Raw genomic sequence first — 104,262 nt, 5'->3', positions numbered from 1 at the left:
GCACTTACATCAAATGCCCACACTTATCGACTGTTAATTGTTAAAGAACTGTATTCGGTACTGCTTTCGCGCTATCGACAAAGCGTTGTGTTTGTCAGCTGCGAAGAAGGAAGAGTATGAAGCATTTCAGCACAATCGTCAACACCTTCTTTTCTACTACCCAGCCCCTGAAGGCTGTCCCTTTTGTGCCGCAAACTAGTGCGTCTCATTGGGGAGGCGAACTATAGCAAAGCGCCCCAGCGGAAGCAAGGCTTTTCCCGGGTATTTGCGGCCAACTGCTACAATTTCGCCCCCTCAGCGAAAATTCGCGTCCCACCATAGAAGATTCACCATGAAACAACAAGCTCAAGGATCAGGCCTGACCCTGAAACGGGCTGGCTTTACCACTGGCTTCGGCGTGCTCGCCGCCACCCTCGGTTCCGCAGTCGGTCTCGGCAATATCTGGAAATTCCCCTACCTGACGGGCGCCAATGGCGGCGCCGGCTTCCTGCTCATCTATCTGCTCGCCACCTTATTAGTGGGACTGCCCGTGATGATCGCGGAAATCACCCTGGGACGCCGCGCCAAGGTCAACCCGATCTCCACCATGGAACAGCTGGCGCCCAAGGGCAAGCCCTGGTGGCTGGTCGGCCTCATCGGCATGGTCGCCGCCTTCCTGATCGTGGCGTTCTATTCGGAGGTGGTGGGCTGGGTGTTTGCCTATATCGCCAAGGCCATCGATGGTTCCATCCTCAGCAGCGACAAGCTGGTGACAGAAGCTGCCTTCGCTTCGCTGATCAGCAATCCCCTGCAATCGCTGTTGTGGCAATGGGGCGTGCTGCTGTTTATCGGCGGCATATTGATGTTGGGCGTGACCAAGGGCATCGAAGCGATCGCCAAGAAACTGATGCCGCTGCTATTCCTGCTGCTGCTCCTGCTGTGCGCGGTCAGCCTGTCGCTGGACAAGGCGGGCGAAGGCCTGGCGTTTCTGTTCCGCCCAGATTTCAGCAAGCTGACGGCGTCCGTCGTGCTGACAGCCATGGGCCTGGCGTTCTTCAAATTGTCTGTTGGCATGGGCACGATGATGACGTACGGCAGTTATTTCCGCGATGACCAGAATATTCCCGTCACGACTTTACGCGTGATGGCGGCCGACCTCGGCGTATCGATGCTGGCCGGCATCGCCATCTTCCCCGCCGTGTTCACCTTTGGCTTCGCCCCCAGCGCGGGACCGTCACTGGTGTTCATCACGATCCCCGCCGTGTTCTCGCAAATACCGATGGGACAAGCTCTGATGGTGGTGTTCTTCATCCTGGCTGCCGTGGCCGCCACGGGGGCGATGCTGTCGCTGATGGAAGTGCCCGTCGTGATTTTCCATGAACGTTTCGGCTGGACGCGCACCAGGGCCACCATCGTGACCATGCTGCTGCTGGCCGTGCTCGGTTCCGTATGCGCCCTCAGTAACAGCACGCTGGCGGACTTCAAGTTATTCAATCTGAATATGTTTGATCTGTTCGACTTTGTCTCGTCGAATATCTTCCTGCCCGTCGGCGGCATCGCGATTGCCTTGTTTACAGGCTGGGCCTGGGGCAAGGACCATTTCATTGATGCGATCGGCAACCATGGCCAGCTGCAAAATAAAACCCTGGCGCATGTGCTGCTGTTCCTGCTGCGCTTTGTCTCTCCCGTGCTGATCCTGATCGTGATGCTGAAGGGTTTACAGGTCTTCTAATCAGAGAACCCGGGTGTAGGTCTGGCGCACCAGCACCCGGTCGCCGCAATCGAAATGCCACCATTCGCTGTTGATGCCGAAGAAGCCCGCCTGGAACATGGCGTCGCGCAACACGCGGCGGTGCGCAACATGTTCCTCGGTAATTTCCCCTTTCTCCAGCAAAACCAGCTCCAGCGCCGGGTGCGAGCGCTCACTTAAATCATCAAAGCCAGTCCCCATGTCCAGTTCCTGCCCATCCGGGCCGACGATGGTGATGTCGAGCGCCATGCCGAACGAGTGGATCGAGCCACGCGACGGTTCGGCGATATAGCCCAGCAACTCCGTTCCTTGCAACGCATCCCACAATTGCTGCTGCACCCGTTGCGGACGCAGGGCATCGAGCACCAATAAATGATGATCGGGGCGCTTCACGGCCAGCCAGGCCACGGCTTTTTCCAGGGCGGCGGCCGCATCGCGGTGCAGCCATGCGCAATCGATGGGACTGTATAAGTCGCGGCCGACGAAATTGTCGGGCGTGGCATAGCGCAAGTCGACGGCGATGCCGGCGATGCTGCTCAGGTGGCGAAATTGCGGATCGCTGCCGACCGCTTCTAATTGCAAACTTGCAACAGACATCAGACTCCTCTTTCCAGGCAGTTGCGCGCCGCCACGCCGATGCTGTCGGCCAGGCGCCGCGCGCCATGCGACAGCGGCGAGTGGCTCGCCGTCAATAAATACAGTTGGATGGGGATGGTGGGCGCCCAGGGACGGCGCTGCAGGCGCTCGGGCGAGCCGGACGCAGCCGTAAAAGGATCGACCACGGCCATGCCGGCGCCCGCTTCCACCAGGGAACGGGCGATTTGATAGGTCTGCACCACGGTGGAAAACACGGGGTGGATATCCTGCGCCTCGCAGGCGGCGACCACCAGTTCGCCCAGCGGATCATTGTCGGCATGGCCGATCAGTTCGCCGTTCAAGCCATGCGCCGTCAACGGCGTGCCGCAATCGGCCGCATGCCAGGTACCGGCCGGCGCAATCACCGTCATGACGCCCTGCGCGATGGGTTCAGCCACGATGCCCGGATGACGCGGGTCTTGCAGCGACACGGCCAAGTCCGCTTCACCGAGGCGCAAGGTATTGACGATCTCGCCCGTGTGGTGGGTAGCCAGCTGACAACGCGTGTGGGGGAAGTCGCGCCGCCACTCCGTCATGGCAAACGGCAAGACGCTGATGGCAATCGTCGGCGTAGAGACCAAGCGGATGGTTTCCACCGCATGACCCTTCAGGCTGGCTGCCAGGCGGCGGATGCCCAATAAATCGCGGTTGAGCTTTTCCGTCTCGACAAACAAGCGGTGTGCCTCGGGCTTCGGATACAACTTGCCCCGTACGCGCTCGAACAGCGGCATGCCCAGTTGCAATTCGCAATGCTGCAAGACCTTGGTCACGGCCGGCTGCGAAATATGCAGCACCTGGGCCGCGCCGCTGATGGTGCCAACTTGCATGATGGCGTGAAACACTTCGATATGACGCAGCCGCATGAGCTATTCCTTTACCTTGCCGTGGCCACCCGGGCCTTCAACGTTCAGCATATAAGAAAAAGTCATGGGCTGGAACGGCTATGCTACTTTGCAACAACAGCTGGGGCCGGCGTCGTCAGCACTTCCAGCAGGGCCGCCGTTTCGCCATCGGGCGTGCCATCGAACAAGGTGTTGCGGTATTTCATCTGGAAAGCGATCAGCACATTGCGCGTCGCTTCATCGAAGACGCCCGTGTTCGGCGTCGCATAGCCGTGCTGGGCCAGCTTTTTCTGGAACCAGACGGCATCCGGCACTTGCTGCTCAAAAATGAGGCGCTGCGCGGCAACACGGTTCGCATCGGGCCATACGATCAGGCCCGCATCGGCCAGCTGGCGCCAAGGAAACAGGGGACCCGGATCCTGCTTGCGCTGTGGGGCGATCTCGTTATGGCCAAGGATATTTTCCGGCGCGATGTTGTAGCGGGCCTGGATATCTTTCAACAGCGGAATCAGCTCATCGATCTGTGCCTGGGGAAACGGATACCAAAGGCGGCCTTCCGGCGTGTCCTTGTAGCCAGGGTTGACGATCTCGATACCGATCGAGCTGACATTCAGCTGTGTATAAGTCTTCCAGTTACTCACACCCGCATGATTGGCCTGGCGCGATTCGTCGACCAGCACGTAAAACTTCGGCTTGTCCGTGTCCGTCAGCAAATAATGGCTGCTGACCACTTGTTCCGTCAGGATCTTGATCGAGCGGGGCAGATCGCTGACCGTGTAATGGATGACGATGAATTTCACGCGCGGACTCTGGCTGCGCGCGTTCAAGCTGTGGTCGAGGTGCGGCGCGGGCGTGGTACAGGCGGAGAGCAGGGCCACCAGCAGGGCGAGGGCGATTTTTTTCATGAAAGATCCGTGTTCGGGTTGGTAAAATGTTCAGTTCTTGCCAGTACGCTGGCTGGCTGCCCGGGCTGCCACCTTGGCCGCAGCCTCATGCGAACGGGCAACTTTTTGCTCCATCATCAACGATACCGGCAAAGCGGCGCGCATGGCAACCGCGATGGCCGGGTGCAATTGCGCTGCGCGGCCCGCCAGCACCACAGGACGGGGACCGTAGCGCGTCGTCAAGGCCAGCGCCAGGCGCGCCAGTTCCTGTCCCGCGCGCTGCAAGATGTCCAGCGCCAACGGGTCGCTTTCCGCACTGGCGGCCACGGCCAGCGCCAGCCGGCCGATGGCGCCCCGGTCCTGGCCATACATGAAGGCGCGCGACAGCGACCAGTCGCTGCCGCCCAGTTGCGCAAACACGGCTTCGGCCATGGGCGAGTCTTGCCAACTGCCAGGCGCCTCATCTTCGCGGCGCCAGATGTAGCGCAAGGCTTCGCGCGCGATCCAGTAACCGCCACCGCCATCGTCAAGCAGCACGCCGCGCCCGCCTGCGCGATGAAATACGCCATCCGCATCGATCCAGGCGGCAATCGAGCCCGTGCCAGCGTAGACCAGATAACCTTCGCCGGGTTCAAAACTGTCGCGATAAGCGATATCAATATCGTTGCCCAAGCGGACGTCACCGACGTCCAGCGCCAGCAGGGTCGCCAGCATGGGCGCCAGCGCCACATCGTCGCCGCCAAAGCCCGTCAAGCCCGCCACCACGGCGCGCGGTTGGCCAACGGCCAGCACGGCCTGGCACAACCTGGAAAATGCGGCGTGCACGGCCGCGCGGCCCGCTTCGCTGCTCATTTGCAAGGCAGACAAGCCTTCCACAGCGCCATCGGCCACGATGACGCCGTCCCCGTTGGCCAAGGCCCAGCGCGTCTGCGTGCCGCCCGCGTCGATGCCCAGCCCCAGCACGGCAGTGTCAGTATTGGTTACAGGGAAGGAAATCATGGCATGAGTGTAAAGCCAAGCTGAGCTTGCAGGCATGAAAGCTTGCGCATGTTTCATGCCTGCAGGTTATGGACTAGCGGTGAACGGTCAACAACTACTTGGCGGGGGCCGTAAACGGTGCGCGCACGGTAACGCGGGGGCTTTCATTGCCGAGGCGGTCCACGGCGCTGACCACTACCGCATTGACTTTACCAATGGCATCGTCGACCAGGGTCAGCTCGCCTTGCACGCCCGTGACCACGGTAAAGCGCCAGTCTTCGCCGTAGCGGGCCCAGACCGCGTACTGCGCCACGGCTTTGCCGCCCCCCGCCGTCAATTTGATGTTCAGACTGGTGGAATCGCGGCGCAAGGCCAGCACGGGCGTACCCGGTGCTTCCTTGCCCAGCCACGGCGTGGCGGGAATCAGGGCAGGGCTTTGATATACGGTCGCCTTGAGTTGCTCGCTGACACCCTTGCGGTTCTGCATCAGCGGCACCATGCTGAAATGCACTTGTCCATTCGCGCCGGGGCGCGTGCGCGTCACTTCGATCTGCTTGATGATCTCTTGCGGCGTGAAGGACTTGGCGGAATTGTCGATGCGGCTCGTGTACAGGCCCGGCCACACGTGGCGGCCATACGGATTTTGCGCCAGCCAGTAGTCGAGCAGCACGCCAAACGCTTGCGGCGCCTGGGCCACGGGCCAGTACAGCTGTGGCGACAGGTAATCGAGCCAGCCCTTGGCCAGCCACAGTTCCGCATCCGCATACAATTTATCGTACTGGCTGAAGCCAACGATGCCGACCGGGCGGCGGTCCGGACGGCCGATGCCGAACGGGCTGATGCCGAAGCGCACCCAGCTCTTTTCGCGGTGGATGCCTGTATATAAGGCTTCGATCAGCTGGTTGACATTCTGGCGGCGCCAGGAAGGGCGGTCCAGCTGGCCACCGGCCAGCAAATATTGCTGCCAGGAAGGCTCATCGGGGAACGGCAGTTCGCGCTTGGCGCCGCCATTGCCCGCGTCCAGCGCGGCTGTTTCCGCACCGGCACCGGCGCCAGGCGCATCGATCGGGTACGGATAAAAGTAATCATCGATGTGCACGCCGTCGATATCGTAGCGGCGCACCACGTCCAGCACCACGTCCGTCGTGTGCCTGGAGGCGGCGGCGTCGCCCGGGTCCATCCACAGGTAGCGGCCGTATTGCTTGACGGACGCCGGGTTGGTGGAAGCGAAACTGTCGCGTGCCAGCGGCGACTTGGCCGTCGCGTGACGGGCACGGTAGGGGTTGAACCAGGCGTGCAATTCCAGGCCGCGCGCGTGCGCCTGCGCCACCCAGAAGGCCAGCGGGTCATACATGGGCAATGGCGGCTGGCCTTGCTTGCCGGTCAGGTATTCCGACCAAGGCTCCAGTTGCGATGGGTAAATCGTGTCGGCGCTGGGCCGCACCTGCAGCACAATCGCGTTCAGATTCAAGGACTTGGCGCGGTCGAGAATGGCCAGCGCCTCCGCTTGCTGCTTGGCGACAGGCAAATTGCTGCGGCTGGGCCAGTCGATATTGGCGACCGTCGAGACCCAGGCGGCGCGGAACTCGCGCGGTGCCGGCGGCGGCACTTCGCCCGTGATGTGCTGCACGGGCGGCACGGCCGGCAAACCCGCTTCGCCTGGCGTCACTGCGGAGGGCAGCCTGGTACTGGTACAACTGCTGAGCAATGTGGCGGTGGCCAGCGCGGCCAGTACGCCGGCGCTGGCGCCCAGGCGTTTTTTGAAAGTAGACAACAAAACAATTCCTTGCAGTGGTGAAGCGCAGGTCTATCGGTGCGGGCATTTTACTGTGCGCCCGCCATCCATGCGGGCGCACGGTTCAAAAGAATCAGGCCTCGGCCTTCTTGCCGAATTCGGGATCGATCTTGACCAGCGCGGCCATGATGAAAGCAGGAATGGTGGCGATGCAAACCCAGATGAAGAAATGCTGGTAACCGAGCATTTGCTGGATCCAGCCGCTGGCCATGCCCGGCAGCATCATGCCCAGGGCCATGAAGCCCGTACAGATGGCGTAATGGGCCGTTTTATGGGCGCCATCGGAGACCATGATCATGTACAACATATACGAAGCGAAACCGAAGCCATAGCCAAATTGCTCCAGGGCGATGCCACTGGCAATCACATAGATGCTGCTGGGCAAAGCGGTGGCCAGATAGACAAACACCAGGTCGGGCAAGTGGACGGACAGCACCATGATCCACAGGCAACGTTTCAAGCCGAAGCGGGAAATGATGAATCCGCCCAGCAAGCCGCCCAAGGTCAGGGCGATGACGCCGATGGTGCCGTAGACGAGGCCCACCTGTTCCGTGCTGAGGCCCAGGCCCCCCTTGGCAACGGGGTCGAGCAGGAAGGGCGCAGCCAATTTGAGCAGTTGCGCTTCGCCGAGGCGGAACAGCAGCAAGAAGCCCAGGATGACCAAAATATCCTTCTTCTTGAAAAAGGAGGCAAAGGTGGCAACGAACTCCTGCAGCGGAGAAACACCGGCGCCCTGGATGCTGGGGCGGTCATCCTGCGGTTTCGGCAGGACAAAATAGTGGTACAGGAAGAGGGCGATGAACAGGCCCGCCAAAATCGCAAACACGACGGACCAGGCCAGCTGCACATTGCCCGTCGCATGCGTCAGATAGCCGGCCAGGTACACGAGGCCACCCTGGCCGGCGATCATCGCCAGGCGGTAAAACGTGCTGCGCACGCCGACAAAGGCCGCCTGCTGGTGTTCTTCCAGGCCCAGCATATAAAAACCGTCGGCGGCGATGTCATGCGTGGCGGAACTGAAGGCCATCAGCCAGAAGATGGCCAGGCTAATCTGGAAAAAGTGCGGCAGCGACGTCGTCAGGGCCACCAGCGCCAGCGCGGCGCCAATCACCAGCTGCAAGCCGACGATCCAGAAGCGCTTGGTGCGGTACATGTCGATAAAGGGTGACCACAGGGGCTTGATGACCCACGGCAAGTACAGCCAGCTCGTATATAGCGCGATATCCGTATTGGAAAAACCGTAGTTCTTGTACATGATCACGGACAGTGTCATGACCACTACATAGGGGATGCCCTGGCCAAAATACAGGGAAGGGATCCACAGCCACGGATTTTTAGCGCGCGCCGGGGCGGTTTGTTTCACTAGCTCCATACATCCTTCGTTGTCTCCCAGACAGAAGAATGCCGCGCCATCGGATCACGCCGCCAGTGCCGCCCGCACACTGCCGTCCGCGCCGGCCAACAATGCCTGTGCCTGGTTTGTGTTGATTTTTTTGATCAAGGCAACAATCGCCACCTTGACGTGAAATTGGCATTGCTCCAGCACGGTCCTGGCCTGCACTTCGCTGGCGCCGGTGGCGTGCATGGTGAGACGCACCGCCCGCCAGATCAGCTTGGCGTTGGTCGGCTTCAAGTCTACCATCAAGTTTCCGTAAGTTTTATGCAAACCGACCATCAGCGCGCTGGAAATCGTGTTCAGGGTGATTTTTTGCGCCGTGCCCGCTTTCAGGCGGGTGCTGCCGGAAATGACTTCCGTGCCCGTGTCGAGCACGATGCCGCATTGCGCCTCGTGCGCCACAGGCGCATCCACATTGTTGGCGATGCCTATCGTCAAGGCGCCCGCCTTGCGCGCGGCCAGCAGGGCGCCCAGCACATACGGCGTGGCGCCGGAGGCGGCCAGCAGGATCACCACGTCATTGTCTTGCGGCTGCAGGGACAGCAAGTCCGCCTCGCCTTGCTGCAAATTATCTTCCGCCCCTTCGACAGCCGTGAACATGGCGCCCGCGCCGCCGGCCAGGAGGGCGACGGCCCGCTCGGGCGGCCACGAAAACGTGGGATTGAGTTCGACACTGTCGAGTACGCCCAGGCGGCCCGACGTGCCCGCGCCCACGTACAGCAGGCGGCCGCCGGCAGCGATGCGGGGCAGGGCGGCCGTGATGGCGGCAGCGATGTCGGGCGACGCCAGCCGCACAGCCTCGACGGCCCAGAACTGGTCATCGACCAGCGCCGCCACCAGTTGCTCCACCGGATACAGGTCCAGATCCGGATGCCGCCGGCTCGGAGTTTCAGTTTTCAACATGATTTCAGAACATGGTTGACCGTGAAACCAGTTTAATACCAACGAGCGGGATCAACCATGAAAGGATGGCGGGCGGGCATAACGGGAGTTTATGGCTGGTGCAGGAACGTGATGATGTCCTACTTGTACTTCGATACGCTCCCGTTTGTGTCTATACTTGGGTTCGACGCCAACATCCACGACACGCCCCATGATCGCTCGCCAATTGCTGTTCCTGTTTAGCGCCCTTGGCGCCATCAACGGCATTTTCCTGGCCGTCTATTTTTTCAGCCGCCGGCCCCGCTGCCTGGCCGACTGCATGCTGGGCGCATTGTTGCTTGCCGTCGGGGTGCGCACCGCCAAATCCGCCTTCCTCTACTTCAACCCGGCGATCGCAATCGAATTCCGCCAGCTGGGCCTGTCGGCCTGCCTGCTGATCGGTCCCTTGACCTATCTCTATGTGCGCTCTTTCTTGGCCGGGCTCGCGCAATTGCCTGCCGGACAACAATGGCGTTGGCACCTGGGCTTGTCCTTTCTGCTGATCGGCATTGGCGTTGCCTTTCCGTATTCCGCGTATCCTGCTGTGTGGAACCAGTCGAGCCATGCCATTCATGTGTTCTGGCTATGCTACCTGCTGGCAACCGCCAGGCTGCTGTGGCAAAGCCGCCGCGCATGGTGGAACGAGGGACAGCGGATGGCGACCAGCAGCGTGCTCCTGCTGAGCGTCTTTGCAGGCAGCTGCGTCATGCTGGCGGCGTACGCGAGCACGCCGTTCACGTCCTATATCGTTGGCGCCTTGTCATTCACCTTCTCGCTGCATGTGGCGGTGATGGTCTTTCTGCTGAGAAAGGAAGGCTTGACGCCATCCGAGCCGAAACAGAAGTACCAGAATAACCGCCTGGCGCACGAAGATACGCTGGCCGTGCTTGCCGCGCTGGAACAACAGATGAGCGGACAGAAATCCTATCTGAATCCGAACCTGACCCTGGCCCAACTCGCCAAGCGGGCGGGATGCACTCAGGCGCAGGTGTCGCAGGTACTGAATGACAAGCTGGGCAAGAGCTTCACGACCTACGTCAACGAATACCGTATCGCCGAAGCGAAACAGGTATTGACCGACGAGCCGCAATGGAACATGGATACCGTCGCCGAGCGCTGCGGGTTCAATTCCAGTTCCACCTTCTACTCGACCTTCAAGAAAGTGGCTGGACAGACGCCCGCCAGCTTCCGGGCTCAATCTGGCCAGCCGGCCAGGGCCATTTCCGCATAAAAGCACTCCGGAATCGCCATTCCGGAGTCTGAAATCGTGTTTGGCGACATCCATTCCCCTGCACTTCGATAAATTATCGAGCACCAGCGATCTGAAATAGTCGTTGCTCCGATAAACGCAGTTCTATATGCAGGGTACATCCATGATTCAGTTTTTATTGCGAACGATACTCGCCTGTTGCTTCCTGAGCATCACCGCCGTCGGCACCGCCGCAGACCAGGACGAAAATGCCATCCGGGAAACCGTGCGCTTGTATATGCATGGCACCAGCTTTAACGTACAAAGCGAGATCAACCAGGCCTTCCATGCAAATTCCCGCCTTTACCTGGACGGCAAAAACGATGCGGAATGGGAGTTGAGCGGTCCGGAATACGCCAAACTCTTTTCCCAGGAGAAAGCAGGGCAATTCAATGGGCGCCACGGGCGACTGATCAAGGTGGATGTGAGCGGCAAGGTGGCCACGGCCAAGGCCGAGATCCACATTCCTGAGCAAGGGGTGCGCTATGTGGATGTCTTTCTGTTGAAAAAGATCGCCGGCAACTGGAAAATCGTCAGCAAGTCGGCCCATCGCGAGCCAGCAGCCCCGCGCCACGCACGCAAGGTGCTGCTGGTGGTGTCGAATGTACATCAGTATCCGGGCACAAAGGTTAACGCTGGCAATAATTTTCCGGAGATCGCGTATACCTATGATGTCTTTCGCAAAGCGGGGTACGCCGTCGACTTCGTCAGTCCCGAGGGTGGCGCCATTCCTCTGGAAATGATCGTCACGTCGGACGCCCTGCTCAAGAAACACCTGTACGACAGTGACTTCATGTGGGCACTGGCCCATACCAAGCCCGTTTCCGAGGTCAGGGCGGACGAGTATGCGGGCATGGCTTTCGTCGGCGGCGGCGCGGCCATCGTCGGTATCCCGGAAAACAAGGCGCTGCAGGACATCGCCTTGCGTATCTACGAACAACAGGGCGGGGTGATCGCGGCCATCTGCCATGGCACCGAGGGCATCAAGAACCTGAAGCTGCGTGACGGTACTTTCCTGATCCAGGGCAAGGTGCTCACCTCGTTCCCCGATGCGTTTCTGAACAAGGAATCGCCGGTCTACAAGGCCTATCCTTTTTCGGCAGAAGCGAGCATCAAGCGCCATGGCGGCATATTCAGGCACGGCGCCAACGGCAAGAGCCACGTCGAGGTCGATGGCCGGCTGGTGACCGGCATGAGCTGGGAAGCGTCTGTCGGCGTGGCGGAATCCATGATCCGCCTGATCGAGCAGTAAGCTTACGGAGCGCGGCGCATTTCCGCCACAAAGTCGTAATGATCGCTGCGGCAATACGAATGCGTGAGCTCCACCGCTTCGCCCGACTCCAGGTAGGCGATGCGCGTGATGAACAGCACGGCCTGGCCATCGGGGATGCCCAATTGCTTGGCCAGCACGTCCGTCGCATTCATGGCGCGGATGTGCTGCAGGGCGCGCACGGGGGCCTTCTTGATGCTGCTCAAGTATTCATACAGCGAATCACCCATCGCCTCAGGCTCCGGCACCACGCTGAACGGCAAGACGCTCACTTCATATGCCATCACGACGTCATCGGCCAGGCGCAGGCGCTCCAGGCGCGCCACCTTCGTGTTCTGCGCCAGGCCCAGGCTCAGCTGTTCATCGCTGCTGGCGATGACGACTTCGCGCTTGAGCCAGCGCGAGCCGGGGCGGTAGCCGCGCTGCTGCAGCTGCTCGGAAAAGCTCGACAGGTTCGACAGTGGCTGCTCGATGCGCGGGGCAATATAGTTGCCCGAACCGCGGCGGCGCACGACGAGGCCTTGCTCGACGAGCTGGTCGATGGCCTTGCGGGCAGTCACGCGCGATACGTCGAGCAGTTCGGACAGGGTACGTTCGGATGGCAGGGCCTGGTCTACCTGGTAGCGGCCGTTGCGTACGTCATCGCTCAGCTTGCGGGCGATCTGCATATATAAAGGCGAATTGTCATTTAAATCGACCTTGAGTTCTACGCTGGTCTGGCTCATACAGTTCTCCTTGTCCTCCTAGTGTAATAGCGATGGCGCCTGCGCGTAGCCCGTCCACCCATGAATAAATGGAAAATGACCATAAATAACGGTTATACACTTAAAAAAACAATGTTTTACCGTACGTATAGCTTTGTATTATGGATAAATAAGCAATTTTCATTAGCGCAGTAAACCATCGCGCCCTATGCTGGTGGCGCCTCCACCACACCGCGAAACAGGGAACATGCACAATAAAATGACGGGTTTACTGGGCTTGCTGCTGCTGGGTACGACGTGGACGGCGCTTGCCGCCCCGCCCGGTAGCGGCAAGGACCAGCAGCGCGCGCTCGATGCCACGCTATCGGCCATCGTCGATGATGCGGCCCACCCGCTGGCCAGCCTGTCCGTGCTGGCTATCCGCCACGGCAAGGTGTCGTATCAACAACAATTTGGCTACCGGCATATCGGCGCCACGCCGACAGAGAACTTGCCCGTGACGCCAGCCACCCTGTTCCGCATCGCCTCCGTCTCGAAGATGATGACTACCCTGGGCCTGATGCGGCTGGTCGAGCAGGGCAAGCTGAGCCTGGACCAGGACGTGGGCATCTATCTGGGTTTTTCCCTGCGCAACCCGCATTTCCCCCAGCAACCGTTGACCTTGCGCAGCCTGCTCAGCCACACTTCCTCGCTGCGCGATGCGGGCGGCTATGCCTGGGGCCCCGAACGCAGCTTGCGCGACGTGTTTACGGCCGGCACCGATACGATGTGGGATGCGGCCGCGGCGCCGGGCCGCTATTTCACGTATGCCAACCTGAACTGGGGCGTGATCGGCACCGTGATGGAAAAAGTCACGGGCGAGCGCTTCGACTTGCTGATGCGGCGCCTGCTGCTCGATCCCCTCGATGTGCGCGGCGGCTACAATCCGGCCGCCTTCCCGGCGGAGGATGTGGCAAACACGGCTACCCTGTACCGCAAGCGCACGCTGGAGACGGAGATCTGGCAGCCACACGGCCCCTGGATCGCGCAAGCCGATGATTTTTACCAACGCCCACCGGCCGCGCCAGCCGGCCTCGAACGGTATGTGATCGGTAGCAATGCCACCGTCTTCAGCCCCACGGGCGGCTTGCGCATCTCTGCTGCGGGCTTGGGCACGGTCATGCAGATGCTGCTCGACGGCGGGCGTTATCAGGGAAAACAACTATTGCAGCCGGCCAGCATCGCGCTGATGTTTGGCCGCCAATGGCAGCTGGCGCCGGACGGACGCAATGGCGACAGCGAACGGGGCCTGTACCACGCCTGGGGCCTGGGCAACCAGCAATTCGATGCGGTGGCAGGGCAGGGCAACCGCCTGGTCGAGGGTGCCAGCTTCACGGCCGTGGGCCACCTGGGCGACGCGTATGGCCTGGTCTCTGCCTTCGTGCTCGATTTCAAGAACAGGAACGGCATGGTGATGCTGGTGGGCGGCACGGGCAGCGATCCCGAACATTATCCTGGCACGTATTCCGCCATGGGGCGCAGCGAGGAATTGATACTCACCGCGCTATACCGTGGTGCGATTGATAACAATCAGTCCTTGCATTGAAATGGTGCATTCCTGAAAGTTATGGCTGCACCATGATGTTTCATTGGCTGCGCTGACGGCCAGCCTCTAAGCTCTTCCCGAATGCTTCCGCACCATGGGAGCGCAACGCAGCGAGGCAACATGCAGCAACAAGTCATCATCATCGGCGGCGGCATCGTCGGTCTGACATCGGCCTGGTGGCTGGCCGAGGCCGGCTACAAGGTCACCTTACTGGAACGCAATGAACAGGTGGCGATCGCCGCCAGCTACCGCAATGGCGGCCAACTCAGCTATCGCTATGTAGCCCCGCTGGCCGATGCGGGCGTGCCCTTCAAAGCCCTGCAATGGCTGCTGCAGAAAGACGGTCCGCTGCGCTTCCGTCCCGAAGCGGACTGGCGCCAATGGCGCTGGATGGCCAGTTTCTTGCGTAATTGCAACAGCGCCAGCAATGCCCGCACGACGGCCAAGCTGCTGCAACTGGGAGAATGGAGCCGCGCCGGCATGGCGCAGCTGGAGCTGACGGTACCGCCCGAAGCGTATGCCTGGCGCGATGCGGGCAAGCTCATCGTCTACCGTTCGCCCGCCATCTTTCAGCGGGCCGTGGCGCGGCCCGAGTCGGAAGAGGCGCGCATCGTCCTGTCTCCGGCGGAAGCCGTGCAGCGCGAACCGGCGCTGGCCGCCTTGCAAGGCGCCCTAGCTGGCGGCATTTTTACGCAAGGCGAGGCGGTGGCCGATTGCCACGCCTTTTGCCTGGCGCTGGAAGCGCGCCTGCTGCAGCACCCGAATTGTTCGCTCTTATTAAAAGGCGAGGCGCGCCGCCTCGTCACGCACAAGGGCAGGATCACGGGCGTCGATACGAGCCTGGGCTTGCTGCAAGCGGATCACTATGTACTGGCGGCCGGCATCCAGAGCCGCGACCTGGCCGCCACGGCGGGCATCTACCTGCCCCTGTACCCGCTGAAGGGCTACAGCCTGACGGCGCCCATCCGCGCGCAGCACCGGGCGCCCGAGATCAGCATCACGGATTTCGAACGCAAGGTACTGTATGCACGCATCGGTGGCGACCTGCGCGTGGCCGCCATGGTCGACATGGTGGGCGCCGACAACAGCATCGACTGGGACCGCATCGCGGGCCTGACGCGGCTGGCGCGCGAAGCCATGCCGCACGGCGCCGATTACGACCAGGCCACGGCCTGGGCCGGCCTGCGCCCCGCCACGCCGAACAGCGCGCCGCTGGTGGGCGCCAGCAAAGTTGGCAATCTGTGGCTCAACGTGGGCCACGGCCCCTTGGGCTTTACCTTTGCCGCCGGCACGGCGCGCATCCTGGCCGATCTCATGGCTGGCAAGGCGCCGCCGTTCGCGCTGGACTTCCTCAGCCCCACAAAGTAGCCAGGCAAGGCGCGGCGCACGCGCCGCTGCCGATATGGCGGATAATTGCGGAACTTTTCAGTTCCCTCTTTTCTGTTCCTGATTGCCAGCGCATGCCCACACTCTCGACATCTGCCGCCTGCCCCTGTGGCGGCGCCTCCTACGCCGGCTGCTGCGGCCCGTATATCGCGGGCGACGCCTTACCGCCCACGGCCGAAACCCTGATGCGTTCGCGCTACACGGCGTTTACCTTGCGCGACGAGCCGTATCTGCTTGCCACCTGGCACGCCAGCACCCGTCCCACCGACGCTTTATTTGCCGAAGAAGAAAAAGTCCACTGGCTGGGACTTGAGGTAAAATCTGCTTTACGTTTACGTCAACGTAAAGCAGTATCAGCAGATCAAGCCGAAGAGATACACCGCGACAGCGTGGAATTCGTGGCCCGCTACAAGGTCAACGGCCGCGCGCACCGCCTGCATGAAGTGAGCCGCTTCGTGCGCGAAGCGGGTGAGGGCGGCGCCCTGCGCTGGTTTTATCTCGACGGCAGTTTTCCCGAATAGCGCGACCCGAGAGACCGGGCGATAATAAAAAGGAACCGCAATGCCGCACATCGAAAGCAAACTCAATCCGCGCAGTGAAGATTTCAAGGCCAATGCCGCGGCCATGCAAGCCATCGTCGACGATTTGCGCGACAAGGTCGAGAAAATCGCGGCCGGCGGCGGCGAGGCGGCTGCCGCCAAGCACCTGGCGCGCGGAAAGCTGCTGCCGCGCGACCGCGTGCAGATGTTGCTCGATCCCGGCACGCCCTTCCTCGAGTTTTCCCAGATGGCGGCCTACGCCATGTACCAGGACGCCAAGGGCGCCGATGCGGCGCCTTCCGCCGGCATCATCACCGGCATCGGCAGGGTCTCGGGCCAGGAATGCGTCATCGTCTGTAACGACGCCACCGTCAAGGGCGGCACGTATTACCCGATGACGGTGAAAAAGCACTTGCGCGCCCAGGAAATCGCCGACCAGAACAACCTGCCCTGCATCTACCTGGTCGATTCGGGCGGCGCCAACCTGCCGAACCAAGACGACGTCTTCCCCGACCGCGACCATTTCGGCCGCATCTTCTACAACCAGGCGAACCTGTCGGCCAAGGGCATCCCGCAGATCGCCGTCGTGATGGGCTCTTGCACGGCCGGCGGCGCGTACGTGCCGGCCATGAGCGATGAGTCGATCATCGTCAAGGAGCAGGGCACGATTTTCCTCGGCGGCCCGCCGCTGGTGAAAGCGGCCACCGGCGAAGTGGTGACGGCCGAAGACCTGGGCGGCGGCGACGTGCACACGCGTTTGTCCGGCGTGGTCGACCACCTGGCGCAGAACGATCTGCACGCGCTGTCGCTGGCGCGCACCATCGTCTCGAACCTGAACCGCACCAAGCCGCAGCAGATGGCCTTGCGCGAGTCCGTCGAGCCGAAATATCCGATGCAGGAACTGTATGGCGTAATCCCCGTCGATACGCGCAAGCCCTTCGATGTACGCGAAGTGATCGCGCGCATCGTCGACGGCAGCGATTTCGACGAATTCAAGGCCCGCTACGGCACCACCCTGATCTGCGGCTTCGCGCATATCTATGGGGTGAAAGTCGGCATCATCGCCAATAATGGCATCCTGTTCTCCGAATCGGCCCTGAAAGGTACGCATTTCATCGAATTGTGCTGCCAACGCAAGATCCCGCTCGTCTTCCTGCAAAATATCACGGGCTTCATGGTGGGCCGCAAATACGAAAACGAGGGCATCGCCCGCAATGGCGCCAAGATGGTCACGGCCGTCGCCACGGCTGCCGTGCCGAAATTCACGGTGATCATCGGCGGCAGCTTCGGCGCCGGAAACTACGGCATGTGCGGCCGCGCGTTTTCCCCGCGTTTCATGTGGATGTGGCCGAATGCGCGCATTTCCGTCATGGGCGGTGACCAGGCCGCTTCCGTGCTGGCGACCGTCAAGCGCGACGGCATCGAGGGCAAGGGCGGCGAGTGGAGCGCGGACGAGGAAGCGGCGTTCAAGCAGCCGATCAAGGATCAATACGAACACCAGGGCCACCCGTACTACGCCACCGCGCGCCTGTGGGACGATGGCGTGATCGACCCGGCCGATACCCGCATGGTGCTGGGCCTGGGCCTGTCGGCCGCCTTGAACGCGGAAATCCCGGACACGAAGTTCGGCGTATTCCGCATGTAAGCGGCATTCAGGGAGAAGATCATGGAATTTGAAACCTTAAAGCTGGTCATCGAGGGCAATGTCGCCACCGTGACCCTGAACCGGCCCGACGTGCGCAATGCCTTCAACGAGACGACGATCGCCGAACTGGCGCGCGCCTTCGAGGGCCTGGGGCGCAGCGACATGGTGCGCGCCATCGTGCTGGCGGCGAATGGCGCGGCCTTTTGCGCCGGTGCGGACTTGAACTGGATGAAGAAGATGGCAGGCTACACGCATGCCGAAAACCAGGCCGACGCGCTGCAGCTGGCGCAGATGCTGCGCACGATTTACCTGTGTCCCAAGCCCGTGGTGGCGAAGATCCAGGGCGACTGCTATGCGGGCGGCATGGGCCTCGTCGCCGCATGCGATATCATTCTGGTTGCGGAAGACGTGCATTTCTGCCTGAGCGAAGTGCGGCTGGGACTGATCCCGGCCACTATTTCACCGTATGTCATCAAGGCCATGGGCGAAAACGCGGCTCGCCGCTATTTCCTGACCGCGGAGCGATTCTCCGCGCAAGAGGCGCTGCGCATCGGCTTTGCCCACGAGGTAGTCGCTGGCGACGCGCTGGACGCGAAAACGGCCGAGGTGCTCAAAGCGCTGACGGGCAACAGCCCGCACGCGGTGGCGCAAGCAAAAACGCTGGTGCGCGAGATCGTCGGCCAGCCGGTTGACGACGCGCTGCTGGCCGACACCGCCGAGCGCATCGCGCAGATCCGCGCCTCGGAGCAGGGACGCGAAGGCGTGCAATCGTTCCTCGACAAGCGCAAGCCGAGTTGGCTCATGGGCTAGCAATATCATTGGAGCAGTTTTGAAAGCAGAAAAACAATCGGGCTGGGTCGAACGCAGTCTGCGCAGCGTGTGGCATCCGTGCACGCAAATGCAGCACCACGAGACTGTACCGCTCATCCCCGTCAGCCATGGCCGCGGCGCCTGGCTGTATGACCACGAAGGCCGACGCTACCTGGACGCCATCAGCTCCTGGTGGGTGAACCTATTCGGCCACGCGAATCCGCGCATCAATGCGGAACTCAAGGATCAACTGGACCGCCTGGAACACGCGATGCTGGCCGGTTTCACGCATGAACCGGTGATCGAACTGTCGGAAAAACTCTCCGCCTTGACGGGTGGCGTGCTCGGTCACAGCTTTTACGCGTCCGATGGGGCATCCGCCGTGGAAATCGCCCTGAAAATGAGTTTTCACGCCTGGCGCAACAACGGCAAGAGTGAAAAGCAGGAATTCGTCTGCCTGAAAGGCAGCTACCACGGCGAAACCATCGGCGCGCTGGCCGTCACCGATGTCGCCCTGTTCAAGGATGCCTACGGCCCCTTGCTGCGCGCCACGCAGACGGTGATGTCGCCCGACTTCCGCCAGGCGGCCGAGGGCGAGTCCGCCCAGGACGTGGCCCGCCGCGCCGCCGCCGAAGTCGAACAGCTTTTCCAGCAAAAAGCGGACAAGATCGCCGCCATCATCATCGAGCCGCTGGTGCAGTGCGCCACCGGCATGGCCATGCACGACCCGCTGTACCTGTCGCTGGTGCGCACCCTGTGCGACCGTTATCAAGTCCATTTGATCCTCGATGAAATCGCCGTCGGCTGCGGACGCACGGGCACTTTCTTTGCGTGCGAACAGGCCGGCGTCTGGCCCGACTTCGTCTGCCTGTCGAAAGGCATCAGCGGCGGCTATCTGCCCCTGTCCCTGGTGATGACGCGCGAAGACATCTACCAGGCTTTCTACAGCACCGACGTGCGCCGCGGCTTTTTGCATTCGCACTCGTACACGGGCAATCCGCTGGCCTGCCGCGCGGCGCTGGCGACGCTTTCCATCTTCGAGGAAGACGACGTGCTGGCCACCAACCGCGTGCGCGCCGACAAGATCACGCAAGCGCTGGCGCCGCTGGCGCAGCATAACAAGGTAAAAAACTTCAGACAACAGGGCATGATCTGGGCCTTCGATGCGGTGGACGCTGCACCCGACTTTTCGCGCCGCTTCTTCAGCACGGCGCTGGAAAACGAACTGCTGATGCGCCCCATCGGCTCCACCGTCTACCTGATGCCGCCGTACATCCTCGACGACGAGGAAATCGCGGGCCTGGGCCAGCAGACGCTGGCCGTCTTCAATCATGTGATCGGGGCCTGAGATGGAACTGATCGCGCGATTACAACAACAGTTGCAAGGACTGGAAGAGCGCAGCCTGATCCGCCGCCGCCGTACCGTCGACACGCCGTGCGCGCCGCGCCTGACGGTGGACGGGCGCGCCATGCTGGCCTTTTGCAGCAATGACTACCTGGGCCTGGCGTCGCATCCGCGCATCGTCGCCGCGCTGAAAGAGGGCGCCGACCTGTATGGCGCCGGCAGCGGCGCTTCGCATTTGATCAGCGGCCATAGCCGCGCCCACGCGCAGCTGGAAGAGCGCCTGGCCACATTTGTCGGCGCCAACCTGGAACAGGCGCGTGCCCTGTATTTCTGCACCGGCTACATGGCCAATCTGGCCGTGCTCACGGCCCTGTCGGCGGGCGACCCGGACGCGGAGATGTTCTCGGAAGCGCTGAACCACGCCTCGCTGATCGATGGCACGCGCCTGGCCCGCGTCAAGACACGCGTATATCCGCACGCCGACCTCGATGCTCTGGCGGCCCTGCTGGCAGCCAGCACGGCGAAAACCAAGATCGTCGTCACCGACAGCGTCTTCAGCATGGATGGCGACCTGGCGCCGCTGCCCGCGCTGCTGGCCCTGTGCGAACAACATGGCGCCTGGCTGGTGGTCGACGACGCGCACGGCTTCGGCGCGCTGGGAACCCATGGCCGCGGGGCGCTCGAACACTTCGACCTGCATTCGCCCTACCTCGTGTATGTGGGCACCCTGGGCAAATCGGCCGGCGTGGGCGGCGCCTTTGTTGCCGCGCATGAGGCCGTGATCGAAACCCTGATCCAGAAGGCCCGCCCGTACATCTTCACCACGGCGGCAGCGCCGGCGCTGGCGCATGCGCTGCTGGCCAGCCTGGACATCATCGCCGGTGAAGAAGGAAAACAACGCCGGATGCACCTGGCGGCGCTGGTGGCGCAATGGAACGACGGCTTGCAGCTGCAGCGCTGGCAAGCCTTGCCATCCGTGACCGCCATCCAGCCCGTCATCATTGGCGAGAATGCGGACATGCTGGACATCGCCGCCACCCTGTACCAGCAGGGCCTGTGGGTCGGTGCCATCCGCCCGCCCACCGTGCCAGCGGGAACGGCGCGCCTGCGCGTGACCCTGTCGGCCGGCCACACGGCGCAGGAAGTGGCGCAATTGATCAACGCAGTCAACACCCTGGAAAGGAATCGCCATGAGCCTTGATGATCCTATCGTGGCGGAAGTGCTGGCGGACCTGGCGCCGGCCGTGCAGCCGGCTCCGGCCGCCACCGGCCTGCCATCGCGCTTTGCCTGTTTCGTCACCGGCACCGACACGGAAATCGGCAAGACCCTGACGTCGTCGGCCCTGCTGCACGCGCTGGTGGCGCGCGGTGTGCGCGCCTGCGGCATGAAGCCTGTCGCCGCCGGCGCCGAAATGCGCGACGGCGAACTGCATAATGAAGACGCCGACAGCCTGATCGCCGCCGGCAACGTCACCATGCTGCGCAGCCTGACGACACCCTACATGCTGAAGGAGCCGGCCGCGCCGCACATCGCCGCCGCGCTCGAAGGCGTCAGCATCGAATCGGTGCCGATTCTGGCCGCCTACCTGGAAATCGCCGCTGCCTCGGACGCCGTGGTGGTCGAAGGCGTGGGCGGATTCCGCGTGCCGCTGTCTCCCGGCTTTGATTCGGCCGACCTGGCGCAGCAGCTCGATCTACCCGTGATCCTCGTGGTCGGCATGCGCCTGGGCTGCATCAGCCAGGCCTTGCTGACGCTGGAAGCCATCGAGGCGCGCGGCTTGACGGTCATCGGCTGGGTCGCCAACACCCTGGAAGTGGAAATGCGCTTCCTCGACGAGAATATCGATGCGCTGATCGAGCGCATCCCGGCGCCGCTGCTGGGCAAGGTGCCGCGCCTGGCGCAACCGAGCGCGGAAGCGGCGGCGGCGTATCTCGATTTCAGCGGCTTGCCGAACTGGCCGGCGCAGCAGTCGCAGAACTAGACCAAACAATTAAGCCAAACAACTGAACGTACTCAAAAATAGAAGCGAAGGAATCACCATGTCTTTAGTCCAAGAAGCAGCAAAAACCGTCGAATTGCACCGCCCTGCGGCGCGCATCACCCTGCCCGAAGCGGCCACCTGGCCCATCGATGATGTGCTGGCCCTGTTCGACCTGCCTTTCAATGACCTGATGTTCAAGGCCCAGCAAACGCACCGCATCAACTTCCCCGATGGCGACGTGGAACTGGCGACCCTGTTGTCGATCAAGACGGGCGGCTGCGAGGAAGACTGCGGCTATTGCCCGCAGGCGGCCCGCTACGACACGGGCGTGGAAGCGAAAAAAATCCTCGACATCGACACGGTGCTCGACGCGGCACGCCAGGCAAAAGCCAACGGCGCCACGCGCTTCTGCATGGGCGCCGCATGGCGCGGCCCGAAGGACCGCGACATGGACAAAGTCGAAGAGATGGTCAGCAAAGTGAAAGCGCTGGGCCTGGAAACCTGTGCGACTCTGGGCATGCTGGAAGAGGGACAGGCGGACCGCCTGAAAAACGCGGGCCTCGACTTCTATAACCACAACCTCGATACGGCGCCGGAATTCTACGACAACGTCATCTCGACGCGCGAATACCAGGACCGCCTGGACACCCTGGGCCGTGTGCGCGAAGCGGGCTTGAAAGTATGCTGCGGCGGAATCGTCGGCATGGGCGAAACACGTCTGCAACGCGCGGGCCTGATCGCCCAGCTGGCCAATCTGAATCCATATCCGGAATCGGTGCCCGTGAACCATCTGGTGCAAGTGGAAGGCACGCCATTGTTTGGCCTGGAAGCGCTCGACCCGTTCGAATTCGTGCGCACGATCGCCGTTGCCCGCATCACCATGCCGAAAGCGCGCGTGCGTTTGTCGGCCGGCCGCCGCCAGATGGGCGAAGCCGTGCAAGCCATGTGCTTCCTGGCTGGCGCCAACTCCATCTTCTACGGCGACAAGCTGCTCACCACCGACAACCCGGAAGCGGAAGACGACCGCACCTTGCTGGGCAAACTGGGCCTGCAGACGCGCGGCGCCATGCTCGACTCGGTACAGAAAGAGAAGTGCGGCTGCTGATCCAGCCCTGTCGGGTTACGCCGTGCCGGCTAACCCGACCTACGAATACCGCCTCACCATCCGTAGGTCGGCTTAGCGCGCAGCGCGTAAGCCGACAAGCCAACAGACCAGGTCCATCAAGAGACCGCTGCACCTTTGAGAGAATAGAGAGAGACCATGTTCACTAAAATCCTGATCGCCAACCGCGGCGAAATCGCCTGCCGTGTCGCCGCTACCGCGCGCCGCATGGGCATCCAGACCGTCGCCGTCTATTCGGAAGCGGACGCCAACGCCAAGCACGTCGCCGTGTGCGACGAAGCCGTGCTGATCGGCCCCGCGCCGGCCAAGGAAAGCTATCTGTGCGGCGACAAGATCATCGCCGTGGCGCTGGCGACCGGGGCGCAGGCGATCCACCCCGGCTACGGCTTCCTGTCCGAAAACGCGGATTTCGCCGACGCCTGCCACGCGGCGGGCCTGGTCTTCATCGGCCCGCCGGCGTCCGCCATGCGCGCCATGGGTTCGAAGTCGGCCGCCAAGTCGCTGATGGAAAAAGCGAATGTGCCGCTGGTGCCCGGCTACCACGGCGAGGAACAGGATGCGGACTTCCTGCACGGCCAAGCCGACAAGATCGGCTACCCGGTCCTGCTGAAGGCATCGGCCGGCGGCGGCGGCAAGGGCATGCGCGTCATCGACAACAGCGCCGACTTCAAGGCCGCGCTGGCCTCGTGCAAGCGCGAAGCGATCAGCTCTTTCGGCGACGACAAGGTGCTGGCCGAAAAATACCTGTCGCGCCCGCGGCATATCGAAATCCAGGTGTTTGCCGACACGCTCGGCAACTGCATCTACCTGTTCGAGCGCGATTGCTCGGTGCAGCGCCGCCATCAAAAGGTGCTGGAAGAAGCGCCGGCGCCGGGCATGCCGGCTGAGCGCCGCGCGGCCATGGGCGAAGCGGCCGTCGCCGCCGCCAAGGCCGTCGGCTATGTGGGCGCGGGTACGGTGGAATTCATCGCCAACCAGGATGGTTCGTTCTACTTCATGGAGATGAACACGCGCCTGCAAGTCGAGCATCCGGTGACGGAAATGATCACCGGCACCGACCTGGTGGAATGGCAGTTGCGCGTCGCCTTTGGCGAGCCGCTGCCGAAAAAACAGAGCGAACTGACGATCCACGGCCACGCCATCGAGGCGCGCATCTATGCGGAAAATCCGGAAAAGGGCTTCTTGCCATCGATCGGCACGCTGCGCCACATGCAGTCGCCTTCCGCCGTGACGTTCGAACTGGGTGGCACGGTCGTTCCAGCGTCCGTGCGCATCGATTCCGGCGTGCGCGAAGGCGACGCGATTTCGCCATTCTACGACCCGATGATCGCCAAGCTGATCGTCTGGGGCGCGGACCGCCGCGAAGCGCTGGCACGCATGGCGCAGGCGCTGGCCGACTACCAGATCGTCGGCCTGGCCAGCAATATCGCCTTCCTGAAACGCCTGATCGAAGGCCAGGCGTTTGCCGGCGCCGACCTCGATACGGGCCTCATCGAACGCAATCAAGCGTCGCTGTTCCCCGCCCTGCAGGCGGCGCCCGACACGGCCCTGGCGCTGGCGTCCGTCGCCCTGCTGCTGGAAGAAAAAGCGGCCGCCGAAGCGCAGTCGGCCAACCGCGCCGACCCGTGGGGCAATGCCCTGGGCTGGCGCTTGAACAGCACCCTGGGACGCAGCCTGGCGTTTGCCGATGAATTCGCGCTCACTGGCGACAGCAAGGCCTATGCCGCGCGCATCGCCTACAAGACGGATGGCTGGCTGTTCAACGGCCAGCCCCTCACCCTGACGGCGCGCAAAGGCCTGGAACTGCACATCAAGCTCGGCGAGCGTGCCGTGCATGGCACCGTGCTGCGCGACGGGGAACAGTTCCACGTATTCAGCGGCGGCTTGCACTACACACTGCACTACAGCGATCCGATGGCGCATGCGGGCGAAGTGGAAGCGGAAGGCGGGCGCCTGACGGCGCCGATGCCGGGCAAGGTCGTCGCCGTGCTGGTCAACAAAGGACAGGACGTCAAGAAGGGCGAGCCTTTGGTCATCATGGAAGCGATGAAGATGGAACACACGATCTCCGCGCCGCACGACGGCCTGGTGGAAGACGTGCTGTATGCCGTTGGCGACCAGGTGGCCGATGGCGCGCCGCTGCTGGCCTTCAAGGCTGCCGCGTAAGAGAACGCCATGCGCATCCTTTTACAACGTTCGGACGGCAAGGAAGCGGCGTGGATCAGCGACTTCCGCGACTTGCTGCCCGAGGCCGACATTATCTTCTGGCGCGAAGGCGAAACAGTGGCGCCGTGCGACTACGCCGTCGTGTGGCAGCCGCCCGCCGCCATGCTGCCCGAGCTGGCCCACGTGAAAGCCATCTTCAACACGGGTGCCGGCGTCGACGCGCTGTTGAAATTTGGCGAGGCGCTGCCCGCCCACGTGCCGCTGGTGCGCCTGGACGACGCGGGCATGGGCGTGCAGATGGCCGAATATGTGAGCCACGCCGTGCTGCGCCACTTCCGCCGTTTCGACGATTACGAGGCGCAGGGCCGCGCCGGTATCTGGCAACCGCTGCCCGCGTTCGACAAGGCGGATTTCCCCGTCGGCGTGCTGGGCATGGGCGTGCTGGGCACGCGCGTGCTGCAAGCGCTGGCGCAGTTCGAATTCCCCTTGCGCGGATGGAGCCGCAGCCGCAAACACGTCGATGGCGTGCAGTGCTATGCAGGAGAAGAGGGACTCGAAGCATTCCTGCGCGGCACGCGCGTGCTGGTGTGCATGCTGCCGCTCACGCCGGACACGCACAATCTGCTCGACCGCGCGCGCCTGTCGATGCTGCTGCCGGGCGCCTATGTCATCAACGTGGCGCGCGGCGCGCATATCGCCGAACCGGATCTGCTGACCCTGATCCGCTCCGGGCACATCGCCGGAGCGACGCTGGACGTGTTCCGCAACGAACCGCTGCCGCAGCAGCACCCGTTCTGGCAAGAACCACGCATCACCATCACGCCGCATATTTCGGCCGCCACCCTGCGCCGCGAAAGCGTGGCGCAGATCGCCGCCAAGATGCGCCGCCTGCACGCCGGTGACTCTGTCGCCGGCATCGTCAACCGTTTGCAAGGATATTGAAATGCATGCTCAAGCTAGTTTGCCGAAACAGGTCAAGATCGTCGAAGTGGGTCCGCGCGACGGCCTGCAAAACGAGAAGGAAACCATCAGCGCCGCCGTCAAGATCGAACTGGTCGACCGCCTGACCCTGGCCGGCTTCGCCAATATCGAGGCGGCATCGTTCGTCTCGCCGAAATGGGTGCCGCAGATGGCCACCAGCGCGGAAGTGATGGAAAAGATCGCGCGCCGCGCCGGCACGATCTATTCCGCGCTGACGCCGAACCTGCAGGGTTTTGAGGCGGCGCTGGCGGCAAAGGCCGATGAAGTGGTGATCTTCGGTTCAGCCTCCGAGGCGTTCTCGCAAAAGAACATCAACTGCTCGATCGCCGAATCGATCGCCCGCTTCGAAGGCGTGGCGAAGGCGGCCAAGGAACACGGCCTGCGCCTGCGCGGCAGCATCAGCTGCGCCTTCGGCTGCCCCTACCAGGGAGAAGTGCCGCTCGACGCCGTGGCCGACGTGGTGGGGCGCATGCGCGACCTCGGTTGCGACGAGATCGACATCGCCGACACCATCGGCGTGGCCACGCCGCGCAAGACGCAAGCGGTGATGCAGCGCGCCATCGCAGCCTTCCACGTGGGCGGCCTGTCCGGCCACTTCCACGACACCTATGGACAGGCGCTGGCGAATATCTATGCCAGCCTGGAAACGGGTATCGCGATCTATCACTCGTCCGTGTCCGGCCTGGGCGGCTGCCCCTACGCCAAGGGCGCCACCGGCAATGTGGCCACCGAAGACGTGCTGTACATGATGCAGGGGCTGGGCATTGCCACCGGCATCGACCTGGACCTGGTGGTCGATGCGGGGCAGTTCATCTCGCAGCAGCTGGGGCGCAAGGGTTCCAGCCGCGCGGGCAATGCCATCGCGGCGAAACGCCTCGCTGCGTAGGTCGGATTAGCGTGGCAACGCCACGCGTAATCCGACGTCACCGAGGCCATGGCCAACACTGCTGTCGGGTTACGCGCTTGGCGCTAACCCGACCTACGCCAACTTATTCCGTCCTGCCTGAACCGTACAGACGAAAAAAAACCCAAGAGCCGAAACTCTTGGGTTTTTTTCTACAAATTTGGTCGGAGTACAAGGATTCGAACCTTGGACCCCCTGGTCCCAAACCAGGTGCGCTACCGGGCTGCGCCACACTCCGAAGACCAAGATAATACAGGCCGTATCGACTTCGGTCAAGGGTCAGGTGAAACTCTATGTAAATTATTTACGGGCGGCACTGGAACCCATGTATTTTTCAAAACGATTGAAGTATGCGACACTGGCTTGGCAAGTTTTCCCGATCAGACATGAAGGCGACGACGGCAATGGAGTTCAGGATGGAAAGAAGCGACGGCGGCCGGCCCATGCCGAACCGCCGCGGCATCGTGCTGGGCATAGCCGTGTCCTTGCTGCTGCATGGCGCCTTGCTCTATCTGTGGCGCCATGTGCAGCCGCCTGTCCAGCAGGACACGGCACCGCGCGTGGAATCAATCGCCGTGTGGATACGTCCGCTGGCCGCCAAGGCGCCTCCGCCGCCTGTCGAAGTCGTCAAGCCGAAACGCGAACCCAAGCCCATCAGCAAGCCGAAACTCGCCACTGCCCGGGAAACGCCGGCGGCGGCCACGGCGCCGGCGTCCAGCCCGCAAGCCATCACTGTCGTGCCGGCATCACCAGCCACGCCGGCGGCCAGTACCGATACCTTCAGGCAAGAAACCCCGGAAACGCCGAAATTCGATATGGAAGCGGCCAGAAGAACGGCGCGCAAGATGGCCGGCGAGCGCGATCCATCCAAGGTGGGCACGGCTGTGGGGCAAATCCCCGACAAGCCGCTGCAAACGGAAACCCAGCTGGCGCGCGACATCGCGCAAGGCAAGCGCGGCGATTGCCGCACCGCCTATTCAGGCGCAGGCTTGCTGGCGCCCGTGCTGATGTTGCTCGACAAAAAGGATAGCGGCTGCAAATGGTAACAATTTAACAAAAAACCCGTTTTGGGTGGGCCGTCATCCGCTTATTCCTGCCCCTTCAACTGCAACGCCCGCTCATACAGGGCGTTTTTCTTGCGGCCCGTGATCTGCGCCGTCAGATTGGCTGCCTGCTTGACGCTGCATTCGGCCAATAAAATGTTCAGGATGCGTTCCGCTTCCACGTCTTCCGCGTCCTGCGCTTCCGTGGCGCCTTCCAGCAGGACGACGAACTCTCCCTTTTCGCGGTGCGCATCGGCGCGTATCCACGCCTCCGCCTCGGACAGGGGGCAGCGGTGGATTTCCTCGAACAGTTTCGTCAGTTCGCGCGCGAACACCACCTGGCGCGTCGGCTCGAACGCTTCCACCAGGGCCGTGGCGCAATCGAGGATGCGGTGCGGCGCCTCGTAAAACACCATCGTTGCCGTCACGCCACGCAGGCTGTGGAGCATGTTTTCGCGCTGCTTGGCCTTGGCCGGCAGGAAGCCGACAAAGTAAAACTGGTCATTCAACAAGCCGCTGGCGGAAATGGCGGTAATCGCCGCCGAAGGGCCGGGCAGGGGCAGCACGCGCAGGCCGGCCGCGCGCACGGCGTCGACGATGCGCGCGCCGGGGTCGGAAACGGCCGGCGTGCCCGCGTCGGAAACGAGGGCGATGCGCTCGCCGGCGTGCAGGCGGGCAATCAGGGTCTGCGCCACTTCGCGCTCGTTATGTTGATGCGCCGCAATTAACGGCTTGTTCAGGCCAAAGCGCGTCAGCAGGTGCGCCGTGTTGCGCGTATCTTCACAGGCGACGGCGTCGGCAAGGCTCAGCAGATGCAGCGCGCGCAGGCTGATATCGGTCACATTGCCGATCGGCGTGGCCACTATATACAATGTTGCGATAGGATAGACCTGGTGCGCCGCCTCTGTCATGATGGGCAGGCTGGCGATGGAACTGATTTCTTGTACGGTCATTTTGGAGGTTAAATGCTTGCTAATAGTGTGAAGTTACTGCTTGTTTGTGCCGCGACCGGCATGCTGAGCGCTTGCAGCACGCCTTGCGACGCGCCCGGGCAATTGTGCGCGCCTATTGAATCTAACACAAGGGCGCTGCCGCCACCGAAGCCGCTGCCACCGCCCGTGCCGCCCAAGCCGCCCGTACCCGAACCGGTGACGTTTGCCGTGGCCGTGCCCGATATCACCGCGTACGACGGCAATGGCGCCCCGCTGGCGCCCATCAATACCAAGCCGGCGACCGGCACGCCGCAAGACATGCCGGCCGCCACGGCACCGGCACCGTCCGACGGCAAGGCCCACCACATCGGCCTGCTGCTGCCGCTGCGCTCGGCTTCCCTGGGTCCGGCCGCCGAACTGCTGCGCGCCGGTTTCATGGCCGCATACGAGCGCGACCGCAGCGGCTTTGAAGTGACGGTGATCGACACGGGCGACGGCAGCAGCGACGTCCTGAACAAGTTTGCGCAAGCACAGGAGGAACAGGACATCGTCGTGGGACCTTTGTCGCGCTCGGCCGTCACGGCCGTGGCGAACAGCGACCTGGTGCGTAAACCAACGATCGCCCTGAACCACCCGGACAATCGCGGCGAGGCGCGCCTGCCGGCCAAACTGCTGGTGATGGGCCTGTCGATCGAGGCGGAAGCGCGCCAGGTCGCCGCCTGGGCCGCCAGCGAACAGCCTGGTGCCAGCGCGCTGGTCCTGTCGGCCGGATCGCCCTCGCAGCGCCGCATCAGCGCCGCCTTCAAGCAGGAATGGCTGCGCCAGGGCGGCAAGATCGAGACGATGGACTTGACGGCCACAAATGGCTACCTGAGCGATGCCGAACTGGTGCAACTGCGCGCGCGCCTGGCCGCCACGCCGCCGGGACTGCTGTTTGCCGCGCTCGACGCCGACCAGGCGCGCCAGCTGCGCGTGGCCATCGGCGGCGACTTGCCCCTGTATGGCACCTCATCCTTGAACCCCGGCGCCGGGCGCGGCGCCAGCGGCCCCGAGCTCGATGGCGCGCGCCTGCTGGATCTGCCGTGGCAAGTGCAGCGCGACCATCCACAAGTGATGGTCTATCCACAGCCGCCGCAACCGGCCGACACCCGCCTGACGGCCGACATGGAGCGCCTGTATGCGCTGGGCATCGATGCCTTCCGCGTGGCGCGCGAAGTGGCGCTGCGCCCGAACGCGCCATTTACCCTTGATGGCGTGACGGGCCGCCTGGCCGTGCGCTTCGAGGGTGATCAAAGCGTGTTCGAACGCACGGAACAGGCCGCCACCTACCAGCAGGGCGTGCTGGGCACCTGGCCGCCGGCAGCGCCTGTCGCCGTGCCGCCGGCCCAATAAGGACACGCCATGCCTCCCCTGCCGTTCCAGAATAAACAGGCACGGGGACGGCAAGGAGAAGACGATGCGCTCGCGTATCTGCTGCTGCAAGGCTTGGTGCTGCTACAACGTAACTATCTGTGCAAGGGCGGCGAGCTGGACCTGATCATGCGCGATGGCGCATCGGTCGTCTTCGTCGAAGTGCGGCTACGCAGCAGTGCATCCTTCGGCGGCGCCCTGGCCAGCATTACACCGGCCAAGCAGCGGCGCATGGTGGTGGCCGCGCAAACCTGGCTGCTGGGGCAAAAGGCGCTGCCGCCGTGCCGCTTCGACGCGCTGGCCATCGATGGCGGGCGCATCAGCTGGCTGAAGAACATCCTCGATATGTAAGCATTTTTAACAGTGCTTGTCCGCCATGCCGCGCGCCTGCACTATAATCGGCAGACTATGAATAATCAACGCATCCTCTCGCACTTCCACGAAAGTGCCGAACTCAAGATCCAGGCCGCTACCGTACTGGCGCAACCCATTGCGCAGGCGATCGACCTGATGTTTTATGCATTGTCCAACGGCAACAAGATCCTCGCCTGCGGCAACGGCGGTTCCGCCGCCGACTGCCAGCATTTCGCGGCCGAGCTGGTCGGGCGCTTCGAACGCGAGCGCTTTCCGCTGCCGGCCCTGGCGCTGACGACGGATACGTCGATCCTGACGGCCGTGGCGAACGACTACAGCTACCGCGAGATTTTCTCGAAGCAGGTGCAGGCCTTCGGCCAGGCCGGCGACATCCTGCTGGCCATCTCCACGTCGGGCAATTCCGCCAACGTGATGGCCGCCGTGGAAGCGGCGCTCGAGCGCGAAATGCGCGTCGTGGCGCTGACGGGCAAGGACGGCGGCGCCATCGGCAAGATGCTGACGGACGCCGACGTGCATATCTGCGTGCCGGCCGAGCGCACGGCGCGCATCCAGGAAGTCCATCTGACCACCATACATTGCATCTGCGACGGCATCGATGTCGCCCTATTCGGAGGAGACGTGAATGACTAAATTCGGTACTGGCCCAGGCTGGAAACGCGTACAACGCCCGCTGGCCACCGCACTGCTGTGCGGCGCCATGCTCACCTCGCTCACCGGCTGCATCGAACTGATGGTCGGCGGCGCGGTGATGGGCGGCGTTGCCGCAGCGGACCGCCGCACCCTGGGCGCGCAGACCGAAGACAAGTCGATCGCCCTCAAAGGCGAGTCGCGCATCCCCTCCATCGTGGGCGACGTGGGCCACGTGAATGTCACCAGCTTCAACCGCCGCGTCCTGCTGACGGGCGAGGTGCGCGATGAAGCGATGAAAAATGCCGTCGAGCGCGAAGTGCGCAATATCGAGGGCGTGGAATCGGTGGCCAATGAACTGATCATCGCCGGTCCGGCCAGCTACACCTCGCGCTCGAACGACGCGCTGATCACCACCAAGGTCAAGGCCAGCCTGGTCGACATGAAAACCATTTCGGCGGCCTCGTTCAAGGTCGTCACCGAGAACGCCACCGTCTTCCTGATGGGCAGAGTCACCCAGCGCGAAGGCACGGTCGCGGCCGACGTGGCGCGCGGCGTGGGCGGCGTGCAGAAAGTGGTCAAGCTGTTCGACTACATCTCGGAAGCGGAACTGAAGCAATTGCAACCCGATCCGGCGCCAGCACGCACGACGAGCAGCGCCAGCGACACGGTACAGCAATAAGCGGCATCCCCCATCCGGCCTACGGCGCCAGACTGATGATGCGTCTATAATGGACGCATCGTAGCGCTACTCTATTGAAAACCATGTCAACTTCGCCATCCACAAGCAAGTCCTGGATCAAGCCAGCCCTGATCGCCGTCTTCGTGGCGGGCGTGGCGGCGGCAGCCTACCTGTCGCTGAATGACAAGCAAAGCGCGCCGGACGTGACCTTCCACGGCATCCATGGCGAGAAAATCACCTCGGCCAGCCTGCGCGGCAAGGTGGTGATGGTCAATTTCTGGGCTACCTCGTGCACCACCTGCGTGGCGGAAATGCCAGACATGGTCGATACCTACAACAAGTACAAGGGGCAGGGACTGGAATTCGTGGCCGTGGCCATGAAATACGATCCGGCCAACTACGTGCTGAACTTCGCCGAAACGCGCCAGCTGCCGTTCAAGGTGGCGCTCGACGTGACGGGCGAGGCAGCCAAGGCCTACGGCGACGTGGCCCTGACGCCCACCACCTTCGTGCTCGACAAGCAGGGCAAGATCCTCAAGCGCTATGTAGGCAAGCCGGAATTCGCGGAACTGCACAAGCTGCTGGAAACCGCCATCGCCGGTTGATCCAACGCAAAAATACCCGCTCTACACCGCACAAAACTCTGTTGCCAAGTGTTGCCAAACTGTTATAACCTTCCCACGTGTGATTTCCACTCACCTCGTGAAGGCCAGCCGTGTCCCCAGCCGCCCAATCGCTCGACCCGCAGCAACTGAAAACCTGGCTGCTCGCCGCCGGTAACAAGGACGCCACCGCGTTCCGCCAGCTCTATCACTCCACCTCATCGAAACTGTTTGGCTTTGCGCTGCGTATATTGCATAAGCAAGAGCTCGCTGAAGAAGCCTTGCAAGAGGGGTTCGTCGCCATCTGGAACAATGCCGCCACTTACCAGAGCCATCTGGCGGCGCCGATGACCTGGATGGCCACCATCGTGCGCAACAAGGCGTTCGATGTGCTGCGGCGCAGCGACGATACCGTGGAAATCGATGCCGAACAATTTGATAGCGAAGTCATGAATGCACTCCGGGATCCCCAGGCCACGCCGATCGAGTCGCTGCAACTGAGCGGTGATGCCAAGGCGCTGGCGTTTTGCATGTCGGCCCTGGAAGGGCTGCACCGGCAGGTGGTCGCCCTGGCCTTCTATCACGACCTGTCGCATAGCGAAGTGGCGCAGCAGATGTCGCTGCCGATCGGCACCGTGAAGACCTGGATACGCCGCAGCCTGGAACGGCTGCGCACGTGCCTGGCGAAACGGGAGGCATCATGAATATCCGCGGCAATGACGTGCTGCGCCAGAAACTGGCGTCCGAATACGTGCTGGGCACCCTGAAAGGGGGCGCGCGGCGGCGTTTCGAAGGCTGGCTGCACAACGACGCCGACTTGCGCAATATCACGGCCGAATGGCGCCAGCGCCTGGAACCGATGGCGGAATTTGCCACGCCCGTGGCGCCGCCCAAACGCGTGTGGCAGCAGATCGAGCAGCGCCTGCACCTGGCGCCGCAAGGCGGCTGGTCGTTGTGGCGCGATTCGCTGTCGTTCTGGCGTTCGCTGGGCATGGCGTCGAGCGCCATCGCCGCGCTGCTGGTCATCGTCGTGGCCACGCGCGTGATGGACGCGCCGCAGATCAGCTATGTCGCCAGCCTGACGGACGAGAAAGCGCAAACGGCCCTGCTGCTGACGGCCGACAGCCGCCACGGCGCCCTCGAGGTGCGCATGGTGGGCAATGCGCCCGTGCCTGCTGATCGCGATCTGGAACTGTGGGCCGTGCCGAAGAGCGGCAACCCGCGCTCCTTGGGTTTATTGGCCGACAAGGGCAGCGTGAAACTGGCATTGTCCCAGCGCGCCCTCGGCAGCGACGTGGCGCTGCTGGCCGTTACCCTGGAGCCGAAAGGCGGTTCGCCGGATCCGAACGGACCGACGGGACCAATCTTGTACAAGGGTAACTGGGTGAAAATTTAGTCTTACTTAGGATACAGAATCATCTGCGTGCAGCGGAACAGGGCAATCGTCTTGCCCGTTTCCTTGCTTTTCACCACGGCATCCCACACCTGCGTATTGCGGCCCTTGTGCTCGACCTTGGCGGTGCAGGTGAGCGTGCCTTCGCGGGCTGTGCCCAGGTGGTTCGATTTCAGTTCGATGGTCGTGAAATTGCTGGCGCCCTCGGGCAGGTTGACGATGCAGCCATAGCCGGAAGCCGTGTCGGCCAGGGTCACCACGCTGCCCGCGTGCAGATAGCCATTTGGCGCCAGCAAATGCGGCAGCACGGGCAATTCCGCCGTCAGCTGGCCGTCGCCCACTTCCGTGATGACGATGCCCAGGTGGCCGGGCAGGCGGCCGGTGCCGCGTTCATTCAACATTGCTACGGTAATCTCGGGATTGCTCATGCTGGTCCTTGTGCGGGTGAATCCGGGATCCGCCGGAAAATACTATGATGATAGCAACTTTCCCCGCAGCGGTCTGGCGGCCGCTTATTTCCGGCCGCGCCGCCGTTTCCACCACACCAGCGTCCCCGTCAGCATGAACAGCAGCGGCATCAGGCCGAAGACGGTAATGAAGGCGCGTCCGGCCGCGCCGAACGCCTGGCCCGAATGCAGGGGAAATTGCCAGCCCAGGAAGACGTCGCCGGCAGGCGCCCGCAAGGGATCGCGTATGCGCAGGGGCAAGCCGCTGCGCGCATCCAGGGTAATGCGCGTGGCGCCGTCGCCGTGGGCGATTTCACCGGGCTGGCGCACGCGCACGTCATACGGCTGGTCCTTTTTCGCCGGCAGCACGATGCGCGACACCCGCGCCTGTGGATACAGCTTCTGCGCGGCGGCCATGGCCTGGCCCGCATCGAGCACGGCGCCGTCCTGCTGCACATTCTTCAGTTTGGCCGTGTCCGGCACCGTCGACACGAGCGCCACCAGCGGCACGATCAATTGCGGCAAATTGAAATAGATGCCGGAAATGGCGAGCATGGCTAGCACGGGCGCGGCAAAGAAACCGGCCGCCTTGTGGAACGTATAGTTGAAGCGCGGCCAGGAGCCGCCATGCGACACCGTCAAGGCGCGCTTGATCGCCAGCCACTGCAGGCGCGGCCACCACAGATAGATGCCGCTCAAGGCCATCAGCAGCAGCATCACGCCCGAGATGCCCGTAATGGTCTTGCCCACCTCGCCCGACAGCAGATAGCGGTGCAGATGAAACATGCCCGACATCAGCAACGGGCGCGTGAGGCCGAAACGCCCCCAGTCGCGCTCGCCTTTGACTTGCAAGGTGTAGGGATCGACCATCACCTGGCGCACGATGGCCTGGCTGAACGGCGATGGCGTGCCGGCCTGGCGGTATGAGGCCACGTACACGTCGCGCGCATCGGCCGGTGGATTGAGCTGGCTCGGCTTGCCGTAGGCTGGGTCGGCCGTGAGCCCGTCCACCACGGCTTGCAGCGTGCGCGGCGTGACCTGGAACACCTGGCCAGGCGCGGGCGTGCTCGCCTGCAACAGTGTGGGATTGAGCCAGGCGTCGAGCTCCGGCATCCAGGCGATGGCGGAGCCCGTCAAGCCCAGCAGGACGAACAGGGCGCCAAACCACAGTCCCGCATACAGATGCAGCTTGGCAAACAACCACTTGATCGAACGTTGCGACATGGAAACTTTGGGAAATTTGGGCTGCGAAACGATAGCATGAAAGGCCCGGAGTGAAAATCATTATCAGCTGGCATTCTGTCCTGCCCGCGCCGCGCAAATGAATTGCAACAAGCGCTGACAGCGGGGCGATTTTCTTGCTACTATGCGCCCATGTCTTCCCGCCAGCCCACCCGCACGCCTTACGGCGAGCCTGCCCATCACGGTGCCGCCGCCCTCGCGCGCACGCCGTGGCGGCTGTGCGTGGCGCTGTTCAGCGCGCTGGCCCTCGTGTTCCTGCTGTCGACGGCCGCCTCGCACCTGCACAAGACGACCCTCGACGCGGAAGAGTGCGCGCTGTGCGCCACCGTCATCGACAAGGTGGCCGATCTCGCCGTGCCGCCGGCCATCGTCGAGCCGCCCGCCCAATTACTGCCGTACCGCCTGCTGGCCCTGGCTCCCGCCACCCTGGCACCCATCACCGCCCTCATCCTGCCGCCCGTGCGCGGCCCGCCTGCCGCCTCGTTGTAGTTCCCACGCTGTTTTTCCCTTTTCAGGCTGCCCCTTGCCGCGCTTCCATGCGCGCCGGGCCGCCTGGCGTTGACTATTTTTGAGGTTTACCATGCAACACACTCCACGTCTGAGCGCGCTGTCGCTCGCCCTTGCCAGCCTGTTCAGCTTTTCCGCCCACGCCGCCGAGCCTGCCGAAGCCAGTGCCGATACCGCACCGCAAGACATGCAAAAGGTGGAAGTCACTTCCGCCCATTTGAAAAGCGCCCGCATCGAGCTGTCGCCGAAAGTCGGCACCACCATCTACAGCATCGACAGCCACATGGTCGACATGCTGGGCCAGGGCGACAACACGCCATTCAATGAAGTACTGCTGCGCCTGCCGGGCGTATCGCAGGATTCGAAGGGTTCCGGCGCCCTGCACGTGCGCGACGACCATGCCAACGTGCAATACCGCATCAATGGCGTGCAGTTACCGGAAAGTATCAGCGGCTTCGGCCAATCGATCGATACGCGCCTGATCGACAAGACGGATTTCATGACGGGCGCCTTGCCAGCCCAGTTCGGCCTGCGCACGGCGGGCATTGTCGATATTGAAACGAAGGAGGGCGGCATGACACCTGGCGGGCGCATCGGCATCATGGTCGGCAGCCACGACCATGTGGAGCCGAGTGCCGAATTTTTTGGCAGCGTGGGCAAGTTCAATTACTACCTGTCCGGCAGCTACCTGGGCAATTCCCTGGGCGTGGAAAACCCGCAAGACACGCGCAGCGCCCTGCACGACAAGACGCGCCAGAACAAATCGTTCGGCAGCCTGTCGTATTTCCTCGACGACAATACGCGCCTGGGCGCCATGTTCGGCACCTACAACGGCCGCTTCCAGATACCGAACAATCCGGATCAGGCGCCGGGCTTCTCGCTGGCTGGCCACAGCGATGCGCAGGCGGGTACGTCCAGTATCCCTTCGTCGCAGCTGAATGAAAACCAGCGCGAAGTGAACCGCTTCCTCGTGCTGTCGCTGCAAAAGAGCCTGGGCGACATCAATTACCAGGTTTCCGCCTTCCACCAGTATTCGGAACTGCACTTCACGCCGGATGCCATCGGCGACCTGATCTACAACGGCGTGGCGTCGGACTCGCGCCGCGCGAACAGCGCCTCGGGCGCCCAGTTCGACATCAGCTACAAATTGCACCAGGACCACACCGTGCGCGCGGGCCTGGCCTACACGCGCCAGAAGACGACGAGTGACAACACAGTGGCCGTCTTCCCCGCGATGGATGGTGCGCAAACGTCCACCACACCCATCACGGTACTGGACAACAGCGGCAAGACGGGCACCCTGGCCAGTTTTTACCTGCAGGATGAATGGCATATCAACAAACCCCTGACCCTGAACTATGGCGCCCGCTTCGACAAGGTCTCGGCCTACACGAGCGAGCAGCAATGGAGCCCGCGCGTCAACCTGGCGTATCAACTGGCGCCGGGCACGGCCCTGCACGCCGGCTATTCGCGCTACTTCACGCCGCCGCCGCAGGAACTGGCCGCGCAAGGCAGCATCGACCTGTATGCGAACACGACGAATGCGCCGGAAATCGGCCAGTCGGACAACGTCAAGGCCGAGCGCACGCACTACTACGACGTCGGCATCAGCCACCAGGTGAATGCGAAACTGACCGTGACGGCCGATGTGTACTATAAAAAAATCAACAATCTGCTGGACGAAGGCCAGTTCGGCCAGGCGCTGATCCTGACGCCATTCAACTATGCCGACGGCTACGCCAAGGGCCTGGAATTGTCGGCCATTTACAGCGAGAAAAACTGGGGCCTGTTCCTCAACGCCAGCACGCAAAAGGCGCAGGGCCGCAACATCAATTCGGGCCAGGCCCTGTTTGGCGCCGATGAGTTGAACTACATCAGCAAGAACTATGTCTACCTCGATCATGACCAGAAATACACGCTGTCGGGCGGCGGCCATTATCACTTTGGCGATTCGCAAGTGAGCGCTGACTTCCTTTACGGCAGCGGCCTGCGCATGACGCCGGACGGCGGCGCGCCCAATTCCGGCCATTTGCCGAGTTACTTCACCGTCAACACGGCGCTTACGCACACGTGGAAAAATACGCCCGTCGGCAAGGTCGAGGGACGTCTGGCCCTGATCAACCTGTTCGACAAGTCCTACCTGCTGCGCGACGGTTCCGGCGTGGGCGTGGGGGCGCCGCAGTACGGTGCCCGCCGCAGTTTCTATGCCGGCTTGTCGACAAGTTTCTAACCGTTACGCGCGAAGACAGCGGCAGGGAGCAACGCCTGCCGCTGTCGGTTGCCGTCAGAGTAGCCCTTATCCCCAGACGATGGCCGCCTGGCCATGCGCTTGCAGGTAAGCATTCGCCAGGCTGAATGGCTTGCTGCCAAAGAAACCTTTGCTTGCCGACAAGGGAGACGGATGGGGCGCCGCCAGCACCAGGTGCTTGCCGGGGTCGATCAGGCTGCGCTTGGCTTGCGCGTAGCCGCCCCACAGGATGAAAACCAGGTGCTCGCGCTCGGCGGACAGGTGGCGGATCGCGCTGTCCGTCAATTTCTCCCACCCCTTGGCCGCGTGCGAACCGGCCGTGCCCGCGCGCACCGTCAGCACACTGTTGAGCAAAAATACCCCTTGCTCGGCCCAGTCGGACAAATCCGTACGCGTGCGCACCACGCCTGCGTCGCTATGTAATTCCTTGAAGATATTCTGCAGGCTCGGCTGCGGCGGCTTGCCTTCGGGAATGGAAAAACACAGGCCCATGGCCGCGCCGGGCGTGTGATACGGGTCTTGTCCCAGGATCACCACCTTGACTTGCTCGAATGGCGTCAGGTCGAACGCCCGGAAGATGGTTTTCCCCGGCGGACAACACGGCCCTGCCGCATACTCTTCCTTCACGAAGGCGGCCAGGCGTTCCCAGTAAGGCTGGGCAAACTCGCCTTCCAGCCGCGCCTTCCACGATGCGTCGATGCGTACGTCCATGCCTCACCTCATCACTTATCCGTCAATCATGCTTTTTCAGCATGCCAGTATAGGACGCCCGGCCGGATGAGGCACATACGATTCGAACAGGCAAAAAAAAGCCGCCAGCGCGAGCGGGCGGCTTTGATACAGCACAAGGTGCTTAGAAATTCAGCGCCGATTCCACGCCGGCGCTGTGTGCCTGTTCATCCGCGTGGTACGAGCTGCGCACCATGGCGCCCACGGCAGCGTGGGTGAAGCCCATCTTGTACGCTTCTTCCTCGAACATTTTAAAGACGTCCGGATGCACGTAGCGGCGCACGGGCAAGTGGCTGTTCGATGGCGCCAGGTACTGGCCGATGGTCAGCATGTCGATGTCGTGCTCGCGCATGTCGCGCATGACTTGCAGGATTTCCTCGTCCGTCTCACCCAGGCCCACCATGATGCCGGACTTGGTTTTCACGTCCGGGTACATGGCCTTGAAATCTTTCAGCAGCTTCAGCGAGTGCATGTAGTCGGAGCCGGGACGGGCTTCCTTGTACAGGCGCGGCGCCGTTTCCAGGTTGTGGTTCATGACGTCAGGCAAGCCATCCTTGAACAGGTTCAGGGCTTTTTCCAGGCGGCCGCGGAAGTCGGGCACCAGCACCTCGATGCGGGTGTTCGGCGACAGGGCACGCGTTTGCTGGATGCACTCGACGAAATGGCCGGCGCCGCCGTCGCGCAAGTCATCGCGGTCGACGGAGGTGATGACGACGTAGTTCAGACGCAGCTTGGCGATGGTTTTCGACAGGTTGGCCGGCTCTTCCTTGTCCAGCGGGTCCGGGCGGCCATGGCCGACGTCGCAGAACGGGCAGCGGCGCGTGCACTTGTCGCCCATGATCATGAAGGTGGCCGTGCCCTTGCCGAAACATTCGCCGATGTTCGGGCAGCTGGCTTCCTCGCACACCGTCACGAGTTTGTTTTCGCGCAGGATGTCCTTGATTTCATAGAAGCGCGTCGATGCCGAGGCGGCCTTGACGCGGATCCAGTCCGGCTTTTTCAGGCGCTCGACTTGCTCGATCGGAATGATCTTGATCGGGATGCGCGAAGTCTTGCTGGCGCCTTTTTGCTTTTCGCTCGGGTTGTACGCGGGAGCGGCAGTAGCGGCGGGGGCGGTGCTGGAAATGGTCTCAGAAGTCATGGCTGCAAGCCCTTGAGGGGCAAAGTTTGGTTTGTTTGCTCAGGCATCCGCTGCCTGAGGCGCGCCTGCGGCGCTGTTTGCTTCGCTTACATCGAGTAATACGGTCAATTCATGGGCCAGGGCCCGCTGCACCTCGGCCAGCGGCACCACGACACCCATGCTGCGCATGTCCACCGTCTTCAGGCCGGAATAGCCGCACGGGTTAATCCAGGAAAACGGCGCCAGGTCCATCGCCACGTTGAGCGATACGCCATGGTAGGTGCAGCCGTTGCCGCGCACTTTCAACCCCAGCGCGGCGATCTTCGCACCCTTGTCTGGTCCGCCGGCAAGATAGATGCCAGGCGCGCCATCGATGCGCTCGCCAGCGAGATTATACGCCGCCAGCACGTTGATGATGGCTTGCTCGATTTTATGCACGAACTGGCGCGCATACAGCTTGCCGCCCGGCTTGTTGCGGCGCAAGTCCATCAGCAGGTAAATCACCACCTGGCCGGGACCGTGGAACGTGACTTCGCCGCCACGGTCCGTCTGCACCACGGGGATCGCGTCAGCTCCCGCCAGCAAATGGCCGCGGTCGGCAGCCAGGCCCAGGGTGAACACGGGCGGATGCTCGACGATCCACAATTCGTCGCGCGTCTCCGTCGTGCGCGCGTCGGTGAAGGCGCGCATGGCGGCAAAGGTCGGCTCGTAATCGACGCGGCCCAGCTCGCGGATCAGCGCCGTTTCGGTTCGGGTGGTGGTCATGACAGATTCTGTAATCAGCTGCCGGCGCCCTGCGGACGCTGCGGCGAAGCCGTGATTATAAGCCAGGCAGCCGTTTCATTCCGGGACGGACTCTGGCAACAGCAGCAATCTGCCCAATTTTTGTGCAGCATGGCGTATCTGGGCCGCATTCAGGGCCGTGTAGCCGAGCAGCACGGCCGGCGCCAGCTTGGCGCTATGGCAAAAATCGCCGAGCGGCTGCAGAGCCAGCCCCTCTTGCGCCGCGCGCGCGCAAAATGCCCGCTCGTCGCTGCCTGGCGGCAGCCACAGCACGCAATGAAAGCCCGCCTGCTGGCCGGAAATGGCGTAGCGGCCGGGGGCCGTCTGCTCGAGGCACGCCAGCAGCAGGTCGCGCCGCTCCTTGTAGGCCAGCCGCGCCTGGCGCAAATGGCGCACGAAAGCGCCGTCTTCCATCCAGGCGGACAGCGCCAGCTGCTCCGTCACGCCCACGGACCTGCCCGTCAACTGCAGGGTGCGCAGCAACTGCGGGCGCAAGGCGGGCGGCAGCACCATGAAGCCCACGCGCAGGCCGGCAAACAGGGTCTTGTTGAAACTGCCACAGTAAATCACGCGCTGGTACTGGTCCAGCGCCTTCAAGGCTGCCAGCGGCGCGCTCTGGTAATTGAATTCGCTGTCGTAATCGTCTTCCACCACCCAGGCGCCGCTGTCGTTCGCCCATTCCAGCAAGGCCAGGCGGCGCGTGACGGACATGGTCACGCCCAGCGGCGACTGGTGCGCCGGCGTCACATACGCGAGGCTGGCGTCCGCATGCGCGGCCAGGGCGGCGCAATCGATGCCTTCGGCGTCGACGGCAATGTCCACCGGCATGGCACCAGCCAGGGCGAACAGGGCGCGCGCGGCCGGGTAGCCGGGCTCTTCCAGGCAAACCTTGTCGCCATCGCGCACGATGCTGCGCGCCAGCAAGTCGATCGCGTGGCGGATGCCGGTCGTGACAACGATGTCCTGCGGGTCGCAGCGGATGCCGCGGTACTTGGCGAGAAAATCGGCGATCTGCTGGCGCAGCTGGGGCAGGCCGGCCGGATCGGCGCTGCACAGCTGTTCCGGCGTGGCGGCGGCCAGGGCCCGCGTGGCGCACTTGGACCAGGCGGCCATGGGAAACAGGCTGGCGTCGGCGCGCCGCGCCACGAAGGGCAAGCCGTCGCGCACACCCGTATCGGACACAGGTATCGGCGCGGAAAATGTCCCGGCCGGGGTGGTATCCGCAAATCCTGCCATCAAGAAGCGTTCCGGCACGACGGCGCACACGCGCGTGCCGGAACCGGGCACGCGCGTCACGTACGCTTCTGCATGCAGGCGGTCGAACACGGTTTCGATGGTGCCGCGCGACAACTCCCACCGTTCCGCCAGGGTGCGGCTGGACGGTAAACGGCTGCCCGCCGGCAGCATCTTCGTCAGGATGGCCGAGCGCAGCGCTTCATACGCGCCATCCTGCTTGTTGACGCCCGCCTTGTCGAGCCAGCTGGTGGGACGAGGCAAGTCCAGGGCGTGCGGTGATTTTCCTCGCGGCATGATAATCGTCCAAGTGGTCCAATGAGTTTTCTGATGACTGGCACTTCGCATTACACCACAAACATTCTACTCTCACCGTTCCGGTGCGCCAGCGGGGCGCACGCTTGCATGGATCGTGTAAAACAATGCAGAAACAAATCGCTTTATGGGCCTGGGGCGGCATCGTGCTGCTGCTGGTCTGCCTGTCGCGCATCAGCATCGACATTTATCTGCCTTCGCTGCCGGCCATGGCCGATGCCCTGCACGCCAGCGATGCACAGTTGCAACTGACCCTGAGCCTGTTCATGGCCGGCTCGGCCGTCTCGATGCTCGCTTGCGGGCCGCTGGCCGACCGTTACGGGCGCCGCCCCGTGCTGCTGGCCGGCACTTTCATTTATGTGCTCGCCAGCATCGTCTGCACCGTGACCACCGACGTCCACGTGCTGATCGCCGCGCGCGTGCTGCAGGCGTTCGGCGGCTGCAGCGGCACCATCATCGGCCGGGTGATGGTGCGCGACCGTTTTGATCCCGCCACGCAGGCGCGCATGCTGGGGAGAATATCGATGGTGATGGGCTTGTCGCCGATCCTGGCGCCGCTGGCCGGCAGCCTGCTCGACGCGGCGTTCGGCTGGCGCGCCGTGTTTGGCGTGCTGTGCCTGCTGGGAGCGCTGTCGCTGGGACTGATCGCCGCGTATGTGCCGGAAACCAGGCCGGCCAGCGTCGTCCCCCAGGGAAATACCCTGGCCCTGTACCGGCGCCTGCTGGGCGACGCGTATTTCCTGCGCTATGCGCTGGCCATCGGCTGCGTGTATTGCACGTATTTCCCGTTCATCGCGGAATCGTCCGTGCTGTTGCAAAGGGGCATGCATCTGTCGCCGCGCGCGTATGCGCTGGTGTTCGCGCTGACGGTCAGCGGCTATGTGGCGGGATCGAGCCTGTTTCGCGCACTGGGACCGCGCCTGGGCGCCGACCATATGCTGGGCGTGGCGGTGCTGATCAATGTGGCGGGCGCGGCCAGCCTGTTGCTGGCGGGTAGTCTGGCGCCGCAGCACGTGGCGTCGCTGGTGGCGCCGATGCTGCTGGTGATGGTGTCGGTGGGCATGGCCATCCCGGCCTGCCAGCTGGCCGTGCTGCAGCCGTATGGCGATCAGGCGGGCAGCGCCTCGGGCCTGTTCTTCTTCGTGCAGATGCTCATCACGGCCGCCTGCGGCGCCGTCATCGCCGCCATCACGGACGGCAGCGAAAAGCCGCTGCTGTGGGTAACGGCGGCGGCCAGCGCGGCCTTTGCCCTCGTGTGGCGGCTGACGAAACGCCAGCCCGCCAGGGCAACAGCATGTCTTACATGACGATCTTGACCATCGGGTGGCCCGACAGCGCCATGTACAGGGCGTCGAGCTGCTCGCGGCTGACGGCGCGCACGGTGACGGTCAGGCCCGTGTAATTGCCCTTGCCCGATGGGCGCTCTTCCATGCGGCCCGCGTGGAAGGTCGGATCGTGGCTGATGACCAGTTCCAGCATGGTCGGCGCGAAGTCGACATGCGTCGGGCCCATGATCTTGATGGGAAAGTCGCTCGGGTATTCGATCAGCGATTCGCTGGGAGGAATCGTCACTTCGGTGGGTGGGGTGGTTTGCATGGGAAATCCAATCAGTGCCGGTCAGAACAGACGGCGCAGCGCATAGCGCGCGGCGGCTGCATAAAAACGTATTGTAGCCAACTTTGAGGGCGGCTGCGCCCGTTGCGATGACACACACGGCACGGCAAAAAAAAAGCCAGCTGGGTAAGCTGGCGAAAAACTATTTCGTTTGGACAAAATAGCCGGAAAATCGGTGCTGTCACTTGGAGGATAAGCAGTGGTCGTACTGTAGACAAACCACGGCGGCTTTACCTCCGGTATGTGACGAACTGCGCATTTTGCGGCTTGAACGTCGATACGGCGCGACAGACGGCACGGCCGTCAGCGCTCCACTTCCTGCATCCGGCCATTGCGGCCGGGACCGCCGCGCTCATGGTTGCGCTCACGCGGCGGCATCGGGCGCTCGGCACTGCGCGCCTCCTGTGGCGCACGCGCGGCAGGCGCAGGCGCAGGCATGGCTGGCGGCGGCGCCGTTTGCAGCACTTCGCGGCGGGGGCCACGTTCCGCGCGGTCCGGGCGCGGCGCATCAAATTGGCGTTCCATGACGGGGCGCGGCAGTGGCCGTTCGGCACGGGGCCGCTGCTCGCCACGCCAGCCGGGGTGTGCCACCGGGTCTTGCACGGGTGGCAAGGCCGGCATCGCCGGCATCACGGGCTGGGGCGGCACCGGCGGCTGTTGCGGCTGTGCCGGCACGGGCGGGCGGTTCGGCTGCACGGGACGGGGCGCCATGTGCGTCTGGCCATCGTCCGTCTGCAAGCGGCCAGGGCGGTTGCCCCAGTCGCGCCGGAACTCCCTGTCGCCGCGCGGCGCATCGGAAGGACGCTGCCAGTTGCCCGCCGGCGCAGGCGCCGTGCTCAACGGCAAGCTTTGCATGACGGGCGGCGGCATGGTGGTGCGGTTACGGCGCGGCACGTCGACCGTGCGCGAGCCGCCAAAACGCTCGCCCGGCAACATCGTCATGCCTGCACGGCGTTCGCGTTCGCCAGCCACAGGGCGGCGCCCTTCGGCGACGCGGTTGATGCGGCGTTCATACTCGGCGCTGGCGCGGTAGCCGGGCACGTAGCGCTCGTGCGGCGACAGGGGGAACCAGCCGACGCCAGGGCGCTGGCCATGCTGCGAACCGCGATCAGGCCTGCCGCCGACCCAGCCCACCAGGGCCGGCGCCCAGGGCACGCGGCCGCGCTCGCGCCCCGGTGCCCAGCCCCAGCGGTGGCCCAGCAGCACCCAGCGGCCGTAGTGTGAGGGCGCATAGCCCCACGGCGCATTGTCGACCCAGGTCCAGCCCCACGGCGCGATCCACGTCCAGCGCCCGTCGCTGTACGGCGCCCAGCCGGCCGGCACCGTGCTCGGCAGCCACAAGGGGCCGTATTCCGCGTCGTCCTGCCAGGCGCCGTAGCGGTCCAGCTCTTCATAGCCGGTGGTATCGTCCGTGACATAGCGCAAGGCCGGCGCGGCGGCGGGCAAGGCTTCGGGCCAGTTGTCGAAGGCGATCCTCTGCAAGGCGCCCGTGAGCAATTCCTCGTCCGTCAGCTCGGCGCGCTTGCCGGCGCGCAAGGTCACGCTGCCCGTCGCCCCATCCACGTCGGCCGCACCGTCGAGCACGCTGACGATGCTGGTGCCGGGCTGGCGCCCCGCCTCGATGCGCACCCAGCCGGGCTGGGTCAGGATCACGCGGGCCTGGCCGGTGGTCAGCTCGAAGCCGCGCAGCGCGTCGGGATTGCGCACGCGCACGCTGACCGTGCCATAGCTGAGATGCAATTTGAAACTGTCGTCATCGAGCTCGCTCACTTCCAGCTCGGAATCGCCATCGAGGCGCACGGCGGCCGCGCCCACGCGCAACTCCGCCAGCGCGCCGCGCTGGGTGGTCAAACGGTTATCCGTGGTGACGGGCCAGTTCAGCAGGGCGTTTTGCGCCTCGCCATCGCCGGCGCGCACCAGCACCTGCCCTTCGACGGTGGAAATGCGCCCCACGCGGGCGGGCGGGTCCTGCGCCAGGGCCAGGGAGCACGCCGACGACAGCAGCACGGCGCACACGGTGTTCAAGAAGGGGGAAGACAGGATCGGACGCATGGCGCGCTCCAGACAGGACGGACAGAGATGAAAGGTAGACAACACCCCGATTACAGTCCTATTGGGCGCGCCTCGCAAGCGGGCTTACAAATGTTTGCAACTTGATCTGGCTCAGGATGCCGCCTGGCCACCGCGCTTGACGAAGAACAAGGCCGTGCCGACGGCCATCAGCAAGCCGCCAAAGAAGCGGTTCTGCTTTTTTACGGCGCGCGCGTCGCGGAAAAAGCGTTGCATCGACGAAGCCAGGAAGGCGTAGCTGTGCATGACGACCTGATCGATCGTGCACATGGTGACGGCCAGGATCAGCAGTTGCGGCAGCAGGGGCGCAGCAGGGCTGATGAATTGCGGCAATACCGCCACCATGAAAATGATGCCTTTCGGATTCGTCACATTGGTCAAAAAACCCGTCAGCACGCGCCGCCCCATGGAGGGCACCACGGCGTCGGCATGCAGGTCGCCCGTCACCGCCACCTTGGCGCGCCACTGCGACAGGCCCAGGTAGATCAGGTACAGCGCGCCCACCGTCTTGACGATATTGAAGGCCACTTCGGAGGCCAGCAGCAAGGAACCGACGCCGGCGCCGGCGATGCCCAGCACCACCAGCAGCCCCAGCTGCAAGCCGAGAATGGTGGCGCTGGCCTTTTTCACCCCGTACGACAGGCCGTGCGACATCGACAGCACGGCGCCCGAGCCGGGCGAGACGGCGATGATGGAGGCGGCGATGACAAAGGTGATCCAGGTGGCGAAGTGCATGCGGTTTCCAAAAAATGGTGACGATGAACAATTTTAACCCGCTCAGTGCGGCCTTGCCGGCCCGCCCTGAGGTAAGATCGCACTCACACACCTCCTTGCCGTACAACCAAGAATAACATCATGAAAAACAACACTTTCCTCGCTCCGCCATGCCCTGCCACCACCATGGGAGCGCGCTAAGATGGCCGGCTCCAGCCTGCTGGCCCTGCTCGACGACATCGCCAGCATCCTCGACGATGTTTCCCTGATGACCAAGGTAGCCGCCAAGAAGACGGCCGGCGTGCTCGGTGACGACCTGGCCCTGAACGCGCAGCAGGTGGCCGGCGTGCGCGCCGAGCGCGAACTGCCCGTGGTCTGGGCCGTCGCCGTCGGCTCGCTGAAGAACAAGGCCATCCTCGTGCCCGCCGCGCTGGCCATCAGCGCGTTCGCGCCATGGGCCATCACGCCGCTGCTGATGGTGGGCGGCGCCTACCTGTGCTTCGAGGGCTTCGAAAAGATCGCGCACAAGTATCTGCACCCGGACGACAGCCACAAGGCCGAGCTGGCGCAGGCGCTGCGCGACCCGCAGGTCGACCTCGTCGCGCTGGAAAAGGACAAGATCAAGGGCGCCATCCGCACCGATTTCATTTTGTCGGCGGAAATCATCGTCATCGCCCTGGGCACGGTGGCCGCAGCCACCTTCGCCGAGCAGGTGGCCGTCGTCGTCGGCATCGCCCTCATCATGACGGTGGGCGTGTACGGCCTGGTGGCGGGCATCGTCAAGCTCGATGACGCGGGCTTTTACCTGGCGGCGCGCAAGGGCGCGGGCGCGCTGATGGATGGCGTGCGCGGCTTTGGCCGCATGCTCGTGTCGGCGGCGCCGAAACTGATGAAATTCCTGTCCGTCGTGGGCACCCTGGCCATGTTCATGGTCGGCGGCGGCATCCTGACGCACGGCTGGCCGTGGGCCAGCGGCATGCTGCACCATGCGGAAGAAGCCGTCGGCGGCGTGGCCGGCATCGGCCCCGTGCTGGCCGCCGTCACGCCCAGCCTGATCAACGCGGTGGCCGGCCTCATCGCCGGTGGCCTGGTGCTGGCCGGCGTTACGGCCGTGTCGGCTTTATTGCGCATGGTCAAGCCAAGCAAATAAACTTTCTGGTCTGATGGGACGGCAGGCGCATCCGTGCCTGCCGCCCCGGCCATGCCGGCGGCGCTTGCCTGCCCATGGAGACCCTATGCAGACTTCCCCCATCCAACGTCCCAGCAGCGCCTTTATCGGCGCTTCCTGGGCGGCATTGCTGATCGGCGCCATCACCTACCTGTCCGGCCTGTGGAACGCCAGCATGGCGCTCAACGAAAAGGGCTATTACTTCACCATCCTCATGTATGGCCTGTTCGCCGCCATCTCGCTGCAAAAATCCGTGCGCGACCGCGCCGAAGGCATCGCCGTGACGGGCATCTATTTCGGCCTGTGCTGGATTTCCGTGCTGCTGGCCTTGCTGCTGCTCACGGTCGGCTTGTGGAACGCCACCCTGCAGAACAGCGAGAAGGGTTTCTATGCCATGGCATTCCTGCTCAGCCTGTTTGCCGCCGTCGCCGTGCAAAAGAATGTGCGCGACGTGGCGCGTGCCTCGGCCGCCTCGCCCGCCGAGGCACCGGGAACTTAAATAGCGGCAGCGCGTCTATTCCTGTATCCATGTCGGGAGAGGATGATGGGCGACCAGCAGAAACGTTTACAGATGGCACTAGAGGCGGCGCACATGGCGATCTGGGATTCGCGCATCGTCGCCGGCCAGGTCATCGACGGCACGGTCAGCTGGTCGGCCAAGGGCGCCACCTTGCTGGGCCTGGAAGAGCGCGCGCTGACGCAGCCATTTCGCAGCTTTCTCGACTGCGTGCACACCGGCGACCGCGACAAGGTGATCAAAGTGCTGCAGGACGGCGTGCGCCGGCGCGGCGGCTACGCCCTGCAATACCGCGTCGTCTGGCCCGACGGCAGCGAACACTGGCTGGCGGCCAAGGCGCACATCTTCATGGATGCCGGCGGGCAGCCCGAACGCACCCTGGGCATCATCTGGGATATCACCGAACACATGGCGCGCGAGCTCATGATCGCCGAGCGCAAGGAACTGGCCGAAGTGACGCTCAGTTCCATCGGCGACGGCGTCATCACCACCGATCCGCACGGCAAGACGCGCTACCTGAACCGGGTGGCCGAGCAATTGACGGGCTGGAGCAACGAGCTGGCGCAGGGCCGGGACATCGGCCAGACCATGCCGCTGGCCGATGAACGCACGGGCGAAGCACGCGAGCACGTGGCCATGCGCTGCCTGCAACAGCGCCAGGCCATCGGCATTTCGCCCCGCTCGCAACTGATCACGCGCGAAGGGCGGCATATCGCCATCGAAGAATCGGCCGCGCCCATCTGGTCGCGCGACGGCGATATCCTCGGCGCCGTCGTCGTGTTCCGCGACGTCAGCCACGAGCGCAAGCTGAGTCAGCAACTGTCGTGGCAAGCCACGCACGACGCCCTGACGGGGCTGATCAACCGGCGCGAATTCGAACACCTGGTGGCCGGCGCCCTGCACACGGCCAAGCAGGATGGCCACATGCATGCGCTGCTGTACCTGGACCTGGACCAGTTCAAGGTCATCAACGACACCAGCGGCCATGGCGCCGGCGACGTGCTGCTGCAGCTGCTGGCCAAGATGCTGCAGGCGCGCATGCGCGACAGCGACATCCTGGCGCGCCTCGGCGGCGATGAACTGGGCGTACTGCTGCCGCACTGTCCGCTCGAGCATGCGCGCCAGATCGGCGAACAGCTGCGCCAGTCCATCCGCGATTTCCGTTTCGCCTGGGATAACCGCAGCTTCGAGCTGGGCGTGAGCATCGGCATCGTGGAAATCAATCAGGACAGCAAGTCCATGAGCGAGCTGCTGAGCGCCGCCGACCAGGCTTGCTACCTGGCCAAGGAGCAGGGCCGCAACCGCATCCATGTGTACCAGGAGTCCGACGTCATGCTGGCGCAGCGGCATGGCGAAATGCTGTGGATCTCGCGCCTGAACGAAGCGTTCGCGCACGATTATTTCCGCCTGTACGCCATGCCCATCGTGCACCTGCACGACAGCCCGGAACACCACGACGAAGTGCTGATCCGCATCCACAACAGCCAGGGCGACCTGATCTTGCCGGGCGCCTTCATTCCGGCCGCCGAACGCTACGACATGATGCTGTCCATCGACCGCTGGGTCATCCGTGCCGTCTGCCACCATATCCAAAGCGTGCGCGACAGCCTGCCGCCTTTGGCCGCGCTGGCGGAAAGCCGGCGCCGCGCACCGGCCCTGTATTCCGTCAACCTGTCGGGCATGTCGCTGGCCGATGCCGGCTTGCACGACTACATCACCGAGCAGTTCGTAGAATTCGCGATTGCTCCCGAGCAAATCTGCTTTGAAATCACGGAAACGGCCGTCATCGCCAACCTGCCCAAGGCGCAGGTGTTCATGCGCCAGCTCAAGGCCCTGGGCTGCCGCTTTTCGCTCGACGACTTCGGCAGCGGTTTTTCCTCGTTCGGCTACCTGAAGGCCCTGCCCGTCGACTATTTGAAGATCGACGGCGTCTTCGTGCGCGACATCGCCACCAATGCCATCAACCGCGCCATGGTGAAGGCCATCAATGAGGTGGGCCACGTGATGGGCTTGAAAACGGTGGCCGAATACGTGGAAGACGATGCCACCCTGGCCGTCATCCGCGAACTGGGCATCGACTACGCGCAAGGCTACGCCGTGGGCAGCCTGCGCCCCCTGACGGCGGGTATCGATTAGCCGCTGCCGACAACCAGTGCCTTTAAAACAATGCCGCATTGCTATCGCTAAATGCGTGCAAGCACGACCAATCTGGAGGATTTTGATCTACATCAATAAATTTGCGCAGGCGACTCCTTACACTGATCTCCATTCTTGCAATCGTGCAAGTCTTACTCACCAATTGCTTGTTTAACTGATCAGGAAGCCGCGACCATGCGACAAAATTTGCCAGTGACTAACCGTGAAGTCCTCGTCCTGGACGATCAGGCCATCGTGTCGAAAACGGATATGAACGGCAATATCGTGTATGTGAACCCCTACTTCAGCCAGGTCAGCGGCTTCAGCGAGGCAGAGCTGCTCGGTTCGCCCCAGAACATCGTGCGCCACCCGGACATGCCGGCCGAAGCGTTTGCCGACCTGTGGGCCTCGATCCAGGCCGGTACGCCGTGGACGGGCCTGGTCAAGAACCGCTGCAAGAACGGCGATTTCTACTGGGTGCGCGCCAACGTCACGCCTATCCGCGAAGCGGGCAAGACCATCGGCTACATGTCCGTGCGCGTGAAAGCGGACAAGTACCAGGTCAAGGCGGCCGAAGAAGCCTATGCGGCCATCCGCAACAAGGAAGGCGGCAACATCGTCATCAAGAACGGACAGATCGTGCGCCCGGGCCTGGCGCACCTGCTGCACAACCTGACGCACATGTCGCTCAACCTGCGCATCTGGGCCGCCACCTCCATCGTCAACTGTCTGCAGCTGCTGGTGTGCGTCATCAGCCTGTTCGCCAGCGGCGGCAAGATCACCAATTACGCCATCTTCGGTGCCACCCTGTTCGGCTTCCTGATCAACGTCTTCCTCTGGTACACCTTGCGCATGTCCGTGCTCAAGCCGCTGGGCAAGGCCCTGAACGGCGCGCGGGCCATTGCCGCCGGCGACCTGTCGGGCAGTTTTGAAACGGAAAGCACGGATGAAGTGGGGCAACTGCTGCGCGCGCTGCAACAGATGAACAGCAACCTGATCGCCACCATCCGCGACGTGCGCATCAACGTGGAAACCATGGCCGTGGCCACCAAGCAAATCGCCGTCGGCAATATGGACCTCTCGGGCCGCACGGAATCGCAGGCCGCCAGCCTGGAAGAGACGGCCTCGAGCATCGAGGAATTCTCGTCGACCGTGAAACAGAATGCGGACAACTCGGTGCAGGCGAATGAACTGGCCGTGGCCGCCTCGAAAGTGGCCGTACAGGGCGGCGAGATCGTTTCCGAAGTGATCACCACCATGGACGAGATCAACACCTCGTCGAAGAAAATCGTCGACATCATCGGCCTGATCGAAGGCATCGCCTTCCAGACCAACATCCTGGCCTTGAACGCGGCCGTGGAAGCGGCGCGCGCCGGCGAGCAGGGCAGGGGCTTCGCCGTCGTGGCGGGCGAAGTGCGCAACCTGGCGCAGCGCTCGTCCGTGGCAGCCAAGGATATCAAGCAACTCATTGAAATTTCCGTCGGCAAGGTCGGTGCCGGCATGCTGCAGGTGAACCGCGCCGGCGCCACCATGGAACAAGTGGTCAGCTCCGTCAAGCAGGTGACGGCCATCATGCAGGAAATTTCCATCGCTTCGCGCGAACAGAGCATCGGCGTCGACCAGGTCAACCAGGCCATCGCCCACATGGACCAGGTGACGCAGCAGAACGCGGCCCTGGTGGAAGAAGCCGCCGCGGCCGCCACGCGCCTGGCGGAAGAAGCAGCCAGCCTGTCGCAAGCCGTGAGCCTGTTCAATTTCGGCAAGATGCCGCCACCGCGCCGCGTCGCCATGCCTGGCGGCAAATCGGGTGCTGCGGGCGCCGCGAACGCCGGCAAACCCGCCATGAAACGCCTGGCCGCCTAAACCTTTCAAGACTTCATACACACCATGCCTACACTACTCAGCAGTGCTTCCGCCGACCTGGACGCCGTCGTCGAATTCGACCCGGTCATCATCGGCAAGATGAGCCAGTCCGGCCCGCGCTACACGTCCTATCCGACCGCCGACCGTTTCAATGCGGAATTTGGCTACGGTAACTTCCTCGAAGCGCTGGCCGCCTTGCGCATGCGCGGCGGTCGCCGTCCGCTGTCGCTGTACGTGCATGTGCCGTTCTGCGACACCCTGTGCTACTACTGCGCCTGCAACAAGATCATCACGAAAGACCGCAGCAAGGCCGCTACCTACCTCAGCTATCTGAAACAGGAAATCGCCATGCAGGGCAAGCTGTTTGCCGGCATGAACCAGATCGAGCAATTACACTTCGGCGGCGGCACGCCCACTTACCTGAGCGAAAAGCAGATGGACGAACTGATGGCGCACTTGCGCCAGCATTTCGAGTTCGCGTCCGATGAAGACGGCGAATATTCGATCGAGATCGATCCGCGCACCGTGTCGCGCGAGCGCGTGTTTTCCCTGCGCGCGCAAGGCTTCAACCGCATCAGCCTGGGCGTGCAGGATTTCGACGCCGACGTGCAAAAGGCCGTCAACCGCATCCAGCCGGAAGCGGAGACGGTGGCCATCATGCAGGCGGCGCGCGACGCCGGTTTCCGCTCGATCAGCATCGACCTGATCTACGGCTTGCCCAAGCAAAGCCTGGACACCATGACGGAAACCTTGCGCAAGGTCATTTCCGCCAGCCCCGACCGCATCGCCCTGTACCACTACGCGCACATGCCGCACCTGTTCAAGCCGCAGCGCCGCATCCTCGACGCCGACATGCCCGACAGCGCCACCAAGCTGGCCATGCTGGGCCTGTGCATCGCGCGCCTGACGGCCGCCGGCTATGTCTACATCGGCATGGACCATTTCGCCAAGCCGACGGACGATCTGGCCGTGGCGCAGCGCCAGGGCCGTTTGCACCGCAACTTCCAGGGCTATTCCACGCGCGCGGAAGCGGACCTGATCGCCTGCGGCGTGTCGGCCATCAGTTCCGTCGGCGCCGTCTACAGCCAGAATGAAAAGACGCTCGACGCGTACTATGAAAAGCTCGACGAAGGCGTGCTGCCGATCGCGCGCGGCATCAAGCTCGACACGGACGATTTGTTGCGCCGTATCATCATCCAGATGCTGATGTGCAATTTCGAATTGTCGATCGCCAGCATCGAGCAAGCGCACCCCGTCAAATTCCGCAGCTATTTCGCCGCCGAACTGGACAAGCTGCGCGAACTGGCGCGCGACGGCTTGCTCGTCATCGAGGAAGACTGGCTGACGGTGACGCCGAAAGGGCGCTTGCTGATCCGCAATATCTGCATGGTCTTCGACCGCTACCTGACCCTGGCGCGCGCCAACACGGCGCCCGACGCCGTGCAGCCGCTGCGCTACTCGAAAACGGTGTAGCGCAGCGCGATGAATGCCCTCAGCCTCGTGCCCATGTTCCTGGTCGGCCTGGCCGGCAGCGTGCACTGCATCGGCATGTGCGGCGGCATCGTCGGCGCCTTGTCGCTGGGCGGGGGCGCGGCGCCCGTGCGCCCCGTCATTTCCATCGCCGTGGCGCGCCCCGCATTGCAGACCAGCGTGCAAGCGAACGTGCTGCGCGTGCTGGCGTACAACGGTGGGCGCATAGGCAGCTACATGCTGGCTGGCGCCATGGCCGGCAGCCTGGCGGGCGCCGGCATGCTGCACCTGGCGTCATTGCAGGTGGCCGGCTACTGGCTGGCCAACCTGATGCTGGTGGCTTTGGGACTGTACCTGATGGATGCCTGGCGCGGCCTGGCCCACCTGGAAGCGGCCGGCAATGTCGTCTGGCGCCGTGTGCGCCCCCTGCTGAAACCGCTGATGCCGATGGATACGCCGTTCAAGGCGCTGGCCGTGGGCGGCCTGTGGGGCTGGGTGCCGTGCGGCATGGTCTACAGCGCGCTGCTGACGGCCATGATGCAAGGTTCTGCCCTGAACGGCGCGGCCGCCATGGCCGCCTTCGGCCTGGGCACCCTGCCCACCCTGCTGGGCATGGGCTTGCTGGGCACGCGCTTGCGCACGCAGATGCAGCGCCGTCCCGTGCGCATCGCCAGCGGCTTGCTGGTGCTGGGCTTTGGCTTGCTGGGCCTGCTGCGCGCCGCGAATGGCGTATCGCTGGGCTGGCTCGACGCCCTGTGCGTCACGGGCCATCCATGAAAAGACGCTTGAAACCAAACCTATGAATGCTGTTCTACAACCCTCCGCCTGCTTCCATTGCGGCTTGCCCGTCCCGAGTGGTTCCAGCTGGAACGTCACCATCGACGCCGTGCCGCGCGCCATGTGCTGCCCCGGCTGCGAAGCGGTGGCGCAAACCATCGTCGACATCGGCCAGAGCGCGTACTACCGCGACCGCGATGAATACGCCGTCAACGCCTTTGATGCCACCCTGATGCCACCCGAGCTGCGCCTGTACAGCAATGACGATGCGCAATTCGCGCGCGACGCCAGCAGCTGCGAAGCGACGCTGTCCGTCGAAGGCATCCGCTGCGCCGCCTGCGTCTGGCTGATCGAGCGCCAGCTGACGCGCCTGCCCGGCGTGCAGGCAGCCAGCCTGAACGTCGCCACGGAGCGCCTGTACGTGCGCTGGAGCCGCGCCGAATGCGAGCCGGGCGACATCCTGCAAGCGGTGCGCCAAGTCGGCTATACGGCCTATCCGTACGACGCCGTGCGCCATGGCGAACGCCTGCAAAAGGCCAGCAAGACCCTGGGCCGCCAGCTGTTCGTCGCCGGCCTGTCGATGATGCAGGTGATGATGTACGTGGCGCCCGCCTATCTGGCCGAGGATGGCACGCTGGACGACAATATGGCCAGCCTGATGCGCTGGGCCAGCCTGCTCCTGACCCTGCCGGCCATCTGCTATTCGGCCATGCCGTTTTTCCAGGGCGCCTGGGCCAGCCTGCGCGCGCGTACCCTGGGCATGGACGTGCCCGTGGCGCTGGGCATCCTGGCGGCCTTCTTCGGCAGCGTGGTGGCGACCTTTACGGGCCGCGGCGAGGTGTATTACGACTCGGCCACGATGTTCATCTTCCTCTTGCTGTGCAGCCGCTATTTCGAGCTGCAGGCGCGCCGCAAGGCCGCCTCGGCCCTCGAGCGCCTGCAGCACGCCTTGCCCGCCTCCGCATCGCTGATGGCGGGCTTTCCCGACAACCGCGCCACCACCCTGGTGCCGGCCGGCAGCCTGGCCGTCGGTGACGTCATCCTGGTGAAACCGGGCGAGGCGATTGCCGCCGACAGCATCATCGTCGAAGGCACGAGCGCGCTCGATTTATCCCTGCTGACGGGCGAGAGCGCGGCGCAGCGCAGGAAAACCGGCGAGCGAGTGCCGGGCGGGGCGATCAACGCCAGCGCGGCGCTCATCTTGCGCGTGCTGAAACCGGCGCGCGAAAGCACCCTGTCCGACCTGTTGAAACTGATCGAACGGGCCGGCAGCGGCAAGCCGCAGATCGCGCAGTGGGCCGACAAGGTCGCCGCCTGGTTCGTGCTGGGCTTGCTGCTGTTTGCCGTCGCCGTGTTCGCCTTCTGGAGCTGGCACGACCCGTCGCAGGCGTGGCCCGTGGCCATCGCCGTGCTGGTCGTCTCGTGCCCCTGCGCGCTGTCTCTCGCCACGCCGACGGCGCTGGCGGCGGCCACCGACAGCCTGCTGCGGCGCGGTGTGCTGATCGTCCAGCCGCATGTGCTGGAAACCCTGCACCGCGCCACCCACATCGTCTTCGACAAGACGGGAACCTTGACGCTGGGCCGGCCCGTGCTGCGGCAAATCGAGGGACTCGGCAGCATGAGCGAGGACGCTTGCCTGCAGGTGGCCGCCGCGCTGGAAGCGGGCAGCGCCCATCCGCTGGCGCAGGCGATCCTGGCGGCGGCAGGGGAACAGCCGCAGCCGCGCACGCATGCGGAGCAATTGCAGGAAGTGCAGGGACAAGGCCTGGAGGGCATCGTCGATGGCGTGCACTACCGCCTGGGCAACGCGGCCTTTGTCGCCGCCATCGCCGGGCCGCCGCTGGGCGACACGGCCGTCGGCATGCAGGGCATGACGCCGCTGTACCTGGGTGCGCAGGGGCGCTGGCTGACGCGCTTCTTACTCAGCGATGCGCTGCGCCCCGAGGCGCGCGACGTGGTCGCGTATTTCCACCGGCGCGGCAAGCAGGTCGTGCTGCTCAGCGGCGACCAGGAAGCGCTGACGCAAAGCGTGGCGACGGAACTGGGCATCAACACGGCGTGCGGCGAATGCCTGCCCGATGAAAAGCTCGATTTCGTGCAGCAATTGCAGGCGACGGGCGCCGTGGTGGCGATGGTCGGCGACGGCATCAACGACGCCGCCGTGCTGAGCGGCGCCGACGTGTCCTTCGCCATGGGTTCCGGCGCCGCGCTGGCGCAGGCGCATGCGGATACGGTGCTGCTGTCGAGCCAATTGGTTTCCGTGCTCGACACGGCGAAAACGGCGGCGCGCAGCATGCGCATCATCCGCGAAAACCTGGGCTGGGCTACCCTGTACAATCTGACAGCCATCCCGGCCGCCGCGCTGGGTTTCCTGAACCCCTGGCTGTCCGGCGTGGGCATGGCTGCCAGCTCGGCCGTCGTCATCGCCAACGCCCTGCGCCTGCGGAAAGTCTAATGGAAGCTCTCTACCTCCTCATCCCCTTAAGCGTCGTGGTCGTCTTCATCGCCCTGTGGGTGTATTTCACGGCCTCGGACGGCGGCCAGTTCGACGACCTCGTCGGACCGGGCCTGCGCGTGCTGCAGGACGACGATACGACGGCCAAGCCGGCGCCCGGCGAACCGCATCCCTGATTTCACCCGCCCGGATTGCCGGGATCTTGCATGGCTTTTTTGACCGAAATATCACTTTATTTCGATGCCAGTTCGCTACGCTTATTTCATCCGGGGAATTTTGATCCACATCAAAGTTTTTTCGCGGTCAAACACTTACTCTCTGGCCACCATCATAAATAGTAATTCCAGGGAGAGTCTTTGTGGATCAATCGCTGAACTATAACTACAAGATCGTGAAGCAATTCGCGGTCGCTACTGTGGTATGGGGCATCATCGGCATGCTGGTTGGCGTTATCATCGCCGCTCAGCTGGCCTGGCCTGCCCTGAACCTCGACATACCATGGCTGACATACGGACGCTTGCGTCCGCTGCACACGAATGCGGTGATTTTCGCCTTCGGCATCTGCGGCCTGTTCGCTACTTCGTACTACGTTGTCCAGCGCACCTGCCAGGTGCGCCTGTTTTCCGACAAGCTGGCCGCCTTCACGTTCTGGGGCTGGCAAGCGGTGATCCTGTGCGCCGTCGTCACCCTGCCCTTGGGCATGACACGCGGCAAGGAATACGCCGAGCTGGAATGGCCTATCGCCATCCTCATCGCCGTCGTCTGGATCGCTTACGCCATCGTGTTCTTCGGCACCCTGATCAAGCGCAAGGTCAAGCACATCTACGTGGCCAACTGGTTCTTCGGCGCCTATATCCTGGCCGTGACGATCTTGCACGTGGTCAATGGCGCCGTCATGCCAGCCTCGTTCACCAAGTCGTATTCCGCGTATGCGGGCGTGCAGGACGCGATGATCCAGTGGTGGTACGGCCATAACGCGGTGGGTTTCATCCTGACCGCCGGCTACCTGGGCATGGTCTACTACTTCATCCCGAAACAGGCCGAGCGCCCCGTGTACTCGTACCGTTTGTCGATCGTCCACTTCTGGGCGCTGATCTTCACCTACATGTGGGCCGGCCCGCATCACCTGCACTACACGGCATTGCCTGACTGGACGCAATCGATCGGCATGGTCTTCTCGCTGGTCCTCCTGGCACCAAGCTGGGGCGGCATGATCAACGGCATCATGACCCTGTCGGGCGCCTGGCACAAGCTGCGCACCGACCCGATCCTGAAATTCATGATCGTCTCGCTGTCGTTCTACGGCATCGCCACCTTCGAAGGTCCGATGATGTCGATCAAGACCATCAACTCGCTGTCGCACTACACCGACTGGACCGTTGCCCACGTGCATGCGGGCGCCCTGGGCTGGGTGGGCTTCATCACCATGGGTTCGATCTACTACCTGCTGCCGCGCCTGGCTGGCCGCACGCAGATGCACAGCACGCGCCTGGTCGACGTGCACTTCTGGGTGGCCACCATCGGCATCGTGCTGTACATCGCCGCAATGTGGATCGCCGGCGTGATGCAGGGCCTGATGTGGCGCGCGGTCAATCCGGACGGCACCCTGACCTACACCTTTGTCGAGAGCGTGAAAGCGACGTATCCGTACTACGTGGTGCGCGTGGCCGGTGGCCTGCTGTACCTGTCGGGTATGTGCATCATGGGCTACAACACCTGGATGACGCTGCGCGGCAGCAAACTCCCCGTCGCCCGCATTCCGGAACTGAACGCGGCGCACGCCTGATAGGAGCGAAAGCAAATGAAATTTTCACATGCATGGATTGAAAGAAACCCCTGGCTGCTGATCGCCCTGGTCACGGTGGTGATCAGCATCGGCGGCGCCGTCGAGATCGTTCCCCTGTTCTTCCAGAAGAGCACGACGGAACCCGTCGCCGGCCTGAAACCATACTCGCCGCTGCGCCTGGCGGGCCGCGACATTTACGTGCGCGAAGGCTGCTACAACTGCCACTCGCAGATGGTGCGTCCGCTGCGCGCGGAAACGGAACGCTATGGCCACTATTCGGTCGCCGGCGAGTTCGTCTACGACCGTCCGTTCCAGTGGGGTTCCAAGCGCACGGGCCCCGACCTGGCCCGCGTGGGCGCGCGCTACAGCGACGAATGGCACCGCACGCACTTGAACAACCCGCGCGACGTGGTGCCCGAGTCGAACATGCCGTCCTACCCCTGGCTGGCGAAGACCAAGCTGGTGCCTGACGAGATCATGCCGAAGATGCGCGCCCTGAAACGCCTGGGCCAGCCGTACAGCGATGAAGAGATCGCCGCCGGCCCCGCGCAGCTGCAGGACAAGACGGAAGAAGACGCCCTGGTCGCCTATCTGCAAGGCCTCGGTACATTAATCAAAACAAGGAATTAGCATGGCAATCGAAAACCTGTTTGACAGCGCCAGCAGCGTCATGACGGTGGTTTCCTTTACGACGTTCGTGGGCATCCTGTGGTGGACGTTCAGCCGCAGCAACAGCGACTTCGACGCGGCGGCACGCCTGCCGTTCGCCGACGACGCGCTCGACTATCCGGCCGAAGCCGAAATGACCCTGGCGAAGGAGCATAACCATGGCTGACTTTACCAATGGCTTCTGGAATATCTACATCATCGTGCTGTCCCTGCTGGGCATCATCGGCTGCGGCGTGCTGCTGTACTCGCAGTCGAAAATCAAAGTGGTCGAGGGCGCCCCCGCTGACGGCACCACGGGCCACGTCTGGGACGAGGATTTGAAGGAACTCAACACGCCGATGCCGCGCTGGTGGATGTGGCTGTTCTACATCACCATCGTCTTCTCCCTGGCGTACCTGTTCCTGTACCCGGGCCTGGGCAACTATGCCGGCAGCCTGGGCTGGAAGTCGACGGGCCAGTACGAGGAAGAACTGAAGAAGGCGGAAGCCGACTACGGTCCCCTGTTCAACAAGTACCTGAGCCAGGACTTGAAGACGGTGGCCGCCGATCCGCAGGCGCAAGCCATCGGCCAGCGCCTGTTCCTGACCTACTGCGCGCAATGCCACGGTTCGGATGCACGCGGCAACAAGGGCTTCCCCAACCTGACCGACAAGGACTGGCTGTATGGCGGCGAACCCGACGTCATCAAGACCACCATCATGCACGGCCGCAATGGGCAGATGCCACCGATGGGCGCCGCCCTGGGCTCCGAAAAGGATGTCGAGAATGTGGCCCATTATGTGCTGAGCCTGTCCGGCTCGACCTCGGATCCCGTCAAGTCCGTGCTGGGCAAGGCCAAGTTCGGCGCCTGCATGGCCTGTCATGGCGCCGATGCCAAGGGTAACCAGATGCTCGGCGCGCCGAACCTGACGGACAAGACCTGGCTGTACGGCGGCAGCGCCGATACCATCATGGAAACCGTACGCAAGGGACGCAGCAACACCATGCCGGCCTTCAGCGATTTCCTCGGCGAATCCAAGGTACACGTGCTGTCGGCGTATGTCTGGAGCCTGTCGAATCCGCAGGCACCCGCGAAGTAAAAATGGAACCTCAAGTCATCAAGATGTATGCGGCCCGCGAGCAAATCTACCCTCGCGAGGCCAAAGGACGCTACGCTACCTGGCGATGGGTATGCGTATGGCTTACCCAGCTGGCGTTCTACGGCTTGCCGTGGTTGACCTGGAATGGCAGGCAAGCCCTGCTGTTCGATTTGACCACGCGCAAGTTCTACATTTTCGGCGTCGTGCTGTGGCCCCAGGATTTCATCTATCTGGCGGCCCTGCTGATCATCTGTGCGTATTTGTTGTTCCTCGTCACGGCCATTGCCGGGCGGGTGTGGTGCGGGTTCTCCTGCCCGCAAACGGTATACACGGAAATTTTCCTGTGGGTCGAACGCCGCATCGAGGGCACGCGCAGCGCGCGCATGGCCCTCGACAAGCAGGGCCCCTCCGTGCGCAAGGCATTCAAGAAGACGGCCAAGCACCTGGTATGGGGCGCCATCGCCCTGTGGACGGGCTTTACCTTTGTCGGCTACTTCACGCCGATCAAGGAACTGGCGCAGTCGGTGACCACCCTCAATTTCGGTCCCTGGGAATGGTTCTGGGTCTTGTTCTACAGCCTGGCAACCTACGGCAACGCGGGCTGGCTGCGCGAGCAGGTGTGCAAATACATGTGCCCCTACGCGCGCTTCCAGAGCGCCATGTTCGACCAGGACACGCTGATCATCACCTACGATGCCAAGCGCGGCGAACCGCGTGGCGCCATGAGCAAGAAGGCCGGCAACAACGACAAGCTGGGCGATTGCATCGACTGTACCCTGTGCGTGCAGGTGTGTCCGACCGGCATCGATATCCGCAACGGCCTGCAGTATGAATGCATCGGCTGCGCCGCCTGCGTCGATGCCTGCAACAGCGTGATGGACAAGGTCGAGCGGCCGCGTGGCCTGATACGCTACAGCACCGACCATGCGATGGAAAACAACTTCAATTCGAAGCAGATACGCCAACGCGCCATGCGCCCGCGCGTCCTGATCTACACTTCCATCCTGGCCCTGATCATCATCGCCGTGTGTACGTCGCTGGCCCTGCGCACGCCCCTGAAAATGGACGTGATCCGCGACCGCGGTTCGATGGGACGCGAAGTGGAGGACGGCATGATCGAAAACGTCTACCGCCTGCAGATCATGAATACGTCCGAGCAAAGCCAGCATTTTAAAATCAGCGCTTCCGGCTTGCCGGGCCTGACCTTGCTGACGCGCGAAGAAGTGACCTTGCAGCCGACGGAAACGCTGGGCTGGCCGATCCGCCTGCGCGTGCCGCACGGCGTCGGCGAGAAGGGCTCGAACAAGATTGCGATCGAATTGCAATCGCTGGACGATCCATCGCTGCATGTGCGTGAAAGCGCGGTATTCATCGTGCCGCGTTAACAAGGAAAGGCGGACGGGGACCGGGTGCCCTCGCCGCCGCCACGAAGTTGCAGGAAGGCCGGTCCCCATGCGGGGACTGGCTGATCAAACAGGAGAAACACCATGTCCGACAGTCTGAAACTGCAACCCCCCGTTGCACCGTGGTACAAGCATCGCTGGCCATGGCTGCTGATGATCGGTCCCGGCCTGTCCGTGGTCGTCGGCAGCTTCATGGGCTATATCGCGTTTACGCAGCCCGATGCGCTGGTGGTGGGCGATTATTACAAGCAGGGCAAGGCGATCAACCAGGATTTGAAGCGCGACACGATCGCCAGCGACCTGGCCATGGATACGCGCCTGTCATATGACGTGGCTGCAGCGCGCCTCAGTGGTTCCGTGCACAGCTTCGGCAAGGCTTATCAGGCGCCGCTGCAGCTGCACCTGGCGCATGCGACCCTGCCGGAAAAGGATATCAAGCTGCTGGTGCAGCCCGATGCGGCCGGCAATTTTTCCGTAGCACTGCCGATGCTCGAGCGCAGCCGCTGGCAAGTGCTGGTGGAAAACGACAAACGCGAGTGGCGCCTGTCCGGCATCTGGACCTGGCCCCTGCAACGCAGCATCGCGCTGCACGCGGATGAAGAACTGTAAGTCTTATTTGCAGACGTCCGTGCCGGCCGTAATGGCTTTCAACTTGGCCGGCTGCAGGATTTCGATCTCGCGGTTCGAGACGCGCAGCCAGCCTTCCTTCTTGAATTTCGACAATAAACGGCTGACGCTTTCGATGGTCAGGCCCAGATAGTTGCCGATTTCCTCGCGCGACATGCGCAGCTGGAAATTGCTGCCCGAATAGCCGCGTGCTTCATAGCGCGACGCCAGGTTGACGATGAAGGCGGCAAAACGCTGGGTCGCCTGCATATTGCCCAGCAATAGCATGACGCTTTGCTCGCGCGTGATTTCCTGGCTCATCATGCGGTGGAAATGACGCAGCAGGGTCGGCATATTGCCCAGCAATTGTTCCAGGCTGGAAAACGGAATTTCACACACTTCACTGTCTTCCAGCGCCACCGCATTACAGTGGTGGCGGTCGGCGCTGATGGCATCCATGCCCAGCAGTTCACCGGCCATCTGGAAACCCGTCACCTGCTCTTCGCCACCCGGATTGATCTGGTAGGTCTTGAAGTGCCCGAGGCGGATCGCGTACAGGTTCTGGAACGAGTCGCCGATGCGGAACAGCGAGGCCCCGCGCACGATCTTGCGGCGGCGGCCGATGATCTGGTCCAGCCTATCCATGTCGCCCACATCAAGGCCCATCGGCAGGCACAATTGATGCATGCTGCAGGTCGAGCATCGTGCACGCAACGCCTCCACGTTCACGGTGGGCAAGGTGGGAGTGAGTAGCGCTTCAGTCATGTCGGTACCTTTTAGAAAATGCAACAACAAGTTTACTGCATACAGCTGCATACAGGGTTGCCGTATGCCAATTTCACCGTAAATTCGGCGAATAAACGACGTCCAGCCTTTAATTATATGGCAACATCGTCAAAAGCCCATACGGGGCGGGCAATTTGCGCGGCGGCGCTTGCCAAGCTGGGGTATTGATAGGAAAATTCCTGACAGCATTATCTGCCGCCTGTGCCGCCCGGCACTGAAAAGGAAATCATGAAGCCTCTCGGCATTAAAGCAAAAGTCGCGCTGGCCACCAGCCTGACCTCGATCGCCATGATCGCGCTGGTCACCATGATCCAGGTGCAGCACATGCGCGACGACTTCACCCGAGTACTGCTGAGCCAGCAGTCATCCCTGATCAGCCGCACCGCTGCCGAGCTCGACGACAAGCTGGGCATGCTGCTGCAGATTGTCACCCTGACGGCCAGGCAGCAGCCGCCGGAATTGATCGCCCAGCCCGCCAAACTGCGCGAATACTATGCGCGCCGCTCGATGCTGGTGCTGTTCGACGACGTGCTGGTGCTCGACGCGCATGGCGCCATCGTGGCCGACATGCCGGAAGTGACGGGGCGCGCCGGCATCAACGTCGCCGAGCGCGAGTATTTCCAGACCGTCCTGCGCACGCGCCAGCCCATGATTACCGAGCCGATGCTGGGCAAGTCGAGCGGCATGCCCATCGTGCAGATGGTGGCGCCCGTGCTGGCCGCCGATGGCCAGGTGGCCGGCGTGGTGATCGGCGTGCTGCGCCTGTACAAGGACAATCTGCTGGGCCGCCTGCGCTCGGAAAAGATCGGCAAGAGCGGCTATTACTTCATCCTCACGCGCGGCGCCGTGCCGCGCTATGTGCTGCACCCCGATACCAGCCGTTTGCTGCAGCCGCGCAAGCCGAACGCCAACCTGACGACCACCCAGCTGCTGAAGGAGGATGGCGAAGGCAGCATGGTCAGCACCAACAGCCGCGGCATCACGGCCGTCAACAGCTTCAAGCGCCTGAAATCCGTGAACTGGCTGCTGGCCGCCTCGCTGCCCGTCGAGGATGCCTTCGAACCGTTCGATGGCGTACTGTACCGGCTGGTGCTGTGGAGCATCCTCGCTTCGCTGCTGGCCGCCTTTGTTCTGGGCTTGGTCACCGTACGCCTGCTGTCGCCGCTGGTGCGCCTGCGCGACACCCTGCTGGCCCTGCGCACCAGCGGCAGCCGTTTCACCCCCGTGCCGGTACAGCAGCGCGACGAGATCGGCGAACTGACGGAAGCGTTCAATGGCCTGATGAGCGAACGCGACCGCCTGCAGCAGGAACTCGAAGCGCGCGCGGCGGAGCTGGAGCAGGAACGCGACCGGGCCGAGGCGGCCAACCGCGCAAAGAGCGATTTCGTGGCCAACATGAGCCATGAAATCCGCACGCCCCTCAATGCCGTGCTGGGCATGGTGTATTTGCTGGGCAATACCAGGCTCGACACGGAACAGCGCAAGTACCTGACCATGGTCAGAGTGGCGGGCCAGTCGCTGCTGGGCATCCTCAACGATGTGCTCGACTATTCGAAGATCGAGGCGCGCCGCATGGAATTGTCACCCGTCGAATTCGACCTCGATGAAGTCATGAATACCCTGGCCACGACGATGACGATGAATGCGGGCGAAAAGGAGCTGGAACTGGCCATCGCCGTCGAGCCCGACGTACCGCGGCGCCTCGTGGGCGACGCCCAGCGCCTGCAGCAAATTCTCGTCAACCTGGCCGGCAACGCCATCAAGTTTACCGAGAGCGGCGAAGTGGTGGTGGCCGTCAGCCTGGCCGAGAGCGAAAACGGGCGCGCCTGGCTGCGCTTCGAGGTGCGCGACACGGGCATCGGCATGACGGAACTGCAGCAACAGCAGCTGTTTGCCGCGTTTTCGCAGGGCGACCAGAGCATCACGCGGCGCTTCGGCGGCACGGGCCTGGGCCTGGCCATCAGCAAGCAGCTGATCCACATGATGGGCGGCGACATCGCCGTCGCCAGCAGCGAAGGCAAGGGCAGCCGCTTCTGGTTCAGCGTGCCCTTCGAGATGCTGGCGCAGCCGGCCGAAACGCGGCGCACGCCGGCCCTGGGCCAGCTGCGCCTGCTGGTGGCCGACGACAACCGCACCACGCGCGAACTGATCGTCAAGCTGATCGAGGCGTGGGGCTGGCTGGCCGACGAAGTGGACTCCGGCTTTGCCGCCATCGAACTGTACCGCGAACGCCTGGCGCAGCAGCAGCCGTACGACGTGGTGCTGGCCGACTGGCACATGCCCGTGATGGACGGACTGGCCACGGCCAAGGCCATCCGCCAGGCGGCCAGCGGCCAGCGCCAGCCCATCGTGGTGATGGTCAACGCCTTCGCCCGCAACCACCTGGAGGAAATCTCCAGCGCGGCCGAGGCCGATGTCGTGCTGATGAAGCCGATCACGGGCTCCAGCCTGTTCGATGCCCTGCACCAGGCGCTGATCGCCAAGAATGACGACGGCGAGCAGCGCATCCTGCACCAGCCGCTGGGCACGGAACTGGCCGGCGTGCATTTCCTGCTGGTGGAAGACAATCATTTGAACCAGGCCGTGGCGCGCGGCATCCTCGAACACATGGGCGCCACCCTGGACGTGGTGGGCGATGGCTTGCAAGCCGTGGAACGGCTGCGCACGGAAGCGCTGCGCTACGACATCGTGCTGATGGACATGCAGATGCCCGTCATGGACGGTTTCAGCGCCACCCACATCATCCGCACGGAACTGCGCCTGAACCTGCCCGTGATCGCCATGACGGCCGGCGTGCTGGCGTCCGAGCGCGAGCGCTGCATGACGGCCGGCATCAGCGACTTCATCGCCAAGCCCGTGGTGGTGGAAGAGATGATGGAAGTCATCCTGCGCCACCTGCCCAAGCGTCCGCAAGTACAGGCGGCCGAGCCGGTACGCGTCGCCGATGAAGAAGTGTTTTCCATGGCGCCGCTGATGCGCGTGATGGGACGCGATGCGAAGGGGCGCGGCGTGCTGCGGCGCATGGTGGAAGACGCGCTGAACAAGGGCATGACGCCCGTGCGCGACGCCGAAACAGCGTTGCAATCGGGCCGCCACAGCGACGTGGCGCGCATCCTGCACGGCGTGCGCGGCTCCGTGGGCACCCTGGGCACGAAACGCCTGATCCGCGCCGCGTTCGCCACCGAGGAAGCCATCGACGCGGGCCGCCTGGACGAGGTGCCGGCGCTGCTGGCGCACACGGCGCAGGAACTGGAGCAGGCGCTGGCGGCGGCGACGGATTGGTTGTCCAGGCTGAAGGATTAAGCTCGTTTGAACCCAAGAGATAAAGGCCGGGGTCGTACCCTCAGGGTACGACCCCAGTCCTTGCTTTGGGTTTAGGCGGGCACACCCAGGATCACGCTGGATGCCTTGAAAATCGCCGTCACGCTGCTGCCGATGGCGATGCCCAGGTCGGTGCTGCTCTGGTTGGTGATGATGGCCGCGATCGTGCCGCCGCGCGGCAAGTCAACCACCACTTCCGTGTTGACGGCGCCCGTCTGCACCCGCGTGACGGTGCCGGCCAGCTGGTTGCGCGCGGAAAAGCGCGCGCCTTCGCTGTCCGCCACAAGGATGATGGACGAGGCCTTGATCAGCGCAAACGCTTCCGCGCCCGGCACCAGTCCCAGGCTTGCGCTGCTGCCTTGCGTGACGATGGCGACGATCTGCTGGCCGCCGGGCAATTCCAGGGTGACTTCGTCGTTGACGGCGCCCTGTTTCAGTTCGGCCACCTTGCCCAGGAATTGATTGCGTGCCGTGGTTTTCATGGCCATTCTCCGTATGAGTAAAAGATCGTCGGCGATGCCTTCCGCCTGGCTGCCCAGCTGGCGCAGGTAGCGGGCATGCTCCCGCTCGATGATGCGGAAATTGTCGACCAGCTGGCGCCCCCGCTGAGTCAGCCGCGTGCCGCCGCCGCCCTTGCCGCCCGTCAGGCGCTCGACCAGCGGCTCGCCGGCCAAGTTGTTCATCGCGTCGATGGCGTCCCAGGCCGCCTTGTAGCTCATCTTCACAAGCTTGGCCGCCTGCGTGATGGAGCCGCATTCGGCGATAGCGCCCAGCAATTCCACCCGGCCGGCGCCGCCCAGGTTTTCTCCGCCCACCGTCATCCATACCGAGCCTTGCAAGCCGATTTCCGCTGCCGCTGATTTATCCAATGCGTTCACCCAATGCCATGTGTTCTTCCCTGTTATCGATCTGTCCGTCGCGCAAGTACAGCACATGCTCGCCGAGGATGCGCGCATCTTCCGGATCGTGTGTGATCAGGATCATGGGCACGTCCAGGCGCTGCTGCCACTGGCTCAGTTCCAAACGCATTTTGACACGCAGGGCCGGATCGAGGGCGGCAAACGGCTCGTCGAGCAGCAGCGCGCTGGGCTCGGCCACGAGCGCCCTCGCCAGCGCCACCCGTTGGCGCTGGCCTCCGGACAACTCGTCGGGAAACTGGTGCGCCAGTTCCTGCAAGTGGAAGGCGTCAAGCCAATGCTCGACCTTCTGCAATTTTTCGCGCGCGCGCGGATTGAACCAGCCCCGCGCCAGGCCAAAGCCCACGTTCTGGCGCACCGTCAGGTGCGGAAACAGCGCGTAATCCTGGAACAGGTAGGCGACATTGCGCTGCTGCGGCGGCAGGTTGATGCCGGCGGCGGCATCGAACAGGGTGCGCCCGTTCAGGCGGATATGGCCCGCGTCAGGCGTGAAGAGTCCGGCAATGGCTTTCAGGGTCATGCTCTTGCCTGCGCCGGACGGGCCATACATGGCGATGCGCTGGCTATCGGACGTGCATTGCACTTGCATGTCGAAGCGGCGTTTGCCGGAGCGCAAGGTGGCGCGGAGGTCGAGGTCGAGTTGCATGGCGTTATTTGTGAGCGATGCGTCCGGGCGCCAGGCGGCCGGCCGACAGCAGCACCACGATGCAGACACAGGAGGTAATCAAGACCAGCGTATTGGCGACGTCATCCTGGCCCGCCTGCACAGCTTCATACACGGCCACCGACAGGGTTTGCGTCTTGCCAGGGATGCTGCCGGCCACCATCAAGGTGGCGCCAAATTCGCCCAGGGCGCGCACAAAGCCCAGCAGCACGCCGGCGAGGATGCCGCGCCAGGCCAGCGGCAAGGTCACGCGAAAGAAGATCGCCATTTCCGAAATGCCCAGCACGCGGGCGGCCTGCTCCAGCTGGCCGTCGATGGCCTCGAAGGCGGCGCGCGCCGGCTTGAAGACGAGGGGAAAGGCGACCACGGTGGAAGCGATCACGGCGCCCTGCCAGGTAAAAATCAGGTTGATGCCGAAGCTGTCCTGCAGCCAGACGCCCAGGGTGCCGCGCCGGCCCAGCAGCACCAGCAGGTAATAGCCGAGTACGGTGGGCGGCATCACCATCGGCAGGGTCAACAGGGCGTCGAGCAGCTCGCGCCCGGGAAAACGCGTGCGCGCCAGCACATAGCCCGTACCGATGCCGAGCAGCAAATTGAGCGCCGTGGCCCACGCCGCTACCTTGAGCGACAGGGCCAGCGCGGTCCAAGCGATATCCATGCAGGCGCCTACCTGAATTATGGCTTCTTGAAACCGTACTTGGCGAGGATGGCTTGCGCCGGCGCCGTCTGCAGGTAGCTGACGAAGCGCTTCGCTTCGGCGGCATTGCTGCTGCCCTTGATGGTGGCGATCGGATACAGCACGGGCGCCTCGAGCGGCACGTCCAGCACCACGTTCACTTTATCCTTCATGATGGCCGCGTCGGTGGCGTAGACAAAGCCCGCATCGACTTCGCCGCGCGCCACATAGTCGAGCGACTGGCGCACGTTTTGCGTGCCGATGGCTTTCGGCTGCACGGCTTCCCACAGCTTGGCCTTCTTCAGCGCGCCTTCGGAATAGCGGCCGACGGGCACGCTGGCCGGGTTGGCGATGGCCACGCGGGTCACACTTTTTTGCGTCAGGTCGCCCAGGCTCTTGATGCCCAGCTTGCTATCGTGCGGCACGATCAGCACCAGGCTGTTGCCGACGAAATCCATGCGGTCGGCCGGCAAGACAAGGCCCTGCTTTTGCGCCGCATCCATGGTTTCCTGGTCGGCCGAGGCAAACACATCGACGGGCGCGCCCTTGACGATCTGTTGCAGCAGCACGCCCGAGGCGGCAAAGTTCAAGGACACCTTGCTGCCCGGATACTGCGCCTCATAGCTTTGCGCCGCATCCTTGAACGCATTCGTCAGGCTGGCCGCGGCCGACACCACCACTTCGCCGGCAAAGGCGGAGCTGGCGGCAGTAGCGAGAAGAGCGGTGCCAAGCAGGCGGGCGAGGGAGGTGAGGCGCATGATCGTATCCTTGTAAGTGAACGGTGACAAGGACCGTAATATACACTTATATATAGCGTTCTGCCATTGCGTGGATCAAGCAATGGCAAATCGGAGAAAGAGGAAAATGCAGCCAGCGCCGGGAAAATGGCAGCTGGCTGCGGTATCTCAATACCACCTGACAGCAGAGAATCGATCACCTTTTCCCAGCCTCGCAGGCAATGCTTTTTTTTGCGCGTACGATGCAGAACTTGTCTTAATGCATTGTATTTTTACGCCGCCTGCCTGTCTTCCGACATCGGCACAAACCGTTGCGCATAATTTCTTCCCATCGCCATCGATCGCCCTCTGCTCCAGCGGCATGACGACAGGTTCATCACCCATCGCACGCCAGAGCCTATCGCGGTTTCGGGAACGAGCTCCAGCTTCGCAGAGAGTTCATTGCACCTACTCAGTGGCCCCTTCGCAAGCAGCAACTTCGTAATTCCACCGCCCACCGCGGTCCAGGCAGCTATCAATCGACGCTTCCCGCTTGATCCATATTCCGGCAGCAATGAGCACTGCCGCCAGAAGCAAGAGAACGCCTATAAGAAACGGTCGTTTCATCATTTCCTCAATAAGAATTAGACAAACCGTTAGGGCGGAACGTGCTGCACACGGCCTCACACGTCCCTCCTGAGCGTGCCTCTGAGCGGCCTGCCATATTGGCAACTTGATCGGCTGCCGAAGCACTCGCCGGGTCCAATTTCACGTACTGGTCAACCCCCTCGCGGACGTCCGAGATAACGCAAGCTGTCTTCTCACCGACCCATCCCCTCTGAGTTGCTTCGCAGTTGGCTTTGCAGTGGAAGTACTTGTCAGCGCCAATCGTGTTAGCAGTTCGCATGTCATTGTAATTGCGCGTGAAATCACGTGTGGCACCGGAGATCTGATTAGTGAAACCTGGCATGGGCCAAATGCTGCGCATGAAATCCCGGAACGCAACTGCTCCAGCCGGAGGTTCTAGCCCCGTAGGATCAACGAGACTAACTGGATTGCCACTCACATATGCGTAGGTATTGATTCCCCCAGCCAACCCGATCGGATCGCTCTGCAAATACCTTCCCAGCGATGCATCATAGTAGCGGTGCCAGTTGTACCACAGGCCCGATTCGGCATCATAGTACTGGCCCGGGAAGCCGATATTCAGGCCGCCAATCGTGTCGACGATGACGGCGCGGTCAAATGCGGCATTGGCGGCGCGCCATACAACGGCACCACTGGCATTGCTCATGACTTCGGGACGACCCAGGTGATCGTTATGACTAAAGTAAACCTGGTTGGCACGCGCCAAGCCAATCAGCTCGCCGTTGAACCAGAAATAATGACTGGTTTGCGCTCCCACTTCTGCCAGCAGTTCACCGCCCGGACCATAAATGGCTTGCGTGATGCCACCGGCTCCATCTTTTTGCACGCGCTGGTTCAGCGCATTGGTGCGATAGTCTCCGACATAACGGCCATTGACGATCACGCCACGCATGCGGTTGAATCCATCGTAGGTATAGGAACGGCTGCCATCATGGCGCGATTCGCTGGCCAGCGTGCCCACGGGGTTGTAGCTGAAGTTACGAAACTCGCCATTGCCGCTCCATGATGCGAGCCGGTTGCTGCCGCTATCGAGCACGAAACTATAATTGCTGCCTTTCCTGGCCTGGCCTGTACGATTGCCAGCCTGGTCCCAGGAGAAACTCTGATAGTCGATCCGGCGCGTCACCAGTCCTACGCGGTCAGCAGCATCATAGTCAATTCCCTGATTCATATGCTCATTGCCCGAATCGATCATGGCAATGATCTGATTCGTACTGTTATGGCGATATTCCACGTTTTCCACATTGCCGGAAATGCGCGTAATACGGCCATCCGCATCCAGCGTCACTCTGCGCGGTAAATTATTCCCGTAGCGCCATGCATGAGGCTGGCCGCTGACCGGCTGATACAGGACTGAATCAACGAGTTTCGTCCACACACCGGTCGCATTCGTCAACAGTTCACTCACGCGGCCATAAGCATCGTACGAATAAAAGGTACGCGTGCCCGATGGGTAATGGATGCCCTCCAGGCGACCAGCGGCATCATAGTCCCAGACAGTCGTATAGCTGGTGCCGTATATATTATTGACTTGTACAGTGAGCTGCCCAGATGCGTTGTAGGCGTAGCTGGTGTACCCCGTCAGATCCGTGAAACCAGTCAGGCGCCCCTTGCCAAACCGTCCCTCGTCATAGGTAAATTTCTCGGTTTCACCACTATTACTGCGTGATATTTGACGATCCAGACTATCCAGGGTGTAGCGGGTAACTCTGCCATCGGAACGTGTTTCACTTTCCAGCCGGCCCGCAGCGTCATAGCCATATGTGGTGGTACCCGTGTCCGGACTGACGATGCTGGTCACCTGCCCAAAACCATTATAGGTATAACGCGTTTGCAGCGGGCGCGGATCGGTCACCGATGCCAGCCTGCCTTCGGCATCATAGGCCCTTACGGTTACCCCGCCATCGGCCGCGGTCATCTTGACGAGACGATTCGCGGCGTCATACGCATATGAGGTCGAGCGGCCAGCCGCATCGGTAACGCTCACGAGATTGCCATTGTGATCGTATCGTTTGTCGAGACGCTGACCATTGTTACCAAGCTCGCTGTACGGACGGCCCAGGGTATCCGTTTCCATCGTGGCGCTCAACTCACCGGCAGCAACCGGGACTGGCAGGCCAGCACTCACCTCCGCGTGATGCAGGGCGGAACTCACACGCACGCTGTTGTCGGGAACATTCACCGCAATATGCGTGAATTCCCCCAGTGCATTGCCGACATATTCGACCCGGCCGCCGGCCGTGTATTGATACTGCGTCATGCTGCCGTCCGGATAACTGATGGAACGCACCAGGTCGCCCGCATGATAGGCAAGATGCGTCGTCTGGCTGCCATTGAGCGTCGTTGCCAGCAGGCGGCCCATGTCATCGTAAGCATAGGTACTGGCGACACCATTGCTGTCGGTATAGCTCGATGGGCGCCCCATGCCGTCATGGCCTGCCCACGCTTGCTGGTGGCCCAGCGGATTCGTCATGCCAGTCAGGTTGCCGCGCGTGTCGTAGTCATAGCGCGTGACTGCCGCGCCACCAGGCAGGCTGCGCGATACTGTCCAGCTCGACATGGTGCTGTTCGGATAAAACGTGTACGTGTGCACGAATTTCTTTTGCTTGCCGGTCTTCAGGTCATCCCAGGTTTCGCTCTCGAGCTTTCCCGACGGGGCCCACGCATGGTAGTAGGTATAGCTGACGCGCAAGTAGGCTACGTTGCCCGCATTGCGGTATTCGGTCTTCTCAATTTCATTCCCATTCCAGCTATGCACGACCGTCTGCGCCGCGCCCGTGCCTGCCGCCGTCGTCTGGCTCAGCAGGCGGCCGCCGGCGTCATAGCTGTAGTCCGTCTTGTTGCCATTCCAGTCCAGCGTATAGTCGACGTAGCCGTTGGCATCATACGCGGTGCTGGCGGCCGCCGCGGCGCACGTCGCCGTGCCGGCGCGGGAAACCGATGTCGGCTTCAGCTCGCCACCGATCAGGGCAAACTTGTGGGTGGTCGCTTGTTGACGCGCATCGGTCACCGTCGTTTGATTGACGCCATAGACGAACGTCTCGCGCTCCTCTCCACCCTCGAGGCCGCTTTCGCTGACCCGGCCATCGGCGAAATACGCATAGCGGCCATGGCGCTGCCCATTGATGCTGATCCCCGTCAACAAAACGGGATTGGCCGTCTCGTAGTGATACTCGCGTACCTCCTGGCTGGCTGGCGCCGTGACCTTGGCGAGCATGCCGCTGGCATGGTATTCATAGTTCCAGTCATTGCCCGCCGGATCACGCACGCGGCTCACCTTGCCATTGCCGCCCCAGGTGAACTGGATCAGCTGGCCGCTGCTGTTGCTGACACTGGCAAGCTGGTTGGGATTGGCGCCGTACTGGAAATTGAGTTGCGCGCTAGCACCTTCCATGATGGAGACGATGGCACCCACTTTATTATAGGTATACGTATTGCCATTGGCCCACAGGACCCATCCCATTCCCGGCGTGTAGACCATTTCTCCCCTGCGCGCCGATTTTCCTGACAGGTATAAGTAAGAACCGGCTTTCGGGTCCAAGGTGGAGGGGAACTCGTTTTCCCCGACAAATTGATAATTGGTCGTGCTGCCGGTGGGATCGGTCACCGTCACGGAACGGGGTATGCATCGCCCCGTTCCCGTATTGCCGCAATTCGGTTCATTCAACCTGGGCACATCCACGTTGGACAGCCACTGCGGTCCGAACAGGGTGCCGACCGCATGCTTGCTGCGATAGGTTCGCTTCAGCCCCAGGCCGTACAGGCCCAAGGACTGGAAATCCACCTCAGGCTTGATCTTCTCGCCGGTGGCAATGACCACCGGATGCGCCGTCATGGCACCGCAGCGATTGATATTCGTATTGGCATTCGATGGCGCGGCATCGGTATTGGCGGGGCCTGGCGTGCCGGCACCGCGCGAGGGACGGTTGTAGAGGTCGAACATGTCGCCGGGCCAGCGGCAAAATACACCGCTCATGGCGATGCAGTCTTCATAGGCCTGCCGTTCCCGCTCGGCGGTAACGGTGATGGTGGGCATGGTGTAGCTTTGCGCAAACGGACTCTGGAAGAAGAGGACGAGGAATACTAAAACGAGTTTTTTCTGGAATAGGCTGAACATGAGAGTGAATCGGAGGTATTTTTGGCTAAGCGTCTCAAAGAATGAAACTCCAGCTAACATTGACATGTTAGCACTATATTTCATTGCTTATACGTAATGTCCTTACCGTTTTCAGGCCATTCTTCCATATTCAAAAGACACGGCCCTTTGCAGGCAATGTCGCTGCACATTCCTGATATACTGTATATAAACACAGTATATCAGGGTGAGCCATGGAATTGACGGACAAGCTGGAAATCCTGGCCGACGCGGCCAAGTACGACGCGTCCTGCGCCAGCAGCGGCGCGCCCAAGCGCGATTCCATCGGCAAGGAGGGCTTTGGCGCCACCTCCGGCATGGGCATTTGCCACAGCTATACGCCGGACGGGCGCTGCGTTTCTCTGCTGAAAGTGCTGCTGACGAATTACTGCCTGTACGATTGCCAGTACTGCGTCAACCGCCGTAGTTCGAACGTGCCGCGCGCGCGGTTTACGGTGGCCGAAGTGGTCAAGCTGACGGCCGACTTTTACCTGCGCAACTATATCGATGGCCTGTTCCTCAGTTCCGGCATCATCCAGTCGGCCGACTATACGATGGAGCAGCTGGTGCAGGTGGCGCGCGAGTTGCGCGAGGTGCACCAGTTCCGCGGCTATATCCATCTGAAAACCATCCCGGACGCCGATCCCGCCCTGATCGCGCAGGCGGGCCGCTATGCCGACCGGCTCAGCGTCAATATCGAACTGCCGACGCAAGACAGCGTGCAAAAGCTGGCGCCGGAAAAAAGCGTGCATACGATCAAGCTGGCCATGGGCGCCATCCGCCGCAAGCTCGATGAGAAAGCGGAAGAACCGCGCGCGCCGCGCTTCGCGCCGGCCGGGCAAAGCACGCAAATGATCGTCGGCGCCGACGCCAGCGACGACCAGCAAATCCTCTCCACGGCTGAGACCCTGTACGGCAGCTACAAACTCAAGCGCGTGTATTACTCGGCCTTCAGCCCCATCCCCGACAGCCCGAAAAGCGTGCCGCTGGCGCCGCCGCCCATGCTGCGCGAACACCGGCTGTACCAGGCCGACTTTTTACTGCGCAGCTATGGTTTCCAGGCCAGCGAACTGCTGCCCGCCACGGGCGGCAACCTGGCGCTCGATATCGATCCGAAACTGGCGTGGGCGCTGGCGCACCGCGAACATTTTCCGCTGGACTTGAACCGCGCGGCGCAGCACATGATTGCCCGCGTGCCCGGCATCGGCCTGCGCAACGCGCAGCGCATCGTCGACCTGCGCCAGTTGCGGCAAGTGCGCTACGCCGACCTGTCGCGCCTGCGCTGCAGCATGAAGAAAATCGCCCCCTTCATCATCACGGCCGACTACTTTCCCGCGCGCGACACCACCGCCTCGGAACACCTGCGCCGCGCCATGGCGGAAGCGCCGCAGCAGATGAATTTATGGCCGGAGCTGCAGGCCGCATGAGTACGGTGGTGCGGCTGGCGCAATCGTTCGACGAGTGGCGCGCGGCCGCGCGCGAACTGATCGCGCGCGGCGTGCCGCCTGCCGACGTTGCCTGGCAGTCACAGCCCGGTGATGGCGACCTGTTTTCCTCGACGCCAGATGCGACGGATACCAGCGCGCCACTGCTGCGCCTGCCCCGTTCCCTGGTGGAATTGCTGGAAAGCGCCGCCTGTTTCAACGTGCATGACCGCTGGGCATTCCTGTACCAGGTGCTCTGGCGCTGGCAACTGGACCAGCACGATGTACTTTCTCCCGCCGACGCGGACGGCGCGCGCCTGCACGCCATGGCCAAGGCCGTGCGCCGCGAGGAGCACGATATGCATGCGTATGTGCGTTTCCGCGAACGCAGCAAAGCCGAGGGGGCGCCCCGCTTCGTGGCCTGGTTCGAGCCCACGCACGACGTGCTGCCGCAGGTGGCGCGCCACTTCGCCCGCCGCATGGGATCTGCCAGCTGGATGATCGCCACGCCCGCCGCCAGCATGCTGTGGGATGGCTCGACCTTGCATGCGGGACCGGCTCTGCTGAGCGGAGCGGCCGATATCGACGATGCAGGTGAAGCCTTGTGGCTGACCTACTACCGCAGCATCTTCAATCCGGCGCGCGTCAATGCCGGCCTGCTGCGCAGCCATATCCCCTCGCGCTTCTGGAAGAACTTGCCCGAAGGCGCCATCGTGCCTGCCATGCTCAGCGGCGCCGCGAATGGCGAACGGCGCACGGGCCAGACGGCCAGCGTGGGTCAGCGCAGCGGCGCGACCATGATCCCGGTCTCCGCCGAGCGCGCCCAGCCCGCGCGCGAACTGCCCACCACCCTGGACCAGTGCCGCCGCTGCACGCTGTGGCAGCACGCCACGCAAGCCGTGCCCGGCACGGGGCCTTCTCAGGCGCGCATCATGCTGGTGGGTGAGCAGCCGGGCGACCAGGAAGACCTGGCGGGCTTGCCGTTCGTGGGCCCGGCTGGCGCGCTGCTAGACCAGGCGCTGCAGGAAGCGGGCATGGCACGCGACAGTATTTACCTGACCAATGCCGTCAAGCATTTCAAGTGGGAACCACGCGGCAAGCGCCGCCTGCACAAGACGCCAGCGCAGCGCGAGATCCTCGCCTGCCATGGCTGGCTGGAACAGGAATTGGCCAGCGTAAAACCGCAAGTGATCGTGGCGCTGGGCAGCACGGCATTGAAGTCCATCCTGCAGGACGGCACGGCAAGCATGACGCCGCTGGTCGGCACGCCCATCCGGCACGATGGGCGCTGGGTGGTCGCCGTATATCACCCCTCGTATGTGCTGCGCGCGCCCGATGAGGAGAGTCGGCAGCAGGCTTACGCCGCGATAGTCGAGGGGCTGCGGCAAGCGCTGCTGCTAGGGCAGGATAGCCATCACAGCGTTGAAGCCGGCACTTCCTGCCCCTCATCGCGCCGCGCATAGCGTTGCGCGATCACGGCGCAGATCATCAGCTGAATCTGGTGGAACAACATCAGCGGCAAGATCACCATGCCCAGCGAACGGGTGGAAAACAGCACCTTGGCCATCGGCACGCCGCTGGCCAGGCTTTTCTTCGAGGCGCAAAAGACGATGGCGATTTCGTCTTCCTTGTTGAAACCCAGGCGGCGGCTGATGAAGGTGGAAATGCCCAGCACCAGCGCCAGCAGCAGCAGGCTGATCAAGCCCAGGGCGACCAGGGTTTCCACCGAAATCGTATGCCACAGGCCTTCGCTGACGGCTTCGCTGAAGGCCGTGTAGACCACCAGCAAGATCGAACCCTGATCGACATATTTCAGGGTGGCTTTATGGCGGTCAACCCAACGGCCGATCCAGCGACGCAGGAACTGGCCGGCCAGGAATGGCAGCAGCAGTTGCATGACGATGGACAGCACGGCGTCCACCGACGACTTGCTTTCCGCGCCCTTGGCCACCAGCAAGCCCACCAGGATGGGGGCGAGGAAGATGCCGATGAAGTTCGAGGCCGAGGCGCTGCAGATGGCGGCCGGTACGTTGCCGCGCGCCATGGCCGTCATGGCGATCGATGATTGCACAGTAGAGGGCAGCGCGCACAGGAACAAAATGCCCATGTACAGGTCGGGCGTCAGGAAGGTCAGCGCCAGCGGACGCAGGGCCAGGCCCAGCAGCGGAAACAGGACAAAGGTGCTGGCCAGCACCAGCAAGTGCAGTCGCCAGTGCATGGCGCCGGCCACCACGGCTTCGCGCGACAGCTTGGCGCCATGCAGGAAGAACAGGGCGCCGATGGCAACAGTGGTGATGTTGCCAAAGACCACGGCCGTCTGGCCCGTGCAGGGCAGGAAAGTAGCCAGCCCCACGGTGACGAGCAGGGCGATGGTGAAATTATCGGGTTTCAGATTGCGCAGCAGGGCAGCGGGGGAAAAAGAAGACATTCGGTAGCCTGGTAACGGCGCAGCCTTGCAACAGCATGCTGTGCCGGGGATGACAAACAGCGCCGGGAGCGGCGCCAGTACTGGCTATTCTACCTGTATTGCCCAATTCCTTGCCTGATGGCATGGCCTGGCTTTTCGGCGCAAACCGGACAGACAAAAAAAATGCCCTGTCCGCAGACAGGGCAACCCGGAGTAAAGTACAGCGCGAGGGGATTAACCGGCGGCTTTGACTTTCAGCTCGTTCTTGATTTCTTTCACGCCGCTCACGGAAGCGACGATCTGCACGACGCGGTCACCCGCTTCGGCGCTCGGCACGTCGCCCGACAGGACGACCACACCTTGCTGGGTTGCTACCTTGACTGGCAAGGCAGCGGCTTGCGCATCGGCGCTCAGGGCGGCCTTGGCCGAGGAAGTGATGGTTTCATCAGGGACGGCAGCGGCAGCGTTGGCGGCCACTACGGTGTCAGCAGGAGCTTGTGCTTTTGGGGCGGAGTCAGCTGCATGCGAAGCGGTGATCGAGGCGCCCGACAGTACGATAGCGGCGACCAGGGTATTGAACAGTTTCGATGTTTGCATGGTAGTTCCTCTCAATGAAGTTAAAAGCTTCTTACTTGGATAAAGCAACACTTTGAAGCGTCACATCTACCCATACAGCAAGCACCGTGCCAGCTTTTAAATTTCATTGAAAATCAACGACTTACATTCGAACTCGATTTTTCCAGCGTATTTCGCAGCGATCTGGCCGGAAAAACGGGGTTTTTTGTCGCCTGACAGCGACAGCTTGTGGCAAGACCGTCAATGTTTTACGCCAAGCCCCTGATTTTCAAGGCTTTATTTTTGTCGCTATTCAGCGACAGGGTCGCCGTCAAGCCGGAACAGGGCCGGCGTCAGCTCGTATTTCTGTAATAAACGGTAGAACTCCGTGCGGTTGCGGTCGGCCAGGCGGGCCGCGTCGGCCACGTTGCCGTCCGTCAGGCGCAGCAATTGAATCAGGTAGTCGCGCTCGAAGCGCTGCTTGGCTTCGTTGTAGCTGAGCGCCTCCAGGGACGGCACGCGCAGCGCGCGCTGCACCAGGGACAAGGGCACCAGCGGCGCCGTGGCCAGCGCGCACACTTGCTCGACGACATTGACCAACTGGCGCACATTGCCGGGCCATGGCGCGGCCACCAGGGCAGTCAAGGCATCGGGCGCGAAGCCATTCAGGGGTTTCTGGTACTTGGCCGCCAGTTTCTGCAGGAAATGGTTCGCCAGCAGGGAGATATCTTCGCGGCGCTCGGCCAGCGGCGGCAGGGTCAAGGTCACCACGTTCAGGCGGTAATACAAGTCTTCGCGGAATTGCCCCTCCTGCATGGCCACGTCCAGGTCGCGGTGCGTGGCGGACAGAAGCCGCACGTCGACCGGACGCGTCTGGTCGGCGCCCACGGGGCGCACGGCCCGTTCCTGCAGCACGCGCAGCAGTTTCACCTGCAGCGGCAAGGGCATGTCGCCGATCTCATCTAAAAACAGGGTGCCGCCATCGGCCGCCTGGAACAAGCCTTCGCGGTTGCCGACGGCCCCCGTAAACGAGCCTTTGACGTGGCCAAACAGTTCCGATTCCAGCAGCTGCTCGGGAATGGCGCCACAGTTGACCGCAATGAACGGCGCCTTGGCGCGGCGGCTGGCGTTGTGCAGCGCGCGCGCCAGCAATTCCTTGCCCGTGCCGGAGGGTCCGCGGATCAGGATGCTGGCGTCCGATCCCGCCACCAGCTTGGCTTCGGCCAGCAGTTCGGCCATCTGCGAACTGCGGCTGATCAACTCGGCACGCCAGCTCTCGTCGCCGGATGCCGCGGCCGGCATGACGGTGGACAAGTTGATGGCATACGCCACTTTTTCCATCAGCAGCTTGCCGTCGAACGGCTTTGTCAGATACGCAAACGCGCCGCGTGCCGTCGCGTCGACGGCGTCGGGGATGGTACCGTGCGCCGTCAAGAGAATCACGGGCAGGGCCGAATGCTGGCGGCGGATTTCATCGAACAAGGCCAGGCCGTCGCGGCCCGGTAATTGCACGTCGGTAATGACCAGGGCCGGCAATTCCACGGCCAGGCGCGCCAGTGCCGCTTCCGCGCTGCCCACGGCCGTGACCCGATAGTTGCCCGCCTTCAGGCGGATGGTCAGCAGGCGCAGCAGGTCGGGATCGTCGTCGACCAATAGAATGTGGGCGTGCTCGCTCATTTCGGCGCTCCCGCGGCAGGGCGCACGGACAGGCTGCGCTCGATGTTTTTCAGTGCTTCCAGTTTTTCATTGAGCTGGTCGATGCGGCGCTGGGCGTCGCGCAACTGCGTGTTGAGCTTGTCGATGCTCTCATCCTGGCGGCGCAGCTCCGCATACTGGCTGCCGAGCAATTGCGCCAACGGTGCCAGCAATTGCGCGTCCTTGCCCGTGGCCGTGGCCAGCGGTTCCAGCAAGGCTTGCGCGCGGGCCAGGTCGCCGGGACCACGCAAGGCCGCTTGCAGCATGGCGCGGCGCAGCGTGTTGTGCGGCGCGTGATCGGCCTTGGCCAGGTCCAGCTGCGCTTTCACCAGTTCCGACGGCGTCATCAGGCGCAAGGCGCCTTGATACGCCAGCAATTCGGTCAGCTGGGGATCGGCCACCACCACCACGCGCGGCGGCGTTTGCACCAGCACGGGCGTCTGGATGGGGGGCTTGGCGGCGCAAGCACCCAATAGCAGCGCGCTGGCGGCCATGCCGGCCAGGGAAATTCTCGTCATCATAAGGGCAGTTCTATCCGAAAATGCGCGCCGGCGGGGCGCGGTAAAAGAGTGACGCTGCCATCGTGGGCGGCGATATATTCGCGTACGATGGACAGGCCGATGCCATTGCCGTTGCGCGCGCCGGCCGCCTGGCGCACTCCCTGGTAAAACGGTTCAAAAATCCGCGCGGCATCCTCGGGCGCCACGCCGGCTCCTTCGTCGATGCAGTCGATGCGCACGCGGCCGCCTTCGCAAGACAGGGTAAACCGTACGGTGCCGCCTTCCGGGCTGAAGCGCACGGCATTCGACAGCAGGTTCGCCAAGGCCGTCGCCAGCTTGTCGCGGTCGGCCTGCACGATCAGGGACTCGCCCTGCACCTCGACCGTCAAACGGCGCGCCAGCCATTGCAGGCGCTGCCCGGCCACCACATCTTGCAGCAAGACCAGCAAATCGACCTTGCTGTGCGCCAGGTGCTGGGCGTCAAAAGCGGCGGTATTGTAGCGCAGCAAGTCTTCGATCTGGGTTTGCAGCGAGGCCGTGTTTTGCTGCAGGATGCCGGCGATTTCGCGCTGGCTGTCGCTAAGCTTGCCGGCCACCTCGTCTTCCAGCAAGGCCACGCCTTCGCGCAGGGCAGCCAGCGGCGTTTTCAGCTCATGCGAAATGTGGCGCAGAAAACGCTCCTTGTCGGCATCGAGATCGGCCAGGCGCTGGCGCAGCCAGTCGAGCTGCTGGCCCAGGCGGCGCGTATCGGCCGGTCCGCCGACGACGATGGGCTGGTCGTAGCGCTTGTCGCCCAGGCGCTCGATGGCCGTCTCGATGCGGCGCAGCGGGCGCGACAGCAAGAAGCCAAAGCAGGTGGCCAGCACGGCCGCCAGCAGCACGGCGCCGCCCACCAGCACGCCCAGCAGGCGGCGCTGGCGTTCCAGCTCGGCCAGCAGGGCGTCGTTGCGGCTGCCGATTTCCGTCTTGCTTTCGCGCGCCAGGCTGTCATTGATCTGCGTCATGCGGGCAAACGCGCGGTACACGACGGCATGGCCATCGCGCTTGCGGCGCTTACCCGCTTGCAAGACTTCCCACGCCGATTGCGCCTGCACCGTCCATTCGTCGGCCAGCTGGGGAGCGAACTCGGGCGTGGCACGGTTCAGCACTTGCAGCGCCGCCGTCGCTTCGTCGCGGGCCGCCGCGTAGCGCTCGCGGAACACGGGGTCGTCGAGCACGAGGAATTGGCGCGCGCTGCGCTCCATGGCCAGCGTGCGCTCGGACAGGCGCTGCGACTGTTCCGTCAAGGCAATCGCCTGCGCCGCCGTCTCGCGCCCCAGCCGCGCCAGGTGTTCCAGGGTCAGCAAGGCTTGCACGGAGGTGGCCGTCAAAATGCCCGTCGTCAAAATGAAGGCGGCAAATAACAGTTGGCGAAAGGAAAGTCGGGACAAGGTAGGCGCCTTCGGGTCAGTCTGGACAGCAAAAGGCGCATGGTACGCTAAGCTTTCATTCGGAGACGCCAGCCACCGAAATATAATCTATTTTGCAACACTGTCGCTTTTCCAGCCGCCAGCACGGCCCCGGCGGCGGCGCACGAATACTCCTAGTACAATAGGGAAAAGCTTCATACAGGCATCAAACTGAGGCCCGCCCTGGCATTGCGCCAGTTTGCCCCCATATGTGATGCAGCCCCACCGACACTCCGAATCACCTACCGCAGAGATCCCATACCGCATGAGCACATTTGAAAAAGTCAGCAGCAACTTCATTCCAGTCTTGCAGGCAACCATCGAGCAATATGTCGAGCCAGCAACGGGCATGCGCCATATCCACATGCATACCGAGCAGGCTGAGATGGTGTTCCTGGTGGCCTTTCCCACTGTGCCGGAAGTGAGCGACGGGCGCGCCCACATCCTCGAGCACCTGGCCTTGTGCGGCTCGTCCCGCTACCCGGTGCGCGACCCCTTCTTCTCGATGCTGCGCCGCTCGACGGCCACGTTCATGAATGCGATGACCTATCCGGACCGCACCGTGTACCCGTTCGCCAGCACCGACCGCAAGGATTTCTTCAACTTGCTCGACGTGTACCTGGACGCGGCCTTCTTCCCGAACCTCGACTACCTGAATTTCCGCCAGGAAGGCTGGCGCCATGCGTTCGAAGGCGACAAGCTCGTGTACCAGGGCATCGTCTTCAATGAAATGAAGGGCGCTTTCAACAGCCCCATGCGCGCGCTCGACAGCGGCATCGCCAGCGCCTTGCTCAAGGGCACGACGTATGAAGTGGAGTCGGGCGGCGATCCGCTGGTGATCCCGGAACTGACGCATGCCATGCTGAAAGAATTCCACGCCAGCCACTACCATCCGTCGCAAGCCGTGATCATGACCGCCGGCAATATCGAAGCGTCGGCCGTGCAGGAACAAGTCGCCGAGCGCGTGCTGTCCAAGCTCAGCGGTTTCTCCGAACGCCGCCTGCCGCAGCTGGCGCCCGCGTGGACCGCGCCGCAGGAAAACATCGTCAAGATTCCGTCGCAGGAAGCGCGCGACGATGAGTTCGGCCTGCAATTCGCCTGGCTGATGGGCGAGTCGAGCGACCCCATCGCGTACTACCACGCGCATCTGCTGTCGCACGGCTTGCTGGGCGAATCGTCGGCGCCCGTCATGCGCGCCATGGAATCGGCCGGCTATGGCCGCCCATCGGATATGAATGGCCGCGACGCAGGCATCCGCCAGATGGTGTTCCACATCGGCATGGAAGGCTTGACGCAGGAACAGATCGCCGATGCGCACCAGCGCATCTGGACGGCCCTGGAAGAGACGGCGGAAGAGGGTATTCCCGCCGCCGTGCTGCACGCGGCCTTGCGCGACATCAAGTACAGCCAGCGCGAAATCAGCAGCGGCCGCATGCCATACGGCCTGGGCCGCTTGCTGCACGCCTTGCCGCTGGCCATGTACGGCGGCGACGTGATGGATGCGTTCGACAACGCGGCCATCCTGGAAACCCTGGAACAGCAGATCGAAGACCCGGAATTCTTCAAGCAGCTGGTGCGCGAGCTGATCGCCAATCCGACCCGTTTGACCACCCACGTGGTGCCCGACAGCGCCTACTTCACGGACCGCGCCGCGCAGGAAGACGCCAAGCTGGCGGCCCTGCAAGCGACGCTGACGGATGCCGAACGCGAGCACATCATCGCCGAGTCCGCCGCGTTGGAAGCGCATCAGCAACTGCCATCGAATTCCGAAGTCTTGCCGCGCATCCGCCCAGGCGACGTCAGCGCCTTGCCGCGCCCGGCCCTGCCGATTCCCCCGGCCGTCGACGGCGCCGTGGCGTTCAGTATCGCCTCGAACGGCATCAGCTATGCCAACGTGCTGTACGACGTGTCGAACCTGCCGGAAGCGTCGTGGCCCTGGCTGCGCCTGTACACGGACCTGGCGCCGGAACTGGGCGTGGGCGACATGTCGTTCGACGATGCCAGCGCCTGGCGCCAGAGCATGGTCCCCTCGTTCCACATCGGCCTGGAAGCCATTCCCCGCCCGCAACAAGCGATGCGCGTGGAATTGTCGTTCTCGGCCAGCGGATTGCGTGAAGAACACGCGGCGATCGCCGCCGTGCTGTCGGCCTGGATCGCCAAGCCCCGCTTCGATGAAGAAGAACGCCTGGCTTTCCTGATCGAAAGCCTGGTGCAGGACAAACTCTCCAGCCTGGCCGAATCGGGCAACCGCTACGCCATGCTGGCCGCGGCGGCACCGCTGTCGCCCACGCGCCGCTTCGACGACATCGTCGGCGGCCCGGCAGCGCTGCCGTTCTACCGCCGCTTGCAGCAATTGAGCAAGACGTCGGCAGGCTTGCAGGAAATCGCCCGCGAACTCGACACCCTGCACGCGCACATCATCGCCCAGCAGCCGACCGTACTGTGCGCAGGCCTGGAGCAAGATGGCATCACCCTGGCCCGCTTGCTGGAATTGCCGGTAGCCAGCGCCGATGCCACGACGCCAAGCGACACGGCAACGCCAACTGCCTTGCCGCTGGCCAACACGGCCCTGCATGCGACGAGCCAGATCAACCATTGCTTCGTTTCCTGGGCCGTGCCTGGCGTGCACAATCCGGATGCTTCGGCCCTGGCCGTGGCCGCCGAACTGATGACCAACCAGGTGCTGCATACGGCCCTGCGCGAAAAAGGCGGCGCGTATGGCGGCAGCGCCAGCTATGCGGCCGGCGCCGGCACGTTCACGTTGAGTTCCTACCGCGATCCGCGCCTGGCCGGCACGTTCGCCGACTTCGGCACGACCCTGGATCAAATCCTCGACGGCGATTTCTCGCAGGAACAAGTGGAAGAAGCCATCATCTGCGTCATCAAGGGCCTCGACAAGCCGCACTCGCCATACGCGGAAGCGCTGACGGCGTGGAACATGCAGCAGCGCGGCACGACGGAAGCCGTGCGCCAGCAATTCCGCACCGGCGTGCTCAATTGCACCCTGGCGCAGATCAAGGCTGTCACGCGCACCTGGCTGAAGAACGGCCAGCCGAGCCGCGCCGCGTTTGCGGGCAACACGACGCAAGACCTGGCCGGCCTGGAAGTGGTCGATTTATTGGCGCTGGCTTCCTGAGCTGGCCGGAGACGTCGGATTACGCGCGGCGTTGCCGCGCTAATCCGACCTACCCGATCTGTCGCGTAGGTCGGCTTAGCGGCGGCACGCCGCGTAATCCGACACCACCAGACACCACCACCTATCAGCCAGGTACGGCGCCTGGTTCCATGTACATCAACTCCCACTGATGTCCATCCAGGTCCTGGAAACTGTGGCCATACATGAAGCCGAAATCCATCGGCTCCTTGTAGATGCTGCCGCCCGCCTGGACGGCCTTCGCCACCAGCTCATCGACTTCGCCGCGGCTCTCGGCCGACAGGCACACAAGCACTTCCGTCGCCACCTTGGTATCGCACAGCTGCTTGGGCGTAAATTGCAGGAATTTGTCGTGCGTCAACAGCATCACGAAGATGTCGTCGGCGACGATCATGCACGTCGCCGTTTCATCCGTAAAGTGGGCATTGAAACTGAAGCCCAGCGCCGTGAAGAACGTCACGGAACGTTCCAGCGACTGGACGGGTAGATTGACAAAGATTTTGCGGGCCATCATGTCTCCTTGTGGGTCATATGAGTGTGCTGCCCGCCGATTCTACACCGGCTTTTTACGTGCCAGCGCGTCCCACGGTCTTCGGCGCGTAGCCGAAATAGCGGCTGAACGCGGCGCTGAAATTGGACGGATGGCGATAGCCCGTTTGCCAGCCCGCTTGCGCCACCTGGCAACCATTTTCCAGCAGTAACTTTGCCCGCTGCATGCGCAGCGCCAGCAGGGTGCGCTGCGGACTGTCGTTGTAGCGATAGCGCCATCCCTGCTTGAGTTTAAATAGGCTCAGCCCCACTTGCGCGCACAGGTAATCGAGCGTGAGGTCTTGCGCCATCTGCTCCTGCATCAGCGCGTAGGCACGCTCCAGCTTGATCATCTCGGCCTCGGGCCAGCGCGGCGCGGGAGCGGACGCGGGCGCCGGGCGCAGTGCCCGCAACTGTTCCGCCAGGACACTGAGCACGCCGATATGCACGGCCAGCGGGTCCGTCGCACGCAGCAGCGCCCGCGCATGCAGGGCAGAGGCAGCCGTGGTGGCCGCATGCGCCAGCTGGCGCGCGCCACCGTGGGGTAACAATGACGCCAGGCCCTCCGGCCAGTAGCGCGCCAGCGCGTCTTCAGCGACCAGCACGCGCAATTGCGCCGCCCGTTGATTCGCCTCGAAACGGCGCTCGCCACTCGTGTGGCGAAACGCCGTCACCGTCGTATGGCCACCCCGGAAACGCAATTGTTCGCCATCGCGCGTCGTGTAGCAGGATGCGCCTTGCAGGCCGATGGTGATCACCATGCCGGCCGCGTCGTCATGCTTCGATGGCTCGACGAGCGCCAGCCGCGGACGGTAATCGGAATGCACGAGCAGCAAGCCCTGGTCGACCTGCCTCTGGTCGGCGCGGCATTCGCCCATCCCCGGGTCCAGCTGGCGCCGCGTCCAGCCTGCCGCTTCCCTGTCCTGTTCCCGCATCGCTCCTCCCTGTCCTGGCGCGCCGTCGCGCATACGAAATGCGCCGTGCCGCACACAAATGCAAATGATAATTATTCTCATTGTTACATAAAATAGCGCTGATGCACACCTTGTGCCCACCACGTCGAAAGGAAGCGCCATGCCGTTCACCACGCAACACGCCTTGCAACCATATTGGGACCTGGCCGTCGCCCCCGTGCAGGCGGACGGACTGGCCGCCGCCCTGGAACTGGGCATTTTCGAGGTGCTGGCCACGCCGCACACGCCGGCGCAGCTGGCCGAGGCCCTGTCGCTGCATGCGCCGCACACGGCCCTGCTGCTGGAATTACTCTGGAGCATGCAGATGCTGGAACGCGATGCGGCCGATGACGAGGCGCAGCGCTACCGCTGCACGGCCGCCACCTTGCAGTATTTCTGCCGCACCTCCGTGGCCTTTTGCGGCGACGCCTGGCTGTACCGGCTGCATGCGCTGCGCCATTTCGCCACGCAGCTGAGTACGCTGGTGCGCGAGGGTGGCAAAGCCGCACCATACAGCACGGCAAATGGGGTCAACTGGGCCGCTGCCGCGCAGCAGCAAATTGGCCAGGAACAACGCGCCGTCACCATGCGCGCAGCCCTGTCCGTGATGCAGCGCATCGCCCCGTTTGCAGACGGCCTCACGCCGCTGCGCCTGCTTGATGTGGGTGGCGGCCCGGGCTGGGTTGCCATTGCGCTGGCGCAAGCCCATGCGGGCTTGCACGGTTGCGTTTTCGACTGGCCGGAAACGGTGGCCGTGGCGGCCGCCAACATCGCCCATGCGCAACTATCGGACCGGCTGGAGACGCTGGGTGGCGACCTGGACAGCGACGATATCGGCAGTGGCTACGATCTGATCTGGTGCTCGTCCGTACTGCATTTCGTGCCCGACATGGCAGCGGCCTTGCGCAAGATCCATGCAGCCTTGAAACCCGGAGGCGTCTTCGTCTGCGTGCAGGCGGAAATCGCCCCGGCACCGGGCGACGCGGCGCGCGTGCTGCCGTATTACTTGCCGATGCGCATGCTGGACCGCACGGTGACGCGCCAGGGAGAATTGGCGCAGCTGCTGCGCGACACGGGCTGGCAGGAAGTGGAACAATACAGCGCCAGCGATTTCCCCATGGCGCCCGTGCAGGTGTTGATTGCGCGCACTTGAATTTCAGGCGTTTTCAATCGCCCCATTCTGCAGCGATTCGATGATCAAGCCAGCCAGCCGCTCGACGGGCGGCCTCGACACGCTGGAGGCGCGCAGCAGCTCCAGCGACAACGGGGGCAGGGCGGGCAAGCCCGCCGCCACGTGATCGAGCGCGCGCACGGTTGAGGGCAAGCCCAGGCCCGTGCGCACCGTCACGCCCAACCCGGCTGCCGCCGCCGCCCACAGACCGGCCAGGCTGGGGCTGGTAAACGCCGTGCGCCAGGCGATGCCGGCATGGTCCAGCGCCTGCGTGGCGCAGCGCTGGAACAGGCAGTCGCGGTCGAACGCAATGAGCGGCAACGGTTCGCCCGACTCGGGCCGCCAGGCCAGGCTGGACGAGGCGATCCAGCGCATGGCCGGTTCGGCAATATGCTGGCGCTGCTGCGACGGATACTCGGCCACGTCGGCGATGCACGCGCCGCCCCACAGCAGGGCCAGGTCCAGCTGGCCCATGGCCAGGCCTTGCATCAAGGCCGTGTTGCGCGCCACGTGCGCCTCGATGCGCACCTTCGGATGCGCGCGGGCAAAGCGCCCCAGCACGTCGGGCAGCAAGGCTTCGCCAAAATCCTCTTGCAGGCCCAGCCGGATCCAGCCTTCCAGTTCCGCGCCGCGCAAGGCGACGGCCGCCTCGTCGTTGAGTTCCAGCAAACGGCGCGCATAGCCGAGCAAGACTTCGCCGGCCGGCGTCAGCGCCAGTCCCCGGCCATCCTTGCGGAACAGGGGTGCGCCAGCCTGCTCCTCGAGTTTTTTCAGCTGCGCGCTGACGGCCGAGGTAGAACGGCCCACCTTGTCCGCCGCGCGGGCAAAGCTGCCCAGCTCGATGCCAGCCACATAGCTGCGCAAGAAGGCGATGTCGAAATTCAGCAAGCTCATGGCGTGACGGAGATTGTCCTGTTTTATGGGATGGTGACTGGTAAATTATCTGATATTCAGAACGATCGTACTGCGCAACACTGTCAGGGTCAACCACTTTCCCGTCCATGCCATGACCACCAGCTGCCCAACCGTTCCTGTTCCTGTTCCTGTCCCCGTCACCGCGCCCGCGCTGGGCGATGCCCACCGCTGGAAGGTGCTGGCCGTCGGCGTGGCCGCCAATGCCAGCTTTTCCGCCGCCGCCAACGGCATGCCCACCACGGCCATCTGGCTGCGCAGCGGCTATCACCTGAGCAATACGGAACTGGGCGTGGCGCTGGGCGCCATGGGCTTGGGCGTGGCCCTGACCGAATTGCCATGGGGTATGGCCACCGACCGCTGGGGCGACCGCCCCGTGCTGCTGACCGGCTTGCTGGGGACCATGCTGGCACTATTGACCTTGCTGCTATGGATCACCCCGACTGAGGGCACGGTGCCACCGCTATGGGCGCTGGCGGCCGGGCTGGCGCTGGTCGGCGTGCTGGGCGGCAGCGTGAATGGCGCCAGCGGGCGCGCCGTGATGCGCTGGTTCGGCGCCGGCGAACGGGGTTTCGCCATGAGCATCCGCCAGACGGCCGTGCCCCTGGGCGGCGGTCTCGGCGCCCTCGTCCTGCCCAGCCTGGCATCGCGCTATGGCTTCATGCCCGTGTTTGGCGCCCTGGCCCTCGTATGCGCCCTGTCGGCGTTTTTTACGTGGCGCTGGATGTATGAGCCCGATTTCTCTGCCGAGGCTGCCACGGGCCCGCACAACGCGTCCACGGGCCTGATGGAGGTCAAGCCTGCGCCGCCCTTGCGGAATCGTAAAGTCTGGCGCATGGTGGCCGCCATCGGCTTGCTGTGCGTGCCGCAATTTGCCGTGCTCAGCTTCGCCACCGTCTTCCTGCACGACCATGGCCACCTGGGCCTGGCGGCCATCACGGCCGTGATGGTGGCCCTGCAGGCGGGCGCCATGGTGATGCGCATCTGGAGCGGACGCCATACGGACCGCCACGCGAACCGGCCCGCCTGGCTGCGCGGCTCGGCCCTGGTGGCGCTGGCCTCGTTCATTGTGCTTGGATGCATCGCCTGGCTGGACGCGCCGGGCTGGCTGTTGATGGCCGCCGTGGTGGCTGCCGGCATCGCCGTATCCGCCTGGCATGGCGTGGCCTACACGGAGCTGGCCACGGAAGCGGGCGGCGCCAACGCGGGCACGGCCCTGGGCATGGCAAACACGGCGGTCTACGTAGGGCTGTTCCTTACGCCGATCGCCATCCCGCACCTGCTGGCGGCCAGCAGTTGGCCCGTCGTGTGGTGGCTGGCGGGGCTGGTGGCGCTGTGCACCTGGCCCCTGTTTCCCAAGGCTTAGGGCAAGACAGAAATGCGGTAGACACAGCGCATGGCATTGGCCAGCACATGCTGCTCGCGCACGATGCTGGCGCCTGGCCCCACCACTTCCTGGAACAGCTGCAATTCGGAGCGGCAAAAGCCCTGGCAGGTGCGCGCGGCGGCGCAGATGGGGCAGTGGTCTTCAATCAGCAGCCAGTCGTCGCCGTCCGCTTCCACGCGCGCCATATAGCCCTCTTCATCGCGCACGGCCGCCAGCTGCTGCAAGCGCGTGGGCAAATCCGGCGCCGAGCACGCCAACGCATACGCGCTGCGGCTTTCCTCCTCGCGCTGGGTGATGAGTTTATCCAGTCCCGCTTCGCCGAACAGCTGGCGCACCGAGCCGATCAGCTTGATCGTCAACTGCGCATGCGTGTCGGGAAAGCGCGCATTGCCCGCCTCCGTCAAGACCCAGTTCTGGCGCGGCCGGCCGGCGCCCGCCTGCGCTTCCTGGCGCCCCTCGATGAGGCCCGCCGCCACCAGCTTTTGCACTTGCTGGCGCGCCGCCTCGCCCGTCATGTCCAGCGTCTTGGCCAGGGTCGCCGTGGAGACGGGTCCCTTGGTCTTGATGAAATACAGGATGCGCTCCGTCGTTTGCGGCGCCTCGCTATTATCCAAACGTTTACTTGTGTAATTCATTTCGCTCAACTATCATGGGGCCAGTTAACCAACTAATTGCTTGCATAATAGGCCGGTAGCTCCCCGCTGTCGAGGAGTTTCCACGTCCGCGTGCCAGCAAGACACTCTTTGGACTGGAATCCCATGCAGCTGCAGCACTCCATCTGGCTGTTTCACGCCATCCTCGCTACCGGCCTGGCCATCTGGCTCACCCTGGCCGCCATCAACAACTTGCACGCCTTCCACGGCTCCGTCTGGGCCATCGGCAACACCATGCGCATGGACCCGCTGCGCCAGGACCCGACCATCCAGACGCCGCTGCTGCGCCGCGCGCTCACATCCTTGAGCTTGCATCGGCTGTCGCTGGGCGTGGTGCTGGCGCTGCAACTGCTGGCCGCCATCGCCGCCTGGACGGGCGTGGCGCTGTTTGCTGGCGACGGCCTGGCCGCTGCCTTGCCCTGGCTAAATCTGGCCTTGTGCGCCATGGCCGCATTTTTGCTGCTGATGCACCTGGGCGGCCTGTGGTTCGGCTACTGGATCGCACAGGAAGGCTTGCAGACGACGCATCTGGTGCTGCTGCTGTGGACCATCGCCCTGTTTGTACTTTTCAACGCGCAGCGGACCTGATCAGCCTCCGCTGCGCCTCTTCTCCCTTTGACTGCAGTAAAGGACTTCATCATGAATACGAAAATCGTCGGCGCCTCCGCGCTGGCCATCGCCCTGGCCGTCGCCGGTGCCGCGCTGTATCCGCGTGCCGACTCGCATGCGGCCGATGCCGCCGCCTATCCTGCCACCAAGGTGGCGCTGGTCCCCGTCGTGCTGGGCACGCAGGAACGCTACTTCGCCGGCGTGGGCGAACTGGAAGCGGCGCGCCAGGTGCAGGTGGCGGCTGAGGCGGGCGGGCGCATCACGCAGATCCGCTTCGAGTCGGGCCAGACCGTGCCGGCCGGCGCCATCCTGGTGCAGCTGAATGACGCACCGGAACAGGCGGCCCTGCTGCGCCAGCGCGCACAGCTGAAAAACGCGGAAAGCAGCCATGCCCGCACGGTGCAGATGGTGAAGGAAAAGGCGGCCACGCAGGAGCAGCTCGACACGGCCCTGGCCGCGCGCGACGCAGCCCTGGGCGACGTGCGCCAGACGGAAGCGCTGATCGCGCAAAAGACCATCCGCGCGCCGTTCGCCGGGCAGCTGGGCATCCGCAAGGTGCACGCGGGCCAGTACCTGAACGCGGCCGACACGGTGGCCAGCCTGATCGACACGAAGTCGCTGATGGTGAACTTCGCCCTCGATGAACAGAGCAGCGCGAAGCTGGCGCCAGGCCAGGCCGTGCAAGTGCTGGTGGACGCCTATCCCGATGACATCTTCACGGCGAAGATCAACGCCATCGACCCGCTGATCGCCCGCTCGCGCATGGTGCAGGTACAGGCGGCATTGAGCAATCCCCGCGGCGCGCTGAAAGCGGGCATGTACGCGAATGTGCGCGTGGCGCGCGAGGCAGGCCAGCAGCTGACGGTGCCGGAAACGGCGGTGACCTACAGCGCGTATGGCGACACCGTGTTCGTCGCGCAGCAGGAAGGAAAACAGCCGCTCACCGTCAAGCGCGTGGGCGTGAAACTGGGCGAGCGGGCCGGGGGCCGCGTGGCCATTCTTGACGGCTTGCGCGAAGGCCAGCGGGTGGTCGCCTCGGGCCAGCTGAAACTGGCCGACGGCATGGCAGTGCAAGCCGTGGCCAATACCCTGGACGAGGCCAAGCGCGCCGCGCCCAAGGCCGGCTCGTAAGGGAAGGCCACCACCATGAAATTTACCGATTTATTCGTACGCCGCCCCGTGCTGGCGCTGGTGATCAGCACATTGATCCTGATGCTGGGCGTGATCGCCATACTGCAGCTGCCGATCCGCCAGTATCCGATGCTCGAATCGTCCACCATCACGGTGAAAACCACGTATCCGGGCGCCTCGGCGGAACTGATGCAGGGTTTTGTCACGCAGCCGATTGCGCAAGCCGTATCGTCGGTGGAAGGCATCGATTACCTGACCTCGTCGTCGGTGCAGGGCAGCAGCACGGTCACCGTGCGCATGGAGCTGAACCGCGACTCCACGCAGGCGCTGACGGAAGTCATGGCCAAGGTCAACCAGGTGCGCTACAAGCTGCCCGAAGGCGCGTTTGACCCCGTCATCGAGCGCTCGGCCGGCGATTCCTCGGCCGTCGCCTATGTCGGCTTTGCCAGCGAGAGCGTGTCCGCGCCCGCGCTGACGGACTACCTGGCGCGCGTGGTGCAACCAATGTTCGCCACCATCGACGGCGTGGCCAAGGTCGACGTGTATGGCGGCCAGCAGCTGGCCATGCGATTGTGGATCGATCCGGCCAAGCTGGCCGCGCGCGGCTTGACGGCGGCCGACGTGGCCGACGCCGTGCGGCGCAATAACTACCAGGCGGCGCCCGGCAAGGTGAAAGGACAATTCGTCGTCTCGAACATCAGCGTCAACACGGATCTGACCAGCGTGGCGGAGTTCCGCGACATGGTCATCCGCAAGGGTGGCGATGACAGTGCTGCCCTGGTGCGCCTGAAGGATGTGGGCACGGTGGAACTGGGCGCGGCCGCCACGGAGACGAGCGGCATCATGGACGGCGTGCCGGCCGTGTATCTGGGCCTGTCACCCACGCCAGGCGGCAACCCGCTGGTGATCGTCGACGGCATCAGGAGGCTGCTGCCTGAAATCCAGAAAACCCTGCCACCCGGCGTGAAGGTCGAGCTGGCATTCGAGACGGCGCGCTTCATCCAGTCATCCATCGACGAGGTGGCGCATACGCTGCTCGAAGCGCTGCTCATCGTCGTCATCGTCATCTACCTGTGCATGGGTTCCCTGCGCTCCGTGCTGATTCCCGTCGTGACCATCCCGCTATCGATGCTGGGCGCGGCGGCGCTGATGCTGGCCTTCGGTTTCAGCATCAATCTGCTCACCTTGCTGGCGATGGTGCTGGCCGTGGGCCTGGTGGTCGATGACGCCATCGTCGTGGTGGAAAACGTGCACCGGCATATCGAGGAAGGCAAGACGCCCGTGGCGGCCGCTCTGGTGGGCGCGCGCGAAGTGGCCGGCCCCGTCATCGCCATGACGATCACGCTGGCTGCCGTGTATGCGCCGATCGGCATGATGGGGGGACTGACTGGCGCACTGTTCAAGGAATTTGCGCTGACACTGGCCGGCGCCGTGGTGGTGTCGGGCGTGGTGGCGCTGACCTTGTCTCCCGTAATGAGCTCCCTGCTGCTGCAGCCGAAACAGACGGAAGGGCGCATGGCGCGCGCCGCCGAGCATTTCTTCGAAGGCTTGACCTCGCGCTATGCGCGCCTGCTGGACCGCTCCCTGCACCACCGCTGGCTGAGCGCCGGTTTCGCCGCGCTGGTGATGGTCAGTCTGCCGTTTTTGTACCTGCTGCCACAGCGCGAACTGGCGCCGGCGGAAGACCAGGCCAGCGTGCTGACGGCGATCAAGGCGCCGCAGCATGCCAACCTCGATTACGTGGAACGCTTTTCCTACAAGCTCGATGCCATCTACAAGAATATCCCCGAAACGGACTCGCGCTGGATCATCAACGGCGGCGAGGGGCCTGCGTCTAGCATCGGCGGCATCAACCTGACGCCGTGGGCCGAGCGTTCGCGCAATGCGGCCGTCATCCAGGCGGAATTGCAGCACGCCGTGGGCGACGTGGAAGGCACCAGCATCTTCGCCTTCCAGCTGGCGCCTTTGCCGGGATCGAGCGGCGGCTTGCCCGTGCAGATGGTCTTGCGCAGCGCGCAGGATTACGCCACCCTGTTCCGCACCATGGAAGACGTCAAGCAGCGCGCACGCGAGAGCGGCCTGTTTGCCGTCGTCGACAGCGACCTCGATTACAACAACCCCGTCGTGAAAGTACGCGTGGACCGCTCCAAGGCGAACAGCCTGGGCATCCGCATGCAGGACATCGGCGAATCGCTGGCCGTGCTGGTGGGCGAGAATTATCTGAACCGCTTCGGCATGGATGGCCGCGCCTACGACGTCATCGCGCAAAGCCCGCGCGAACAGAGATTGACGGCGCAAGCCCTGACGCAGCAGTACGTACGCGCCGACGACGGCAGCCTGCTGCCCCTGTCCGCCGTGGTGTCCGTGACGGAACAGATCGAGCCAAACATGCTGACCCAGTTCAACCAGCAAAATGCGGCCACCTTCCAGGGCGTACCGGCGCCGGGCGTGACCCTGGGCGACGCCGTGGCCTTCCTCGATGGTGTCGCCAAGACCCTGCCGCCGGGCTTCAGCTACGATTGGCAGTCCGATGCGCGCCAGTTCGCCACGGAAGGCAATGCCTTGCTGCTGGCATTTTTGGCGGCCGTCGTCGTCATCTACCTGGTGCTGGCGGCGCAGTATGAAAGCCTGACGGACCCGCTGATCATCCTGATCACCGTGCCGCTGTCGATCTGCGGTGCCCTGATTCCGCTGGCGCTCGGCTACGCCACCGTCAACATCTACACGCAAATCGGCCTCGTGACCCTGATCGGCTTGATCAGCAAGCACGGCATCCTGATGGTGGAGTTTGCCAACGAATTGCAGGTACATGAACAGCTCGACCGCATCACGGCCATCCGCAAGGCGGCACAGATCCGCTTGCGCCCGATTTTGATGACGACGGCGGCCATGGTGGTGGGCCTGGTGCCGCTGCTGTTCGCTTCCGGCGCCGGCGCCAACAGCCGCTTCGGGCTGGGCGTGGTGATCGTCTCGGGCATGTTGATCGGCACCTTCTTCACCCTGTTCGTGCTGCCCACCGTGTACACCTTTCTGGCCCGCCGTCACACGGCCGACCATGCCACGCCGCGCGCGCGCGACCTGTCCCAGGCGCTGAAGGAATCCCCATGAAAAATTACCGCTATCTTGTCTCCCTTTTCCCCCTGCTGGCCGGCTGCGCCGTCAGCCCCGCCTATGTCACGCCGGGCACGCCCGCCATCACCCTGGCCAGCCCGCAGCAGGCGCAATTCGCACCCGGTGCAAGCGCCGTCAGCGAGGCCGCCTGGTGGACGTTTTTCGACGATGCACGCCTGTCGCAGCTGATCGCCAGCGCGCTCGAACACAACCTCGATATCGTCCAGGCGCAAGCGAACCTGCTGGCCGCGCGCGCCGTCTTCGACGAACGCCGGCTCGATGAGCTGCCTGCCGTCACCAGCCAGGCAGGATGGCAACGCCAGGTGCAACAGGACACACCCGATAGCCGCGCCGCCAGCGCCAGCACGCGCGTAGGGTTCGACGCGAAATGGGAGATCGACCTGTTCGGCCGCCTGGCCCATATCAGCCGCTCGGCGCAGGCGCGCGCCGAAGCGGTGCAGGCGGACTTGCGGCAAGTGCAGCTGACGATCGCCGCAGAGGTGGCGCGCAATTACTACGAGGCGCTGGGCTACCAGCAAAACCTGGCGCTGACGCAGGCGCAGGTGCACAGCTGGCGCGACACCGTCGCCCTGATCGATGCGCGCATCCGTGCCGGCAGCGGCTTGCCGGAAGAGCGCCACAACGCGCTGGCCAACCTGGCCCGCAGCGAGGCGATGCTGCCGCCCTTGCAGGCGGGCTTGCGCCAGGCGCAGTACCGGCTCGATGTGCTGAGCGGCCAGGCGCCGGGCGCCATCGCGCTGGCCACTCAGCCACGGCAACAGGCGCCGCTGGCGGGCCAGCTGCCGCTCGGCGATGTGAACCGCCTGATCAAGCAGCGTCCCGACGTGGTGCGCGCCGAGCGCCTGCTGGCCGCCTCCAGCGAAGACGTGGGTGCCGCCACAGCCGACCTGTATCCGCGCCTGAGCCTGGGCGGCTTTTTGGGCTTCTTTGCGCTGCGCGGCAGCGGCGTGTTCGACGGCGGCGCGCGCGCCTTCGAGGTGGCGCCCTCCGTCAGCTATCCGGCCTTCCGCCTCGGCAGCGTCAAGGCGCGCTTGCGCGGCACGCAGGCCGAAGCGCAGGGCGCGCTGGCGCGCTATGAACAAACGATGTTATTGGCACAGGAGGACGTGGAAAATGCCGTCACGCAACTGGCGCAAAACCAGACGCGATTGGCCTCCCTGCTGGAATCGGCGCGCCACGGCAACGCGGCCCTCGGCATCGCCAGCACGCGCTATCAGGGCGGTTCCGGCAGCTACCAGGCCGTGCTGGAAAACCAGCGCGCCTTGTACGATATCCGGCGCGAAGCGCTGCTGGCGGAAACGGCGTCCTATATCGATGCGATTGCCCTGTACAAGGCGCTGGGATGGGGGCAAACTATGTGATCTTTTTAGCTCGGAAAGGCACGCAATGTTCACGCAAGGCAGCTGGCTCAATCCACCGGAAAACTGGTCCGCCGACGGCGCGCAATTGCGCGTGACGACGGATGCCAACACGGATTTCTGGCGCAAGACCGCGTATGGGTTTATCCGCGACAGCGGCCATTTTTTCGGCACGCAAATCGAAGGCGATTTCACGGCGCAGCTGCATGTGGCGGCGCAGTACGCAGCGCTGTACGACCAGGCGGGAATGATGGTGCGCATCGACGCGGAAAACTGGATCAAATGCGGCGTCGAATTTTCCGACGGCCAGTTACTGTTGAGCACTGTGCTGACGGTGGACACATCGGATTGGGCCGTCAGCATCGCTCCCGCCATGCCGGACGGTTTCTGGCTGCGCGTGACAGTGGAAAAGGGCGTGATCCGGGTGCAGTATTCGACCGATGGCAAGCTGTGGCCGCTGCTGCGCCTGGCGCCATTTCCCGAGGCCAGCAGCTACCTTGTCGGGCCCATGTGCTGCACGCCGGAACGCGCCGGCCTCGAGGTCGCGTTTTCGAAATTTACGCTGGGCCCGGCCCAGCGCAAGGACTTGCACGACCTCACTTGAGTGCCCGTGTGTGCATGGCGGATCAGACGGCGGAATCCGTCCACTGATTATCGATGCACCATTGCCGCACATCGGCGATCAGTTGCGCTGAAACGGGCTGGAGTCCCGGGAGTTTTTTCTCGTATTTCCGGATGCTGGCGGCAAAAAAAGTGAAGAAAGCGATGCCGATCAATTTGCGTTGCAAGTCTTTCGGCAGGCAGCGCAGGCAGACAAACAATTCCCAGTCGAGATCAGGATATTTTTCTTCCATCAAGGGACCAAGCTGCCGCAGTTCATGACCAATGTCAAAGACCTTGGTCCAGCTTGGCGAGTCCGATGTCGTGTCTATGCGCATCTTTGTTTTCTCCGAGTGCAAGAACCGCATGATACGCGCATCGTCCTTCAGGCAGCGTGCGTGCCACCACGTGGCAAGATCAATCCGCCCGCGCCACCCACGTCTCGTGCAAATGGCGCCACAGCAGGCTACCAGCCGGCGTTTTCTCATACACGACGGTCGATAGCCGCTCGGTGTTTTCTGCGCCGGGCAGCGACTGGAATTCGCGGTAAGACACGGTGGCGCCGGCGGCGCTGTCCTGGATCAGCCGCAAGTCCGTGATGTGCATGGCGAGGCCCGGACGGCTGCCGCCGGCGCCCTGGAAAAACGCCGTCAAGCCAGCATGATCGAGCTGTTTTCCGCCCGGTGACACCATCGTGAAAGCGGGTGAAAAACGCGCCAGCAAATCAGCGCAATGTTCCGGCGCCGTGGCTGCGCCCGAAAGCCACTCGCGGATCAGCACATGCGTGGCTAACACGTCGTCAAAACAGGGGTGCGTTGTCTTCATTTTTTTGTTACTCCATGGTGATGTAAAAGGTCGAGAACGGCGCGGTTATCGATGCGCATGCACAGTGTCAGAGGCAGCACGCACGAGGCGGCGGCCAGCGCAAAGCACCAGTGAAAGACCCGCGCCGCGCGCGCATGCAGGGCAGGGTCGTCCAGGGTGGCGATACCCTGCGCCGCCAGCAAGCCGTTGAGCAGCACGCTGAGCAGCGCCACGCCCAGGCAAAAGCCCAGCTGGCGGTTGATATTCCACACGGCGCTGGCCTGGCTCAGTTGCGTATCCGGTGTGCGCAAGAACGCCGTGCTTTGCGCCGTGCTGCTGCACAAACCGCCGCCAAAGCCCATCACGGCATACGCGCCGGCCAGCCAGAAAAGCTGATCGGCCGCATCCACGCGCAGCAGCATCAGCATGCCCGCCGCCTGCAGCAGCGCACCAAAGATGAACAGGGGTTGCGGCCCCACGCGGCGGTAGCTTTTTCCGGTGAGCGAGATGGCCGCAAACGAGGCCAGCGCCCACGGCAGCATCAGGGCGCCCGCCGTCGACGCCGACATGCCCAGCACGCCCTGCAGATACAGCATGGCCAGCAGGCTCACGCCCATGAACACGCCCGGCACCAGCAAATACATCAGCATGGCAATGCGCAGCAGCGGTTCGGCGGCCAGGCGCAGGTTGAGCAGCGGCGTGGATTTGCGCAGGGCGCCGCGCACGTAGACCCATGCGCAGGCGGCGCCCAGCGCCAGCACGCCGGCGCCGGCCAGCAGCTCGCCCGGCGTGCCCAGCATGGTCAAGCCCAGCAACAGCAAAAGGATGGCCGTGCTGCCCGCCAGCAGGCCGCCCGTGTCGAGGCGGGGCACTTGCGCGCGCGGCGGGTCGGGACGCAGCCAGCAGGCGGCCAGCAGCAGCGCCAGCGCGGCAAACGGCACGTTCAGGTAAAAAATCCAGCGCCACGACAGGCTGTCGACGATGACGCCACCCAAGGCTGGCGACAGGGCGGGCGCCAGCAAGCCCACCAGCATGATGACGGAAGACAGGCCGGGACGCTCGGCAGGCCGATACAGCTGGTAGGTCATGCTTTGTCCCAGCGGAATGAGCAAGCCGCCACCCAGGCCCTGCACGCAGCGCCAGGCGATCAGCGCCTCGATCGAGGGCGCCAGGCCGGCGCCGATGCTGGCGCATAAAAAAGTTAGCAACGATGCCATGAACACGGTTTTGCTGCCATAATAGGCAGCCAGCCAGGCACTGGCGGGAATGACGATGGTCAGGCCGAGGATGTAGGCCGTGCTGATCCAGGCCAGCTGCGCCACTGAGGCGTGCAATGCATGGCCGATGTCGGGATAGGCGACGCTGGTGATGAACATGTTGATCAGGTCGACGAAAAACCCCAGCAGATAGATGGCCGCCACTTTTTTGCGATAGTCCATGGTGCTCCGAATGGCAAACGGCCAGCTTAAGCGCCTAGCGCCATTTGCGTAACGGGCCGGCCCCGATTACACTGTCAAACAAATTTTGACAAACCGCTGGAAGCCGCATGTTTACTCATTTTTATTTATGATCAGTCTTGACCGCCTGGGTATTTTCATCGCCATCGTCGATGCCGGTTCGCTGACGGCGGCCGCCGCCGTGCTGGGCCAGAGCAAGGCCGTCGTCAGTTTTAACTTGAAACAGCTGGAAGCGGAGCTGGGCGTGTCGCTGCTGACGCGCAGCACGCGCAGCCTGGCGCTGACCGACGTGGGGCGGCGCTTTTACGAAGATTGCCAGCGCGTGCTGAGCGAAGCCCAGGGCGCCATCGAAACGGCGCGCCAGGGCCACCAGGGCTTGCGCGGCACCCTGCGCCTGACCACCACCGTCGAGTACGGCAGCCGCACGGTGATCCCCGCGCTGATCGCCTTCGCCGCCGCCCACCCGCAATTGCAGATCCAGCATTCCTCGTCGTCGTCGCATGAAGACCTGATCTCGGGCGGCTATGACCTGGCCATCCGCATGGGTTCACTCAACGACTCAAGCTACCGCGCCGCGCTGATCGAGCCGTACGCGATTTGGCCCGTCGCCTCGCCCGCCTACCTGGCCAGCCTGCCCGGCCGCGACATCGCCACCTTGCCCGACTTGCAGCGCGCGCGCTGGCTGGCGCACAGCCGCCTCAGCACGCCCCTGCGCTGGGACGTGCACACGCCCGACGGCCCCGCCGCCTTTGCCGTACAGGACGACGCCGCCATCCATTCCGACTCCGCCTCGGCCCTGCTGGGCTTTGCACTGGGCGGCTGCGGCGTGGCCCTGCTGCCGCAATGGCAGGTGGAAGGAGAAGTGCGCGCGGGACGCCTGCGCCGCCTGCTGCCCGATGTCGCCTTCCCGGAGCAGGGCGTGTATGCCGTGTATCCGAACACCCAGCATATCGCGGAAAAGGTGCGCGCCTTTATCGACTTTTTGCGCACGTTCGTGGGCACGCCGGACTGAGATTTCACTTCGTCAATATTTGACGAAGACAACGGTTTCCAAGGGGCAAACGAGCGCCCCTTTCGGTTTTCACGGCCTACACTGGAAGGACGTTGTTCACCGATTGGAGACCATCATGGCACATACATTGGCAGCAGTTTTCGCCGTCCGCGACATGGCCGAGCGCGCCCGGCACGACCTGATCACGGCTGGCTTTACCGGCGCCAGCATCCGCCTGCACGATGCGGGCAGTGACGACTTTTCCGCCACGGAAAACATCCGCCGCGACGACAGCGACAGCCTGCTCGACAATATCAAGCATTTCTTTACGGATCTGTTCGGCAGCCACGCCGACCGCCACATCTATGCGGAAGCCGTGCGGCGCGGACATGTCGTGCTGACACTGGAAGGCGCAAGCGACGCCGATATCCAGCGCGCCACCGACCTCGTCGAGCGCTATGCGCCGCTCGACATCGATGCGCACGCCGACCACTGGCGCGCCGGCGGCTGGCAAGGCGCGCCGCACGACGACAGCGCAATGCGCCAGGGCGCCAGCATGCAATCCAGCGCGCCATCGCAGCAGGGCGCGTCCGCCGGCAACCTGAACGAGGCGGCAAGGTCGCAGCAATTTGCGGGCGGCATGGCGCCGCCGTCATCGGGCGCGGGCGCCAACGCGCGCCGCTACCCCAGCGCCGACAACCTGCCAGGCACCAGCTACGACGACGAGCAGTACTACCGCAGCCACTGGAGCGCCACCTATGTCGCCACCGGCGCGCGTTTCGAGGACTACGATCCCGCCTACCGCTATGGCCATTCGATGGCCAGCAGCGACAGCTATCGGGGCCGCCCGTGGGACGACGTGGAAGCGGACCTGCGTTCCACGTGGGAGCACACGTATCCGCAATCAGCGTGGGACAACTTCAAGGCAGCTGTCAAACATGGCTGGGAACGCATCACTTCCTGATGCGCGCTGAGGGGGATAGCCCCCCTCAGCGCCCCTCGTGCGTGAGCTTGAGGAAGTGGTTCAGGATGTGGAAATGGTCTTCGAAGAATTGCTCTTCCATGGCCGGCAGGGCGCTCACCGGCACCCACTGCGCCAGCGCCGCATCGTCGGCCGCCTTCACGGCAGGCAGCTGGCGCGTCTTCAGGTCAAAATAATGCGCATGCGTGATGGTGCGCCCGCGCTGGCTGCGGTCCGGATGGTCGAACACGGCCACGCCGACCAGCGCCTCGGCGAGGGTGGGCGCCAGCACGCCCAGCTGGGTTTCTTCCGCCAGCTCGCGCAGGGCGCCCTGCAGCAAGCGTTCGCGCGGCTCCAGGAAGCCACCGGGCAATGCCCACAGGCCCTTGCCCGGATAGCCGCCGCGGCGCACGAGCAGCACGTGGCCGCCCGTCTGCACCAGCGCGTCGACAGTCGTGAAGATGGGCGGATACGGCGCAGCGCGCCAGCGCGCTTTATACGCTTCGATGGCGCGGTATTCCTGCACCAGCGGTGCGTACCATGGCAACAAGGTCCACGCCTTCAGATACTGGCCGATGGCCGCCGGCAGCAGCTGCGCCACAGCGCTCAGCGACACATCCACGTCTTCCGCTTCGAACAGCACGTTGCGGATGGCCGTCGCGCCGATGGGCGCACCGGGATCGATCTCCAGATTCAATAACTGCCAGTGCGGGAAGTGGTGCAGGTAGTAGCTGGTGGCGTCCTTGAAGCAAGCCACCAGGGTGACGCGCTGCGCCGCGGGCAAGGCGCCCGCCACGGCGCGCCGCACGGCATCGGCCCACAAGCCATCGTCGTAGTAATCGCGCACGGCCACGTAGTGCACGCGCGCGCGCTGCGCCTCGGGCAGGGTGGCGGCGATCATGGCGGCCCGCTCCTGCCATGTAAACGGGTTCTTCGGGCTGCGCGCATGGAAGGCGGAACCGAGCACCACCACCACCTGGGCGGCCGTCGTCAGCGCCTTCTGCAACAAGCCCGCATGGCCATGGTGAAAAGGCTGGAAGCGGCCGATCAGGATGGCCGCGTCGGCAGGATAGGATGAGCTCATGCGTCGTCTCCGGTGGGGTAGTGGGCGGCGATCGGCAATTGGCGCCCGCTGCCAAAGGCGCGCGAACGCACGCGGATGATGGGCGCCGCCTGGCGCCGTTTGTACTCGTTGCGGGCGACCATGCCGAGGATGCGCGTCACCAGTGCGCGGCCCTCGTCCGTCTCGCGCAGCTGGTCGACCAGGGTCAAGGCTTGCGCGCTTTCTTGCGCCGGCAGGCGGCGTCCCTCGATATGCCATTTGAGAATTTCATCGAGCACGGGATACGGCGGCAAACTGTCGGTGTCGCGCTGGCCCGGCGCCAGTTCCGCCGATGGCGGTTTGTCCAGCACGGCGACGGGGATCAGTTCGCGCCCGGCGCTGGCGTTGAGGTGGCGCGACAGGGCGAACACCTCCGTTTTATACAGGTCGCCGATCAGTCCCAGTCCGCCGTTCGTGTCGCCATACAGGGTGCAGTAGCCCACCGAGATTTCGCTCTTGTTGCCGGTGGTGAGCAGCAGGGCGCCGAAGGCGTTCGAGTATTCCATCAGGATGGTGCCGCGCACCCGCGCCTGCAGGTTTTCCAGCGGCAGCCCCTGCAGCTTGCCGTCGAAGGCTTGGGCAT

At 63.6% G+C, this 104,262-nt stretch carries 91 protein-coding genes and 1 tRNA gene (1 of these 92 only partly in view); 53 read left to right on the top strand and 39 right to left on the bottom strand.

What is annotated here, in order from left to right; genetic code table 11:
- The first annotated feature begins 331 nt into the window (after nucleotides 1-331).
- Nucleotides 332-1,711: a sodium-dependent transporter gene (locus O3297_RS27070; protein WP_305051016.1), complete on the top strand. Its 1,380-nt coding sequence runs from the start codon at nucleotides 332-334 to the stop codon at nucleotides 1,709-1,711.
- On the opposite strand, the gene O3297_RS27065 is transcribed toward O3297_RS27070, so the two are convergent.
- The 7 genes from O3297_RS27065 to O3297_RS27035 all read right to left on the bottom strand — a co-directional run bounded on the left by O3297_RS27065 (nucleotide 1,712) and on the right by O3297_RS27035 (nucleotide 9,163).
- Nucleotides 1,712-2,326 (bottom strand): M15 family metallopeptidase, encoded by a 615-nt coding sequence (locus tag O3297_RS27065; RefSeq protein WP_305051014.1) that lies wholly within the window; start codon nucleotides 2,324-2,326, stop codon nucleotides 1,712-1,714.
- On the bottom strand, nucleotides 2,326-3,228 hold the full coding sequence (locus O3297_RS27060) for a LysR family transcriptional regulator (RefSeq protein ID WP_034782805.1): 903 nt from the start codon (nucleotides 3,226-3,228) through the stop codon (nucleotides 2,326-2,328). Before O3297_RS27060 ends, O3297_RS27065 begins: the two co-directional genes overlap by 1 nt.
- Nucleotides 3,229-3,311: 83 nt before the next feature.
- Nucleotides 3,312-4,112 carry an N-acetylmuramoyl-L-alanine amidase gene (locus O3297_RS27055; protein ID WP_034752412.1) on the bottom strand — a complete coding sequence of 267 codons (801 nt, stop codon included), beginning with the start codon at nucleotides 4,110-4,112 and terminating at the stop codon, nucleotides 3,312-3,314.
- A gap of 30 nt (nucleotides 4,113-4,142) precedes the next feature.
- Nucleotides 4,143-5,090, bottom strand: a complete 948-nt coding sequence (locus tag O3297_RS27050) for an N-acetylglucosamine kinase (protein WP_305051012.1) — start codon at nucleotides 5,088-5,090, stop codon at nucleotides 4,143-4,145.
- Nucleotides 5,091-5,184: 94 nt separating this feature from the next.
- A complete protein-coding gene (locus tag O3297_RS27045) occupies nucleotides 5,185-6,846 on the bottom strand; it encodes a glycoside hydrolase family 10 protein (protein WP_305051011.1) in 1,662 nt (553 codons plus the stop codon).
- Between the two features lie 91 nt (nucleotides 6,847-6,937).
- Nucleotides 6,938-8,236: an MFS transporter gene (locus O3297_RS27040; RefSeq protein ID WP_176381364.1), complete on the bottom strand. Its 1,299-nt coding sequence runs from the start codon at nucleotides 8,234-8,236 to the stop codon at nucleotides 6,938-6,940.
- Nucleotides 8,237-8,281: 45 nt separating this feature from the next.
- Complete coding sequence (locus O3297_RS27035; RefSeq protein ID WP_305051009.1) at nucleotides 8,282-9,163, bottom strand: N-acetylmuramic acid 6-phosphate etherase; 882 nt, start codon at nucleotides 9,161-9,163, stop codon at nucleotides 8,282-8,284.
- A gap of 190 nt (nucleotides 9,164-9,353) precedes the next feature.
- Between O3297_RS27035 and O3297_RS27030 the strand changes: the two genes are divergently transcribed.
- Both O3297_RS27030 and O3297_RS27025 read left to right on the top strand, forming a co-directional pair.
- Nucleotides 9,354-10,412 carry a helix-turn-helix transcriptional regulator gene (locus O3297_RS27030; RefSeq protein WP_305051008.1) on the top strand — a complete coding sequence of 353 codons (1,059 nt, stop codon included), beginning with the start codon at nucleotides 9,354-9,356 and terminating at the stop codon, nucleotides 10,410-10,412.
- A 142-nt stretch (nucleotides 10,413-10,554) separates the two neighbouring features.
- Nucleotides 10,555-11,682, top strand: a complete 1,128-nt coding sequence (locus O3297_RS27025; RefSeq protein WP_305051007.1) for a nuclear transport factor 2 family protein — start codon at nucleotides 10,555-10,557, stop codon at nucleotides 11,680-11,682.
- A gap of 2 nt (nucleotides 11,683-11,684) precedes the next feature.
- On the opposite strand, the gene O3297_RS27020 is transcribed toward O3297_RS27025, so the two are convergent.
- Nucleotides 11,685-12,425: a GntR family transcriptional regulator gene (locus O3297_RS27020; protein WP_034782800.1), complete on the bottom strand. Its 741-nt coding sequence runs from the start codon at nucleotides 12,423-12,425 to the stop codon at nucleotides 11,685-11,687.
- Between the two features lie 226 nt (nucleotides 12,426-12,651).
- Between O3297_RS27020 and O3297_RS27015 the strand changes: the two genes are divergently transcribed.
- The 12 genes from O3297_RS27015 (at nucleotide 12,652) to O3297_RS26950 (ending at nucleotide 26,852) form a co-directional block, all read left to right on the top strand.
- Nucleotides 12,652-13,989 (top strand): serine hydrolase, encoded by a 1,338-nt coding sequence (locus O3297_RS27015; protein WP_305051005.1) that lies wholly within the window; start codon nucleotides 12,652-12,654, stop codon nucleotides 13,987-13,989.
- Between the two features lie 81 nt (nucleotides 13,990-14,070).
- Nucleotides 14,071-15,357, top strand: coding sequence for a D-amino acid dehydrogenase (locus O3297_RS27010; protein WP_305051003.1), 1,287 nt, complete (start codon nucleotides 14,071-14,073; stop codon nucleotides 15,355-15,357).
- A gap of 92 nt (nucleotides 15,358-15,449) precedes the next feature.
- Nucleotides 15,450-15,896 carry a YchJ family protein gene (locus O3297_RS27005; protein WP_151091829.1) on the top strand — a complete coding sequence of 149 codons (447 nt, stop codon included), beginning with the start codon at nucleotides 15,450-15,452 and terminating at the stop codon, nucleotides 15,894-15,896.
- 40 nt (nucleotides 15,897-15,936) lie between these two features.
- Nucleotides 15,937-17,559, top strand: coding sequence for a carboxyl transferase domain-containing protein (locus tag O3297_RS27000; RefSeq protein ID WP_305051000.1), 1,623 nt, complete (start codon nucleotides 15,937-15,939; stop codon nucleotides 17,557-17,559).
- 21 nt (nucleotides 17,560-17,580) lie between these two features.
- On the top strand, nucleotides 17,581-18,369 hold the full coding sequence (locus O3297_RS26995) for an enoyl-CoA hydratase/isomerase family protein (protein ID WP_176374407.1): 789 nt from the start codon (nucleotides 17,581-17,583) through the stop codon (nucleotides 18,367-18,369).
- A gap of 19 nt (nucleotides 18,370-18,388) precedes the next feature.
- Nucleotides 18,389-19,717 carry an adenosylmethionine--8-amino-7-oxononanoate transaminase gene (gene bioA, locus O3297_RS26990; RefSeq protein WP_305050998.1) on the top strand — a complete coding sequence of 443 codons (1,329 nt, stop codon included), beginning with the start codon at nucleotides 18,389-18,391 and terminating at the stop codon, nucleotides 19,715-19,717.
- Nucleotide 19,718: 1 nt separating this feature from the next.
- On the top strand, nucleotides 19,719-20,915 hold the full coding sequence (gene bioF / locus O3297_RS26985) for an 8-amino-7-oxononanoate synthase (RefSeq protein ID WP_305050996.1): 1,197 nt from the start codon (nucleotides 19,719-19,721) through the stop codon (nucleotides 20,913-20,915).
- On the top strand, nucleotides 20,905-21,696 hold the full coding sequence (gene bioD, locus O3297_RS26980; protein WP_099389653.1) for a dethiobiotin synthase: 792 nt from the start codon (nucleotides 20,905-20,907) through the stop codon (nucleotides 21,694-21,696). Before bioF ends, bioD begins: the two co-directional genes overlap by 11 nt.
- Before the next feature lie 58 nt (nucleotides 21,697-21,754).
- Nucleotides 21,755-22,801: a biotin synthase BioB gene (gene bioB / locus O3297_RS26975; protein WP_034782789.1), complete on the top strand. Its 1,047-nt coding sequence runs from the start codon at nucleotides 21,755-21,757 to the stop codon at nucleotides 22,799-22,801.
- A 156-nt stretch (nucleotides 22,802-22,957) separates the two neighbouring features.
- Nucleotides 22,958-24,985 carry an acetyl-CoA carboxylase biotin carboxylase subunit gene (locus tag O3297_RS28780; RefSeq protein WP_370385451.1) on the top strand — a complete coding sequence of 676 codons (2,028 nt, stop codon included), beginning with the start codon at nucleotides 22,958-22,960 and terminating at the stop codon, nucleotides 24,983-24,985.
- Nucleotides 24,986-24,994: 9 nt separating this feature from the next.
- On the top strand, nucleotides 24,995-25,927 hold the full coding sequence (locus tag O3297_RS26955) for a glyoxylate/hydroxypyruvate reductase A (RefSeq protein ID WP_305050993.1): 933 nt from the start codon (nucleotides 24,995-24,997) through the stop codon (nucleotides 25,925-25,927).
- A 1-nt stretch (nucleotide 25,928) separates the two neighbouring features.
- Nucleotides 25,929-26,852, top strand: coding sequence for a hydroxymethylglutaryl-CoA lyase (locus O3297_RS26950; protein ID WP_305050991.1), 924 nt, complete (start codon nucleotides 25,929-25,931; stop codon nucleotides 26,850-26,852).
- 179 nt (nucleotides 26,853-27,031) lie between these two features.
- Here O3297_RS26950 and O3297_RS26945 read toward each other — a convergent pair.
- Nucleotides 27,032-27,108 (bottom strand) — tRNA-Pro (locus O3297_RS26945).
- A 178-nt stretch (nucleotides 27,109-27,286) separates the two neighbouring features.
- On the opposite strand from O3297_RS26945, the gene O3297_RS26940 reads away from it, so the two are divergent.
- Entirely contained in the window at nucleotides 27,287-27,916 is a 630-nt protein-coding gene (locus tag O3297_RS26940; RefSeq protein WP_305050990.1) for a hypothetical protein, read from the top strand.
- Nucleotides 27,917-27,957: 41 nt separating this feature from the next.
- Here the strand turns inward: O3297_RS26940 and rsmI are convergent, their stop codons facing one another.
- A complete protein-coding gene (gene rsmI / locus O3297_RS26935; RefSeq protein ID WP_034782777.1) occupies nucleotides 27,958-28,866 on the bottom strand; it encodes a 16S rRNA (cytidine(1402)-2'-O)-methyltransferase in 909 nt (302 codons plus the stop codon).
- 165 nt (nucleotides 28,867-29,031) lie between these two features.
- Here rsmI and O3297_RS26930 point away from each other — a divergent pair, with 165 nt between their 5' ends.
- The 7 genes from O3297_RS26930 to O3297_RS26900 all read left to right on the top strand — a co-directional run bounded on the left by O3297_RS26930 (nucleotide 29,032) and on the right by O3297_RS26900 (nucleotide 33,937).
- A complete protein-coding gene (locus O3297_RS26930) occupies nucleotides 29,032-30,237 on the top strand; it encodes a penicillin-binding protein activator (protein WP_305050989.1) in 1,206 nt (401 codons plus the stop codon).
- A 9-nt stretch (nucleotides 30,238-30,246) separates the two neighbouring features.
- Entirely contained in the window at nucleotides 30,247-30,606 is a 360-nt protein-coding gene (locus O3297_RS26925) for a YraN family protein (protein ID WP_305050988.1), read from the top strand.
- Nucleotides 30,607-30,663: 57 nt separating this feature from the next.
- Nucleotides 30,664-31,260: a phosphoheptose isomerase gene (locus O3297_RS26920; protein ID WP_034752465.1), complete on the top strand. Its 597-nt coding sequence runs from the start codon at nucleotides 30,664-30,666 to the stop codon at nucleotides 31,258-31,260.
- Nucleotides 31,253-31,939 carry a BON domain-containing protein gene (locus O3297_RS26915; RefSeq protein WP_070257900.1) on the top strand — a complete coding sequence of 229 codons (687 nt, stop codon included), beginning with the start codon at nucleotides 31,253-31,255 and terminating at the stop codon, nucleotides 31,937-31,939. The genes O3297_RS26920 and O3297_RS26915 overlap by 8 nt, the downstream gene beginning before the upstream one ends.
- 83 nt (nucleotides 31,940-32,022) lie before the next feature.
- On the top strand, nucleotides 32,023-32,544 hold the full coding sequence (locus tag O3297_RS26910) for a peroxiredoxin (RefSeq protein WP_305050987.1): 522 nt from the start codon (nucleotides 32,023-32,025) through the stop codon (nucleotides 32,542-32,544).
- A 110-nt stretch (nucleotides 32,545-32,654) separates the two neighbouring features.
- Nucleotides 32,655-33,245, top strand: a complete 591-nt coding sequence (locus tag O3297_RS26905) for a sigma-70 family RNA polymerase sigma factor (protein WP_034782766.1) — start codon at nucleotides 32,655-32,657, stop codon at nucleotides 33,243-33,245.
- Nucleotides 33,242-33,937, top strand: a complete 696-nt coding sequence (locus tag O3297_RS26900) for an anti-sigma factor domain-containing protein (RefSeq protein ID WP_034782764.1) — start codon at nucleotides 33,242-33,244, stop codon at nucleotides 33,935-33,937. Before O3297_RS26905 ends, O3297_RS26900 begins: the two co-directional genes overlap by 4 nt.
- Nucleotides 33,938-33,939: 2 nt before the next feature.
- On the opposite strand, the gene O3297_RS26895 is transcribed toward O3297_RS26900, so the two are convergent.
- Nucleotides 33,940-34,362 (bottom strand): PaaI family thioesterase, encoded by a 423-nt coding sequence (locus O3297_RS26895; RefSeq protein ID WP_034782761.1) that lies wholly within the window; start codon nucleotides 34,360-34,362, stop codon nucleotides 33,940-33,942.
- Nucleotides 34,363-34,446: 84 nt separating this feature from the next.
- On the bottom strand, nucleotides 34,447-35,604 hold the full coding sequence (locus O3297_RS26890; RefSeq protein WP_305050984.1) for a PepSY domain-containing protein: 1,158 nt from the start codon (nucleotides 35,602-35,604) through the stop codon (nucleotides 34,447-34,449).
- A 150-nt stretch (nucleotides 35,605-35,754) separates the two neighbouring features.
- Between O3297_RS26890 and O3297_RS26885 the strand changes: the two genes are divergently transcribed.
- Nucleotides 35,755-36,111, top strand: a complete 357-nt coding sequence (locus O3297_RS26885; RefSeq protein ID WP_305050982.1) for a hypothetical protein — start codon at nucleotides 35,755-35,757, stop codon at nucleotides 36,109-36,111.
- Between the two features lie 91 nt (nucleotides 36,112-36,202).
- Nucleotides 36,203-38,359 (top strand): TonB-dependent receptor, encoded by a 2,157-nt coding sequence (locus O3297_RS26880; RefSeq protein ID WP_305050980.1) that lies wholly within the window; start codon nucleotides 36,203-36,205, stop codon nucleotides 38,357-38,359.
- Between the two features lie 66 nt (nucleotides 38,360-38,425).
- Here O3297_RS26880 and O3297_RS26875 read toward each other — a convergent pair whose 3' ends face one another.
- From O3297_RS26875 to O3297_RS26860, 4 genes are all read right to left on the bottom strand, one after another.
- On the bottom strand, nucleotides 38,426-39,088 hold the full coding sequence (locus O3297_RS26875) for a uracil-DNA glycosylase (RefSeq protein ID WP_305050978.1): 663 nt from the start codon (nucleotides 39,086-39,088) through the stop codon (nucleotides 38,426-38,428).
- A gap of 142 nt (nucleotides 39,089-39,230) precedes the next feature.
- A complete protein-coding gene (lipA, locus tag O3297_RS26870) occupies nucleotides 39,231-40,247 on the bottom strand; it encodes a lipoyl synthase (protein WP_034782748.1) in 1,017 nt (338 codons plus the stop codon).
- Nucleotides 40,248-40,286: 39 nt separating this feature from the next.
- Nucleotides 40,287-40,991 carry a lipoyl(octanoyl) transferase LipB gene (gene lipB, locus O3297_RS26865; protein ID WP_070257891.1) on the bottom strand — a complete coding sequence of 235 codons (705 nt, stop codon included), beginning with the start codon at nucleotides 40,989-40,991 and terminating at the stop codon, nucleotides 40,287-40,289.
- A 75-nt stretch (nucleotides 40,992-41,066) separates the two neighbouring features.
- A complete protein-coding gene (locus O3297_RS26860; RefSeq protein ID WP_305050976.1) occupies nucleotides 41,067-42,539 on the bottom strand; it encodes a PLP-dependent aminotransferase family protein in 1,473 nt (490 codons plus the stop codon).
- Between the two features lie 125 nt (nucleotides 42,540-42,664).
- On the opposite strand from O3297_RS26860, the gene O3297_RS26855 reads away from it, so the two are divergent.
- The gene (locus tag O3297_RS26855; protein WP_099389663.1) at nucleotides 42,665-43,864 is read left to right on the top strand and encodes a multidrug effflux MFS transporter; all 1,200 of its coding nucleotides are present in this window, start codon (nucleotides 42,665-42,667) and stop codon (nucleotides 43,862-43,864) included.
- On the opposite strand, the gene O3297_RS26850 is transcribed toward O3297_RS26855, so the two are convergent.
- From O3297_RS26850 to O3297_RS26840, 3 genes are all read right to left on the bottom strand, one after another.
- Nucleotides 43,857-44,153 (bottom strand): DUF493 family protein, encoded by a 297-nt coding sequence (locus tag O3297_RS26850; protein WP_034782741.1) that lies wholly within the window; start codon nucleotides 44,151-44,153, stop codon nucleotides 43,857-43,859. The genes O3297_RS26855 and O3297_RS26850 overlap by 8 nt on opposite strands.
- Nucleotides 44,154-44,474: 321 nt before the next feature.
- Nucleotides 44,475-46,223 (bottom strand): DUF6600 domain-containing protein, encoded by a 1,749-nt coding sequence (locus O3297_RS26845; RefSeq protein ID WP_305050973.1) that lies wholly within the window; start codon nucleotides 46,221-46,223, stop codon nucleotides 44,475-44,477.
- Between the two features lie 111 nt (nucleotides 46,224-46,334).
- Nucleotides 46,335-46,976 carry a LysE family transporter gene (locus O3297_RS26840; RefSeq protein ID WP_070257886.1) on the bottom strand — a complete coding sequence of 214 codons (642 nt, stop codon included), beginning with the start codon at nucleotides 46,974-46,976 and terminating at the stop codon, nucleotides 46,335-46,337.
- 181 nt (nucleotides 46,977-47,157) lie between these two features.
- Between O3297_RS26840 and O3297_RS26835 the strand changes: the two genes are divergently transcribed.
- The 14 genes from O3297_RS26835 (at nucleotide 47,158) to O3297_RS26770 (ending at nucleotide 62,887) form a co-directional block, all read left to right on the top strand.
- A complete protein-coding gene (locus tag O3297_RS26835; protein ID WP_034782739.1) occupies nucleotides 47,158-48,105 on the top strand; it encodes a DUF808 domain-containing protein in 948 nt (315 codons plus the stop codon).
- Between the two features lie 85 nt (nucleotides 48,106-48,190).
- A complete protein-coding gene (gene yiaA, locus O3297_RS26830; protein WP_034782737.1) occupies nucleotides 48,191-48,622 on the top strand; it encodes an inner membrane protein YiaA in 432 nt (143 codons plus the stop codon).
- A 93-nt stretch (nucleotides 48,623-48,715) separates the two neighbouring features.
- Nucleotides 48,716-50,776, top strand: coding sequence for an EAL domain-containing protein (locus O3297_RS26825; protein ID WP_305050968.1), 2,061 nt, complete (start codon nucleotides 48,716-48,718; stop codon nucleotides 50,774-50,776).
- A 195-nt stretch (nucleotides 50,777-50,971) separates the two neighbouring features.
- On the top strand, nucleotides 50,972-52,639 hold the full coding sequence (locus O3297_RS26820; protein WP_305050967.1) for a PAS domain-containing methyl-accepting chemotaxis protein: 1,668 nt from the start codon (nucleotides 50,972-50,974) through the stop codon (nucleotides 52,637-52,639).
- Nucleotides 52,640-52,663: 24 nt separating this feature from the next.
- On the top strand, nucleotides 52,664-54,112 hold the full coding sequence (gene hemN / locus O3297_RS26815; RefSeq protein ID WP_070257883.1) for an oxygen-independent coproporphyrinogen III oxidase: 1,449 nt from the start codon (nucleotides 52,664-52,666) through the stop codon (nucleotides 54,110-54,112).
- A gap of 9 nt (nucleotides 54,113-54,121) precedes the next feature.
- A complete protein-coding gene (locus O3297_RS26810) occupies nucleotides 54,122-54,886 on the top strand; it encodes a sulfite exporter TauE/SafE family protein (protein WP_230522928.1) in 765 nt (254 codons plus the stop codon).
- A 22-nt stretch (nucleotides 54,887-54,908) separates the two neighbouring features.
- Nucleotides 54,909-57,341, top strand: coding sequence for a heavy metal translocating P-type ATPase (locus O3297_RS26805; protein WP_305050966.1), 2,433 nt, complete (start codon nucleotides 54,909-54,911; stop codon nucleotides 57,339-57,341).
- Complete coding sequence (gene ccoS / locus O3297_RS26800) at nucleotides 57,341-57,517, top strand: cbb3-type cytochrome oxidase assembly protein CcoS (RefSeq protein ID WP_034782725.1); 177 nt, start codon at nucleotides 57,341-57,343, stop codon at nucleotides 57,515-57,517. Before O3297_RS26805 ends, ccoS begins: the two co-directional genes overlap by 1 nt.
- Nucleotides 57,518-57,699: 182 nt before the next feature.
- Nucleotides 57,700-59,127, top strand: a complete 1,428-nt coding sequence (ccoN, locus tag O3297_RS26795; RefSeq protein WP_034782722.1) for a cytochrome-c oxidase, cbb3-type subunit I — start codon at nucleotides 57,700-57,702, stop codon at nucleotides 59,125-59,127.
- Between the two features lie 15 nt (nucleotides 59,128-59,142).
- Nucleotides 59,143-59,757, top strand: a complete 615-nt coding sequence (ccoO, locus tag O3297_RS26790; RefSeq protein WP_034782720.1) for a cytochrome-c oxidase, cbb3-type subunit II — start codon at nucleotides 59,143-59,145, stop codon at nucleotides 59,755-59,757.
- Between the two features lies 1 nt (nucleotide 59,758).
- Complete coding sequence (locus O3297_RS26785) at nucleotides 59,759-59,962, top strand: cbb3-type cytochrome c oxidase subunit 3 (protein WP_034782719.1); 204 nt, start codon at nucleotides 59,759-59,761, stop codon at nucleotides 59,960-59,962.
- Nucleotides 59,955-60,875 carry a cytochrome-c oxidase, cbb3-type subunit III gene (ccoP, locus tag O3297_RS26780; protein ID WP_305050962.1) on the top strand — a complete coding sequence of 307 codons (921 nt, stop codon included), beginning with the start codon at nucleotides 59,955-59,957 and terminating at the stop codon, nucleotides 60,873-60,875. Before O3297_RS26785 ends, ccoP begins: the two co-directional genes overlap by 8 nt.
- Nucleotides 60,876-60,877: 2 nt before the next feature.
- Nucleotides 60,878-62,260, top strand: coding sequence for a cytochrome c oxidase accessory protein CcoG (gene ccoG / locus O3297_RS26775; RefSeq protein ID WP_034782714.1), 1,383 nt, complete (start codon nucleotides 60,878-60,880; stop codon nucleotides 62,258-62,260).
- Nucleotides 62,261-62,362: 102 nt separating this feature from the next.
- The gene (locus tag O3297_RS26770; RefSeq protein WP_070257879.1) at nucleotides 62,363-62,887 is read left to right on the top strand and encodes a FixH family protein; all 525 of its coding nucleotides are present in this window, start codon (nucleotides 62,363-62,365) and stop codon (nucleotides 62,885-62,887) included.
- Between the two features lie 3 nt (nucleotides 62,888-62,890).
- Here the strand turns inward: O3297_RS26770 and fnr are convergent, their stop codons facing one another.
- The gene (fnr, locus tag O3297_RS26765; protein ID WP_034782711.1) at nucleotides 62,891-63,649 is read right to left on the bottom strand and encodes a fumarate/nitrate reduction transcriptional regulator Fnr; all 759 of its coding nucleotides are present in this window, start codon (nucleotides 63,647-63,649) and stop codon (nucleotides 62,891-62,893) included.
- 249 nt (nucleotides 63,650-63,898) lie between these two features.
- Between fnr and O3297_RS26760 the strand changes: the two genes are divergently transcribed.
- Entirely contained in the window at nucleotides 63,899-66,973 is a 3,075-nt protein-coding gene (locus tag O3297_RS26760; RefSeq protein ID WP_305050955.1) for a response regulator, read from the top strand.
- 71 nt (nucleotides 66,974-67,044) lie between these two features.
- Here O3297_RS26760 and O3297_RS26755 read toward each other — a convergent pair whose 3' ends face one another.
- The 5 genes from O3297_RS26755 to O3297_RS26735 all read right to left on the bottom strand — a co-directional run bounded on the left by O3297_RS26755 (nucleotide 67,045) and on the right by O3297_RS26735 (nucleotide 74,729).
- Nucleotides 67,045-67,812, bottom strand: a complete 768-nt coding sequence (locus tag O3297_RS26755; RefSeq protein ID WP_176385909.1) for a TOBE domain-containing protein — start codon at nucleotides 67,810-67,812, stop codon at nucleotides 67,045-67,047.
- Between the two features lie 40 nt (nucleotides 67,813-67,852).
- Complete coding sequence (locus O3297_RS26750; protein WP_305050954.1) at nucleotides 67,853-68,554, bottom strand: sulfate/molybdate ABC transporter ATP-binding protein; 702 nt, start codon at nucleotides 68,552-68,554, stop codon at nucleotides 67,853-67,855.
- A 4-nt stretch (nucleotides 68,555-68,558) separates the two neighbouring features.
- Nucleotides 68,559-69,230, bottom strand: coding sequence for a molybdate ABC transporter permease subunit (gene modB / locus O3297_RS26745; protein WP_305050953.1), 672 nt, complete (start codon nucleotides 69,228-69,230; stop codon nucleotides 68,559-68,561).
- Nucleotides 69,231-69,247: 17 nt separating this feature from the next.
- Entirely contained in the window at nucleotides 69,248-70,006 is a 759-nt protein-coding gene (gene modA / locus O3297_RS26740) for a molybdate ABC transporter substrate-binding protein (RefSeq protein ID WP_305050951.1), read from the bottom strand.
- A gap of 592 nt (nucleotides 70,007-70,598) precedes the next feature.
- Nucleotides 70,599-74,729: an RHS repeat-associated core domain-containing protein gene (locus O3297_RS26735; protein ID WP_305050949.1), complete on the bottom strand. Its 4,131-nt coding sequence runs from the start codon at nucleotides 74,727-74,729 to the stop codon at nucleotides 70,599-70,601.
- A 212-nt stretch (nucleotides 74,730-74,941) separates the two neighbouring features.
- Between O3297_RS26735 and O3297_RS26730 the strand changes: the two genes are divergently transcribed.
- Together O3297_RS26730 and O3297_RS26725 are read left to right on the top strand one after the other, a co-directional pair.
- Nucleotides 74,942-76,174, top strand: a complete 1,233-nt coding sequence (locus O3297_RS26730; RefSeq protein WP_305050947.1) for a putative DNA modification/repair radical SAM protein — start codon at nucleotides 74,942-74,944, stop codon at nucleotides 76,172-76,174.
- Nucleotides 76,150-77,634 (top strand): UdgX family uracil-DNA binding protein, encoded by a 1,485-nt coding sequence (locus tag O3297_RS26725; protein ID WP_305050945.1) that lies wholly within the window; start codon nucleotides 76,150-76,152, stop codon nucleotides 77,632-77,634. The genes O3297_RS26730 and O3297_RS26725 overlap by 25 nt, the downstream gene beginning before the upstream one ends.
- On the opposite strand, the gene O3297_RS26720 is transcribed toward O3297_RS26725, so the two are convergent.
- The 5 genes from O3297_RS26720 to O3297_RS26700 all read right to left on the bottom strand — a co-directional run bounded on the left by O3297_RS26720 (nucleotide 77,586) and on the right by O3297_RS26700 (nucleotide 82,758).
- The gene (locus tag O3297_RS26720) at nucleotides 77,586-78,599 is read right to left on the bottom strand and encodes a bile acid:sodium symporter family protein (RefSeq protein ID WP_070257873.1); all 1,014 of its coding nucleotides are present in this window, start codon (nucleotides 78,597-78,599) and stop codon (nucleotides 77,586-77,588) included. The genes O3297_RS26725 and O3297_RS26720 overlap by 49 nt on opposite strands.
- Nucleotides 78,600-78,812: 213 nt before the next feature.
- Nucleotides 78,813-79,175, bottom strand: a complete 363-nt coding sequence (locus tag O3297_RS26715) for a BON domain-containing protein (protein ID WP_034752546.1) — start codon at nucleotides 79,173-79,175, stop codon at nucleotides 78,813-78,815.
- 267 nt (nucleotides 79,176-79,442) lie between these two features.
- A complete protein-coding gene (locus tag O3297_RS26710; protein ID WP_070257872.1) occupies nucleotides 79,443-80,810 on the bottom strand; it encodes a sigma 54-interacting transcriptional regulator in 1,368 nt (455 codons plus the stop codon).
- Nucleotides 80,807-81,349, bottom strand: a complete 543-nt coding sequence (locus tag O3297_RS26705; protein ID WP_305050940.1) for a hypothetical protein — start codon at nucleotides 81,347-81,349, stop codon at nucleotides 80,807-80,809. Before O3297_RS26705 ends, O3297_RS26710 begins: the two co-directional genes overlap by 4 nt.
- Nucleotides 81,346-82,758 (bottom strand): ATP-binding protein, encoded by a 1,413-nt coding sequence (locus tag O3297_RS26700; RefSeq protein WP_070257870.1) that lies wholly within the window; start codon nucleotides 82,756-82,758, stop codon nucleotides 81,346-81,348. The genes O3297_RS26705 and O3297_RS26700 overlap by 4 nt, the downstream gene beginning before the upstream one ends.
- Nucleotides 82,759-83,041: 283 nt before the next feature.
- On the opposite strand from O3297_RS26700, the gene O3297_RS26695 reads away from it, so the two are divergent.
- Nucleotides 83,042-85,912 (top strand): insulinase family protein, encoded by a 2,871-nt coding sequence (locus O3297_RS26695; protein WP_305050938.1) that lies wholly within the window; start codon nucleotides 83,042-83,044, stop codon nucleotides 85,910-85,912.
- 124 nt (nucleotides 85,913-86,036) lie between these two features.
- Here O3297_RS26695 and O3297_RS26690 read toward each other — a convergent pair whose 3' ends face one another.
- On the bottom strand, nucleotides 86,037-86,441 hold the full coding sequence (locus tag O3297_RS26690) for a VOC family protein (protein ID WP_305051022.1): 405 nt from the start codon (nucleotides 86,439-86,441) through the stop codon (nucleotides 86,037-86,039).
- A 55-nt stretch (nucleotides 86,442-86,496) separates the two neighbouring features.
- A complete protein-coding gene (locus O3297_RS26685) occupies nucleotides 86,497-87,393 on the bottom strand; it encodes an AraC family transcriptional regulator (RefSeq protein ID WP_305050936.1) in 897 nt (298 codons plus the stop codon).
- Between the two features lie 139 nt (nucleotides 87,394-87,532).
- On the opposite strand from O3297_RS26685, the gene O3297_RS26680 reads away from it, so the two are divergent.
- Nucleotides 87,533-88,564, top strand: a complete 1,032-nt coding sequence (locus O3297_RS26680; protein ID WP_305050934.1) for a methyltransferase domain-containing protein — start codon at nucleotides 87,533-87,535, stop codon at nucleotides 88,562-88,564.
- A 3-nt stretch (nucleotides 88,565-88,567) separates the two neighbouring features.
- On the opposite strand, the gene O3297_RS26675 is transcribed toward O3297_RS26680, so the two are convergent.
- Nucleotides 88,568-89,476, bottom strand: a complete 909-nt coding sequence (locus O3297_RS26675) for a LysR substrate-binding domain-containing protein (protein ID WP_305050932.1) — start codon at nucleotides 89,474-89,476, stop codon at nucleotides 88,568-88,570.
- A 112-nt stretch (nucleotides 89,477-89,588) separates the two neighbouring features.
- Here O3297_RS26675 and O3297_RS26670 point away from each other — a divergent pair, with 112 nt between their 5' ends.
- On the top strand, nucleotides 89,589-90,860 hold the full coding sequence (locus O3297_RS26670) for an MFS transporter (RefSeq protein ID WP_305050931.1): 1,272 nt from the start codon (nucleotides 89,589-89,591) through the stop codon (nucleotides 90,858-90,860).
- On the opposite strand, the gene O3297_RS26665 is transcribed toward O3297_RS26670, so the two are convergent.
- Nucleotides 90,857-91,516 (bottom strand): metalloregulator ArsR/SmtB family transcription factor, encoded by a 660-nt coding sequence (locus O3297_RS26665; protein WP_034782669.1) that lies wholly within the window; start codon nucleotides 91,514-91,516, stop codon nucleotides 90,857-90,859. The two genes, O3297_RS26670 and O3297_RS26665, sit on opposite strands and share 4 nt — an antisense overlap.
- A 123-nt stretch (nucleotides 91,517-91,639) precedes the next feature.
- Here O3297_RS26665 and O3297_RS26660 point away from each other — a divergent pair, with 123 nt between their 5' ends.
- From O3297_RS26660 to O3297_RS26640, 5 genes are read left to right on the top strand one after another with little or no spacing between them, the layout of a single operon-like run.
- The gene (locus tag O3297_RS26660; RefSeq protein WP_034782667.1) at nucleotides 91,640-92,122 is read left to right on the top strand and encodes a DUF2165 family protein; all 483 of its coding nucleotides are present in this window, start codon (nucleotides 91,640-91,642) and stop codon (nucleotides 92,120-92,122) included.
- 51 nt (nucleotides 92,123-92,173) lie between these two features.
- Nucleotides 92,174-93,274, top strand: a complete 1,101-nt coding sequence (locus tag O3297_RS26655) for an efflux RND transporter periplasmic adaptor subunit (protein WP_305050928.1) — start codon at nucleotides 92,174-92,176, stop codon at nucleotides 93,272-93,274.
- Between the two features lie 15 nt (nucleotides 93,275-93,289).
- Nucleotides 93,290-96,382 (top strand): MexW/MexI family multidrug efflux RND transporter permease subunit, encoded by a 3,093-nt coding sequence (locus O3297_RS26650; RefSeq protein ID WP_305050926.1) that lies wholly within the window; start codon nucleotides 93,290-93,292, stop codon nucleotides 96,380-96,382.
- Nucleotides 96,379-97,767 (top strand): efflux transporter outer membrane subunit, encoded by a 1,389-nt coding sequence (locus O3297_RS26645; protein ID WP_305050924.1) that lies wholly within the window; start codon nucleotides 96,379-96,381, stop codon nucleotides 97,765-97,767. The genes O3297_RS26650 and O3297_RS26645 overlap by 4 nt, the downstream gene beginning before the upstream one ends.
- A gap of 25 nt (nucleotides 97,768-97,792) precedes the next feature.
- Nucleotides 97,793-98,368, top strand: coding sequence for a DUF1349 domain-containing protein (locus O3297_RS26640; RefSeq protein ID WP_305050922.1), 576 nt, complete (start codon nucleotides 97,793-97,795; stop codon nucleotides 98,366-98,368).
- A 22-nt stretch (nucleotides 98,369-98,390) separates the two neighbouring features.
- Here O3297_RS26640 and O3297_RS26635 read toward each other — a convergent pair whose 3' ends face one another.
- From O3297_RS26635 to O3297_RS26625, 3 genes are all read right to left on the bottom strand, one after another.
- Nucleotides 98,391-98,702 carry a hypothetical protein gene (locus O3297_RS26635; RefSeq protein WP_305050921.1) on the bottom strand — a complete coding sequence of 104 codons (312 nt, stop codon included), beginning with the start codon at nucleotides 98,700-98,702 and terminating at the stop codon, nucleotides 98,391-98,393.
- Between the two features lie 79 nt (nucleotides 98,703-98,781).
- Complete coding sequence (locus O3297_RS26630) at nucleotides 98,782-99,189, bottom strand: DUF4440 domain-containing protein (protein WP_305050919.1); 408 nt, start codon at nucleotides 99,187-99,189, stop codon at nucleotides 98,782-98,784.
- Entirely contained in the window at nucleotides 99,186-100,607 is a 1,422-nt protein-coding gene (locus tag O3297_RS26625; protein WP_305050917.1) for an MFS transporter, read from the bottom strand. Before O3297_RS26625 ends, O3297_RS26630 begins: the two co-directional genes overlap by 4 nt.
- 127 nt (nucleotides 100,608-100,734) lie before the next feature.
- Here O3297_RS26625 and O3297_RS26620 point away from each other — a divergent pair, with 127 nt between their 5' ends.
- Nucleotides 100,735-101,637: a LysR family transcriptional regulator gene (locus O3297_RS26620; protein WP_070282988.1), complete on the top strand. Its 903-nt coding sequence runs from the start codon at nucleotides 100,735-100,737 to the stop codon at nucleotides 101,635-101,637.
- Nucleotides 101,638-101,752: 115 nt separating this feature from the next.
- A complete protein-coding gene (locus O3297_RS26615) occupies nucleotides 101,753-102,580 on the top strand; it encodes a hypothetical protein (RefSeq protein ID WP_305050915.1) in 828 nt (275 codons plus the stop codon).
- Nucleotides 102,581-102,605: 25 nt separating this feature from the next.
- Here the strand turns inward: O3297_RS26615 and O3297_RS26610 are convergent, their stop codons facing one another.
- Nucleotides 102,606-103,661 carry a bifunctional nicotinamide-nucleotide adenylyltransferase/Nudix hydroxylase gene (locus O3297_RS26610; protein ID WP_305050914.1) on the bottom strand — a complete coding sequence of 352 codons (1,056 nt, stop codon included), beginning with the start codon at nucleotides 103,659-103,661 and terminating at the stop codon, nucleotides 102,606-102,608.
- Nucleotides 103,658-104,262, bottom strand: the final stretch of a protein-coding gene (locus O3297_RS26605) for an NAD+ synthase (RefSeq protein ID WP_305050913.1). The gene runs 1,111 nt beyond the window's last position; only the last 605 of its 1,716 coding nucleotides appear in the window; the start codon falls outside the window, past its right edge; its stop codon occupies nucleotides 103,658-103,660. The genes O3297_RS26610 and O3297_RS26605 overlap by 4 nt, the downstream gene beginning before the upstream one ends.

Origin of the sequence: Janthinobacterium sp. SUN128 (genome assembly GCF_030587275.1) — a bacterium.
GTDB lineage: Bacteria > Pseudomonadota > Gammaproteobacteria > Burkholderiales > Burkholderiaceae_D > Janthinobacterium > Janthinobacterium lividum.
This window is presented reverse-complemented; position numbering and strand designations above follow the sequence as displayed.

Coding starts and splice junctions, on each gene's coding strand:
- O3297_RS27070 (WP_305051016.1), top strand. CDS start 332: ATGAAACAACAAGCTCAAGGATCAGGCCTGACCCTGAAACGGGCTGGC.
- O3297_RS27065 (WP_305051014.1), bottom strand. CDS start 2,326: ATGTCTGTTGCAAGTTTGCAATTAGAAGCGGTCGGCAGCGATCCGCAA.
- O3297_RS27060 (WP_034782805.1), bottom strand. CDS start 3,228: ATGCGGCTGCGTCATATCGAAGTGTTTCACGCCATCATGCAAGTTGGC.
- O3297_RS27055 (WP_034752412.1), bottom strand. CDS start 4,112: ATGAAAAAAATCGCCCTCGCCCTGCTGGTGGCCCTGCTCTCCGCCTGT.
- O3297_RS27050 (WP_305051012.1), bottom strand. CDS start 5,090: ATGATTTCCTTCCCTGTAACCAATACTGACACTGCCGTGCTGGGGCTG.
- O3297_RS27040 (WP_176381364.1), bottom strand. CDS start 8,236: ATGGAGCTAGTGAAACAAACCGCCCCGGCGCGCGCTAAAAATCCGTGG.
- O3297_RS27035 (WP_305051009.1), bottom strand. CDS start 9,163: ATGTTGAAAACTGAAACTCCGAGCCGGCGGCATCCGGATCTGGACCTG.
- O3297_RS27030 (WP_305051008.1), top strand. CDS start 9,354: ATGATCGCTCGCCAATTGCTGTTCCTGTTTAGCGCCCTTGGCGCCATC.
- O3297_RS27025 (WP_305051007.1), top strand. CDS start 10,555: ATGATTCAGTTTTTATTGCGAACGATACTCGCCTGTTGCTTCCTGAGC.
- O3297_RS27020 (WP_034782800.1), bottom strand. CDS start 12,425: ATGAGCCAGACCAGCGTAGAACTCAAGGTCGATTTAAATGACAATTCG.
- O3297_RS27015 (WP_305051005.1), top strand. CDS start 12,652: ATGCACAATAAAATGACGGGTTTACTGGGCTTGCTGCTGCTGGGTACG.
- O3297_RS27010 (WP_305051003.1), top strand. CDS start 14,071: ATGCTTCCGCACCATGGGAGCGCAACGCAGCGAGGCAACATGCAGCAA.
- O3297_RS27005 (WP_151091829.1), top strand. CDS start 15,450: ATGCCCACACTCTCGACATCTGCCGCCTGCCCCTGTGGCGGCGCCTCC.
- O3297_RS27000 (WP_305051000.1), top strand. CDS start 15,937: ATGCCGCACATCGAAAGCAAACTCAATCCGCGCAGTGAAGATTTCAAG.
- O3297_RS26995 (WP_176374407.1), top strand. CDS start 17,581: ATGGAATTTGAAACCTTAAAGCTGGTCATCGAGGGCAATGTCGCCACC.
- bioF (WP_305050996.1), top strand. CDS start 19,719: ATGGAACTGATCGCGCGATTACAACAACAGTTGCAAGGACTGGAAGAG.
- bioD (WP_099389653.1), top strand. CDS start 20,905: ATGAGCCTTGATGATCCTATCGTGGCGGAAGTGCTGGCGGACCTGGCG.
- bioB (WP_034782789.1), top strand. CDS start 21,755: ATGTCTTTAGTCCAAGAAGCAGCAAAAACCGTCGAATTGCACCGCCCT.
- O3297_RS28780 (WP_370385451.1), top strand. CDS start 22,958: ATGTTCACTAAAATCCTGATCGCCAACCGCGGCGAAATCGCCTGCCGT.
- O3297_RS26955 (WP_305050993.1), top strand. CDS start 24,995: ATGCGCATCCTTTTACAACGTTCGGACGGCAAGGAAGCGGCGTGGATC.
- O3297_RS26950 (WP_305050991.1), top strand. CDS start 25,929: ATGCATGCTCAAGCTAGTTTGCCGAAACAGGTCAAGATCGTCGAAGTG.
- O3297_RS26940 (WP_305050990.1), top strand. CDS start 27,287: ATGGAAAGAAGCGACGGCGGCCGGCCCATGCCGAACCGCCGCGGCATC.
- rsmI (WP_034782777.1), bottom strand. CDS start 28,866: ATGACCGTACAAGAAATCAGTTCCATCGCCAGCCTGCCCATCATGACA.
- O3297_RS26925 (WP_305050988.1), top strand. CDS start 30,247: ATGCCTCCCCTGCCGTTCCAGAATAAACAGGCACGGGGACGGCAAGGA.
- O3297_RS26920 (WP_034752465.1), top strand. CDS start 30,664: ATGAATAATCAACGCATCCTCTCGCACTTCCACGAAAGTGCCGAACTC.
- O3297_RS26915 (WP_070257900.1), top strand. CDS start 31,253: ATGACTAAATTCGGTACTGGCCCAGGCTGGAAACGCGTACAACGCCCG.
- O3297_RS26910 (WP_305050987.1), top strand. CDS start 32,023: ATGTCAACTTCGCCATCCACAAGCAAGTCCTGGATCAAGCCAGCCCTG.
- O3297_RS26900 (WP_034782764.1), top strand. CDS start 33,242: ATGAATATCCGCGGCAATGACGTGCTGCGCCAGAAACTGGCGTCCGAA.
- O3297_RS26895 (WP_034782761.1), bottom strand. CDS start 34,362: ATGAGCAATCCCGAGATTACCGTAGCAATGTTGAATGAACGCGGCACC.
- O3297_RS26890 (WP_305050984.1), bottom strand. CDS start 35,604: ATGTCGCAACGTTCGATCAAGTGGTTGTTTGCCAAGCTGCATCTGTAT.
- O3297_RS26885 (WP_305050982.1), top strand. CDS start 35,755: ATGTCTTCCCGCCAGCCCACCCGCACGCCTTACGGCGAGCCTGCCCAT.
- O3297_RS26880 (WP_305050980.1), top strand. CDS start 36,203: ATGCAACACACTCCACGTCTGAGCGCGCTGTCGCTCGCCCTTGCCAGC.
- O3297_RS26875 (WP_305050978.1), bottom strand. CDS start 39,088: ATGGACGTACGCATCGACGCATCGTGGAAGGCGCGGCTGGAAGGCGAG.
- lipA (WP_034782748.1), bottom strand. CDS start 40,247: ATGACTTCTGAGACCATTTCCAGCACCGCCCCCGCCGCTACTGCCGCT.
- lipB (WP_070257891.1), bottom strand. CDS start 40,991: ATGACCACCACCCGAACCGAAACGGCGCTGATCCGCGAGCTGGGCCGC.
- O3297_RS26860 (WP_305050976.1), bottom strand. CDS start 42,539: ATGCCGCGAGGAAAATCACCGCACGCCCTGGACTTGCCTCGTCCCACC.
- O3297_RS26855 (WP_099389663.1), top strand. CDS start 42,665: ATGCAGAAACAAATCGCTTTATGGGCCTGGGGCGGCATCGTGCTGCTG.
- O3297_RS26850 (WP_034782741.1), bottom strand. CDS start 44,153: ATGCAAACCACCCCACCCACCGAAGTGACGATTCCTCCCAGCGAATCG.
- O3297_RS26845 (WP_305050973.1), bottom strand. CDS start 46,223: ATGCGTCCGATCCTGTCTTCCCCCTTCTTGAACACCGTGTGCGCCGTG.
- O3297_RS26840 (WP_070257886.1), bottom strand. CDS start 46,976: ATGCACTTCGCCACCTGGATCACCTTTGTCATCGCCGCCTCCATCATC.
- O3297_RS26835 (WP_034782739.1), top strand. CDS start 47,158: ATGGCCGGCTCCAGCCTGCTGGCCCTGCTCGACGACATCGCCAGCATC.
- yiaA (WP_034782737.1), top strand. CDS start 48,191: ATGCAGACTTCCCCCATCCAACGTCCCAGCAGCGCCTTTATCGGCGCT.
- O3297_RS26825 (WP_305050968.1), top strand. CDS start 48,716: ATGGCGATCTGGGATTCGCGCATCGTCGCCGGCCAGGTCATCGACGGC.
- O3297_RS26820 (WP_305050967.1), top strand. CDS start 50,972: ATGCGACAAAATTTGCCAGTGACTAACCGTGAAGTCCTCGTCCTGGAC.
- hemN (WP_070257883.1), top strand. CDS start 52,664: ATGCCTACACTACTCAGCAGTGCTTCCGCCGACCTGGACGCCGTCGTC.
- O3297_RS26810 (WP_230522928.1), top strand. CDS start 54,122: ATGAATGCCCTCAGCCTCGTGCCCATGTTCCTGGTCGGCCTGGCCGGC.
- O3297_RS26805 (WP_305050966.1), top strand. CDS start 54,909: ATGAATGCTGTTCTACAACCCTCCGCCTGCTTCCATTGCGGCTTGCCC.
- ccoS (WP_034782725.1), top strand. CDS start 57,341: ATGGAAGCTCTCTACCTCCTCATCCCCTTAAGCGTCGTGGTCGTCTTC.
- ccoO (WP_034782720.1), top strand. CDS start 59,143: ATGAAATTTTCACATGCATGGATTGAAAGAAACCCCTGGCTGCTGATC.
- O3297_RS26785 (WP_034782719.1), top strand. CDS start 59,759: ATGGCAATCGAAAACCTGTTTGACAGCGCCAGCAGCGTCATGACGGTG.
- ccoP (WP_305050962.1), top strand. CDS start 59,955: ATGGCTGACTTTACCAATGGCTTCTGGAATATCTACATCATCGTGCTG.
- ccoG (WP_034782714.1), top strand. CDS start 60,878: ATGGAACCTCAAGTCATCAAGATGTATGCGGCCCGCGAGCAAATCTAC.
- O3297_RS26770 (WP_070257879.1), top strand. CDS start 62,363: ATGTCCGACAGTCTGAAACTGCAACCCCCCGTTGCACCGTGGTACAAG.
- fnr (WP_034782711.1), bottom strand. CDS start 63,649: ATGACTGAAGCGCTACTCACTCCCACCTTGCCCACCGTGAACGTGGAG.
- O3297_RS26760 (WP_305050955.1), top strand. CDS start 63,899: ATGAAGCCTCTCGGCATTAAAGCAAAAGTCGCGCTGGCCACCAGCCTG.
- O3297_RS26755 (WP_176385909.1), bottom strand. CDS start 67,812: ATGACGGTGGGCGGAGAAAACCTGGGCGGCGCCGGCCGGGTGGAATTG.
- O3297_RS26750 (WP_305050954.1), bottom strand. CDS start 68,554: ATGCAACTCGACCTCGACCTCCGCGCCACCTTGCGCTCCGGCAAACGC.
- modB (WP_305050953.1), bottom strand. CDS start 69,230: ATGGATATCGCTTGGACCGCGCTGGCCCTGTCGCTCAAGGTAGCGGCG.
- modA (WP_305050951.1), bottom strand. CDS start 70,006: ATGCGCCTCACCTCCCTCGCCCGCCTGCTTGGCACCGCTCTTCTCGCT.
- O3297_RS26735 (WP_305050949.1), bottom strand. CDS start 74,729: ATGTTCAGCCTATTCCAGAAAAAACTCGTTTTAGTATTCCTCGTCCTC.
- O3297_RS26730 (WP_305050947.1), top strand. CDS start 74,942: ATGGAATTGACGGACAAGCTGGAAATCCTGGCCGACGCGGCCAAGTAC.
- O3297_RS26725 (WP_305050945.1), top strand. CDS start 76,150: ATGGCCGGAGCTGCAGGCCGCATGAGTACGGTGGTGCGGCTGGCGCAA.
- O3297_RS26720 (WP_070257873.1), bottom strand. CDS start 78,599: ATGTCTTCTTTTTCCCCCGCTGCCCTGCTGCGCAATCTGAAACCCGAT.
- O3297_RS26715 (WP_034752546.1), bottom strand. CDS start 79,175: ATGCAAACATCGAAACTGTTCAATACCCTGGTCGCCGCTATCGTACTG.
- O3297_RS26710 (WP_070257872.1), bottom strand. CDS start 80,810: ATGAGCGAGCACGCCCACATTCTATTGGTCGACGACGATCCCGACCTG.
- O3297_RS26705 (WP_305050940.1), bottom strand. CDS start 81,349: ATGATGACGAGAATTTCCCTGGCCGGCATGGCCGCCAGCGCGCTGCTA.
- O3297_RS26695 (WP_305050938.1), top strand. CDS start 83,042: ATGAGCACATTTGAAAAAGTCAGCAGCAACTTCATTCCAGTCTTGCAG.
- O3297_RS26690 (WP_305051022.1), bottom strand. CDS start 86,441: ATGGCCCGCAAAATCTTTGTCAATCTACCCGTCCAGTCGCTGGAACGT.
- O3297_RS26685 (WP_305050936.1), bottom strand. CDS start 87,393: ATGCGGGAACAGGACAGGGAAGCGGCAGGCTGGACGCGGCGCCAGCTG.
- O3297_RS26680 (WP_305050934.1), top strand. CDS start 87,533: ATGCCGTTCACCACGCAACACGCCTTGCAACCATATTGGGACCTGGCC.
- O3297_RS26675 (WP_305050932.1), bottom strand. CDS start 89,476: ATGAGCTTGCTGAATTTCGACATCGCCTTCTTGCGCAGCTATGTGGCT.
- O3297_RS26670 (WP_305050931.1), top strand. CDS start 89,589: ATGACCACCAGCTGCCCAACCGTTCCTGTTCCTGTTCCTGTCCCCGTC.
- O3297_RS26665 (WP_034782669.1), bottom strand. CDS start 91,516: ATGAATTACACAAGTAAACGTTTGGATAATAGCGAGGCGCCGCAAACG.
- O3297_RS26660 (WP_034782667.1), top strand. CDS start 91,640: ATGCAGCTGCAGCACTCCATCTGGCTGTTTCACGCCATCCTCGCTACC.
- O3297_RS26655 (WP_305050928.1), top strand. CDS start 92,174: ATGAATACGAAAATCGTCGGCGCCTCCGCGCTGGCCATCGCCCTGGCC.
- O3297_RS26650 (WP_305050926.1), top strand. CDS start 93,290: ATGAAATTTACCGATTTATTCGTACGCCGCCCCGTGCTGGCGCTGGTG.
- O3297_RS26645 (WP_305050924.1), top strand. CDS start 96,379: ATGAAAAATTACCGCTATCTTGTCTCCCTTTTCCCCCTGCTGGCCGGC.
- O3297_RS26640 (WP_305050922.1), top strand. CDS start 97,793: ATGTTCACGCAAGGCAGCTGGCTCAATCCACCGGAAAACTGGTCCGCC.
- O3297_RS26635 (WP_305050921.1), bottom strand. CDS start 98,702: ATGCGCATAGACACGACATCGGACTCGCCAAGCTGGACCAAGGTCTTT.
- O3297_RS26630 (WP_305050919.1), bottom strand. CDS start 99,189: ATGAAGACAACGCACCCCTGTTTTGACGACGTGTTAGCCACGCATGTG.
- O3297_RS26625 (WP_305050917.1), bottom strand. CDS start 100,607: ATGGACTATCGCAAAAAAGTGGCGGCCATCTATCTGCTGGGGTTTTTC.
- O3297_RS26620 (WP_070282988.1), top strand. CDS start 100,735: ATGATCAGTCTTGACCGCCTGGGTATTTTCATCGCCATCGTCGATGCC.
- O3297_RS26615 (WP_305050915.1), top strand. CDS start 101,753: ATGGCACATACATTGGCAGCAGTTTTCGCCGTCCGCGACATGGCCGAG.
- O3297_RS26610 (WP_305050914.1), bottom strand. CDS start 103,661: ATGAGCTCATCCTATCCTGCCGACGCGGCCATCCTGATCGGCCGCTTC.